Source organism: Kitasatospora sp. NPDC017646 (assembly GCF_044329365.1).
GTDB lineage: Bacteria > Actinomycetota > Actinomycetes > Streptomycetales > Streptomycetaceae > Kitasatospora.
In genome coordinates this window covers 493,354-607,000 of the sequence record NZ_JBIRJC010000001.1, presented here as the reverse complement: position 1 = coordinate 607,000, position 113,647 = coordinate 493,354, and the positions used below count along the sequence as shown (strand labels likewise).

General features: G+C 72.8%; 101 protein-coding genes, 3 pseudogenes and 1 riboswitch (2 of these 105 running past the window's edge). Of the genes and pseudogenes, 49 read left to right on the top strand and 55 right to left on the bottom strand.

All coding sequences use genetic code 11. The annotated features are described in order from the left end of the window. The 4 genes in view from pdhA to ACH4J0_RS02930 are tightly spaced (at most 1 nt apart) and all read left to right on the top strand, a layout consistent with a single transcriptional unit that may run on beyond the window. Positions 1-850 carry the 3' portion of a pyruvate dehydrogenase (acetyl-transferring) E1 component subunit alpha gene (gene pdhA, locus ACH4J0_RS02945; RefSeq protein ID WP_396235913.1) on the top strand. Its footprint begins 86 nt before the window's first position, so the window shows 850 of its 936 coding nt (coding positions 87-936); its start codon lies beyond the left edge, outside the window; its stop codon occupies positions 848-850. Further along, entirely contained in the window at positions 847-1,848 is a 1,002-nt protein-coding gene (locus ACH4J0_RS02940; protein WP_396235912.1) for an alpha-ketoacid dehydrogenase subunit beta, read from the top strand. The genes pdhA and ACH4J0_RS02940 overlap by 4 nt, the downstream gene beginning before the upstream one ends. A 1-nt stretch (position 1,849) precedes the next feature. Further along, the gene (locus tag ACH4J0_RS02935; RefSeq protein WP_396235911.1) at positions 1,850-3,232 is read left to right on the top strand and encodes a dihydrolipoamide acetyltransferase family protein; all 1,383 of its coding nucleotides are present in this window, start codon (positions 1,850-1,852) and stop codon (positions 3,230-3,232) included. Continuing rightward, on the top strand, positions 3,229-3,471 hold the full coding sequence (locus ACH4J0_RS02930; protein ID WP_396235910.1) for an acyl carrier protein: 243 nt from the start codon (positions 3,229-3,231) through the stop codon (positions 3,469-3,471). The genes ACH4J0_RS02935 and ACH4J0_RS02930 overlap by 4 nt, the downstream gene beginning before the upstream one ends. 697 nt (positions 3,472-4,168) lie before the next feature. Here the strand turns inward: ACH4J0_RS02930 and ACH4J0_RS02925 are convergent. From ACH4J0_RS02925 to ACH4J0_RS02850, 16 genes are all read right to left on the bottom strand, one after another. Next, a complete protein-coding gene (locus ACH4J0_RS02925) occupies positions 4,169-5,131 on the bottom strand; it encodes a pyridoxamine 5'-phosphate oxidase family protein (protein WP_396235909.1) in 963 nt (320 codons plus the stop codon). A gap of 105 nt (positions 5,132-5,236) precedes the next feature. Then, complete coding sequence (locus tag ACH4J0_RS02920; protein ID WP_396235939.1) at positions 5,237-5,434, bottom strand: SDR family NAD(P)-dependent oxidoreductase; 198 nt, start codon at positions 5,432-5,434, stop codon at positions 5,237-5,239. A 170-nt stretch (positions 5,435-5,604) separates the two neighbouring features. Beyond that, on the bottom strand, positions 5,605-6,279 hold the full coding sequence (locus ACH4J0_RS02915; RefSeq protein ID WP_396235908.1) for a V-type ATP synthase subunit D: 675 nt from the start codon (positions 6,277-6,279) through the stop codon (positions 5,605-5,607). Next, positions 6,276-7,649 (bottom strand): V-type ATP synthase subunit B, encoded by a 1,374-nt coding sequence (locus ACH4J0_RS02910; protein ID WP_396235907.1) that lies wholly within the window; start codon positions 7,647-7,649, stop codon positions 6,276-6,278. Before ACH4J0_RS02910 ends, ACH4J0_RS02915 begins: the two co-directional genes overlap by 4 nt. Further along, a complete protein-coding gene (locus ACH4J0_RS02905; protein WP_396235906.1) occupies positions 7,646-9,373 on the bottom strand; it encodes a V-type ATP synthase subunit A in 1,728 nt (575 codons plus the stop codon). Before ACH4J0_RS02905 ends, ACH4J0_RS02910 begins: the two co-directional genes overlap by 4 nt. Next, positions 9,361-9,873 carry a hypothetical protein gene (locus ACH4J0_RS02900; protein WP_396235905.1) on the bottom strand — a complete coding sequence of 171 codons (513 nt, stop codon included), beginning with the start codon at positions 9,871-9,873 and terminating at the stop codon, positions 9,361-9,363. Before ACH4J0_RS02900 ends, ACH4J0_RS02905 begins: the two co-directional genes overlap by 13 nt. Next, the gene (locus ACH4J0_RS02895) at positions 9,870-10,082 is read right to left on the bottom strand and encodes a V-type ATP synthase subunit F (RefSeq protein ID WP_396235904.1); all 213 of its coding nucleotides are present in this window, start codon (positions 10,080-10,082) and stop codon (positions 9,870-9,872) included. Before ACH4J0_RS02895 ends, ACH4J0_RS02900 begins: the two co-directional genes overlap by 4 nt. Positions 10,083-10,092: 10 nt before the next feature. Continuing rightward, positions 10,093-10,509, bottom strand: a complete 417-nt coding sequence (locus ACH4J0_RS02890) for an ATP synthase subunit C (RefSeq protein ID WP_396235903.1) — start codon at positions 10,507-10,509, stop codon at positions 10,093-10,095. Beyond that, positions 10,510-11,910, bottom strand: a complete 1,401-nt coding sequence (locus tag ACH4J0_RS02885; protein WP_396235902.1) for a V-type ATPase 116kDa subunit family protein — start codon at positions 11,908-11,910, stop codon at positions 10,510-10,512. It lies immediately after the preceding gene. Next, positions 11,897-12,817 (bottom strand): hypothetical protein, encoded by a 921-nt coding sequence (locus tag ACH4J0_RS02880; protein WP_396235901.1) that lies wholly within the window; start codon positions 12,815-12,817, stop codon positions 11,897-11,899. Before ACH4J0_RS02880 ends, ACH4J0_RS02885 begins: the two co-directional genes overlap by 14 nt. Further along, positions 12,814-13,254 (bottom strand): hypothetical protein, encoded by a 441-nt coding sequence (locus tag ACH4J0_RS02875; protein WP_396235900.1) that lies wholly within the window; start codon positions 13,252-13,254, stop codon positions 12,814-12,816. The genes ACH4J0_RS02880 and ACH4J0_RS02875 overlap by 4 nt, the downstream gene beginning before the upstream one ends. 124 nt (positions 13,255-13,378) lie before the next feature. After that, positions 13,379-14,239 carry a universal stress protein gene (locus tag ACH4J0_RS02870; RefSeq protein ID WP_396235899.1) on the bottom strand — a complete coding sequence of 287 codons (861 nt, stop codon included), beginning with the start codon at positions 14,237-14,239 and terminating at the stop codon, positions 13,379-13,381. Further along, the gene (locus ACH4J0_RS02865) at positions 14,236-15,111 is read right to left on the bottom strand and encodes a zinc permease (protein WP_396235898.1); all 876 of its coding nucleotides are present in this window, start codon (positions 15,109-15,111) and stop codon (positions 14,236-14,238) included. The genes ACH4J0_RS02870 and ACH4J0_RS02865 overlap by 4 nt, the downstream gene beginning before the upstream one ends. A 198-nt stretch (positions 15,112-15,309) precedes the next feature. After that, positions 15,310-15,912, bottom strand: a complete 603-nt coding sequence (locus ACH4J0_RS02860; protein ID WP_396235897.1) for an HAD family hydrolase — start codon at positions 15,910-15,912, stop codon at positions 15,310-15,312. Between the two features lie 29 nt (positions 15,913-15,941). After that, entirely contained in the window at positions 15,942-16,754 is an 813-nt protein-coding gene (locus tag ACH4J0_RS02855) for an MFS transporter (RefSeq protein ID WP_396235896.1), read from the bottom strand. Then, positions 16,739-17,104, bottom strand: coding sequence for a hypothetical protein (locus ACH4J0_RS02850; protein ID WP_396235895.1), 366 nt, complete (start codon positions 17,102-17,104; stop codon positions 16,739-16,741). The genes ACH4J0_RS02855 and ACH4J0_RS02850 overlap by 16 nt, the downstream gene beginning before the upstream one ends. A gap of 979 nt (positions 17,105-18,083) precedes the next feature. Between ACH4J0_RS02850 and ACH4J0_RS02845 the strand changes: the two genes are divergently transcribed. Further along, the gene (locus ACH4J0_RS02845; RefSeq protein WP_396235894.1) at positions 18,084-18,281 is read left to right on the top strand and encodes a hypothetical protein; all 198 of its coding nucleotides are present in this window, start codon (positions 18,084-18,086) and stop codon (positions 18,279-18,281) included. A gap of 240 nt (positions 18,282-18,521) precedes the next feature. Then, positions 18,522-21,677, top strand: coding sequence for a GDSL-type esterase/lipase family protein (locus tag ACH4J0_RS02840; protein WP_396235893.1), 3,156 nt, complete (start codon positions 18,522-18,524; stop codon positions 21,675-21,677). A 274-nt stretch (positions 21,678-21,951) separates the two neighbouring features. Here ACH4J0_RS02840 and ACH4J0_RS02835 read toward each other — a convergent pair whose 3' ends face one another. From ACH4J0_RS02835 to ACH4J0_RS02825, 3 genes are all read right to left on the bottom strand, one after another. After that, positions 21,952-22,608 carry a hypothetical protein gene (locus tag ACH4J0_RS02835; protein ID WP_396235892.1) on the bottom strand — a complete coding sequence of 219 codons (657 nt, stop codon included), beginning with the start codon at positions 22,606-22,608 and terminating at the stop codon, positions 21,952-21,954. Positions 22,609-22,762: 154 nt separating this feature from the next. Continuing rightward, positions 22,763-23,905, bottom strand: coding sequence for a DnaB-like helicase N-terminal domain-containing protein (locus ACH4J0_RS02830; protein WP_396235891.1), 1,143 nt, complete (start codon positions 23,903-23,905; stop codon positions 22,763-22,765). After that, positions 23,905-24,123 (bottom strand): hypothetical protein, encoded by a 219-nt coding sequence (locus ACH4J0_RS02825; protein WP_396235890.1) that lies wholly within the window; start codon positions 24,121-24,123, stop codon positions 23,905-23,907. The genes ACH4J0_RS02830 and ACH4J0_RS02825 overlap by 1 nt, the downstream gene beginning before the upstream one ends. Positions 24,124-24,921: 798 nt before the next feature. Here ACH4J0_RS02825 and ACH4J0_RS02820 point away from each other — a divergent pair. From ACH4J0_RS02820 to ACH4J0_RS02805, 4 genes are all read left to right on the top strand, one after another. Then, positions 24,922-27,012 (top strand): alpha-galactosidase, encoded by a 2,091-nt coding sequence (locus tag ACH4J0_RS02820; RefSeq protein ID WP_396235889.1) that lies wholly within the window; start codon positions 24,922-24,924, stop codon positions 27,010-27,012. A gap of 497 nt (positions 27,013-27,509) precedes the next feature. Then, a complete protein-coding gene (locus tag ACH4J0_RS02815; RefSeq protein ID WP_396235888.1) occupies positions 27,510-27,755 on the top strand; it encodes a hypothetical protein in 246 nt (81 codons plus the stop codon). 433 nt (positions 27,756-28,188) lie between these two features. Next, positions 28,189-29,541 carry an Ig-like domain-containing protein gene (locus ACH4J0_RS02810; RefSeq protein ID WP_396235887.1) on the top strand — a complete coding sequence of 451 codons (1,353 nt, stop codon included), beginning with the start codon at positions 28,189-28,191 and terminating at the stop codon, positions 29,539-29,541. Positions 29,542-29,907: 366 nt separating this feature from the next. Beyond that, positions 29,908-30,171 (top strand): hypothetical protein, encoded by a 264-nt coding sequence (locus ACH4J0_RS02805; protein WP_396235886.1) that lies wholly within the window; start codon positions 29,908-29,910, stop codon positions 30,169-30,171. Here the strand turns inward: ACH4J0_RS02805 and ACH4J0_RS02800 are convergent. Beyond that, positions 30,123-31,478 carry an IS1634 family transposase gene (locus tag ACH4J0_RS02800; RefSeq protein ID WP_396235885.1) on the bottom strand — a complete coding sequence of 452 codons (1,356 nt, stop codon included), beginning with the start codon at positions 31,476-31,478 and terminating at the stop codon, positions 30,123-30,125. The two genes, ACH4J0_RS02805 and ACH4J0_RS02800, sit on opposite strands and share 49 nt — an antisense overlap. Positions 31,479-32,001: 523 nt before the next feature. On the opposite strand from ACH4J0_RS02800, the gene ACH4J0_RS02795 reads away from it, so the two are divergent. Then, positions 32,002-33,597, top strand: a complete 1,596-nt coding sequence (locus ACH4J0_RS02795; protein WP_396235884.1) for a hypothetical protein — start codon at positions 32,002-32,004, stop codon at positions 33,595-33,597. 507 nt (positions 33,598-34,104) lie between these two features. Here the strand turns inward: ACH4J0_RS02795 and ACH4J0_RS02790 are convergent. Continuing rightward, positions 34,105-35,067, bottom strand: a complete 963-nt coding sequence (locus tag ACH4J0_RS02790; RefSeq protein ID WP_396235883.1) for a pirin family protein — start codon at positions 35,065-35,067, stop codon at positions 34,105-34,107. 120 nt (positions 35,068-35,187) lie between these two features. Between ACH4J0_RS02790 and ACH4J0_RS02785 the strand changes: the two genes are divergently transcribed. The 5 genes from ACH4J0_RS02785 (at position 35,188) to ACH4J0_RS02765 (ending at position 38,895) form a co-directional block, all read left to right on the top strand. Next, positions 35,188-35,676: a carboxymuconolactone decarboxylase family protein gene (locus ACH4J0_RS02785; RefSeq protein WP_396235882.1), complete on the top strand. Its 489-nt coding sequence runs from the start codon at positions 35,188-35,190 to the stop codon at positions 35,674-35,676. 181 nt (positions 35,677-35,857) lie between these two features. Next, complete coding sequence (locus tag ACH4J0_RS02780) at positions 35,858-36,262, top strand: hypothetical protein (RefSeq protein WP_396235881.1); 405 nt, start codon at positions 35,858-35,860, stop codon at positions 36,260-36,262. A 67-nt stretch (positions 36,263-36,329) separates the two neighbouring features. Then, on the top strand, positions 36,330-37,082 hold the full coding sequence (locus ACH4J0_RS02775) for a leucine-rich repeat domain-containing protein (protein ID WP_396235880.1): 753 nt from the start codon (positions 36,330-36,332) through the stop codon (positions 37,080-37,082). Positions 37,083-37,323: 241 nt separating this feature from the next. After that, positions 37,324-38,583 carry a threonine--tRNA ligase gene (gene thrS / locus ACH4J0_RS02770; protein WP_396235879.1) on the top strand — a complete coding sequence of 420 codons (1,260 nt, stop codon included), beginning with the start codon at positions 37,324-37,326 and terminating at the stop codon, positions 38,581-38,583. A 129-nt stretch (positions 38,584-38,712) separates the two neighbouring features. Continuing rightward, a complete protein-coding gene (locus ACH4J0_RS02765; RefSeq protein WP_396235878.1) occupies positions 38,713-38,895 on the top strand; it encodes a hypothetical protein in 183 nt (60 codons plus the stop codon). Positions 38,896-38,971: 76 nt separating this feature from the next. On the opposite strand, the gene ACH4J0_RS02760 is transcribed toward ACH4J0_RS02765, so the two are convergent. Beyond that, a complete protein-coding gene (locus ACH4J0_RS02760) occupies positions 38,972-39,382 on the bottom strand; it encodes a VOC family protein (RefSeq protein ID WP_396235877.1) in 411 nt (136 codons plus the stop codon). A 68-nt stretch (positions 39,383-39,450) separates the two neighbouring features. On the opposite strand from ACH4J0_RS02760, the gene ACH4J0_RS02755 reads away from it, so the two are divergent. Further along, entirely contained in the window at positions 39,451-39,927 is a 477-nt protein-coding gene (locus ACH4J0_RS02755) for a MarR family winged helix-turn-helix transcriptional regulator (protein WP_396235876.1), read from the top strand. Between the two features lie 2 nt (positions 39,928-39,929). On the opposite strand, the gene ACH4J0_RS02750 is transcribed toward ACH4J0_RS02755, so the two are convergent. After that, the gene (locus tag ACH4J0_RS02750) at positions 39,930-40,544 is read right to left on the bottom strand and encodes a C40 family peptidase (RefSeq protein WP_396235875.1); all 615 of its coding nucleotides are present in this window, start codon (positions 40,542-40,544) and stop codon (positions 39,930-39,932) included. Positions 40,545-40,777: 233 nt separating this feature from the next. On the opposite strand from ACH4J0_RS02750, the gene ACH4J0_RS02745 reads away from it, so the two are divergent. Next, complete coding sequence (locus ACH4J0_RS02745) at positions 40,778-41,182, top strand: RidA family protein (protein ID WP_396235874.1); 405 nt, start codon at positions 40,778-40,780, stop codon at positions 41,180-41,182. 22 nt (positions 41,183-41,204) lie between these two features. On the opposite strand, the gene ACH4J0_RS02740 is transcribed toward ACH4J0_RS02745, so the two are convergent. Then, entirely contained in the window at positions 41,205-41,489 is a 285-nt protein-coding gene (locus ACH4J0_RS02740; RefSeq protein ID WP_396235873.1) for an SRPBCC domain-containing protein, read from the bottom strand. Positions 41,490-41,522: 33 nt separating this feature from the next. Further along, positions 41,523-41,699, bottom strand: coding sequence for a hypothetical protein (locus tag ACH4J0_RS02735; RefSeq protein WP_396235872.1), 177 nt, complete (start codon positions 41,697-41,699; stop codon positions 41,523-41,525). A 594-nt stretch (positions 41,700-42,293) separates the two neighbouring features. Between ACH4J0_RS02735 and ACH4J0_RS02730 the strand changes: the two genes are divergently transcribed. The 4 genes from ACH4J0_RS02730 to ACH4J0_RS02715 all read left to right on the top strand — a co-directional run bounded on the left by ACH4J0_RS02730 (position 42,294) and on the right by ACH4J0_RS02715 (position 46,758). Next, positions 42,294-43,016 carry a ScbR family autoregulator-binding transcription factor gene (locus tag ACH4J0_RS02730; RefSeq protein ID WP_396235871.1) on the top strand — a complete coding sequence of 241 codons (723 nt, stop codon included), beginning with the start codon at positions 42,294-42,296 and terminating at the stop codon, positions 43,014-43,016. 85 nt (positions 43,017-43,101) lie between these two features. Beyond that, on the top strand, positions 43,102-43,518 hold the full coding sequence (locus tag ACH4J0_RS02725; protein WP_396235870.1) for a BTAD domain-containing putative transcriptional regulator: 417 nt from the start codon (positions 43,102-43,104) through the stop codon (positions 43,516-43,518). Further along, the gene (gene ligA / locus ACH4J0_RS02720) at positions 43,515-45,626 is read left to right on the top strand and encodes an NAD-dependent DNA ligase LigA (protein ID WP_396235869.1); all 2,112 of its coding nucleotides are present in this window, start codon (positions 43,515-43,517) and stop codon (positions 45,624-45,626) included. The genes ACH4J0_RS02725 and ligA overlap by 4 nt, the downstream gene beginning before the upstream one ends. 340 nt (positions 45,627-45,966) lie before the next feature. Further along, complete coding sequence (locus ACH4J0_RS02715) at positions 45,967-46,758, top strand: putative protein N(5)-glutamine methyltransferase (protein ID WP_396235868.1); 792 nt, start codon at positions 45,967-45,969, stop codon at positions 46,756-46,758. A gap of 118 nt (positions 46,759-46,876) precedes the next feature. Here ACH4J0_RS02715 and ACH4J0_RS02710 read toward each other — a convergent pair whose 3' ends face one another. Then, positions 46,877-47,305, bottom strand: a complete 429-nt coding sequence (locus tag ACH4J0_RS02710) for a PPOX class F420-dependent oxidoreductase (RefSeq protein WP_396235867.1) — start codon at positions 47,303-47,305, stop codon at positions 46,877-46,879. 130 nt (positions 47,306-47,435) lie between these two features. After that, on the bottom strand, positions 47,436-48,833 hold the full coding sequence (locus ACH4J0_RS02705; RefSeq protein WP_396235866.1) for a pyridoxal phosphate-dependent decarboxylase family protein: 1,398 nt from the start codon (positions 48,831-48,833) through the stop codon (positions 47,436-47,438). Between the two features lie 315 nt (positions 48,834-49,148). Between ACH4J0_RS02705 and ACH4J0_RS02700 the strand changes: the two genes are divergently transcribed. Together ACH4J0_RS02700 and ACH4J0_RS02695 are read left to right on the top strand one after the other, a co-directional pair. Continuing rightward, complete coding sequence (locus ACH4J0_RS02700; RefSeq protein WP_396235865.1) at positions 49,149-49,403, top strand: hypothetical protein; 255 nt, start codon at positions 49,149-49,151, stop codon at positions 49,401-49,403. Positions 49,404-49,788: 385 nt separating this feature from the next. Next, a complete protein-coding gene (locus ACH4J0_RS02695) occupies positions 49,789-50,607 on the top strand; it encodes a 2OG-Fe dioxygenase family protein (protein WP_396235864.1) in 819 nt (272 codons plus the stop codon). Positions 50,608-50,620: 13 nt separating this feature from the next. Here ACH4J0_RS02695 and ACH4J0_RS02690 read toward each other — a convergent pair whose 3' ends face one another. From ACH4J0_RS02690 to ACH4J0_RS02665, 6 genes are all read right to left on the bottom strand, one after another. Further along, positions 50,621-51,889: an MFS transporter gene (locus ACH4J0_RS02690; RefSeq protein WP_396235863.1), complete on the bottom strand. Its 1,269-nt coding sequence runs from the start codon at positions 51,887-51,889 to the stop codon at positions 50,621-50,623. A 29-nt stretch (positions 51,890-51,918) separates the two neighbouring features. Then, the gene (locus ACH4J0_RS02685; RefSeq protein ID WP_396235862.1) at positions 51,919-52,512 is read right to left on the bottom strand and encodes an ArsR/SmtB family transcription factor; all 594 of its coding nucleotides are present in this window, start codon (positions 52,510-52,512) and stop codon (positions 51,919-51,921) included. A 104-nt stretch (positions 52,513-52,616) separates the two neighbouring features. Continuing rightward, complete coding sequence (locus ACH4J0_RS02680; protein WP_396235861.1) at positions 52,617-53,819, bottom strand: MFS transporter; 1,203 nt, start codon at positions 53,817-53,819, stop codon at positions 52,617-52,619. A gap of 29 nt (positions 53,820-53,848) precedes the next feature. Further along, positions 53,849-56,782 carry a poly(A) polymerase gene (locus tag ACH4J0_RS02675; RefSeq protein WP_396235860.1) on the bottom strand — a complete coding sequence of 978 codons (2,934 nt, stop codon included), beginning with the start codon at positions 56,780-56,782 and terminating at the stop codon, positions 53,849-53,851. Next, positions 56,782-58,554 (bottom strand): RNA ligase family protein, encoded by a 1,773-nt coding sequence (locus ACH4J0_RS02670; protein WP_396235859.1) that lies wholly within the window; start codon positions 58,552-58,554, stop codon positions 56,782-56,784. The genes ACH4J0_RS02675 and ACH4J0_RS02670 overlap by 1 nt, the downstream gene beginning before the upstream one ends. A gap of 87 nt (positions 58,555-58,641) precedes the next feature. Further along, positions 58,642-60,528 carry a M1 family aminopeptidase gene (locus tag ACH4J0_RS02665; RefSeq protein WP_396235858.1) on the bottom strand — a complete coding sequence of 629 codons (1,887 nt, stop codon included), beginning with the start codon at positions 60,526-60,528 and terminating at the stop codon, positions 58,642-58,644. A 284-nt stretch (positions 60,529-60,812) separates the two neighbouring features. Continuing rightward, positions 60,813-60,955: riboswitch (SAM riboswitch) on the top strand. Positions 60,956-61,154: 199 nt separating this feature from the next. Here ACH4J0_RS02665 and ACH4J0_RS02660 point away from each other — a divergent pair. Then, entirely contained in the window at positions 61,155-61,868 is a 714-nt protein-coding gene (locus ACH4J0_RS02660) for an IclR family transcriptional regulator (protein WP_396235857.1), read from the top strand. A 28-nt stretch (positions 61,869-61,896) separates the two neighbouring features. On the opposite strand, the gene ACH4J0_RS02655 is transcribed toward ACH4J0_RS02660, so the two are convergent. Together ACH4J0_RS02655 and ACH4J0_RS02650 are read right to left on the bottom strand one after the other, a co-directional pair. Further along, on the bottom strand, positions 61,897-62,409 hold the full coding sequence (locus ACH4J0_RS02655) for a hypothetical protein (protein ID WP_396235856.1): 513 nt from the start codon (positions 62,407-62,409) through the stop codon (positions 61,897-61,899). Then, on the bottom strand, positions 62,406-62,912 hold the full coding sequence (locus ACH4J0_RS02650) for an RNA polymerase sigma factor (protein WP_396235855.1): 507 nt from the start codon (positions 62,910-62,912) through the stop codon (positions 62,406-62,408). The genes ACH4J0_RS02655 and ACH4J0_RS02650 overlap by 4 nt, the downstream gene beginning before the upstream one ends. 194 nt (positions 62,913-63,106) lie before the next feature. Here ACH4J0_RS02650 and ACH4J0_RS02645 point away from each other — a divergent pair, with 194 nt between their 5' ends. Beyond that, on the top strand, positions 63,107-63,631 hold the full coding sequence (locus ACH4J0_RS02645) for a DUF3995 domain-containing protein (RefSeq protein ID WP_396235854.1): 525 nt from the start codon (positions 63,107-63,109) through the stop codon (positions 63,629-63,631). Positions 63,632-63,721: 90 nt separating this feature from the next. Here the strand turns inward: ACH4J0_RS02645 and ACH4J0_RS02640 are convergent, their stop codons facing one another. From ACH4J0_RS02640 to ACH4J0_RS02630, 3 genes are all read right to left on the bottom strand, one after another. After that, the gene (locus ACH4J0_RS02640; protein WP_396235853.1) at positions 63,722-65,329 is read right to left on the bottom strand and encodes a sialidase family protein; all 1,608 of its coding nucleotides are present in this window, start codon (positions 65,327-65,329) and stop codon (positions 63,722-63,724) included. Between the two features lie 260 nt (positions 65,330-65,589). Then, positions 65,590-66,270, bottom strand: a complete 681-nt coding sequence (locus tag ACH4J0_RS02635) for a hypothetical protein (RefSeq protein WP_396235852.1) — start codon at positions 66,268-66,270, stop codon at positions 65,590-65,592. A gap of 182 nt (positions 66,271-66,452) precedes the next feature. Further along, the gene (locus ACH4J0_RS02630) at positions 66,453-67,367 is read right to left on the bottom strand and encodes a YhjD/YihY/BrkB family envelope integrity protein (RefSeq protein ID WP_396235851.1); all 915 of its coding nucleotides are present in this window, start codon (positions 67,365-67,367) and stop codon (positions 66,453-66,455) included. A gap of 123 nt (positions 67,368-67,490) precedes the next feature. On the opposite strand from ACH4J0_RS02630, the gene ACH4J0_RS02625 reads away from it, so the two are divergent. The 3 genes and pseudogenes from ACH4J0_RS02625 to ACH4J0_RS02615 all read left to right on the top strand — a co-directional run bounded on the left by ACH4J0_RS02625 (position 67,491) and on the right by ACH4J0_RS02615 (position 69,196). Then, positions 67,491-68,486: an ion transporter gene (locus ACH4J0_RS02625; RefSeq protein WP_396235850.1), complete on the top strand. Its 996-nt coding sequence runs from the start codon at positions 67,491-67,493 to the stop codon at positions 68,484-68,486. Between the two features lie 63 nt (positions 68,487-68,549). Continuing rightward, positions 68,550-68,672 (top strand): annotated as a pseudogene (locus ACH4J0_RS02620) (flavodoxin family protein); the annotation flags it as partial. Between the two features lie 101 nt (positions 68,673-68,773). Further along, a complete protein-coding gene (locus ACH4J0_RS02615) occupies positions 68,774-69,196 on the top strand; it encodes an alpha/beta fold hydrolase (RefSeq protein ID WP_396235849.1) in 423 nt (140 codons plus the stop codon). Positions 69,197-69,629: 433 nt separating this feature from the next. Here the strand turns inward: ACH4J0_RS02615 and ACH4J0_RS02610 are convergent, their stop codons facing one another. The 5 genes and pseudogenes from ACH4J0_RS02610 to ACH4J0_RS02590 form a co-directional block, all read right to left on the bottom strand. Further along, entirely contained in the window at positions 69,630-71,135 is a 1,506-nt protein-coding gene (locus ACH4J0_RS02610; RefSeq protein ID WP_396235848.1) for a PP2C family protein-serine/threonine phosphatase, read from the bottom strand. A gap of 249 nt (positions 71,136-71,384) precedes the next feature. Further along, positions 71,385-71,732, bottom strand: a pseudogene (locus ACH4J0_RS02605) (helix-turn-helix transcriptional regulator); the annotation flags it as partial. 10 nt (positions 71,733-71,742) lie between these two features. Continuing rightward, positions 71,743-72,957 carry a saccharopine dehydrogenase family protein gene (locus tag ACH4J0_RS02600; RefSeq protein ID WP_396235847.1) on the bottom strand — a complete coding sequence of 405 codons (1,215 nt, stop codon included), beginning with the start codon at positions 72,955-72,957 and terminating at the stop codon, positions 71,743-71,745. A 269-nt stretch (positions 72,958-73,226) separates the two neighbouring features. After that, positions 73,227-73,508, bottom strand: a complete 282-nt coding sequence (locus ACH4J0_RS02595; protein WP_396235846.1) for a DUF6296 family protein — start codon at positions 73,506-73,508, stop codon at positions 73,227-73,229. Between the two features lie 10 nt (positions 73,509-73,518). Further along, positions 73,519-73,863 (bottom strand): hypothetical protein, encoded by a 345-nt coding sequence (locus ACH4J0_RS02590; protein ID WP_396235845.1) that lies wholly within the window; start codon positions 73,861-73,863, stop codon positions 73,519-73,521. A 270-nt stretch (positions 73,864-74,133) separates the two neighbouring features. Here ACH4J0_RS02590 and ACH4J0_RS02585 point away from each other — a divergent pair, with 270 nt between their 5' ends. Continuing rightward, entirely contained in the window at positions 74,134-75,258 is a 1,125-nt protein-coding gene (locus ACH4J0_RS02585; protein WP_396235844.1) for a Ku protein, read from the top strand. A gap of 142 nt (positions 75,259-75,400) precedes the next feature. Continuing rightward, complete coding sequence (locus tag ACH4J0_RS02580; protein ID WP_396235843.1) at positions 75,401-76,561, top strand: SGNH/GDSL hydrolase family protein; 1,161 nt, start codon at positions 75,401-75,403, stop codon at positions 76,559-76,561. Between the two features lie 63 nt (positions 76,562-76,624). On the opposite strand, the gene ACH4J0_RS02575 is transcribed toward ACH4J0_RS02580, so the two are convergent. Further along, positions 76,625-77,293, bottom strand: a complete 669-nt coding sequence (locus ACH4J0_RS02575) for a Teneurin-2 (protein WP_396235842.1) — start codon at positions 77,291-77,293, stop codon at positions 76,625-76,627. A 137-nt stretch (positions 77,294-77,430) separates the two neighbouring features. Here ACH4J0_RS02575 and ACH4J0_RS02570 point away from each other — a divergent pair, with 137 nt between their 5' ends. Continuing rightward, positions 77,431-78,159 carry a hypothetical protein gene (locus ACH4J0_RS02570; RefSeq protein WP_396235841.1) on the top strand — a complete coding sequence of 243 codons (729 nt, stop codon included), beginning with the start codon at positions 77,431-77,433 and terminating at the stop codon, positions 78,157-78,159. A 137-nt stretch (positions 78,160-78,296) separates the two neighbouring features. Here ACH4J0_RS02570 and ACH4J0_RS02565 read toward each other — a convergent pair whose 3' ends face one another. Next, positions 78,297-79,565: a citrate synthase gene (locus tag ACH4J0_RS02565; protein ID WP_396235840.1), complete on the bottom strand. Its 1,269-nt coding sequence runs from the start codon at positions 79,563-79,565 to the stop codon at positions 78,297-78,299. A gap of 141 nt (positions 79,566-79,706) precedes the next feature. Here ACH4J0_RS02565 and ACH4J0_RS02560 point away from each other — a divergent pair, with 141 nt between their 5' ends. After that, entirely contained in the window at positions 79,707-80,858 is a 1,152-nt protein-coding gene (locus tag ACH4J0_RS02560; protein ID WP_396235839.1) for a citrate synthase/methylcitrate synthase, read from the top strand. Here the strand turns inward: ACH4J0_RS02560 and ACH4J0_RS02555 are convergent. Together ACH4J0_RS02555 and ACH4J0_RS02550 are read right to left on the bottom strand one after the other, a co-directional pair. After that, positions 80,816-81,010, bottom strand: coding sequence for a hypothetical protein (locus tag ACH4J0_RS02555; RefSeq protein WP_396235838.1), 195 nt, complete (start codon positions 81,008-81,010; stop codon positions 80,816-80,818). The two genes, ACH4J0_RS02560 and ACH4J0_RS02555, sit on opposite strands and share 43 nt — an antisense overlap. A 40-nt stretch (positions 81,011-81,050) precedes the next feature. After that, positions 81,051-82,250: an MFS transporter gene (locus tag ACH4J0_RS02550; RefSeq protein ID WP_396235837.1), complete on the bottom strand. Its 1,200-nt coding sequence runs from the start codon at positions 82,248-82,250 to the stop codon at positions 81,051-81,053. 47 nt (positions 82,251-82,297) lie between these two features. On the opposite strand from ACH4J0_RS02550, the gene ACH4J0_RS02545 reads away from it, so the two are divergent. Together ACH4J0_RS02545 and ACH4J0_RS02540 are read left to right on the top strand one after the other, a co-directional pair. Further along, positions 82,298-83,713: a PLP-dependent aminotransferase family protein gene (locus ACH4J0_RS02545; protein WP_396235836.1), complete on the top strand. Its 1,416-nt coding sequence runs from the start codon at positions 82,298-82,300 to the stop codon at positions 83,711-83,713. Positions 83,714-84,185: 472 nt separating this feature from the next. Beyond that, a pseudogene (locus tag ACH4J0_RS02540) lies at positions 84,186-84,410 on the top strand (carbohydrate-binding protein CenC); the annotation flags it as partial. A 111-nt stretch (positions 84,411-84,521) separates the two neighbouring features. Here ACH4J0_RS02540 and ACH4J0_RS02535 read toward each other — a convergent pair. Together ACH4J0_RS02535 and ACH4J0_RS02530 are read right to left on the bottom strand one after the other, a co-directional pair. Beyond that, positions 84,522-86,072: an RICIN domain-containing protein gene (locus ACH4J0_RS02535; RefSeq protein WP_396235835.1), complete on the bottom strand. Its 1,551-nt coding sequence runs from the start codon at positions 86,070-86,072 to the stop codon at positions 84,522-84,524. Between the two features lie 216 nt (positions 86,073-86,288). Next, the gene (locus tag ACH4J0_RS02530; protein WP_396235834.1) at positions 86,289-87,836 is read right to left on the bottom strand and encodes a PucR family transcriptional regulator; all 1,548 of its coding nucleotides are present in this window, start codon (positions 87,834-87,836) and stop codon (positions 86,289-86,291) included. Positions 87,837-87,989: 153 nt separating this feature from the next. On the opposite strand from ACH4J0_RS02530, the gene ACH4J0_RS02525 reads away from it, so the two are divergent. The 8 genes from ACH4J0_RS02525 (at position 87,990) to ACH4J0_RS02490 (ending at position 97,109) form a co-directional block, all read left to right on the top strand. Further along, positions 87,990-89,054 carry an ABC transporter ATP-binding protein gene (locus ACH4J0_RS02525; RefSeq protein WP_396235833.1) on the top strand — a complete coding sequence of 355 codons (1,065 nt, stop codon included), beginning with the start codon at positions 87,990-87,992 and terminating at the stop codon, positions 89,052-89,054. A 35-nt stretch (positions 89,055-89,089) separates the two neighbouring features. Next, the gene (locus ACH4J0_RS02520) at positions 89,090-90,292 is read left to right on the top strand and encodes an ABC transporter substrate-binding protein (RefSeq protein ID WP_396235832.1); all 1,203 of its coding nucleotides are present in this window, start codon (positions 89,090-89,092) and stop codon (positions 90,290-90,292) included. Between the two features lie 105 nt (positions 90,293-90,397). Next, positions 90,398-91,252, top strand: coding sequence for an ABC transporter permease (locus ACH4J0_RS02515; protein ID WP_396235831.1), 855 nt, complete (start codon positions 90,398-90,400; stop codon positions 91,250-91,252). Between the two features lie 10 nt (positions 91,253-91,262). Further along, positions 91,263-92,075 (top strand): ABC transporter permease, encoded by an 813-nt coding sequence (locus ACH4J0_RS02510; RefSeq protein WP_396235830.1) that lies wholly within the window; start codon positions 91,263-91,265, stop codon positions 92,073-92,075. Between the two features lie 469 nt (positions 92,076-92,544). After that, positions 92,545-94,422 (top strand): putative Ig domain-containing protein, encoded by a 1,878-nt coding sequence (locus tag ACH4J0_RS02505; protein WP_396235829.1) that lies wholly within the window; start codon positions 92,545-92,547, stop codon positions 94,420-94,422. A 134-nt stretch (positions 94,423-94,556) separates the two neighbouring features. Beyond that, positions 94,557-95,015, top strand: a complete 459-nt coding sequence (locus ACH4J0_RS02500; protein WP_396235828.1) for a hypothetical protein — start codon at positions 94,557-94,559, stop codon at positions 95,013-95,015. 113 nt (positions 95,016-95,128) lie between these two features. After that, the gene (locus ACH4J0_RS02495; RefSeq protein WP_396235827.1) at positions 95,129-96,262 is read left to right on the top strand and encodes a serine hydrolase domain-containing protein; all 1,134 of its coding nucleotides are present in this window, start codon (positions 95,129-95,131) and stop codon (positions 96,260-96,262) included. A 61-nt stretch (positions 96,263-96,323) separates the two neighbouring features. Next, a complete protein-coding gene (locus tag ACH4J0_RS02490) occupies positions 96,324-97,109 on the top strand; it encodes a MerR family transcriptional regulator (RefSeq protein WP_396235826.1) in 786 nt (261 codons plus the stop codon). 16 nt (positions 97,110-97,125) lie between these two features. Here the strand turns inward: ACH4J0_RS02490 and ACH4J0_RS02485 are convergent, their stop codons facing one another. Both ACH4J0_RS02485 and ACH4J0_RS02480 read right to left on the bottom strand, forming a co-directional pair. Beyond that, positions 97,126-98,760, bottom strand: a complete 1,635-nt coding sequence (locus tag ACH4J0_RS02485; protein WP_396235825.1) for an ABC-F family ATP-binding cassette domain-containing protein — start codon at positions 98,758-98,760, stop codon at positions 97,126-97,128. 298 nt (positions 98,761-99,058) lie between these two features. After that, the gene (locus ACH4J0_RS02480) at positions 99,059-100,147 is read right to left on the bottom strand and encodes an alpha/beta fold hydrolase (protein WP_396235824.1); all 1,089 of its coding nucleotides are present in this window, start codon (positions 100,145-100,147) and stop codon (positions 99,059-99,061) included. 164 nt (positions 100,148-100,311) lie between these two features. On the opposite strand from ACH4J0_RS02480, the gene ACH4J0_RS02475 reads away from it, so the two are divergent. After that, positions 100,312-100,863 carry a CGNR zinc finger domain-containing protein gene (locus ACH4J0_RS02475; protein WP_396235938.1) on the top strand — a complete coding sequence of 184 codons (552 nt, stop codon included), beginning with the start codon at positions 100,312-100,314 and terminating at the stop codon, positions 100,861-100,863. Between the two features lie 105 nt (positions 100,864-100,968). Here the strand turns inward: ACH4J0_RS02475 and ACH4J0_RS02470 are convergent, their stop codons facing one another. Further along, complete coding sequence (locus ACH4J0_RS02470; protein WP_396235823.1) at positions 100,969-101,472, bottom strand: OsmC family protein; 504 nt, start codon at positions 101,470-101,472, stop codon at positions 100,969-100,971. A gap of 32 nt (positions 101,473-101,504) precedes the next feature. Here ACH4J0_RS02470 and ACH4J0_RS02465 point away from each other — a divergent pair, with 32 nt between their 5' ends. From ACH4J0_RS02465 to ACH4J0_RS02450, 4 genes are all read left to right on the top strand, one after another. Next, the gene (locus tag ACH4J0_RS02465) at positions 101,505-102,947 is read left to right on the top strand and encodes an aldehyde dehydrogenase (protein ID WP_396235822.1); all 1,443 of its coding nucleotides are present in this window, start codon (positions 101,505-101,507) and stop codon (positions 102,945-102,947) included. Positions 102,948-103,060: 113 nt separating this feature from the next. Continuing rightward, entirely contained in the window at positions 103,061-104,008 is a 948-nt protein-coding gene (locus ACH4J0_RS02460; protein WP_396235821.1) for an ABC transporter ATP-binding protein, read from the top strand. Then, on the top strand, positions 104,005-105,378 hold the full coding sequence (locus ACH4J0_RS02455; RefSeq protein ID WP_396235820.1) for an ABC transporter permease: 1,374 nt from the start codon (positions 104,005-104,007) through the stop codon (positions 105,376-105,378). The genes ACH4J0_RS02460 and ACH4J0_RS02455 overlap by 4 nt, the downstream gene beginning before the upstream one ends. Before the next feature lie 71 nt (positions 105,379-105,449). Further along, entirely contained in the window at positions 105,450-108,203 is a 2,754-nt protein-coding gene (locus ACH4J0_RS02450) for an alkaline phosphatase family protein (RefSeq protein ID WP_396235819.1), read from the top strand. An 81-nt stretch (positions 108,204-108,284) separates the two neighbouring features. Here ACH4J0_RS02450 and dnaE read toward each other — a convergent pair whose 3' ends face one another. From dnaE to ACH4J0_RS02435, 3 genes are all read right to left on the bottom strand, one after another. Next, positions 108,285-111,851 carry a DNA polymerase III subunit alpha gene (dnaE, locus tag ACH4J0_RS02445; protein WP_396235818.1) on the bottom strand — a complete coding sequence of 1,189 codons (3,567 nt, stop codon included), beginning with the start codon at positions 111,849-111,851 and terminating at the stop codon, positions 108,285-108,287. Positions 111,852-111,988: 137 nt separating this feature from the next. Further along, entirely contained in the window at positions 111,989-112,678 is a 690-nt protein-coding gene (locus ACH4J0_RS02440) for a phosphonatase-like hydrolase (RefSeq protein WP_396235817.1), read from the bottom strand. 4 nt (positions 112,679-112,682) lie between these two features. Then, positions 112,683-113,444 carry a GntR family transcriptional regulator gene (locus ACH4J0_RS02435; protein WP_396235816.1) on the bottom strand — a complete coding sequence of 254 codons (762 nt, stop codon included), beginning with the start codon at positions 113,442-113,444 and terminating at the stop codon, positions 112,683-112,685. A gap of 161 nt (positions 113,445-113,605) precedes the next feature. Here ACH4J0_RS02435 and ACH4J0_RS02430 point away from each other — a divergent pair, with 161 nt between their 5' ends. After that, on the top strand, positions 113,606-113,647 hold the start of the coding sequence (locus tag ACH4J0_RS02430) for a TIGR03364 family FAD-dependent oxidoreductase (RefSeq protein WP_396235815.1). It continues 1,128 nt past the right edge of the window; 42 of the gene's 1,170 nt are visible here — the first part of the coding sequence; the start codon lies at positions 113,606-113,608; the stop codon falls past the right edge of the window.

Here is a 113,647-nt window from a genome sequence, read left to right as displayed (position 1 = left end):
CGAGGAGGCCGTCTCCGCGGGCGTCCTCGGTGCACTCGGACCCGAGGACGCGGTGGTCACCACCTACCGCGAGCACGGCCACGCACTGGCCCGCGGCATCCCCGCCGAGTCGGTGTTCGCCGAGATGCTCGGCCGGGTGACCGGCTGCAGCCGCGGCCGCGGCGGTTCCATGCACCTGTTCGACGCGAGTCGGCGGTTCTACGGCGGCCACGGCATCGTGGCGGGCGGCCTGCCGGTCGCCGCCGGGCTGGCCCTCGCCGACCGGATGCGCGGACAGGAACACGTGACCTGCTGCCTGTTCGGCGACGGCGCACTCGCCGAGGGTGAGTTCCACGAGACCGCCAACCTGGCCGCCCTGTGGGACCTCCCCCTGCTGCTCGCCTGCGAGAACAACCTCTACGCCATGGGCACCGCGCTGAACCGCGAGCACGCCCAGACCGACCTGGCCGCACGCGCGGCCTCGTACGGCCTGGTGGCCTGGGAGGTCGACGGCATGGACGTGCTGGCCGTCGAGCGGGCCGCCGGAAGGGCGGCTCGGGCGATCCGGGACGGTGCCGGACCGGTGTTCCTGGAACTGCGCACCTACCGTTTCCGCGCGCACTCCATGTACGACCCGGACCGCTACCGGGACAAGGCGGAGGTCGAACGCTGGAAGGAGCGTGACCCGATCCAGTCGCTCAGCACACGGATGCGGGCCGAGGACGGCCTGGACGACGAGGCGCTCGCTGCGGTGGAGAAAGAGGTCGGGGAGGAGCTGGACACGGCTCTCGACCACGCGCGCCGGGGCGGGACCGAACCGGTGGAGGACCTGCTGCACTTCGTGTACAGCCCGGCTGAGGGGTCGTCATGACCGGTGGCGGGGCCCCTCAGGCCGAGTCGATGAGCTACCGCGAGGCGATGCGGGAAGCGATGCGGGAGGCGCTCGCAGCAGACGACCGGGTCTTCCTGATGGGCGAGGACGTGGGCCGCTATGGCGGGGCCTTCGGTGTCAGCCTGGGTTTGGTGGAGGAGTTCGGTCCCGAGCGGGTCCGGGACACCCCGCTCTCGGAGTCGGGTTTCGTCGGGGCCGGCATCGGCGCGGCGATCGCCGGGCTGCGTCCGATCGTGGAGATCATGACCGTCAACTTCAGCCTGCTCGCATTGGATCAAATTCTGAACAACGCGGCGACGCTGTTGCACATGTCCGGCGGGCAGGTGGCGGTGCCACTGGTGATCCGGATGACCACCGGCGCCGGCCGCCAACTCGCAGCCCAGCACTCCCACAGCCTCGAAGCCTTCTACGCGCACATCCCCGGCATCCGGGTCCTCGCACCCGCCACCGTCGCGGACGCGCGATGGATGCTCGCCCCGGCCCTGGCCGACCCCGACCCCGTGATCGTCTTCGAGCACGGCTCCCTCTACAACGGCACCGACACCACCGCAGACGACCCCGGACCGGTCGACCTCGACAGCGCCGCGGTACGGCGGCCTGGCGCCGACGTCAGCGTCGTGACCTACGGCGGCTCGCTGGGCAAGGCCCTGGCCGCCGCCGACCAGCTCACGGCCCAGAACCAGGTGGACGCAGAGGTGGTGGACCTGCGCACCCTGCGCCCACTCGATGATGCCACCGTCATCGGCTCGGTGCGTCGCACCCACCGCGCGGTGATCGTCGACGAGGGCTGGCGGACCGGCGGCCTGTCCGCCGAGGTCGCGGCACGCATCACCGAGCAGGCGTTCTACGACCTGGACGCGCCGGTGGAGCGGGTGTGCGGCGCCGAGGTGCCGGTGCCGTATGCCGCGCAGCTGGAGCAGGCAGCGCTGCCCCAGGTTCCCGACATCGTGGCGGCAGCGCTTCGGGTGGTGGGCTGAGATGGCCGAGTTCACGATGCCCGCACTCGGCGCCGACATGACGGAGGGCACCCTTCTCGAATGGCTCGTCCACCCCGGTGACCAGGTGCACAAGGGGGACATCGTCGCGGTCGTCGACACCGCCAAGGCCGCGATCGAGGTGGAGTGCTTCGAGAGCGGCGTCGTGGAGCGCCTGCTGGTCGAGCCGGCCGAGACCGTGCCGGTCGGGACGCCGCTGGCCGTGATCAACCCGGTGAGCACTGGCACGCAGCTGTCGGCCCCGGCGGCGCCCGCCGAGCCGACAGCCGCGCGCGCGCCCGCACCGACTCCGCTGGTTCGGCGCCTCGCAGAGGAGCGAGGGGTCGACCTGAGTACCGTGCACGGAACGGGGCCCGGCGGCCGGATCACCCGCGCCGATGTGACGGCCGCCCCGCCGCCCGAGGTCGCGGCTGCGTCGCCGCAGAGCCGGGCGGCGACCGCGCCCCCGGTCGCTGCCGCGCCCGTAGTGCCCCCGCCGGCGAGGACGACAAGCCGGGTCCGGGCGACGCCGATGGCACGGCGCCTGGCCGCCGAGGGCGGGGTCGATCTCGCGGGCGTTCTGGGCACCGGGGCGGACGGTGCGATCCGGGTCGCCGACGTCCGGGCCATGCTGACCGGCTCTGAGATCTCTCCCGCTGCTCAGACCGCTCCCACCGTCGAAGTGTCGCCCACCCCCGGCCGGCACGCTGAGACTGCCGGCCGTTCCGAGGCGATGCGCCGTGCCATCGGCGACCTGATGGCACGCTCCAAGCGCGAGATCCCGCACTACTATCTCTCCACCACCATCGATCTCGGCCCCGCGCTCGTCTGGCTGCGCGAGCAGAACCGCGGGCTCCCGGTCTCCGAGCGCCTGGTACCCGCGGCCATGCTGCTCAAGGCCGCAGCGCGGGCTGCCCGGGAGGTTCCCCAGCTCAACGGCTTCTTCACCGACGGTCGGTTCGTCCCGGCGCCCGAGGTTCACCTCGGGGTCGCGGTCTCACTGCGCGGCGGCGGCCTGGTGGCTCCGGCCATCCACCGCGCCGCCGACCTGCCGCTGGCGGAACTCATGGCCCGGCTCCGGGACCTGGTGGCACGTGCCCGGGCCGGCCGGCTGCGCGGCTCCGAGACCACCGACCCCACCATCACCGTGACCAGCCTCGGCGACCAGGGCGTGGAAGCGGTCTTCGGTGTCATCTACCCGCCGCAGGTCGCCCTCGTTGGCCTGGGCAAGGTGGTCGACCGTCCGTGCGCCGTCGACGGCCTGCTCGGAGTGCGTCCCGTGGTGACGGCGACGTTGTCCGCCGACCACCGGGCCAGCGACGGCGCCACCGGCGCCCGCTACCTGGCAGCCCTCGAACGGCTACTGCGCACACCGGAGGAACTGTGAACCGCGACCAGGCCCTGCTCCTCGTCCAGGAGGCGCTCACCGAGATCGTCCCGGACGCGGACTTCACCACGATCGGACCCGACACCGCCTTCCGGGAAGCCCTCGAACTCGACTCGCTGGACTTCCTGAACCTGGTCGAACGACTGACCGAGCGCGCCGACTGCCGGATCGACGAGGACGACTACCTCCGCCTGACCACCCTGAACAGCGCCGCTGCCTTCCTCGCTGAGCGGACCTGACGTACCCGTGCGGACGCGGAGAGTGGGGGAGTTCCGACTGCGATAGCTTCCGGGCGGCCCGGTCGTCCGCCGGACTTCGGTCATCAGCGCCTCTCCGGGCGGAGACGGCAAGGGCGCCGAGGTCCCCGCTGTCGAGGCGTAGTGCGCAGCCCTCGTGCAGTCCGAGTTCGCGCAGCACGCAGGCGGCGGCCGCGACGTCGGCGACGAGATGGGCCCGCCCAACGAGCACCCCTCCGAGCCCGACAGCCGGTCGGGGTGAGCACCAGCCGGTCGGCCGACCGGGCCACGGCGTCGGTAGCCGTGTCACTGGCGGCTACGCGCCGGAGGCGCTAACGCTCGAAGTGCGAGCGGACACCGGACCGCACTCGGACGGGTCGCCCTCGGATCGGCGCTCGCCCTCGCCGTCCACGGCTTCCTCCTCCGGCCTCACCTGCTGACCTGTGGAGCGACGCGCGACGAGGCCGAGCGCGCGTACCCCGGGGACGAGCCGGTCCCGGACGCGGGCAGCACGTCGACGATGGCCACAACCCTTCCCGCGCCACCGGCGGAGGTGTGGCCGTGGCTGGCGCAGATGGGCTACGACCGCGCGGGCTGGTACAGCTGGAACCGGCTGGACGACGGGCCGAATCGGGCGTGACGGCCACCGGGGCCCGGCCGCGCAGGTGACGGATGGGGGGCACCATGTCGTCGGACGGCGTCACCGCGTCGGGTCGTCGGCGGTACGGATCACGCGGCCGCTGAGTTCGGTCGGCTTGATCCGGACCCACAGGTCCCGCTCACCGCCCGCCCACGGCGACGGCTTGGCCTGTTGTTTCAGGTGTGCCAGCGCCGGCCGGTCGTCGATCCGGTGGGCGTCACCGGTGGCCAGCACGCTCCAGCCGGTGCGCAGCACCTCGTCGATCCGGTCGACCTCGAAGGCGACGCGCTGGCCGACGGTGGCGGCGAGCGGGCCGTCGGCAGCCGTGCGGAAGATCAGTGTCCCGTCCAGCACCCAGTAGTTGACCGGGAGGACGATGGGACCCGTTGCGGTGCCCAGGGCCACCCGGCCGACTCCGTCGGTGGACAGTCGCTCCCAGCACTCGGAACGTGCCAGCTCTTCCAGCACCGGGTGCGCGGCGGCGCTCGTGCGGCCGGGCGGCAGGTCGAGTCCGCCGCCCAGCAACTGCGTGACCGACGTGTCCAGCACGGCGGCCAGCCTGGCCAGTGCTCCCCTCTCGACAGCGGTGGGCGAGGCTTCCAGGTACTCCAGGTACCTCACCGCCATGCCTGCCCGGACTGCGGTCTGTTCCCGGCTGAGTCCCAGCTGCTCACGACGCAGCGCGACTCGCCTGCCGAGGTCACCGGGGTTGCTCGGCATGGCCTGTTCCGGACCGCCGGTGGGTTCCTCGGGCCTGGCCGGCTCGCTCCGCTCCGTCTTCGAGGAGGTGTGCGGTCGGACGGACGGCCGGGGCGCCTGCCTGCTCGGGGCTTGCCGGGTGAAGTGGTGCAGGCGACTATCCGGACCGGGGAAGAACAGGGTGGAGTGCCCGGTGTCCGACCACAGGACTTCCCAGGGCGGTTCGCCGTCCGGCCGGTGCAGCGCGGTCACCTTTCCGTCGCGCCGCGGTACGCCGGGGCGCGTGCCTTCCACGATGACGCGGTCTCCGATGGCGGCTCTCATTGCGGTCTCCCAGGCGGATCTTCGGGTTGGAGCGCGGTGTCGGTCGTGGAGCGGACCACGCCGACCTCTACTCGGCGCTGAGTTAGGTCTCGGGGTCAGCGAGGATCATGCTGCCGGTCGTCGCGCCACCGTCGACGACGAACTCGTGACGTCCAAGGTGTGGAACGTCGTGGGCGGTCCGAGTTCGGCCGCGAGCGACTCACCTTCCTCGCGCAGGACGTCCGCGGTGGTCACTGCCGCGCCCTCTGCTGCGAACCGGCGGGCGCGCGCCGCGCCGGTCCCGCGCGCGCCGCCCGTGACGATCGCGGCCTGCCGTCCAAGCGACCCATGACGGCCTCCTGTTCTCCGATGGCGCTACCACTTCCAGCCTGGGCAGCGGTGACACCAGCCGCACTTCGGACGGCCCGGTCTGCTCGCCGCCGGGCAGAGCGCGACTCGCCTCCCCGCGCCTCCCGGAGGCGCGGCGAGGCGAGTCATCGCGCCGTGTCGGCTCTGCCCGCGGAGCCCGCTCCCGGTGTCGGCGAGCGGCCGGGCGCGCCGGCCGCCCAGCGGCGGCGGACCGCGTCCTCGTGCTCGGCCTGCTCGAGCCCCTGGTCCAGGTGCGCCAGCGCCTCGGCGAGGCGCGGGATCCAGTGCCTGCGCAGGGCGCGGACCCGCCGCCCGGTACGGTCGATCTCGGCCTGGACCAGGCCGGCCGCGGTGCGTGCTGCCGCGTACCCGGCAGCCGTCCGCACCACGGTGCGGTAGGCGGTCTCCGCGTGGGCGAGGGCCGTGTTGGCGGGCGGGGGCTCGGTGGTCGCGCGTGCGGCGTCGGTGCAGACGGCCCTGGACGGGTGGCGAACGCCCATCGACACCGTCCACTCGACGACGACGTCGGCCCGGTCCGCGCCGACCGCCGCCAGCGCCCGATCGCCGCTCAGCAGCAGCCCGCGCAGCAGCCACGTCTCGGCCTCCTGCACCGCCGTGTGCCAGGCCCGCCGGGCGGCCTCCTCCTCGGCCGCCAGCCGTCGGTGGCGCTCGCGCAGGACGGCGAGCTTGCGGTCCAGCAGCTCGGCCCCGCGCAGTGCGACCTCGAGCCGGTGCCGCAGGCGCAGCCGGCCGGCCCGCCCCGATTCGGGGTGCGGTCCTCCGGGGCGTGGTGGGGTCATGCGACACCGTGCCGGTCGAGCAGTTCGGACGGGATCATGGCGAGCTGGCCGCGGGGCAGGGTGCGCAGTACCTCCCAGGCAAGCGCCAGGGAGGCGTCCAGCGGCCGGTTCTCGTCGGGGCGCTGGGCCAGGAAGCCGAGCTGGAAGGCCTCGTCGAGTTCCAGGTACCGCAGGTCGGTGGGGCTGAGGGCGGGGCGGCCGATGAGGTCGGCGAGCTCCCGGACCTGCCGGGCCCGGGCGAGCGCGGCGAGCAGCTGGGCGGCGACGTCGAGATGGTCCTCCCGGGTGCGCCCGGGGCCGGCACCCTTGCGCATCAGGCGGGAGAGCGAGGAGAGCGCGTTCACCGGCGGGTACACGCCGCGGGCGTGGGCCTCGCGGGTGAGGACGATCTGCCCCTCGGTGATGTAACCGGTGAGGTCGGGGACCGGGTGGGTGATGTCGCCGGCGGGCATGGTGAGGACCGGCAGGACGGTGACCGAGCCGGAGCGGTCGCGGATGCGGCCGCAGCGTTCGTACAGCGATGCGAGGTCGCTGTAGAGGTAGCCGGGATAGGCCCGCCGGGCGGGGATCTCGCCCCGTGCGGCGGAGACCTCGCGCAGCGCCTCGGCGTAGGCGGTCATGTCGGTCATCACCACGAGGACGTGCCGCCCGCCGTCGAAGGCCAGGTGCTCGGCGACGGTGAGCGCCAGACGCGGGGTGAGCAGCCGTTCGATCACCGGGTCGTCGGCGGTGTTGAGCAGCAGCACCAGCTCGCCGGCGGCCGAGCGCTCGGCGAGGGCGCCGCGGACGAAGGACGCGTCGGCGTGTGTGAGGCCCATGCCGGCGAAGACGACGCTGAACTCCTCGCCGCCGGCCGTGGACTGCGCGGCGATCTGTACGGCGAGTTCGAGGTGCGGCAGGCCCGCCGCCGAGAAGATGGGCAGCTTCTGCCCCCGTACGAGCGTGGTGAGGACGTCGATGGCACCCACCCCGGTGAGGACGGGCTCGGAGGGGGGCACGCGCCGGACCGGGTTGATCGGGGTACCGCCGACCTCGGCCTCGGCAGCCCCGAACACCGGCGGTCCGCCGTCGATCGGCTCACCTCGCCCGTTGCAGACCCGGCCCAGCCAGCCCGGCCCGACCGGAATGCGCAGCGGGCTGCCCGCGAAGGCGACCCGCACCGCCGTCGGGTCGATGCCCGCGGTGCCCTCCAGCACCTGGAGCACGGCGAGGTCGCGGTCGACCTCCAGGACGAGGCCGTGCCGCCGCTCGCCCGAGCCGAGGGTTATCCGGACGAACTCGTCCCAGCCGACCCCGGTGACCCCGCCCACCACCGCGAGCGGACCGCGCAGTTCGCGGACGTCGGTGTACTCGACCTCGCTCCATCTCACGGCCGTCCCCCTGGTGCCAGCGCCTGCAGGACGGCGTCCCGCCGGGCGGCCACTCCCGCGGCGCTTCGGGGCCCGGTCTCCTCGCGGGCGCGCAGCAGCGGCGTGAAGTCGACGACCTCGACCGCGTCCGCCGGGGTGCCGGATTCCACCAGCTCCCGGCACCGGGCGGCGACCGCGAGAACGGCCTCCACCAGCGCGGCGGTCTTCTCCGGCGCGCAGTATGCGTCCCGCGCGGACAGCGCGCTCTGCTGGAGCAGCCCTTCCCGGACCAGCCGGCCGGCCAGCACGCTGATCCGCTCCTGGTCCGGCAACGCGGTGAGGCCGACCAGCTCGACGAGGTCGGCCAGTCGGTCCGCCTCGGTGAGCAGGGCGGCGACCTGCTCGCGGTGCCGTGCCCAGCTCGGGTCGCCGGAGCGCGCCCGGGCGGTGGAGAGGGCTGCGGCGTCGCGGGAGAAGGAGCCGGCCCAGGAGATCGCCGGATAGTGGCGGGCGTAGGCCAGCTCCCGGTCGAGCGTCCAAAGGCAGCGCACGAAGCGTTCGGTGTGTGCGGTGACCGGTTCGGCGAGGTCCCCGCCCGGCGGTGAGACGGCGCCCAGCACGGTCACCGTGCCCGGGGCACCCGAAAGGGTACGAACGGCTCCGGCCCGCTCGTAGAAGGCCGCCAGCTCCGAGGCGAGGCGGGCCGGGTAGCCCTCCTCGGCGGGGAGTTCGCCCATCCGGGAGGCGAACTCGCGCAGCGCCTCGGCCCAGCGCGAGGTGGAGTCGGCGATCACCACCACGTCGAGTCCCATGTCGCGGAAGAATTCGGCCACCGTCACGCCAGTGTGGACGCTCGCCTCGCGGGCCATCATCGGCATGTTGGAGGTGTTGGCGACCACGACCGTCCGGTCGGCGAGGCGTCCTCCGGTCCTGGGGTCGTCCAGCTCGGCCAGTTCGGCGATCACGTCGGCCATCTCGTTGCCGCGCTCTCCGCAGCCGACGTAGACGATGACATCGGCGTGGCACCACTTGGCGATCTGCTGGAGCAGGACGGTCTTGCCGGTGCCGAAGCCGCCCGGGACGGCGACCGTGCTGCCCAGGGCCACCGGGAACAGCAGGTCGATCACCCGCTGGCCGGTGTGCAGGGGCTCGACGGCGTCGATCCGCGCGCGCACCCGGCGAGGGGTGCGGACGGGCCACTCGGCAGCCATCCGGACCTCGGTGCCGCCGACCACCGCGAGCACCGCGTCGGCCGGGTAGCGGCCCTCGGGGGCGATCCGCTCCACCGGCCCCGAACAACCGGGCGGCGCCAGAACGCGGAAGGGCACCGCCTGGGTGGTGACCGTCCCGAGCACGCCGCCCTCATCCGTCCGCGCGCCTGGTTCGACGGACGGGACGAAGCGCCAGGTGCGGCCGTCCGCGCGGCTGCCACCGCCGGGGACGAGCCGGTCCCCGGCACCGGCAAGCGGGCGGAGCAGGCCGTCGAAGACACCGCCGAGCAGCCACGGCCCCAGCGCCGCGCGCAGCGGCCCGCCCCGAGGACGGGCCGGATGCCCCGGTGCCAGACCGCCGGTGTACTCGTACGCCTGCACGGTCGCCACCCCACCGCCGATCGCCACCACCTCCCCGGGCAGTTCGGCGTCACCGAGCAGCACCACGTCGTGCATGGCGATGTCACCGGAGCACGCCAGCTCCACCAGCGGACCGGCGACCCGCAGGATCCGGTACGGGGTCACGGCTCCCACAGGGCCTCCGCGTCCGAGCCGATCCGCTCCAGCGCCCGGTCGGTCACGGCGGGCAGGCCGAGATCGACCACCTGCCCCGGGGCCGTCGCCAGGACGCCGCCGTCCGGGTGCCCGACGACCCGGGCATCCGGGCCGAGCAGGGATCGTGCCCGTGCTGCCAGCCGCTCGCCGTACGCCGGGTCCGCCTGGCACAGCTCGCGCAGACGCGCGGTGATGCGCCGGCGAAGCTCCGCATAGGCCGCGCCCCGGGCGGCCAGCTCGGCGTTCCGGGCAGCGCTGCGGGCGCGGGTGAGTTCCTGCCGCGCCGCTGCCCGTCCGTCGGCCGCCCCGTCCTGTCGGGCACGGCCGAGGATCGCTTCGGCCTCGGTCCTGGCGGCCGCGAGTGTCCGGTCGGCGTCCCGGCGCGCCTCGGAGAGGATCACGTCCGCGTCCGCCCGGGCGGTTCGCAGGAGCTCCGCCCGCACCGGGCGCAGTGCGTCGCTCGGCGGTTCGGCGTTCACGGGGGCATCACGACGGTCAGCGGCCGGGCCCCCTCCGCGAGTTCGCGGTTGACCGCCCGCGCCGCGTCCGGTGTGAGGATGACCAGCTCTGCGCCCTCGGGCAGCTCGGCCCAGGCCCGCCGCACCTCCTCGGGCCGCTCGGCGACCAGTACCACCACCCCGGCCAGTGCCAGCCCGGCCACCCGGGTCCGCTCGCCGATGGCAGCCACCGCGCCCACGTCAGGCCTTCCCGATCAGCAGGATCGCCACCACCAGGCCGTACACGGCGATGCCCTCGGCGAGGCCGACGATGACCATAGCCCGTCCGAAGAGCTCCGGGCGCTCGCTCAGCGCGGCGATCGCGGCGGCTCCGGTGTAGGCGACGGCCAGCGACGCCCCGATCGACGCGCCCGCCACCGCGATCGCGGCGCCGATCAGCGCGGCCGACCCGGACCCCGAACTCGCGGCGGCTGCCGGCGCGTCCGCCCGGGCGGTGCTGGTGAGCGCGGTCACCAGCAGGGCGAGCGCGCCGCCGATCAGCAGCACATTGACCCCGAGCAGCCAGCGCACGGCCGCACGGCCGCGCCGACGGGTCAGCAGATGGACGGCGCCGAACGCCGCGGCCAGGACCGGGAGCGCGATCAGCCAGGTGACCACTCAGCTCACCTCCGTACGTCGGACGGGCAGCCGCCAGGGCCGGAACGGCCGGCCCAGGCCCTCGAACACACGCGAGAACAGCTCGTAGAACTCAAGCCGCAGGGCCTGAACCCCGGCCACCAGCCCTTCCAGTGCGAAGGCCAGGGCGTTGCCAGCGACGAACACCAGCACCGCCCCGATCAGCGCCCACGGACCCCGCCCGGCCAGAGCGGCCGTGCCGTGCCACACCACCTGCCCGAGGGCCGCGTGGGTGAGGCCGAATGCGGCGAGCCGCGCGAAGGACACGGTGTTGGCGAGGATTCGCACCAGCACGTCGAAGAGCTGTACCCCGGTCTGCGCCGCGCCGCCCAGCCCACCGCCGGTCGCGGCGGACAGGCCCGTACCGGCCAGCGCCAGCCCGGTGACCGCCAGCGCCGCCCCGGTGACCGCAGCCACCGGTACGTGCAGGTACGCTCCGCCGCCGACCAGGCCCAGGCCGAGGAAGACCGCGAAACCGGCCACCCCGGAGGTCGCGTACAGCGCCCTTGCCGGGCCTCCCTCGCGCCACCTGTTCACCACCCCGGCCGCGTACGCCAGCCCCAGCAGCAGCCCGCCGAGGGAGACGGCTGCCAGCAGCAGCCGCCCGGGCTCGTCCAGCGGATCCAGCCAAAGCACCGGAAGCAGCCCGGTCGGACCGAAGAACTCCCCGTACGCCGCACCCGCCAGCGTGGCGGCCAGCCCGGCGCCGGCCACGAACGGCCACAGCCGGCGGAGCCGCGCGAGCCGCCGGGGGACGCGACCGCGCCACAGCAGCAGCGCGGCCAGCACGAGCAGCAGCCCGTGTCCGGCATCGCCGAACATCAGGCCGAACATCACCACGTAGGCGATCCCGGCCGGCCAGGACGGGTCGAGGTCCGCGTACGGCACCGTGCCGTACGTCGCCACCAGCGGGACGAACGCCCGGTGCACCCGTCCGGCGTCGCGCAGCTGCGTGGGTGGGTCGACCCCGCGAGGCGGGCGCAACGGCAGCACCGCGCCCCCGACCGGGCCCAGCCGCTCGGCCAGGCGCGGCACCTCCGCGGCGGGGCACCAGCCCGCAAGGGCGGACACCTCGCCCTGCCGGACCGCGCTCGCCAGTCGCTCCTCCAGCTCCGCCTCGCCCGCCAGGAGATCACTCCGGTGCTGCCGCTCCAGCGCGTCGAGATCGGGCGGCGCGCCGGACAGGGCGGCGGAGCCGTCCGGCGCGGAGGCGAGCCGCCTCAGCCGTCGGCCCGCCGGTCCAGGCGGCACCTCCTCCACCCGGTCGACCTCCACACAGCCCGCCTCCGCGAGCAGCAGCAGTGTTTCGCGCAGTGCCCCGGTGGGCGCCACGACCGCCACTCGCCGCATCCGGACCGGTGACACCGCCTCAGCCCAGCGCATCGAACGCCTCCGCAGGCCCGCCGCGTTCGGCCAGCACCAGCGCGGCCCGCACCCGCCACACGTCCGCGGACAGCACCGCCACGGCCCCCACCACCGGCGCGAGGCCGAAGTGGGTGCCGCGCAGCAACGCCGCGCCGTCCCGGTCGAGCACCGTCCACCAGCGGGCTTCCGCCCGCCACAGGTCCGCCGCGTCCTCGACTCCGTCCACCACCCAGCGGGCGTCCGGCACCAGGCGACGGCGGAACTCCTCGAACGAGGCAGCCCCGACGGCCCGCGGCCCCAGGAGCGGGGCGGCGCGCCGGGCAGCCGCGGCTGGCAGCGGACGCCCGGTGACGTACCGGTCGCGGGCCGCCAGCAGTGCGGCCCGGCCCGCCGCCCACCGCCGTGCGGGCGGCACCGCCTCGGCGGTCCGGGCGGCGGCCGCGACCCGTAGCGCGGTGGCCACGGACGCCGGGTCCTCGCCACCCGGGTCCAGCCAGGCCGAGGCGGCCAGGGCGGCCCGCAGCTCGGCGGGGCTCCCGGCCTGCGCCAGGCGGCGCCAAGCGGTCGCCAGCGCCCCGAGTCGGTACGGCGGAGGAGGCTCGACTCCGGTGAAGGAGCGCAGCCGGCCCTCGATATTGGCGATCTCGAACCCGCCCGCCAGCACCCGGAGCGCGTTCGCACCGGCGCGCGGCAGCCAGCCGGCCAGTACCCGGAGGTGCCACAGCAGTGTCTCGGAGACCGCTCGCTGCGCCTGGGCAAGGTCGGCGTCCGGGAGAAGGTCCCTACGGTAGGGCGTCGCCGCCAGTTGCCTCAGGGCATCACCGAGCGTGGGGGCGGATGCGAGTTCCCGCGCCCCTTGGAGGCCCAGACAGCGGGAGAGCAGCGCCCGCGCCCGGGTCGCCCCGCCGACCCACCCGGCGCTCACCGGGACCTCCCAGGCTTCTCAGCCTGGGGCAGCGCCTGTGCTGCCGCCCGGTCGACCAGTGCGGGCATCCGTTCCGTAATCCGGCGGCGGACGTCCGTCACCGCCCGATCGGCCGCCGCAAGCAGCCTGCCCGCCTCGGCCTCAGCCGGACGACGCACCGCGGAAGCGGCCTCCGCCCGGACCTGCGGCGCCTGGTCGCGGGCCTCCGCGACGATCTCCTCGGCCCGCTGCGCGGCCATCCGCCGCATGTTCTCGGCCTCTTGTGCGGCTGCGGCACGGATCGCTGCGGCCTCCTCCTGGGCCTGCGTCAGTTCGGCCAGGGACGGCCCCAGTTCGGCGGCCAGCTCCGCCGCGCGGTCCGCAGGGACGCCGGTCGCACTCGCACCCGGCGCTCCGGTCGGGCGGAATCTTGCCAGGAAGTCCCAGAACGTCACCACGCGAGCCCTCCTGCGGGTCGGCCCCCACTCCAGTCTCCACGCGGAGCGGCGGCTGTCATCCGGGACGTACCTTGACGGTGACCTGCCGGGGCAGGACGTCTCCCGGACCGGCCGGCAGCGTGGCTCACTCGGGTGCGGGTGCGGGTACGGTGACGACCGGGCAGTGGGCGCGGTGCAGCAGGCCGTGGGGGACGGAGCCGAGCCGCATTCCGGTGAACCCGCCTCGGCCGCGCCGTCCGACGACGACGGCCAGCGCGTTCTCGGAGGCCTTGGCCAGCTCCTCGACGGGATGTCCGCGTACCACCTGGCGGGTGACGGTGACGCTGGGGTGGTTCGCTGTCTGCTCGGCTACCGCCTCGGATAGCAGGCGGCGGCATTTCTGGAGCGCGTTGACTTCGTCGGTGGACTCCAGGAGCGACGGCTGCCATACCCACAGCGCCCGCAGGTGCGTGTCACGCGCTGCGGCGGTCTCGAAGGCGTGCTCGACGGCGGCGTGGGAGGCCGGGCTGCCGTCGACTCCGACGACGAGGTGCGGCGGCTGCTCGGTGCTGTTTCCGGGTTCCAGTACCACGACCACCGGGCAGGCGGCCTGGGCGCTGACCGGTACGGCCACCGAGTTCGCGCTGAGGAGCTCTTCCAGGCGGCTGAGCCGCCGCGAGCCGAGGACGACCAGGCACGCGTTGTGCGATTCGCGGTACAGCGCCTGGGCGGGCGCGCCCTCCTCCAGGACGGTGGCGATGTGGAGGCCGGGATGCCGACCGGAGACGGAGGCGGCGGCCTCGTCGAGGAGCCGCTGCCCGGCCTTCCGCTGTTTGGAGCCGTCGGTTCCGCGCGGCCCGTGGTGGCCCGGCGGCACCGCGTGGACCAGCCGCAGGGGTGCTTCACGGCGATCGGCTTCGTCGGCGGCCCAGTCCAGGGCCGGCCGCACGCTGTCCCGCACGTCCACACCGACGACGACGGGACGGGACTCTCCAGGGCCGATCATCGCTCCTCCAACCGGAGTCGTACCTTGCCCCCATGGGCACCGTACGGGCACCGGTACCGCCACCGGCAGGGCCGAGTGGCCCCGACCGCGGAGGGCCGGGCGCACCTGGTCGGCCCGCCGTAGACCGCGCCCAGGCGGATGATTCGCGACGCGGCCTGGCTGCGGCCGGGCCTCACACTCCGGCGTCGGTGACGACGGCGTCGGCGGCGAAGCCCAGCAGCAGGCCCAACAGTGCCCACGAAGGTGGGGCCGCCGCCGATGAGGCCGAGCAGCGCGAGGCTGCCCCAGGAGGGTCGCTCGCCTGCTGCGGCCAGCGGGGCGACGATGCCGAAGCCCTCGGTGGCATTGTGCAGGCCGAAACCGGTGATCAACAGGATGGCGAGCGAGAGTTCGTCCTTCGCAGCGGAGTTGCCGATGGCCGGGCCTTCCGCGAGGTTGTGCAGGCCGATGCCGATGGCGATCATCAGGGCGAGGCCGGCGGCCCTGGAGCGGGCCCGGGGAGCCAGTTGTTCGGTCACGGCCGAAGCGCCAGGCCCCTGCGACAACGAGACCCGCGATGCCTGACGGCGGGCGATCCATCGGTCGTAGTAGACCAGGCCCATCAGGCCGACGGCCAGGCCCGAAGTGAGCACCAGGCCGCCGGTGGCGGCGCCGGCCCAGTGGTGGTCGCTGAGTGCGGCGTCGGTCGGTTCCCAGGCGGCCGTCAGGATGTCCCCGAGCAGGAAGAGCAGGAAGAGCAGGATGCCGATGGCGACCGCGTTCAGCGCGGTCCTCAGCCGCGCAGCGGGGCTCTGCAGGCGTCCGATCGGAAGGCCGAGGAAGATGGCGAGGCCGGCGATGGCGCCGAGCAGGGCGATCTGCGGACCGGACATGGTGGGCTCCGAGAAGCGCGAGAGTCAGGGCAGGCTGGATTAAAGGTAAGCCTTACCTAAGAAGTCTGGCTCCGTCTCATCCCGGTCGCAATCCCGGTCCGGGCATGTCGTTCACGGTGTTGCCCGTCGATGGTGTCGGCCGCTGATCGCCGGTCTCTGGCGGCTCCTTGGATAGCGTGGGCAGGGTCAGCCTCGCTGCTAGACGCAGGCGGCGTGAGCACGCCGGGCGGCAGCGAGGCGCAGGCCGAGGACGACGGCGTCGGTGAGAGTGTCGCCGACCAGCAGCACTCGGTGCGCCTGGTCGGCGAGGCCGAGCGCTTCGAGGTGGGTGGCCAGCGGGGCGGCCTTGGTGCCGCCGGAGGGCCCGGTGCGGCCCTCGACCCGGTCGAAGAAGTGCCCGATGCCGGCCTGTTCGACCTCCCGAACGAGGGTCTTGTGCGGGCACAGGGAGAGCAGTGACTGGGTGTGCCCGGCCTCGCGCAGTGCGGTCATCAGCTCGATGGCGCCCTCGCGTACGCGCACCGGCTGGGCGCGCAGGTGGGCGAGGAAGGCGTTGTCGCTGGAGATCCACTCCTGCTCGGTGATCGTCCGTCCGAGCAGGCGGGCGTAGAAGTTGGGGATCGGCGCGGTGTGCTTGGTCCGGTAGGTCTCGTGGTCGACCGTTTCGCCGCCGAGGGCGGGCAGGGTGGCGTTCAGGGCGGAGACGTGGTCGTCGAGGTCGTCCTTGACCGTTCCGTTCCAGTCCCAGACAACGTGCATGCGGGTGGCGGGAGTTGCGGCGGTGAAGAGGGTGGTGTTCATGGCGGTGTCCTTCGGGATGAGCGTGGTGGTCAGGCGGAGAGGCGGTCGTTGAAGCGGTGCAGCAGCCACAGGGCGAGGGAGGCCAGGGCGGTGCCGGCGGCCTGGCCGACGCCTATGCAGGCGATGAGCCAGGCGAACGTCTCCGTGCTCTCGCCTGCGGGGGCGAGGCGGTCGACGGTGAGGAAGGCGGCGGTCAGCAGCGGCGCGAGGAAGGTGCCGGGCAGGACGGCGCCGAGGACGGCGATGGCGCGCGCGGGGTCGGGCAGCAGGGGCAGCCATCCGGTCGCGAAGCCGATGGACGCGGCGACCAGGTGCTTGGCGGGGGCGTCGGGCCAGGCGTGGCGGCCGTAGGCGAGGCCGGCGAGCATGCTGCCGATGGACAGCGCGGCCGGTATCACTCCGGCCAGCCAACCGGCGTGGTGGCGCTCGGCCGTGCTGATCGCCAGGACGTTGACGGCGCCGAGCGCGACGCCGGTGCCGATCAGCGCGGTGAACAGCACCCGTAGGCCCGGCACCCGCAGCGGCCCCGTCCAGCGCACTGCTTCGGTGAACTCGGCCGGCGTCCAGGCGCGGGAGGGGCTGGCGGTGACGACAAGGCCGGTGCCGAGCAGGCCGAGCGCCGCGGTCGCCACCAGGGCGGTGGTCGCCCCGGCGCCGGCGGCGAAGCCGGAGGCCAGCAGGGGACCGGCGACGAACACCAGGCCCTGGGTGCTGCTGTCCAAGGAGAGCGCGGTGCGCTGATGTTCGGGATCGGGCAGAAGGTGCGGCCACAGCGCCCGGAGCCCGGCCTCGAGCGGCGGCGTTGCCAGCCCCGCGACCAGGACGGTCAGCGCGGCGAGCACTGGGTGGCGGGCCGGGCCGGTGCACGGCAGCAGCAGGAACGCCGTGCCCGGCTGGCCGCGATCGTGGCGGGGACGAGGACCTGGGTTTGGCCGTGGCGGTCGATCAGGCGCCCGAGCAGCGGCTGTCCCAGGGCCGAGGCGAGGCCGTAGAGGGCGCCGAGCAGTCCGGCCAGGGCGAGCGGGCCGTGTTCGGCGCGCACCAGCAGCAGGATCACGATCGGCGCCATGCCGGTGGGCAGGCGGCCGATCATGGTGCCGCCCAGCAGACGGGCGACGTGCGGCGAGCCCAGGACAGCGCGGTAGCCGCTGCCCTGGGCTGGGCCGGTGGCGGTGGTGGTGGTGGTGCTCAAGGAGGATGTCCTTCGGTTCTACGGTCGGCGGCGCGCGGGCGTGCCGGGCCGGGGCATGCGCAGGCATGACAGCCCCCTCGGGTGGTGCGGCTGCGGAGAGAAGAGTCCGCGGATTCCGGGATTTGGTACGGCCGGGAAAAAGAGGTAGAAGCCCCCTTACCCGGCATGGCGGCGCGGGCAGCGCGAGAACGGTGGCGCCAGCAACTCCAACGCGCGGGCGGCCTGCTGGGGCAAAACACCGTCGCTGAGAGCAGTGAGCTGGGCCGGGCCGCCGACGCGCATCCGCGTCACCTGTGGCGCACCGTCTTGTCCCCGACGGATGTCGCATGCCGCTTGCCGCCCGCACCACCGAGCTCCCCAGCCCGATCCTTGCCGACCTGACCGGCATGCATCGCCACACCGCGATCCGTTGGGTCGCCTACGCTGACTGGGCCGAGTATCTCGCCGCTCGCGCCGACGATGAGGCCCAGAAGCGGAGGGACGGGACAAGTGACGACGCCAGGACCTGGAGTGGTAGTGCAGCCGGGGCCGATCCGTTCAGAAGCCTGCAAGCCGCAGATCCGACCGCTCTCGCCCCAAGGAAGCCACTCCATGACTCCGCCACCACGGTAACCAAGCTGGGCCGATCTGAACGTCGCCCGAGCCCCGAGACCCACCATGATGAAGGTAGCCGGCATAGGGTGCCTCTCCGTCTTCGGTGGCCTCACCGCCCTTACGATCCTCCGCTACATCGTTGGCCCGCCGCCAAAGGACAAGGCCGAATCGGCTGCGCAAGCCTTCTTCACCCTCGAGCCGGAGGCCACACAGCTTGCGCGGGAGTTCTCAGCGGTAGGCGCTGACGGCGGCCAGGTACAGGCCGCCCACGGCTCCCGCAGTGCCCCCGCCGATCCGGAGAGCCGCACCGGGGCGGGCCCCCTCACGCCACGCGACGAACGCGGCCGCGCACCCGAGGTGGAGCGAGACGGATAGGGCTCCGGGGGTGGCGGCGATGGTGTCGTGGCTGGAGGAACTCGAGCGGCGAGAGGCTGCTGCGCGGGAGAAGGTCGATGAACTGCGGGCTCGGATCAAAGAGTTGACCGGACACCGGGCCGAACAGGAGTCGGTGCTGTCCCAGCTGGAGATCACCCGGGAGACGATGACGGAGATCTTGTCGCCATCAGCGCATGAGGTGACCTGATTGGTGGTCACGCTGGGAGCCTTGCGCTGCCGGACACAGGTCGAAGCGGACGCGGGACTGTGCGCCGCGGGATGCCGTATGCCGCTCGATCGTGCAGATCACATAGATGTAGAGTCCATTAACCTTACTGTGGTGAACGTATTAAGGGAACACCTCACCGGTGCACTGGCCCGGCTGCGTCTGGTGACCAGAGCCAGGGCGGCACTGGTAACGCTGTCGATTCTGGGTACGGCACTCGTCGTGGCACCAGGAGCTTCCCCCGCCGCCGCGGCGCCGTTACGGCAGACGTCAATCATCACCAACAACATCCAGGGCGAGGACGACGCGACGGCCAGCAAGTGGTCCTCGCAGGTCCAGGGCTACGCCAGGTCCGCCGAGATCGTCCTGATCCAGGAAGCCGGGCCCCAGGGCCCGAGCCACGCCACCCAACAGCCGGACGTCACCACCGCGGACGGTGACACCGTCCGGCACTCGACCTGGCAACCGTTCAGCAGCCGGCTGCAGCCCAGCCCGTACCACGTCTTCTTCCTCCAGACCGACGACTACGGCGGCCGGGGCCAAGGCGGCCGGGTGAACCTGGCGACCATCACCCATGACCAGCCCGACGAGGTACGCGTCGTCACCAACCCGAACCAGCGGGGCCGGGCCGCGCTGGGCGTCCGGTTCGGAGACGACTGGTACTTCAACGTGCACGGCCTGTCGGGCGGCGGCGGTGACTCCAACACCCTGCTGACGGCGATCCGCGACTCCGTCCGCTCCTGGGGCGCGCAGTACCGCTGGACGGCCGGCGGCGATTTCAACATCGACCCGCGGACGCTGCAACGCCGCGGCACCTTCCCGATCGGCGCCCGCGTCTACAACTCCGGACTTCCCACCCACCAGAGCGGCAACGAACTGGACTACTTCGTCAGTTCCGACGGGAACGCCGGCGACGCCACCGCGAGCCGTATGAACGGAGGCAGCAGCGACCACTACCCCGTGTGGTGGAACGGCATGCGCGCGGCGGCGGAACCGCCGGAGCTGAAGGTGATGCCGCTGGGCGACTCGACCATCGGCACCGCCGAGAAGATCGGCTACGGCGCCACCCTGGCCGGCTCGCTCTATGCCCTGATCTCGCTTGTCTCCAAAAAGCGGGACGTACCGGTGGACTTCGTCGGCTCCGGCTCTACGGGGCAGAAGGGGGACCCCGCCTACGAGGGCGCTCCCGGCGAGCAGATCAGCGCCATCGCCGAGCGGTCCACGACCGCCCTGCCGAAGTACCGGCCCAACATCGTGACACTGCAGGCCGGCACGTACGACATGCGGGACGGCAAGCAGGACGGCGCCGCGCAGCGGCTGAAGGACCTGGTCGACCAGATCGAGAAGGACAACCCGGGCACGGTCGTGGCACTCGCCACCCTGGGTCCCGCGACCGACCCCGCCGTCCAGGCCCGGATCACCGCCTACAACGCCGAGATCCGTACGATGGTCGGCGCCTGGCAGAGCGCGGGACGGCACGTCGTCCTGGCCGACACCGGCGCCATGACCACCGAGGACCTGTCCGGTGACGGACTGACGCCGAACGACTCCGGCGACAAGAAGATCGCCGAGGCGTTCGAGGACGCCATCCGCTGGGCCCTCGTCATGGACTGGGTCGCGGAACCACGAGCCGGCGACGGGAAGGTGCCACTGAAGGTGATGGTGGTGGGCGATTCGATGAGCCAGGGCTACGAAGGTGACTGGACCTGGCGTTACCGCCTGTGGGAATGGTTCAAGAAGGAGCACATCGACGTCGATTTCGTCGGTCCGTACCAGGGAACCCGTCCTCAGGAATCCCCCAAGCCCCCGCCCGTGCCGCCGTTGCAGGGGGAAGCCCCGCCACCGGCTCAGAGCGCTCCCGTCACCTCGGGCGCGTATGCCCCCGGGGTCGCGAAGGACTTCGACTCCCACCACTTCTCGGTCTGGGGCCGGCAGGCGGCGCAGGACAAAACGCTGATCGCCGAGCAGGTGGCGAAGTACCAGCCCGACCTGCTCCTGGTCGGGCTCGGCTTCAACGACATGGGCTGGTTCGTCAGCGGCCCGGAAGGCACGCTGGACAGTATGCGGACGCTGGTCGACCAGGCCCGCGCCGCCAAACCGGACCTCAACTTCGCCCTGGCCAACGTTCCCCAGCGGACGTCCATCGGCGGCCGGGACGACCTGCCCGTCAACACCACCAAGTACAACAGCATGCTCGCGGCCGCGATCCCGTCGTGGAACAACGACAAGTCCCGCGTTGCCCTGGTCGACTGGGCCGGCAACTACAGCTGCGACACGCATGACTGCCCTGCCGGCTACGACGGGCTGCACCCCAACGCCCTGGGCGAGTACCAGATCGCCCAGGCATTCGTGCGCACCTTGCACAACAGCTACGGTCTCGGCAGCCAGCTGATCGACATCCCCACCCACGTCCCGAACCGGCCGACGCTCGCGCCGGACACGATGGAGATCGACTCCGGCCCGAGCGGCATCACCCTGAACTGGGAGCCGGTCTTCGGCGCCCACGGATACACCGTCCGGCACCGGATCAAGGGCTCCGGCACCTGGAACGAGACACCGGTCAAAGCGGCCCGCTTCGACACCACCTGGACCCTCGACGGCTGGGAGTGGGAATACCAGGTCCGTACCGACAACGGTGAGGACGGGAAGTCCGAGTGGTCCCACACGGTCGGTGGTGTCGCGCACCCGAAAACCGCCGCGGCCCCCAAGGGAATCGTGACCCGGGCCACCGCCACCGGCGTTGACGTGTCCTGGGACGCGGCGACCGGCCCGTACACCGACACGATCGACCGGTACGAGATCATCACCTGGGACAGGGACACCCCCGGCGCGTTCCTCAACAGCACTGCGGTCAGGGGAAATTCGGCGCGCATCGACGGGCTGCGGGAGGGCCACCATTACCTCGTCGCGGTCGCCACCTGGAACGCCGCCGGTGGCGGCATGCCGGGCGTCGCACGATCCGTCACCGTCGGGGCCGGCACACCTCCGGCACCCACCGGTCTGAAGGTCACCTCCACCGACGCCACTACCGTCCAGCTGTCATGGAACGGGTCCGTGTGGGCCGCCGGTTACCGCGTCTGGATCCGTAACGTCAACGACGACAGCGGGTCCAAGCACGACGGCAGCGGGTTCAAGGCCGACGAGTACGTCACCAACGAGACCAGCCGGGGCATCGCCTACCTCGTCCCCGGCGTCTGGAACTACGAATTCTGCGTCACCGCCATCAACGGCGAAGCGGAATCCGGCAAGTCCAACTGCGTGATCGCACCAAAGCCGTCGGCCACAGCCCAGACGCCGGCCCCGACGGACCCGAAGAAGGGCGCACCGCCCCCCGCCCTGATCCAGGCCCCGCGCGCGCTGGTCGGGGCGGCCGGGTAACAGGGGCCGCGCTCCAGTGAGGAGGCGGTGGGTGAACGCCTCACCGCCTCCTCACTCGGGGTGGCACACGTCCGAGACACCCTGGGACTTCGCGTCCCGGCAGCTCGAATCGCCGTGAGATGGAGCTCAGGTCTTGTCGAACCATGGCCGGGGTTCGGCATTGGTGACGACGTTGCGATGGGCATCGAGATCGATCTGGGCAAGACGTGCGTAGTGCTCAACTATGCAGCGGCCAAAGGATTTGGGGGTGGCTCTTTTGGAGTGAGCTCGTCGGTCAGGCCAGGAGTTCGTAGTTGTGCTGGTCGGGCCGGGGGTAGAGGCGTTCGCGTTCTCTGTGGGTGTGGAAGGTCCAGTCCTGCGGGAAGTCGCCGTTGCTGATGACGGCGCGGAGGGTGAGGACGGCTTCCGCGCCGGGGACGCTCCACCGGCTGCCGGTGATGTCGAGCCGGTCGGCCACCAGATGACGTGCTGCTCCCTCGACGATGCCGCTGGCGATCGGCCAGCCGGCATCGAGGGCCTTGTCGTAGTGGACGAAGGCGGCGTTGTTCTCTAGGTAGCGGCAGGCCCTGTCCGCCGCGGCCCGTTGATCTGCGGACAGGCCCAGCCCGTTGGCCTCCGCGCGGATGTCGGCGACGGCGTTAAGGGCGTCGCCGGCCACGATCCGGGCGGCCTTGGCCCCCACCCAGGTCTCGGCGGCGGGATCGGTGGCGGTGTGGAAACACCGCGAGGCTGCCCATAACTTCTCGATCACGCGGACGATGTCGAGGACGACATGGATGGTGACGTTGCGGCGGGCGGCCTCTGCATGGATCAACTCGAGCTGGTGGGCGGCGCCGTCGACCAGGACCACCCAGCACCGGCGGTGCTGCGGGTCACGGGCTTCTGCCTCGTCGAACGCGGCGGGGATGACCTGGTCCGCGTCGTGTTCCACCGAGGCGGTCAGCCACTTCGCACGGGCTGTGGGTCCCTTGCGCGGGGTGCGGCGGTAGCCAAGTCCCCTTGTTGGCGCTACTTCCCCCAGCCAAATTCCGCCGTGTCTGGTCCCCGAAGCCCTTCCTTACGTGCCTGAAAGTCAGAGGCCCGACTCACCTGCGGCTCTTCTTGACAGATGCAGATGAGCCGCGGGACGGGTCCGGTGTCGGGGTGTTGAGGGCAGGCGCCGGCCTGGGGCTGCGGGCGAGCGCCGCCTGGACGCGGGCCGTTTCGCCGATGTCGGGCCGGCGCTGCGGATCGGACGGGGACGTCGCCGTGAGCCAGCGGGCCCGCACCTCGTCGAGCGGGCCGAGGGCGTGTAGCGCATGGCTGATCAACTGACCAGGTGTGAGGCGTCGGTTGTCGGCGTGGGCGGCGATCTGCAGCGCGGCGCCGGCAGCGGTTCGGGTGACGGAGAAGCGCAGGAGCTGCTCGCCGAGCCACTCGGCCGAACCCGCCGCCCCGTCGCGCAGCACGGGTCCGAGCCGCTCCTCGGTGAGCGTGCCGTCCGCCAGCAGGCCGCGCCGTTGCACCTCCCACAGGGCGGTGACCGGGTCGATCGGCTCACCCCGGTGGTGGAGTGCGCCCAGGCAGCGGTAGAGCTGGCCGTGGCCGGGATCGGCGAAGTCCTGGGGACGCAGCCAGTCGAAGACCTCCTCGATCGCTCCGTCCTGGTTCACGAGCAGGGCCAGCAGGAACTGCTCGTCTTTCAGCTGGGCCGCCGCCGGTTCGGCACTGGCAGTGGTGATCGGCAGTGCCCCGGTAGCGACGGCACGGGGCTGGGTCCCCCACCCTGTGGCGAGTTCCTCGAGCACGCCCGCGAGGACGTCGGCTTGGGCGGCGGTGCCCTGGACCTCGGCTTGGCCTGCGTCTTCCTGGGCGACGGCGAGCAGGCGGGCGGCGTGCTCGGCGACGGTGCGGTGGATCGAGCCCTCCAGCACCATGCGCCCGTAGACCGGGGCATGGGCCGGACGGGGACAGGCGGCGATCAAGGTGTGCGAGTACGAGGCGGTGAGCCCGCGCACGTGCTGGCCGGCCTGGGCGAGCGTGTCGGTCAGCCACGCCAGCGGCACCGCGCCCTGGGCGGTGAGCGCCGGGTGGCCGTCGGAGCGGAGCCGGCGCAGTGCCGTGAACAGCGCCTGGTGGGCGGGCCGGTAGAAGTCGCGGGCCTCCAGCCAGTCGAGGTTGCCGAGCTGGCCGGGGTCGAGCAGGACCGCGCCGAGTACAGCCTGCTTTCCCCGAAGCAGCGGATCCATCACCGCTCCCGCTGCTGGGCGCGGAGCTGTTCGACAGCGCGGTCGGCGGCGGCTTTGGCGGAGGCGAAGCGGTCCAGTTCACCGGTGAACGTGGGGTCGGTGGCCAGGATCGAGCCGTCGCCGGTGATCAGCCACCACTGACTGCCCCGGCGGACGACCGGTGCACCGGTGAGCGGCCTCGGACGGCCGCGTCGGGTGGGCGAGTTGTTGTCGGACATGGAGAACTCTTCGGGGAGTTGGGCGGATTCAGCGGCGACGGCGGGCTGGTGTCGCGGTAGCTGGTGCGGGGGCAGGCGCCTCGCTCGAAGGGCACGGCTCTCGCCTGCTCTTCTCCATGGTTGGCCGCGACAGTGGCACGCCCGGCTGGAAGACCCCGTGCTCGGCGCCATCGAATGGCTCGAGGCGACCTGGAGCCCCATCATGAGGCGCGAGCGGGGATGGGCCGGGTGCGGCAACTGCTACGCGCCGGTGTCCGCCAAGCGTGTCAAGGCGGCGACTGCTGCGAAGCGCCCGGCGGTGCGGTGGGACGGCGACCCGCGGGCCTCCGGGCGGGGGTTGCTCTGGCGCCTGCACGCGACGCGCCGGAAGCGCCGAGGTGCCGGGAAGGCCCCGGACTCCTTCATGGTCGCTCGCCGGTGACACACAATCAGCCAACAACGAACATAATCGCACGCACCCCCTGTCGGTGGGTGCCATGTGCCATTACAGTTTCGCCGGCGGCGACAACACCCCTGTTCGGCGCACCATCTCGCCGCGCGTTCGACCCATGCCTGGTGTCACCGACCGTTCGCGCGGGCGAGTTCGCGTGAGACCTCAGGGGCACCCGCACGGGCCTTCGGCGCACCGGAGCCGATGTCCACGCGTGCCTCTTGTTGGATTTTGTTGCAGTCGAGTCGGTGCGGCGTCACCGGCTCAGCGAACGGCGGCATCCCCTCAGAGCCTCCAAATAGCCGCGCACGCAGTGCACCTGCTTCTTCCCCCACTCAACCCTTATGCGCCCCCACGGAGTTGTTTCCATGCGCGTATCACGAAGAGCCGCTGGCCTGCCGAGTGTCCTGCTGACGCTGGCTCTGGCCGCCCCCGGGCTCGTCACCGTCATCGGCGCGACCGTCCTGGCGACGGCAGCCCCGGCCGCCGCCCTGGACAACGGGACCGCCCTCACCCCGCCGATGGGCTGGAACTCCTGGAACTCGCTGGGTACCGGTGTCACCGAGAGCCAGGTCAAGCAGACCATCGACTTCATGGCGGCCAACGGCCTGGTCGCGGCCGGCTACAACACCGTCACCATCGACGACGGCTGGTCCCTCTCGCACCGCAGCGACCAGAGCACCGACCTGGTCAAGAACTCCTACGGCGCGATGCAGCTGTACGACGACAACAACAACCCGGTCTGGGGCACCGACGGCACGGGCAACGACCCCACGTCGGGCCACCTGGTGCCGAACGCCGACTACCCGTCCCAGAGCGTCAACGGCCAGACGGTGAACGGCATCCAGTACCTGACCTGGTACGCGCACAGCAAGGGCATGAAGTTCGGCATCTACAGCACGGACACGTACACCACCTGCCAGGGTCACCCCGGCAGCCTGGGGCACGAGACCACCGACGCGGGCGACTTCGTCGCCTGGGGCGTCGACTACGTCAAGTACGACGACTGCCCCTACGGCCCACAGATCACCGGCCCAGACGGACACAACTACTACACCCAGGGCGAGGGCAAGGAACTCACCCAGTCCATGTACGCCCGGGTGCAGACCTTCCAGAAGGCCCTCGACGCCGCCTCCGCCGCCCAGGGCCGCCCGAAGGTCACCCTCAGCGTCTCCGCGCAGCCCGTGCACAGCGGCGTCCCCTACCTGCTGAACGCCAACGACCCGGCCCGCACCGACCCGGTCATCCTCGCCGCCGGCACCCCGCAGTACAGCGCGCCGGGCTACGCGCCCACCGGTGTGTGGTGCGGGCAGGTCGCCAACCTGTGCCGGATCGGCGGCGACCGCGACAGCGAGATCAGCGGCGTGCTCTACAACGGGCAGCTGCAGACCGCGCTGCAGTACCAGGGCAACGTCCGCCCCGGCAGCTGGAACGACATGGACATGATGTTCACCGGCTGGAACGACCCCTACGGCGTGTACGGCACCACCGACAACAACATCAGCTCCAAGTCGTTCACCGACGACGAGTCCCGCACCGAGATGTCGATCCTCTCGATGATGGCCGCCCCGCTGATCTCCGGCGCCGACCTGCGCAACGTCGCCGACACCCAACACAGCTGGAACGGCGTCAACTGGACCACCGGCATCAACAGCAACAGCCTGGCGATCTACAAGAACGCCGACGTCATCAAGATCGACCAGGACACGCTGGCCAAGCCCGCCACCCTGGTCGGCAGCGCCCCCAACTCACAGACCGCACCCGTGGTCCTCAAGCGCCAACTCGCCGGCGGCGACACCGCCGTCCTGCTCGTCAACCAGGACCCGAACAGCTACCAGAACGTCTTCACCAGCCTCAGCGCCCTCGGCCTGAGCGGCCCCGGCTACTCCTCCAAGGAACTGTGGACCGGCTCCACCGGCAACATCACCGGCAACCTCGGCTCCTGGCTGGCCCCACATGCCGTCGCGATGTACCGGCTCACCCCGCTGCCTGCCACCATCCCGGCCACGATCGTCGGCGACGGCCGCTACCACAGCCTCACCGCAGCCGGCACCAGCGGCCGGGCCCTGGAGGTCTCCGGCACCTGCAGCTCCCAGCTCGGTTCCTCGGCCGACATCAACACCTGGTGGACCGACCACACCTCCGAGCAGTGGACCTTCACCACCAACCCCGACGGCACGGTGCGCATCAGCGACAACTGCTACACCCCCACCCATCAGCACACCGTGCTCGCCGCCGGCACCCAGCCCGGCAACAGCGCCTACCTGCTCAACTACTCGCCCGGCAACCCCTGGCAGGAATGGCGGGTCATGCAGAACACCGCCACCGGCGCACTGACCATCACCAACGTCGCCACCGGTCTCGTCCTGGACACCTCCGGCACCACCGCCGGCTCCACCGTGGTCACCAACACCGCCAACGGCGCCGCCCCCGGCCAGTCCTGGACCCTGCTCTCCTGACCCGAAATCAGCAATACGGCGGTCGCCGGCTCCCGGCACGCCGAGCCTTGGCCGCGCCTTCGCAACGGGCCGCGGCCAAGGCTGCTTCCGACGAGACGCGAACTCGCCCGGCCTAATGCCCCTGTCGAGTCCTGCCACCCGCCCGCGGTGGAAGGAGAGCCAAGAGGCGTTCCCCGGGCTCGGCGGGCTAAGGACTACCCCGGCGCCACCAGAAACTACTGTGAGTCGGCGGACTGTCGTGCGGAGCCGCTCCTCCACCCCGGTGTGATCGTGAGGAACGATGCGCGCCTCCAACGGCCGCCGCTTGCCCGCGCGCCGCCCTGAGAACGTGGGCTGCTGTTCGCCGACCAGCTCCACCGGCGAGGGCCCACAACGTGATCCGTGACGCGTCCGGGGCGCGGCCAAGGGGCCTCACCGCCGTATCGACGTCCACCCCCGCACCGCTCACGGCCAACGACTCCCGCTGCGGCAGCAGAGCCGCTTGAGCATTCAAGGCAGTGCAGCGCGACCGCGTCGAAGCCGGAGAGCATATCGCCGTGGCCAGCGAGTCCAGCCCGGAAGCACCGTCCTGGTTCACGGGGACCCGTCGGGCGGGCTCACCTCCCACCGCCGAGGAGGTGCCGGCGCTGACGGACTTACCGGTCAACACCTTCCTCGCCGGCGACTTCGACGAGGACTGGCGCCCGACCTCGATGGGCGATGCGACCGACACGGTCAGCCTCTGTCGTAATGACAGTCGCTGACGAAGCGTCCGCCCCGGCACGAAGGTCCCCGTTTCCTGATCGGCCTCCCCTGTGGGGGTGGGGCGCCGGTGCTGACACCTGATGTGGATGCCGCCAGGGCACTTCGGACGCGACGACGCTGTCCGCCGTGACCGAGCGTGAAGCGGGCCCCGCACGTCTCCCCGCACCATGTCAGCAGGCGTGCACTGGTGATCAGCCGTTACCCGGGAAGGCTCGTTCGACGGCGTACTTCCACGGCCATTCGACGTACCCGGGCAGCGCGACGCCGGAGGGCGACGAAGTTCTGTGGCGACGATGAGTGACAGTCGGGCGCGTCCGTGCCTTGCGTTCCCATCCGCGGAATCACATCGTCGAGCCACGGCTCGCTGCCGTCCGGCCTGCTTCTCGCAGAGGGCCGGGACGAGGGATCCGGCGGCACAAGGAGGAACCGCACGTGATCGTTCCACGCAGCCCTGGCCGCACGCGCGAGGCGCAGGGCGAGCCGATGGCCCTTCCCCGGCCCAGGGGTGCCCGTCGGCGACAGCGGCTGCTGGCCACCGCCTGCACCCTGTCCCTGGGGATGTCGTTCGCGCTCGTCCCGGCCCTCGCGACGCCGGCCGCCGCGGCCGGTTCCTGCGTGCAGACCGGCAACCTGGTCACCTGCACGTTCGGCTACACGGGGGCGGCGGATTCGTTCACGGTGGCGGCCGGGGTGACCCAGGTGGGCTTCGACGTCAAGGCGGCTTTCGGCGGGGCGGGCGCGGCCGGGGCCGAGGTGACGGGCACGCTGGCCGTCACCCCCGGGCAGGTACTGCAGGTCGATGTCGGCGGGGTGGGCGGCGACGCGACCCTGAGAGGCCCCGGCGGCGATACACCGGGAACCGGCGGATTCAACGGCGGCGGCAACGGCGGACCGGCTACCGACACGGGCGGCCACGCCGGTGGCGGTGGCGGTGGGGCCTCGGACATCCGCTCGGGCGCGTTCGACCTGGCCTCGCGGCTGGTGACGGCCGGCGGCGGAGCCGGGGGAGGCGGCGGAGGCGGGGACAGCGCGGGCGGCGCGGGCGGCCAGTCGGGCGTCGACGGAACCAGCGTCACCGACGGCGGTGGCGGGGGCGGCGGGGCGACTCCCACCACACCCGGCGCCGGCGGCGCCGCCAGCGGCGGCGAGGGCCCTGGGACCGCGGGCGCGCTCGGCACCGGCGGCACCGGCGGCACCGGCGGCAGAGGGTACCCCGGCGCAGGTGGTGGTGGCGGCGTGTACGGCGGCGGTGGTGGCGGCGGATCGTTCGGCACCGGTGCCGGTGCCGGTGCCGGTGCCGGTGGCGGTGGCGGCGGGTCGAGTGCCGCACCGGCCGGCAGCACCTTCACCACCGGCGCGAACACCGGCAACGGCGTCGTCATCCTCACCTACACCCTGCCCAAGGCCAACGTCGCCACCACACTGACCTCCAAGTCGAACCCTTCCAAGGAGGGCAAGCCGGTCACCCTGAAGGACACCGTCTGCCCGTCCCCCAACGGCACCGGCGCACCGACCCCCACCGGTACCGTCACCTTCGCCTCCGACGGCACCCTCCTGGGCACCGCGACGCTGACCCCCGGCGCCAACCAGTGCGCCGTCGCCATGCTCACGCTCAACACCCTGGCCGCCGGCACCCACGTCATCACCGCCACCTACTCGGGTGACGACAACTACCAGTCCAACTGCGGAACCCCCGAGACGCTCATCCAGACCGTCAAGAAGAAGTGCCACGAATGGGACTCGGCCCTGCCCGCCGGCAAGGGCGACGACTGTTGGAAAGACTGAACAACAGCTGAACCGACGCCAGGTCGGTGCCTCGCTGGAACCGGCGCCGACGTATCCCGCGCCCCCGTTCCGGGCGCGGGATGCAGTCCCTGGCGCCACGTGACGGCAATTCCCCTGGCTGGCCATCGGGTCGCCCGCTCAGCAGTACCTTTCGGAGAGCGGGTCCCCCAAGCGGCCGGTGCCCCTTGGTCGCGGGGCGGCCACTACGGAGTGGATCAGCGCCTGCTCGCCCGCGCGGACCCCAGGCCAGCCGGGCCCCCTGCGTGACACCCGGCAGTAGCACCCGGCCCCGCCGAAGCAAGGTCACCGCCCGGTCGCACAGCGCCCGGACCCTCGTCGGAGACCAACACCCGACCGGCCCAGCGTTTGGAGAAGTTCCTGGAGGACTCCGGGATCAAGTTGTCGGTGGTCGTCTCCGACGTGCTGGGCAAGTCGGCGCGGGCCATGCTGGAGGCCCTGGAGGCCGGCGAACGCGACCCGCAGGTGCTGTCCGCGCTCGCGCTGGGCAGCATGCGCGGCAAGATCCCTGTGCTGTCCGAGGCACTGACCGCTCGAACCGGCGGACCGCCCCAGAAGAGGGGTCATGCCTTGAACAGGTCCGTGAGGAAGGTCAAGATCTTCGAACCGTAGACGGCCGCGTACCGGAGGAACGTCCCCGCGCTGCCGGTGTTCTCCACGGTGAAGGAACTCTCGCCGCTCGCGGTGCAGGACTGCGCGTCCTCAAGCTGGTTGTCGAACTGCACCGTGTTGGAGTTGTCCGTCTGCGTGGGGACCGCATAGGCGTCACATACCCCTCCCTTCACCTTGGCAGCACGTGCTCGGGCTCGGGCCGCGTCCTGCTCGCGGGCGGTCTTGATCCGTGCCAACTCGTTTTCGATCGCGGCGAGTTGCTCGGTGCGGCGGGTGGCGTCGCGTTCGGCTTCTGCCGGGTTATGGCAGATGATCCACCGACGGGTGGGGTCGGAGGCCAGGCGGACTTCCTTGACTCGCAGGTTGTCGCGCACGTGCTGGTAGCGGCCCTGGCGGGCGAGGGCTTCGGCGGCCTTGGCGGAGCCGTCGCGCATCTTGATGCCGGCGATGTAGTGGCCGCCGGCGCGGGTCAGGCAGGCCAGGTTCGCCTCGGAGCTGAAGCCGGAGTCGACGACGGTGACCACCCGGCCCAGGCGCCAGGCGTGCATGTCGGCGCGGACCTGCTCGATCACGGTCTGGTCGTTCGTGGAGCCGGGCCAGGCCCAGCAGCGGACCGGGATGCCCTCGCGGGTGACCGCGAGCCCGATGACGATCTGCGGCAGGTCGGGGCGGTGGTCCTTGGAGTGCCCGAACCGGCGAAGCGAGCCGTCCGGGTCGGGGGTGTCGCGTTCGAAGTAGGTGCTGGTGGTATCGAAGAAGACGACGTCGACCTCCAGGTCGAGCAGGTTCGCGGCGGCGAAGAACACCGCTTCCTGCACCGCGGCCTGCGTGTTGTCGTCCACGAGCAGGTCCATCGCCCGGTAGGCGTGCTGCTCGGCGACCTCGCCCGCTGCGGGGATCACCACGTCCGAGGTCGCCCAGTCGACGGCGGCCCGCTTGGAGTCGGGGGCGATGGCGCGGTTGGCGACCAGGGCGAACAGCGCGCGTTCCACGTCGGTGCGGAAGTGACGTGCGTCCAGCACCTTGCCCAGGGCGGTGTCGATGCCCAACAGCTTCCACAAGCCGTCCAGCAGCCAGGTCGCGCCGATCGCCCGGGACGCGGCCACCCCGAGCGGGCCGTCCTCGCTCACGGCGAGCGGCGCGGCGGCGTCCTCGCCACCGTCGCCGAGGTAGCGGTTGAGGGAGGCGACCAGTCGGCGAAGGGAGTCCAGGTCGAGCCGGTCCTCCCGGCCCACGTTCAGCAGTACCTCGGCCTTCGTGGTGCCGTCAGCGCGGCAGTTGGTGGCCAGCTGCACATAGCGAACCACGCTGCCGTCCTTGTTCCGGCGCTAAATCTTCCGCACGTACATGCCCGCAGAATGCCGCATCCACCCAGGTCGCAGCAGTCGAAGACCGGGATTGCACATATCCGCCCACCAACGCGCTCTAGACCACTCGCAGCCCGCTCACCAGCGATGACACCCGATCAGACCCGGACGTGTGCCCGCCAACTGTCGAAGCCGGGGGTCACTATCCGTCCTTGTCGGCAGCTCGGCAGCACTGCCCGCCGGCCTCAGTGCAGCGCGTCGCGACGCGGTGGGTCGACGCCGGGTGGAAGCCTGCCCTTTCCGCGGGCTTCGCCTCCTGGCCCGGAAGCCTGCCCCCGCCGATCCGGCGGAGCCCTCGACCGAGGTGGCGGCTGTCACCTCGGAGGAGGCCTCGCTCCTCATTCGGGGATTTTTGACCATCGCTTGAATGTCTGTTAGCAATTACTGACTTCTTGTCAGTAGCATGTCACAGGGTCAGCCCTGTTCTGCCTTCCCGACCATCACGCCGAAAGTGGCCATCAGCTTGTCCATACGCACCCTCGCGCTGCCCGCGCTCGCCGCATCCGCCCTGCTCACGCTCTACGCTTGCGACCCGACGACGCCGGCAGCCCCTCCAGTCGATCCCACAGCCGCTGCCGCTCAGGCCGCACCCGCCCCGACCGTCGTGAGCCTGCCAGACATCACGCCGGCTCCCACGGGTACCCCGAAGGTGACACCGGCCGCCCCGGCCGCCCCGGCCACCGCAGGCCTGCCAGGCACCACGCCGGCCTCCACGCAGACCCCGAAGGTGACCCTGGTCGCCCCGGCCACCCCGGCCACCCCGGCCACCCCGGCCACCCCGGCCACCCCGGCCACCTCGGCCACCTCGGCCACCTCGGCCACCTCGGTCGCCGCGGGCCCGAAGGCCGACCCGTCCCCGTCGGGGCAGCCCGCTGCGGCCGACACCCCGGACCTCAAGCTGGCCTCCTACAACCAGCAGACCGGCAAAGCCGTCCTCGCCGCCGCCGACACCGCCGCCGGCACCCCCAGTCCGGCAGCCACGGCCGCGGCCACCGCCGCCGTCCGCACCGGTCAGCTGATCGACAGCCCGCCGTCCGCCGCCGCGCCGCGCGGCGCGCTGCTGGCGATCACCGACGTCCAGCCGACCGCAGATGGGAAGGTGGCGGTCAGCACTCGCCCGGCCACCATCTCCGAACTGCTCGGCCAGACCCGGGCCAAGATCCGCACTGCGCTCGACCCGCACAACATCAAGGTCACGCCACAGCTCAAGGACTTCAAGGCCTCCTACGTCCCGAACCCTCACGGCGGCGACGGCGCCGCCTCGGCCGCGCTCAAACTGGACGTGAATGACAGCGTCCCCCTGCCGGGCGGAGCCAAGGCCACCCTCGCCGGCTCGCTCGAACTCGACCCGAGCGTCGACTTCACCTACCAAGGCGGCATTCTCAGCCCCCAACAGGCCAAGGTCGGCTTCGACCTCGGCGCGCACGCCAACTGGCACGTCACCGCCGGCATCAGCGGCTCCACCGGTCCGGTGAAGATCCCGATCGCCAAGCTCACCGCCACCCCCGTGGCCATGGTCGGTCAGGTGCCCGTCGTGATCGTCCTTGACCTCAGCGTCTACGCCGAGGTCTCCGCCGACGGCACCGTCACCGTCGACACCACGCAGTCCTTCGACGGCCAATGGGGCATCCACGCCAACTACACCAAGGCGGGCGGCTGGACCTCCGCCACCGACCCCGGCACCACCACCATCTCCCCGGTCAAGGCCACGTTCTCCGGCCGTGCCAACGTCCGCACCGGCCTGGTCGCCGACGGCTCGGTCGCCCTCTACGACACCCTGGGCGTGAAGGCCACCGTCGAGCCGTACCTGCGGGCCGCGGTGGAGGGCACGGTCAACGTCGACAGCAGCGGCGCCAAGCCGACCGTCGACGGCAAGGCCGGCCTCTACGGCGGTCTGGACGTGAACGGAGCCGTGATGGCCCGCATCGCCATCCTCGGCACCCCGCTCCTGGAGAAGGACCTGCCGTTCCCCATCTACAACCACGAGTGGCCGATCGTGACCCGAGAGGTCGGGAACGCGTCCGAGAGCAACAACCCCACTGCTTCATCAAAGAACTGACGTTGGATCATAACTACAACTCCCCGGGCCGCGCGATTCCGGGCAAACATGTTCAACCGCCTCCACGCCACCATCCAGGAACCCGCCGGAATGAGGTTCCCCCAAGGCCGGGTAGTTAAGGATTTCGGCCGGGGCGCAAGGCAAGGGTCGAGGTACGCCGCAGTGCGCGGAACGCAAGCAACGCGGCCCCGTTGGAGCAGGTGCCGACCAAGACGCCCTGCCCGTGGAGCCGCGTTGTCTGTCCATTCTGCCTCGCTGCCTGGTCCGCCGCGATCGCGGCGGACCCTCGATATCTGACGGCCAATCAGGAAAGTCAGCAAAAAGTCAGCATCAGTACGAGTAGACCCTGCTGTACGCGCGTAAACCTGAGAACGGTTGAACTCTCACGATGTCCGCTCGCTGGTGCGGCACGGGGCTGTGCTCGCTACCTCTTCTGGCTCTGGGCGGTAGCCGCCCTGCTGGCCACGCGCGGCGTCATCGCGCCCGCCGCGCGCACGTTTCCCCGGGTCAGCGCGCATTCCCTCGAGGCTTCAACGGCGTCGACGGCAGCGCCGGAGCAGGCAGGCGCTCCCCGTCGTACCCCTGCACCTCGCCGAAGCGGACCCCCTTCTCCCAGTCTTCTCGTGCTTGTACGATCTCGCTGCTGTCTCGGGCGATGAAGTTCCACCACATGATGATCTGCTCCTCGAAGGGCGTGCCGCCGAGGAGGACGAGGCGGGCGGGGGCGTCGGTGGTGTTGGTGACGGTCAAGGCGGTGGCGCCGGGGGCGAGGTAGCCGAGGTCGCCGCGGTGGAGGGTGGTGTCGGCGAGGCGGACCTCGCCGCGGTCGACCAGGACGCCGTGTTCGAAGGCGGGGTCGACGGCCAGGGTGACGGTGGCGCGCGGGTGGAGGGTGAGTTCGGCGCCGAGGAGCGGCGTGAAGGTCGGCACGGGGGAGGTGCGGCCGGCCAGGGTGCCGAGGAAGACGCGGGCCTCGCCGCCGTCCAGGGCGACGGGCTCGGGGGCGTGGTGGTGGAAGTCGCGTGCGGTGTGGCGGTGTTCGTCGGGCAGGACGACCCAGAGCTGGACGCCGTGCAGCACGGTGGTCGCGGGGGTGGAGACCTCGGAGTGGCAGATGCCGTGGCCGGAGGTCATCAGGTTGAGCTCGCCCGGGCGGACGAAGGCGTGGACGCCGAGGCTGTCCCGGTGCTCGATCTCGCCGGTGAAGAGCCAGCTGACGGTCTGCAGGCCGGTGTGGGGGTGCGGGGCGACGTCCATGCCGCCGGTCAGGGCGACGTCGTCGGGGCCGTAGTGGTCGACGAAGCACCAGGCGCCGATGAGCCGCCGGGAGCCGTGTGGGAGGGTGCGGCGTACGGTCATCGCGCGCGGGCCGCCGAGCGGGACGTCCCGGGCGGACAGGACCTCGACGTACGGCTCCTGCGGCTCCTGCGGTCGGGTGGCGGGGTGCGGCTCGGTCTCGGCGGTGCTCACGGCTGTGGTCCCTCCCATGGTGGATCCCGGTTCATAATAGTTCCAGATTCAACTATTATGGCACGACAGAGTGACGAACGGCAGCGAGCCGATGGTGTCCGTGGGAGTCGAGGAGTTCAGGTGAGTGACGTGACGGTGGTTCCGGCGGAGCGGCGGGTGTTCATCGACAAGCAGAGCCCCAAGGCCTACAAGGCGCTGCTGGCGGCCGCCGAGGCGGCGCGGGCGGTCGCGGCGGAGGCCGGGCTGGACCGGCGGCTGGTGGAGCTGGTCAACCTGCGGGTCTCGCAGATCAACGGCTGCGCCTACTGCCTGAACGTGCACACCCGGGCCGCGCTGCGCGAGGGCGAGTCCACCCAGCGCCTGGGCGTGCTCCCGGCCTGGCGGGACACCGAGCTGTTCACCGCTCGGGAGCGGGCGGCGCTGGCGCTGGCGGAGGCGACCACCGACCCGGCGGACGCGGCCGGGCAGCGGGCCGCCTACGCGCTCGCGCGTGAGGCGCTGACCGAGGAGGAGATCTCGGCGGCGATCTGGGTGGCGATCGCCATCAACTCCTTCAACCGGGTGTCCATCATGAGCAAGCATCCGGTCCGCCCGATTCCGGGGGTGTAGGGCGGGTGGGGCGGCCGTTCGGATCCACCGTTCGGCGTAGTGCCTACGTTGGTGGGAGTGCGATCGGTTCCTTCCGCTGGAAGATGACGGACCGCCGGAAGATGACGGAGTGTCAGGCGTGCGACCAGGCTTTGGTCCGGAGGCGGGCGCGGGCCCGCCGTGGACGAGGGGGTCGCATGGTGTGTCGTACGGTTTCCGCGGTGGCGGCGGCAGTGGTCTGTCTGGCGTCGGCCGCGTCGGCCGCCTCGGCGAGCGCCGTCGAGCAAGGCGGGCGAACGCCGGTCACCACTGTCGCGGACCAGGGCAGGGGCGCTGCCCGGGTGGCGGCCCTGAAGGCGGCGGGGCCGGGGCGGGCGCGGCGATCGCCGAGGTCAGGGACCAGGACGGGGTCTGGCGCGCGGGGACGGGCGTCGCCGACCAGGCCCCGGAGATCCGTCCGTGCGACCTTGCCCGGCTGCTGGTCATCCTCCACGAGGGCGCCACCGCCATGCGCCTCACCGAGGAGGCCCGCGGCGAACTCGCCGAGTTCCCGGAGGACCTGCTCCACCGCGTGGTGGACGGGCTGTTCCACCCGGCCGCCCGGTAGCCCCGTCCGCCGGCGGGGAGCGCCGCGGCGGCGGTGCGCGCCGACCACGGGGCGGCGGAGGCGGAGAATGGCGGGCGTGACAGACATGACGCTCAACCTCTGGCACCAGCCGCTCGGTCCGGGGGCCGCCGAGGTGCTCACCACGGTGTGGGACCGCAACGAGTTGACCGTGCTCATCCTCGCCGAAGGTGCGCTCTCGGAACTACCACCAGGAATCAGCAGGTTGTCGAGGCTGCGCACTCTGGACCTCGGCCACAACCTGTTCACCGAGGTGCCCGCCGAACTCACCGGGCTCACCTGGCTCCGGGACTTCCTCTACCTGCACGACAACCAGCTGACCAGCCTGCCCGAATCGCTCGGGCGGCTCACCCAGCTGCGCTACCTCAACGTCGGCGAGAACCGGCTCACCGAACTCCCGTCCTCCCTCGGGAAGATGGCCCAGCTGGTCGAACTGCGCGCCCAGCACAACCGGCTCACCGCGTTGCCGGAGTCGATCGGCGCGCTCGGGGAGCTGCGTGAACTCTGGTTGCGCGGCAACCGGTTGACCAGTCTGCCGGCCTCCTTCGGGCTGCTGTCCGAACTGCGCGAGCTGGAGCTGCGGGAGAACGCCCTCGCGGAGCTCCCCGTCGTCCTTGCCCGGCTGCCGCGGTTGCGCCGCATCGACCTGCGCAGCAACGAGATCGCCGAGCTGCCCGACTGGCTGGCCGACCCGGCCGCGCTGCCCGCACTGGAGAAGCTCGACCTGCGCTGGAACGACGTACAGGTGTCGGACCGGGTGCGGGAGGCGCTCGCCGAGCGCGGCTGCGTCGTTCTGCGGTAGGACGTTCTGTGGTGAGCCTGGCCGCTGTGAGGCTGCCCGCTGTGGCTGCTCATGAAGATCAACGCGGGCTGCGAAGACCTGATACCGTGGAACGCATGAAGCGCGCTGCACTCGTCACCACGACGCCGGAACAAGTCCCGGCGCGCTGACTGCTGACCAAGTCCGAAGCCCCGGGGCGAGTGCCCCGGGGCTTCGTCGTTCCCGGCTCCACTCGCCCGCGCATCCCGAGTGGAGACCACCCATGAACAAGCAGCTCAAGAACGGCCAGTCCCCGCACGACCACCGCAAGCTCGGCCGCGAGCTGGACCTGTTCGACACCGACCCGCTGATGGGCTCCGGTCTGCCGTACTGGCTGCCCGACGGCGCGGCGATCCGGCACACCCTGGAGGAGTTCATCCGCGGTCGCGAGCGCCGGGCAGGTTACCGCCACGTCTACTCGCCGGTGCTCGGCAAGCGCGAGCTGTACGAGATCTCCGGCCACTGGGACCACTACCGCGACGACATGTTCCCACCCATGGAGCTCGGCTCGGAGGAGATGGTGCTCCGCCCGAGCCTGTGTCCGCACCACGCGCTGATCTTCCGCTCGCGTCCGCACAGCTACCGGGAACTACCGCTGCGGATGGCCGAGTTGGGCGGCATGTACCGCTCCGAGCTGTCCGGTGTGCTCGGCGGGCTGACCAGGGTCCGGGCGATCCAGCTGAACGACGCGCACGTCTTCTGCACCCCCGAGCAGGCCGCCGACGAGGCCGTCGCCGCCCTGGAGCTGATCCGCGAGGCCCACCGCGCGCTCGGCGTCGTGCCGGTCCGTTACCGGCTCTCGCTGCCCGGCGAGGGCGGCAAGTACGTGGCCGATCCGGGACTCTGGCAGCGTGCCACCGCGCTGCTGACCGACGTGCTGGAGCGCTCCGGGGTGCCGTTCGAGGCGGCGGAGGGCGAGGCCGCGTTCTACGGTCCCAAGATCGACGTGCAGATCGCCGACGGCGCCGGGCGCGAGTTCACCCTCTCCACCGTGCAGATCGACTTCCACCAGCCGGAGCGCTTCAACCTGCACTACATCGGCCCGGACGGCGCCAAGCACCGCCCGGTGATGGTGCACCGCAGCGTGATCGGCAGCGTCGAGCGGGTGGTCGCCCACCTGATCGAGCTGTACGGCGGGGCGTTCCCGGCCTGGCTCGCCCCCGCCCAGGTCGTGCTGCTGCCCATCTCCGACGCCGAGCTGCCGCAGGCCGAGCGGCTGCGGCAGCGCTGCCTGGACCTCGGGCTGCGCGCCGAGGTCGCCGGCCCCGAGCACGGCAGCCTCGGCGCCCGGATCCGGGAGGCGCGGCTGGTGCCCTACCAGGCGGTGATCGGCGCCAAGGAGGCCGTGGACGACCGGGTCGCGCTGCGGCTGCGGGACGGCCGCCGGCTGGAACCGGTGCCCGCCGAGGAGGCCTGGTCGCGGATCGGCGCGCTGGTCGCGGACTGCAGCGCCGAGCTGTGGCGGGAGGCCTCCGCCCGGTGAATCGGGAGCATACGTACGACTACTGCGGTGCGCGGTGTGTCGGTGGGGCCGGGGGCGACGGCGGCCCGTCGAGTGGGCGCGGCGGCCGAGTCCGAGGCCGCCGCTGTCCCCAAGGTTCCGGGGGTACCCGTGCGCAGACCGCGCAGGTTCGTCGCTCCCGTCCTCACCGACTGCTCGCCGGGCGCCGACGCGCTCGCCCGCGCCGACCGTCGCGCCCGCGCGGCGCAGCAGCCGGCCGACCGGACACTGCTGCTGGAGGAGCACCAGGACTTCGACGACGCCATGCGCGAGCTGCGGGTCTTCCGCAGCTGAGCGCCCCGGACGCCGCCGGCCGCCGGGGGGGTGGGCCCCCGGCGGCCGGCCTGACCTTCGGGAGCACCTCCGGCGGTCAGTAGGACTGCAGCTCGATCAAGTGGCCCTCGGGATCGCGCAGATGGGCACTGCGCAGGGTGGGGCCCCACTCCGGGCGGTCGGTGGCCGGGGCGACGAGGACGCCGCCGTGTTCGAGGCAGAGGGCGAGCGCCTTGTCCACGTCGCCGACCCGGAGGACCAGCATCGCGGCGTCCTGGGCGGAGGCGGCGGGGCGGCTGGGCAGGCCGTCGGTGCCCAGGGCGGCGGCCATCGCGGCGCGGTCGTAGAGCACCAGGACGGCCTGCTCCTCGACGTCCCAGTTGGCGTACGGGCCCTCGGGCGCGCCCTTGACCAGGTTGGCGCCGGTGAGCGGGGGCAGGACCGCGCGGTAGAAGTCGAAGCACTCGGCGAAGCGGGTGACGAGCAGGCGCGGGTACAGGGCGTCCACGGTCGAACTCCTGGGATCGAAAACAGTGGGTCGAAACCCACTATAGGGAAGGACCCTAGAATGACACCATGGCCTCCGAGACCCCCGCCCCGTCCGACGGACTGCCGCCGACCCTGATGGACCTCAGCACCTTCCTGCTCGCCCGGATCGGGCGGACCGCGCGCGGCCGGCTCGGCGAGCAGCTGGCCGAACGCGGCCTGCGGCTCTGGGACATGGCGGTGCTCGCGGCGCTCGCCGACTTCGGGCCGCAGGCGCAGCGGGACCTGGTGCGGCGGCTGGGCATCGACCCGAGCGACCTCGCGAAGGTCGCCGACCAGCTGGGCGCGGCGGGGTACGTCGAACGCAGTCGGGACCAGGCGGACCGGCGGCGGGTCTCGGTCTCCGTCACCGCGGCCGGGCGGGCGCTGCTGGCCGAACTGGAGGCGCAGGCCCGGGTGGTGCAGGACGAGGTGCTGGCGCCGCTGGACGAGGGGGAGCGGCGGGTGCTGCAAGGGCTGCTGCGGCGGGTGAACGAGGGGATGGCGGAGCGGCGCGGGGCGGTCTGAAGTCAGGCGGCCGGCGGTGCCGGGCGGCGGCCACCCGCGAACTCGCCCGCCCAGCGCGGGAGGTCGAGCACCTTCTCCACCCGGGCGACCAGCGTGCCGGTGCGCTCGGCGTGGATCATCGCGCCGTCGCCCGCGTAGATGCCGACGTGGTGCAGCGGGGCGTCGGGCCGGGAGAAGAACAGCAGGTCGCCGGGGGCGAGGGCGTCGCGTTCGACCGGCGCACTGCGGTTGAACTGGGCGACGGTGTAGTGCCCGAGCTCGACGGTGCCGTGGCTGGCGCGGTACCAGCAGTAGAGGGACAGGCCGCTGCAGTCGAAGCCGACCGTGCTCTCGCCCAGGCAGACACCGTTGAGGTAGCCGTTGTCCGCGTCGCAGAAGCCGAGGCCCGGCCCCAGCCGGTCGCCGCCGCCCCAGGCGTACGGGACGCCGATCTGCGCGGCGGCCACGGCGGCGACCCGCAGACCCAGGGCGGCGGCGGGCTCGGACGGGGGTGCGGCGTGGGCGGGTTGGACCGCGGGGGCGAGCGCCGGGACGAGGCCCGCGCCGAGGGCGAGGCCGAGCACGCGGCGGCGTCGGACTCCAGAGGCCTGGGTGCGGCCGGGCGGTTGGGGCTCCATGGGTGGACTCCCGGGGCTGGTGGCGGCGTTGACCGCGGTGGTGGTCGCCCTGTTGGCGTGGGCGGCCACCAGGATCGCGGTCCGGCGGCTCCGACCGCCATCACCCGCACAGGTGAATCGCGGTCACACGCGCCTTGGCCGGGCCGGGAGTTCCCCGGAAAACGGTTTGACGCTCGTTCGCGAGGGGCCAACGATGGGCGCGAACGTTCGGTCACCATCCATCGGAGGCCCTGATGAGCAATGCCGTCAAGCTGGTCCGCAGCACCCGTCTGACCCCGGCCGTCGACTACGCCTACGCGGCGGTCGCCGACGCCCCGGCCCGCTCGCTCTGGCTCGCCGGCGCCTGCCCGCTGGACGCGGAGGGGCATACGGTCGCCGTCGGTGACTACGAGGGTCAGGCGCACCAGGTCATGCGTAACCTGATAACCGTGCTGGAGGACACGGGCGCGGGGCTCACGGACATCGTCCGGACCACCGTCTACGTGGCCTCGAGCGATCGGGCGGACCTGGTGAAGGTCTGGAACGTGTACCGGGACCACATGGGGGAGCACGACGCCCCCAGCACGCTGCTCGGCGTCACGGTGCTCGGCTACCCGGACCAGCTGGTGGAGGTGGAGGCCGTGGCCGTGCTGCCCTGACGGCGCCGGTGGGTCCCGGCGTTCAGGAGTTCGCGTCGGCGAGCAGGGCGTCCAGCTTCCGGTAGCCATGGACCACGCCGTGCTCCATGCCGCTGGCCAGGATCGCGTCCTGGGCCGCCAGGCTGTCGACCACCGGCAGCACGGTGACGCGGGTGCGGCCCTCGCCGGCGGGTTCGAAGACGGCGGTGTCCAGCGAGACTCCGTCCGGCACGCCCTCGAAGGTGAAGGTCTGGACGAGCCGGGTGGCCGGCCGGACTTCGTGGAAGGAGCCGTAGAAGGCGGCGATCTCCTGGCCCTCGCGGCGCATGGAGTAGCGGTAGTGGCCGCCGGTGCGGCCGTCTCAGTCGTCGATCTTCATGTCGAGGTCGTCGGGGCCGAGCCACAGGGCGACCAGCTGCGGCTCGATCCAGGCCCGGAACACCTGCTCCTGCGGGGCGTCGAACTCGCGGACGATCCGGATGGTGGGCAGCCCCGGGTCCGCTTCGATCCGGGTCTCGTGGCCGGGGGCGGAGGTCATGACGGGGCTCCTTCGGTGTGCTGGGGTCGGTTGGGGTGGGGCTGGATGCCGGCACTCGCAGGATCGGTCGAGCACGGACACGGACACGGGGACGGGGACGGGGACGGGGCTGGGACCGGGTGTACGTCGGTGTCCGGGGCGGTGTCGCTCTCGCCCATTGCCGCGAGCACGGCGTCCAGGTGGCTGAAGCGTGCCTCGGCCTGGCGGCGGTAGCGTTCGATCCAGCTCGTCATCACGTCGAACACCTGCGGCTCCAGGTGGCAGGGCCGCCGTTGGGCGTCCCGGCTGCGGCTGACCCGCCCGGCCGCCGCAGTCGGTTTTTCGAGGCCACGGTGGCCAATAAGAAACCGATCGTTCGGTTTCTTTTAGATGGCGTTCGAGGAAGGAGGTATTCGTCGGCGGATCGCCCAGGAGGTGCGGCTTCCGGCAGCCGGTCGGGAACCTGACAGGCCGTTGGTGGCGCGGAAGGCGCAGGTGGAGGGAGGGATCGATCGGGCTGATGACCCGACATCGTCGTGTTGCCCGTGGGCAGCCCGCAGCTAGGGTACGGGGGGTTTGGTTTTGTTTTCCGGGGCTCAGGGCGGGGTGGTTGCGGTGGTACGGCAGGAACGGGCGCTCCGGACGCGTCGGCTGATCCTGGAGGCCGCGGCGTCGGTCTTCGACGAGTTCGGATACGAGGGCGCCACCATCGGGGAGGTGGTCTCCCGGGCCGGGGTGACGCGCGGTGCGGTGTACTTCCACTTCGCCTCGAAGCGGGATCTCGCGCGAGGTGTCGTCGAGGAGCAGTTCGTCCAGGACGGAGTGCCGGAACGGAACTGCAAACTCCAGGAGTTCGTGGACACCGGGATGGTGGTCGCGCACCTGATGCCGCGTGACCCCCTGCTCAGTGCGGGCGCCCGGCTCTCGCTCGGCCAGGGCGTTTTCGAGGAGTTCGGCGGTGGGGCGATCCCCGGTTGGATCAGCCGGATGGAAGCGCTGCTGACCACCGCCGGCGAGCGCGGCGAACTGCTGCCGCACGTCGTCCCGGCCGACACGGCCTGGCTGATCACCGCCGCCTGGACGGGTGTTCAGATCCAGTCCCAGAAGCTCTGCGGCCGGGCCGACCTGGAACTGCGGGTGTCCGGCCTGTTCCAGCACCTGATGCCGAGCGTCGCGGTGCCCGGCGTGCTCGGTTCGCTGCGGATGGGACCGGACCGCGGCGCCCGGGTGGTCGCCGAGGTCGCGGCGGCCCGGGTGGCGGAGGAGGGCGGCGAAGCGGCGTCGGCGGGGGCGCGGCCGCGGGTCGAGGCGGTCGCGGGCGGGGTCGGCGTGGGCTGACCGCTTCGGCCCGGCCGGCGAGGTTCCGGCCGTAAGAGCCCCTGACCGTTGGTGGGTCGAGCGGGGCGAGGCCTGCTGCGGCGGAATGGCGGACTGGCGGACTGGCGGACGTGCGCGACTTCGGGCACTGGCCGGTATGGGCCACCGGGCGACGGACGGCGGCGAGCACCCGCTCGCCGCCCGCGCGTTCGGCGAGGCACTGGCCCTCCGGCGCGGCGACGGCCTTCGCGGAGGTCCCGATCAGAGGTCAACTCGCCGTCACGGCAGAGGTGTTGGTGAATGTCCCCGGTTCTGCGCGCCGGACCAGCGGATCGAGGCCGACCTGCGGCTCGGCCACCACCGGGTCCTGCCGGCCGAACAGAGCGTCCTGGTCGACCGGCACCGCACCCACGAGAGCCTGCACGGCCAGGACGTGAGCACTCGCGAGTCTGACCGGACCCACCCGGGCTGCCCGCGGCGGACAGGTCGAATGTCAGTGCGGCTCGCCATGATGGCGGTATGAAGGACGCAGCCACCACGGTCATCCCCGCCGCCCTGGCCTCCCCCGAGGCCTACGCCGACGCCGTCGCCACCGCCGTACGGGCCGCCGCGGCGTACTACGCCGACGGCTCCACCCCGCTCGGCGACGACGAGTACGACGCCCTGCTCCGGGCGGTCGAGGCCTACGAGCGCGAGCACCCCGACCAGGTGCTGCCCGAGTCGCCCATCGGCAAGGTGGCCGGCGGCGCGGTCGTCGGCGACGTCCCGCACAGCACGCCGATGCTCTCGCTCGACAACGTCTTCTCCGCCGAGGAGCTGGAGTCCTGGGCCGCCGGGCTGGAGCGCAGGCTCGGCCGGCCGGTCGCCGCCTGGTGCGTCGAACCCAAGCTGGACGGCCTCGCCGTCGCCGCCCGCTACCGGGAGGGCCGCCTGCACCAGGTGCTCACCCGGGGCGACGGCCTGGCCGGGGAGGACATCACCCACGCGGCCGAGGCCGTGCTCGGCCTGCCCGCCAGGCTCGCGGAGGCGCTCGACGTCGAACTGCGCGGCGAGGTGCTGCTCACCCACGAGCAGTTCGAACGGGCCAACGCCGTGCGCACCGCCCACGGCGCCACCCCCTTCGCCCATCCGCGCAGCGGCGCCGCAGGCGCCCTGCGCGCCAAGGACCGCGCCTACCGGGTCGAGCTGACCTTCTTCGGTTACGACGCCCACGGCCTGCCCGGCCTCGGCCACGCCGAACTGCTCACCCGCCTCGCCGAACTCGGCGCCAACACCGCCGCCAGCACCCAGGCCGCGCCCCTTCGCTGCGCCACCCTCGCCGAGGCCGAGCATCGGATCGAGGAGATCGCCGCCCTGCGCGCCGCGCTGCCGTTCGGGATCGACGGCGTCGTGGTCAAGGCGGACGCGGTCGCCGACCAGGAGGCGGCCGGTTCCGGCTCCCGGGCGCCGCGCTGGGCGGTGGCCCGCAAGCTCCAGGCCCAGCACAAGGTCACCCGGCTGCTCGGCGTGGAGTGGAACGTCGGCCGCACCGGCATCATCGCGCCTCGCGCGGTGCTCGGCCCGGTGGTGATCGACGGCGTCACCGTCACCTACGCGACCCTGCACAACCCCGCCGACATCGAGCGCCGCGGGCTGATGATCGGCGACCAGGTCTTCGTCTACCGCGCCGGGGACGTCATCCCGCGGGTGGAGGCGCCGCTGGTCGACGAGCGCACCGGTGCCGAGCAACCGATCGTCTTTCCCGAGGCCTGCCCGCGCTGCGGCGACGCCATCGACCGCGCGGAGCAGCGCTGGCGCTGCGTGCGCGGCCGGGGCTGCCAGGCCGTCGCCTCGGTGATCTACGCGGCCGGGCGCGACCAGCTCGACATCGAGGGCCTCGGCGGCACTCGGGCCGTCCAGCTGGTCGAGTCCGGACTGGTCGCCGACCTCGCCGACTTGTTCACCCTGACCAAGGAGCAGCTGCTCACTCTGGAGCGGATGGGCGACACCAGCGCCGACAACCTGCTCGCCGCCATCGAAGCCGCCCGCAGCCGCCCGCTGAACCGGGTGTTCTGCGCCCTCGGCATCCGGGGCACCGGGCGGACGATGTCGCGCCGGATCGCCGCCCACTTCGGCAGCATGGCCGCGATCCGGGCCGCCGATGCCGTGGCGCTGGCGGGCGTGGACGGCATCGGGGCGGAGAAGGCGGCCGTGATCGTCGCCGAACTGGCTGATGTGGCGGGGCTGTTGGACCGGATGGCGGTGCAGGGGCTGGGGACGCAGGTGTCCGAGCCGGTCGTCGTGGCGGCCGCGGCGGTCCGAGCCGCTGCGACCGCCACGGGCGAGGGCGCTGCGGGCGAGAACGCCGCGGCCGGCGGCGCGGCGGCTGGACCGCCGGCCGGACCGCTGGCCGGACAGAGCGTCGTGGTGACCGGCAGCATGACCGGAGCCCTGGCCGACCTCTCCCGCAACGAGATGAACGAGCTGATCGAGCGCGCGGGCGGAAAGGCCTCCTCCTCGGTGTCCAAGCGCACCAGCCTGCTGGTCGCGGGAGAGAAGGCGGGCTCCAAGCGCGTCAAGGCGGAGGAACTCGGCGTGCCGATCAGCGCCCCCGAGGAGTTCGCCGTCCTGGTGGCCGACTTCCTGGGCTGAGCCACCCGCCGAGCCCGTGGCCGGGACGCACGGCGCGGGTGCCACGGAGGGGTGCCACGGCGGGGGTTCCGCCCGGGGCGTGTGGGGTGGGGCGTGCGCGGGTTAGATCGTGGGTGGCATGGGTGAGGTAGGAGCCGGTGCGGTAAGGTGACCGACGCTGAACACGACCGCGAGCCAGGGAGGTGAGACCCATTACCGGTATGTCCGAGCGGGTGCTCCCGGAGCGCGGCCGTGCGGGCGCACCGCGCGCGTAGCGCGGGCGCACCGACGCGGCGTCGGCCCTGGCGGGAGCCCTGACGGAGTCCTCCGTTCTCCTCCCGTCCTCCCCAAGGGGTCCCCTTTGCCCGTCTTCGCCTCCATCCCTCTCCGTTCCTCGGTCGTCTCCCAACTGCGCTCCGCCGGTTGCGTGTTCGCCGAGGACGAGGCGCGCATCCTGCTCACCGCCGCTGCCACCACCGCCGAACTCGCCGCCATGGTCCGCGCCCGCGCCCAGGGCCGACCGCTCGAACACGTCGTCGGCTGGGCCGAGTTCGCCGGCCTGCGGATCTCCGTCGACCCCGGCGTGTTCGTCCCGCGCCGGCGCAGCGAGTTCCTGGCCGCCGAGGCCGCCCGGCTCGCCGGCCCCGGCGCGGTGGTGGTCGACCTGTGCTGCGGCAGCGGCGCTCTCGGCGCCGCCGTCGCGGCCACGGCCGGGCACCCCGTCGAGCTGTACGCGGCTGACGTGGACCCGAGTGCCGTCCGATGCGCCCGCCGCAACCTGGCCGGGACGGGCGCCCAGGTCTTCGAGGGCGACCTCTTCGCCGCCCTGCCCGACGGGCTGCGCGGCCGGATGGAGGTGCTGATCGCCAACGTCCCGTACGTACCGACGGGCGACATCGAGTTGCTGCCGCCCGAGGCGCGGCTGCACGAGGCCCGGCCCGCGCTGGACGGCGGAGCGGACGGGCTGGACGTGCTGCGCCGGGTGGCCGCGGCGGCGCCGCAGTGGCTGGTGCCCGGTGGGGCGCTGCTGTTCGAGACCAGTGAGCGGCAGGCGGCCGGCGCCCTGGCGGTGGCGCGGGCGGCGGGCCTGACGGCGGCGGTGAGCCGCGAGGAGGAGCTGGACGCCACGGTGGTCACGGCGACCCTGGGCTGACCTGCGGCGGATCCCGCAGGGCTGCCGGTCCGCCGCTGCGGAGGCGGCACCCCGCCGGGCCACCGGCGCCCCGCCCGGCCACCGGACCCCCGTACCGGTGGCCGGACGGCCGTACGGCTCAGAGCTTGGCGCCGTACACGTGGTCGACCGGGACGGTGAGCAGCACCCGGCGGTCGGCGACCATCGCCGCGCGGTACTCCGCCCAGTCGGGGTGCTCCCCGGCGGCCCGGCGGTAGTAGTCCACCAGCGCCTCGACCTCGGGCCCGTTGGGGTCGGTGCCCGGACCGGTGAGGGTGGCGACGCCCTCGGCGGTGGCCCAGGACCGTCCGTCCGGCCCGGTCACCTCCAGGCTGACCCGCGGGTCGCGGCGCAGGTTCGCGGTCTTCGCCAGCCCCTCCCGGGTGGAGATCAGGATGACGTTCGCCTCGCGGTCGTAGAAGGGCAGGACCGGGGAGAGCTGGGGCCGGCCGTCCGCCTTGATGGTGGCGAGGATGCCGAGGCGGCTCTGCGCGAGCAGGGCGTACGGGTCATGAGCAGTGGCGGTCATGCGAGCAATCATCGAGCCTCACACCGGTGTGAAGGTCAAGGCCCGGCAGGCGTGTTGCCACCCGTTGACACCGAAAGGCGGGGATCCGGGGAATCGCCGGTGGCGGGGCAGGGGCGGGTCAGACGGCGGGTCAGGCGGATCCGAGCTTGCGGACGGCCCCGGCGAGCGCCTCGGCCGTCCGCCGCACATCCGCCTCGGTGGTGCGCCAGTTGCTGAACGCGGCGCGCAGGGCGGGCCGGCCGGCGTAGCGGGTGGGAGTGAGGAAGGCCTCGTCGGCGAGCTCGGCGGCGAGGGCGGCGATGCGCTCGGCGGTCCGGTCCTCGGAGAGGGTGAAGCAGACGACGTTGAGGCGGACCGGGGCGAGCAGGTGCAGGCCGTCGATCGCGCCGATCGCCTCGCCGAGCGCGCGGGCGCCGGTGACGCACCGTTCCACGATCTCGCGGTGGCCGGTCCGGCCGTAGGCACGCAGGGTGAACCAGGCGGCCAGGGCGCGCAGCCGGTGGGAGTTCTCCGGCGTGAGGTGCACGAGGTCGGGGTGCTCGCCGATCGGGCCGAGGTAGGCGGCGGCGTTCTGGAAGACCCGGGCCTGGAGGTCGCGGCGGCGGGTGAACTGCACGGCGCTGTCGTAGGGCACGTTGAGCCACTTGTGCAGGTCCACGCAGACCGAGTCGGCGAGGTCCAGTCCTGCCACCAGCTCCGCGTGCTCCGGCGAGAGGGCGGCGAAGGCGCCGAAGGCGGCGTCGACGTGCAGCCAGAATCCGTACCGGTCGCGGAGCGCGGCGATCGCTCGCAGGTCGTCGAAGTCGACGGTGTTGACGGTGCCGGCGTTGGCGACCACGATGCACGGGCCGTCCGCCCGGGCGAGCGCAAGTTCCAGCGCGGCGACGTCCACGGCCTCCCGGCCGGGGAGGGCGGGGACGGTGGTCAACGCGGTGCGGCCGAGGCCCAGCACGGACAGCGCCTTGGAGATGCTCGAGTGCGCACTGCCCGACAGCACCCGGACCCGCCCGAGAGCGGCCACTCCGTCCTCGGCCACGTCCACCCCGAGCCGCTCGCCCAGCCACTCGCGGGCGATCGCCAGGCCCACGGTGTTGGACATGGTGGCGCCGCTGACGAAGGTGCCGCTGTGCGCGGGGGAGAGTCCGAAGAGTTCGCGCAGCCAGCCGACCGTCTCCCGCTCCAGGTGCTGGCCGGCAGGGTCCAGCGAGGAGTTGGAGTTCTGGTCCGCGGTGGCGGTCAGCCAGTCGCCCACCAGCGCGGCCGGGGTCGCCCCGCCCGTCACGAACCCGAAGTAGCGTGGCCCGGCACTGGCCGACAGCCGAGGCTCCCAGCGCTCGCCGAACTCCGCCAGGGCCGCCCGCAGGCCCCCGCCGTCCTCGGTCAGCGGCCCCGACGGCGTCGGCCGGTCGGCCTGCGGCGGGATCACCGGGCGGTCGTCGAGTCGGGTGAGGAAACCGACCGCCCGCTGCCGGGCCTCCTCCAGGAGGGCGGGCAACTGGTCGAGGTCGGCGGCGAGGTCGGGGTGCATGGGTTCTCCGTTGATCGGTTGTCAGGCCGAGGGTAGAGGGGCGCGGCGACCCTGTCGCGGGCCAATCCGCAGCCGGTGGCCTGAGCGGACGGGGGCGTGGGCGTGGCGGGTCCGGGTCGCCGGTTCGTCGGGTCGCCGGTTCCTCGGTCCCTGGCTTCGGGGGTTCGTGGCTTCGTGGCTTCGTCGGGGGAGGCGGCGCGGGGCCGGGGCAGGGCCCCCTCACTGGTGGTCGGAGAGCCGGGGGAGGATTCCTCCGCCGCGGTTCGGGGCACGCGCGATGCGACCGAGGAACCGGCACGAGGAGAGGAGGCAACGGTGAACGACATCGCGCAGGGAGGTGCCGGAGGTGTGCCGCTGCACCACGGCTCCGATGAGGACGGCCGCGACGATCCCCGGGCCCCGGGGACGAACGGCCGGGACGGTGACGGACCGGGCGGCTCCGGTGCGTCGGGGACGTCCGGGCAGGCCCCCGAGGATCCGGTCGAGGACCAGGGGGACGCGACCACCGCGCAACCCGGTCGGGCGCGCCGGCTCGGACCCGACGAGTCGGAGGAGTCGGAGGAGGCGTGATCCGGTCGTCGGACGCGTCCGCCGACGCCTGACGGCGGAAGCCAGGCTCCCGGGGCCGGAGCGCCCCGGGGGCCCGGGCCGCGCTCGCCCCCCGGGGCCGGTCGGTGTACCGGCTGGGTCACATCCGCTGCCGGGGCCTGCGCACCCACCCTCTGACCTGGGGATCTCCGGCCGCGCTGGTGTTCCTCACAGTGCCGGCGGCGCACGGTCCTCCGATCGGTGCGGCAGGGTTTGGCCAGAGCGCACGGCGGTAGACGCGTGCCCGGGGCGGGTGGAGGGAGGACGGCTCCGCCTTCCCGGGGCGGCTTCGAACACCGGGCGGTGTCGGCCGCTCCGTTCCGAGAACCGAGAACCGTCCGGTCGACTTCGGGAGGACCCTGTGATCGTGCCCAGCGTCACGACCCGGCCGTCCGCCGCCCCGGCGGCGCAGCGAGACGGGAGGGTGCGCCGCGACGGCTACGCCCGGCTGAGCGCCGCCGATCTCGGCATCGACACCGAGGTGCTGGCGGCGGGCTTCGCGGGCCTCGCGGACGCCTACCGGGATCTGCCCCCGGATCCGTACGCACGGGGAACCAACCGGTTCCGCCGCTACTCCCACGCCGTCCACCTGCCGTGGACCGGGGAGCTGTCGTACATCCCCGGGGCTCCCGACGACGAGTTCGGCACCGCCACCGAGTACTGGCAGGACGAGCACAACCCCGAGTACCCGCGCATGCGCCGAAGGCTGCCCGACATCCCGACCGCCCTGCACGGCAACCGGCTGCTCGACGCCCTGATCCGCGCCGACCTCGACCGCGCCCTGTGGCTGGAGGACCTGCACCGCGTCCCCGTCTACGTGGGCGTCCACCTGATCGCGCTCGCTGTCCGGGACCGCGAGCAGGTTGCGGTTTCCTCACCGAACTGCCTGCACCAGGACGGCGGTTCACCGACGACGTTCACCTTCGCCCATCTCGTCGGGCGGTACAACGTCGAGGGCGGCGAGAACGTCATCGCCACCCCGGAGAGCGCCGGTCGGCAGCCCGACGACCTGCCCCCCGGGGCCGTCCACGCCCGGTTCGTCCTGACCGAGCCCCTGGACGGGTACGGCGTGCACGACCGGCGGGTCAGCCACTACGTCGGCCCGGTCCGTCTCGGTGACGAGGAGGCCGAGGGGCGGCGCGAGATCCTCATCGTCGGCATCGCGCCGTACGAACTGGGGCTGTAGCCGGCGGCGCCGGTCACGGTTCACGCCGGGGCAGTCGGGCCTGCCGGACCGGCCGGGAGGCCAGGGCGTACACCGCGCCGAGGCAGGAGAGGCCGCCGCAGGCGAGGAAGACCGGGGTGGCGCCCCAGGCGCCGATGGCGGCGCCGACCAGGGGGTAGCTGAGCGGCGCGAAACCGACCATGGTGAGCATCACGACGGAGGTGACCCGGCCGAGGTAGGCGGGATCGGCGGTGGTCTGCACGAGGGCGCCGTCCAGGCTGCCGAAGACGCCCGCGCACAGGCCGGTGAACGCGGCGAGCACGGCGGCCGACCACAGGGCGGGGACCACGCCCATGACGGCCGCCCCGGCACTACCGAGCAGCAGGGTGGTGGCCATGGTGAGGCCGGCCCGGGGCAGCCAGCCGGCGACGGCGAGCAGCGCGGCGCTGGCGGCGGCGCCCGCGCCGAAGCAGGAGACGATCAGGCCGAGGCCGGACGCGCCCCAACCGCGTTCGGCGTTGAGGAGCACCATGCCGACGTTGAGGGTGCCGGTGAGGCCGAGTTCGCAGACGGCGCCGACCAGGACCAGCGGTCCGAGCAGGCGGTGGCGGCGGATGTAGCGCAGACCGTCGAGCAGATCGGCGCGGGCGGTGCGCGATCCGCTGGGCGTGGCCGCCTCGTCGTTGCGCGGATCCGGCGGCCGGATCCGGACCGACAGCAGCAGGGGCAGCGACAGGGCGAACAGCGCGCCCGCGATGGCGAAGGCGACGGCCGGACCGCCGAGGCCCATGGCCAGCCCGCCGATCGGCGGGCCGGCGATCTGGCCCAGGCGCATCGCGAGGGAGCGCAGGCCGGTGACGCGGGCCAGCTGGTCGGCGCTGGTGATCCGGGGCGGAAGGGCGCCGACGGCGGGGACGAACAGCGCGTCGACGGCGCCGAAGACCAGGGCGACCGCGACCAGCAGCCAGAGGGCGGGCGTGGTGAGGGCGATGGCGGCGGCGACGGAGAGGATGAGCAGGCAGCGCAGGGCGTCGCTGCCGAGGATCACCCGGCGCGGGTCGAGGCGGTCCGCGACCACTCCTCCGCCGAGCATCAGCACCGCCCGGGGCAGCGCGCCCGCCGCCATCACCAGCCCGACCTCGGTGGGGCCGGCGGCCCGCTGGGCGGACCAGCCGAGGGCGAGGAAGTAGACGGCGTCGCCGACCAGGGAGGCGGTGTAGGCGGCGAGCCAGCGCAGGACGTTGGCGTCGCGGTGCGCGGGGGAGGCGGGGCGTAGGGAGGGGGTCGTCTCCAATGTGGCCATGAGCGGGCTCCTGGGGATCGGCGGACGCGTCAGGGGCGGAACGGGAAGCCGTACAGGTGGACGGACACGTGCTCGCGGTTCTCGCTGTCGCCGGCCGCCCTGGCCGCCTTGCCGCGCTTTCGCCAGCGGCGGCCCAGGGCCTGCAACTCGTCGTTCAGTTCAGCGAGTTCGGCGGCGGTGAGGTCGAGCAGCCACTCGGAGGTGAAAGCCGCGTCGGTCCACTCCTTGCCCCAGGCGGCGCCCTGGTCCAGGTAGGTGCGGACCTGGGCGGCGCGGCTGTCGACCAGGCCGCGGGTGACCGCGCCGACCGCGGCCGCGCCCTCGGGCGTTCCGGTGAGGTCCGACTCGCGGAAGCCCCAGCCCTCCTCGGAGGCGACCTGCCACCACCGCTCCCGCCCGTCGGCGCTCTGGCTGGTCGCCTCGACGACGAAGCCGAGCTCGGCGAGTTTGCGCAGGTGGTAGCTGACCAGGGACGGCGCCTGGTCGACCTGTTCGGCGAGCTGCGAGGCGGTGGCGGTGCCGGCCGCGTAGAGCAGGCGGTATAGCTGCATCCGCAGGGGGTTGGTGAACGCCTTGAGGCGGGAGAGATCGGTGATCAGGTCCGGCCGGGGGGTTTCGGGCATGCTTCCACGATAGGTGTGAAGGAAAAATTGCGCAATGGAAACTGCGCAATAGAAATTTCGGATCTCGGGGGCCGTCCTGCGACGGCGGAGCCCGACTCGAAGGCTCAGAAGGCCTGTTCGGCAGGTGAGGCGGGCGCACCGGGCGACTCCCGCACGGTGGGTAGCAGGAGGACGGCGAGATTCGCCGTGCTCACCAGGGCGGCGCCCAGCAGCAGCGGAGCCGTGGTCCCGACGGCCGCCGAGACCGGGGCGGCGACGGCGAGACCGAGTGGTCGGGCGGCGAAGGAGATCAGCGTGTCGAACGATCCCACCCGGCCGAGGGCTTCCGGCGGTATGCGGCGCTGCATGGTGGTTTCCCACAGCGGATTGAGAACGCCGACTCCGAACATCCCCGCGAAGTAGGCGGTCGTGACGATCGGGATCGGCAGCAGCAGGGCGAACGCCGTCAGCGGGAGCGCGAAGACCGCGGCGCCCACGGCGACACCGACCAGGGGTTGACGTATCGGCAGCCGGGGGGCGGCGTAGACACCGGCGACCATCCCCACCGTGCCGACCTCCGCGATGACGACCCAGGCGGTGTCTCCGCCCAGGTGACGGACGGTGATCATCGGGGCCAGGGTGAGGAGGAGCCCCGCAGTCAGGTGCCACACGCCGTGTCCGAGGACGTTGGCCAGGAACCAGGGATGGCGGCGGGTCTCGGCCCACCCCTCGCGCAGTTCGCCCAGGAAGGCGCTCCGCTCGGCGCGCTGGAGGCGGTCCGGCCGCAGGCCGCCCAGAGTGGTCGCGGACGCGATGAACAGCGTGCCGGTGAGCAGCGAGGACCACCCGGCCCCCACCAGCAGCATCAGACCGCCGGCGGCTGCGGGAGCCGCGATCTGAGCGAGCCCTTGTGCGGCCCCGAGCCGTGCGTTGGTCCGGAGACGCTCGGGCCCGGCCACCACAGCGGCGACCAGCGTGCGGACCGCTGGTGTCCCGAAAGCCACGGCCGCGCCCGTGAACGCCGACAGAACGGCCAGATCGGGGATCCGCACCCGGCCGCCGAGCAGTTCCGTGCCGATCGCGAGTTGCGCGGCGGCGCGTACCAGGTCCGCCGTGAGCACGACCCGTTGCGGTGGGAAGCGGTCGGCGACCACTCCTGCGACGGGGAGCAGGACGAGCATGGGGACCAGCTCGCAGGACAGTACGAGGCCGAGGTCCACGGCCGAGCCGGTGCGGACGACCGCCAGGGTGAGCGTGGTCGGGATGAGCGCGGTCGCCAGAGCGGCGACGGTGCGCCCAGCCAGTAACCGGCGAATCGGAAAGATCATGCGGCGCACGGTACTTCGTCGGCCTCGGCTCAAGCGTCGGGCGGTGGCGCTTGCAACCCGTCACAACTGCCGAGACCGCTGTTTCCTGGCCGACGGGCGCGTCCGGCCACGACCGTGGCGGTCCGGGCCCGCCCGAGGGTCGGGACGGCGCCGCACTCGGCGTAGTCGACGCGGACGCCGGGCAGGCCTCGGGACCAGGCGGTGGCGATGGGGGTGAGCTGGGCGCGGGGCAGTGGGGTGGGGCCGAGGCCGATCGGGAAGTGCGTGCGGCCGTCGCCCGTGCGGTAGGGCTGGGGCCAGGCGTGGAGGTGGGTGGCGCCGGCGTCCTCCAAGGCGGTGAGCAGGGTGCGGAGCCGGCCGCGGACGGGGCCGGCGGCCTCCTGGTCGGCGCTGATCACGGCCCAGGCGGCGTGCCGGCGGTGCAGTGCGGGCGGGGCGAGCAGGGCGGGCCAGGGGTCGGGGCTCGTGGTGGTGAGTTCCCAGGCGCGGTAGAGCTCTTCGGTGAGCAGGTCGCGGGTGTCCGGTCCGACCTGGGCGGTGCAGCTGCGGACGGGGGCGGAGGGGGTGAGGACGGTCAGCGGGGCGGCGCTCCGGTCGGTGGACTCGTCCGTCGACTCGTCAGTGAGTTCGTGGGCGAGGGAGACCGGCTGACGCCAGTCCCAGGAGGCCCAGGTTTCGGTGAAGCGCTGGAACAGGTCGCCGCCGGTTTCACCGGATGCCGAGAGGACGGTACGGGCGGCGAGCACCGACCAGGCGAGTGAGGGCAGTTGGCCGAACGGCGCACCGTCCAGGCCGCGTGCCCGCGCCCAGGCCTTGACCTGCCGGGCCAGCCGGACGAAGCGGGCGTGTCGCTCCCCGAGCGCCGAGAGGATCGCCTCGGCGTCCGTCACGGCGCTCAGCGCGACGGCAGCCGCCTCGCCCAACTCGGCGCGCCGGGACACCGCTTGGGCCGGGTCGAGCGATCCGGTGAACACCACGGCAAGATCGACGGTCAGTCCGTCCGCCTCCAGCCTCAGCCCCGGCACCCGGGCGCCGCGCACCTCCCGGACCTGCCGGGCCCGAGGCACGGCGGCAGTCACCCGGGCCAGCACCCCGCGAAGATCGGCCGAGCCGGGGAGCGCGGCCACCAGGTCCAGGTCGCCGCCGTCCAACTGGCATCCCAGATGCCGTGAGCCGACGGTGTGGACCACGCCCTCGGGCAGCACCGAGGCGATCCGCCGGGCCAACTCGGCGGCGACGGCGGTGCGTTCGGGCGATTCGGTGTCCGGCGACACCACCGGTTCCTCCGGCAGCACCCGCACCTCGCCCGTCCCGAGCGCGACCACCGCGCGCGGGCGCATCGGCTCGTCGCCCCGGCGGGAGAGCACCACCAGCTCGCCCACCCGGGCGTCCATGGCGTTCAGCCGTGCCGTGCAGTCCGCGGCCACCCGCTGCGGGTCGGCGCTGCGCCCGAGGCTCAGGTGCGGGGTGAAGCCCCCGGCGTGGTCCCGGCAGCGGGGGAAGCGGCGTGCGAGGGCGTGCCGCAGCGCGGCCCAGGGTCCGGGCGTGGCGGCGGCCGGGTCCAGCCAGACGGTGGCGTCCTCGCGGTGGCCGAAGGTGTGCACGCCGTCCAGCCGGGCGGTGAACGGGGCGACCTCGGCGGCGGCAGCGCCGAGCAGCGGCAGGGCACGGTCGAACGCGGACTCCGGGACGAAGCCGAACAGCAGGTTGACGTGCGGGGGCCAGCGCCGCAGCTGGGGGTCGTGGGCCGCGCGCAACTGCTGGATCGGCGGCCACAGTTCCTCGGGCGGCAGCCAGGCGACGGCGGTGCGGGCGGTGGGCGCGGCGTCCAGCGTCCCCGGGGCGGAGGCGCTGCCGGGGGTGAGGTCGACGGCCACGCCGTAGTGGTCGGAGGGGTGGAGCCCGTCGGGACCCGGCCGGTCGCCGAGGAGGGCGGCCGCGGTGGCGCGGGCCCGGTCGGAGCGGTGCAACACGCGGTCGATCCGGCCGGGCCGGCCGGTGAGCGAGGAGACGGCGGCGAGCGGGTTGACGGTCGGGTCGAAGGTGGGGGTGTCGTCGGCCGGGCCGTGCACCTCGGTCCAGGCGTCCCGCAGGCCGAGGGCGGCGGCGGGGCCTGCCGGGCCGGAGCGGGCGTCGTTGAAGTCCCCGAGCAGCAGCAGATCGCCCTCGACGGCGGCCAGTGCCTCGGCCAGCCGGGTGAGTTCGGCCTGACGGCGGGCGGGGCCGTCCGTCGAGTGGTCGCTGCTCAGGTGGACGGCGGCGACGGTCAGCGGCCCGTCCGCGGCCCGGACGGTGACGGCGGTGACGGCCTTGTGCGGGCCGAGCACGTGCCGTCCGGCCTCCAGTACCGGGAGCCGGCTGAGCAGCAGGAGCCCGTACTCGGCCACGTCGCCGCCGGACGGGTCGCCGCCGAGGACGTAGCCGTCGCGGACCCACGGGGTCTCCAGCAACTGGGCGGCCAGGGCCGGTTCGACCTCCTGGAGGGCGATGACGTCGGCGTCGGCGGCCTCCAGTTCGGCGAGCAGCAGCGGCCGGCGGCGGGCGGTGGCGATCCGGTCGGCGTCGTAGCGGTCCCACAGGGTGTTCCAGGTGACCACGCGCAGTGTGTCGTCCGGGCCGGGCACGTCGGTGCGGGCCTCGTGGGGCTGCCAGCCGCCGTCCGGCCGCCAGGCGTACGGGGTGGTGGCGGTGAAGAAGGGTGAGGGCAGGTGGCGCGGTTCGGTGCGGCGCCCGGCTTCGGTGGTGTCCAGGACGTCCACGCCGGTGGTGCGGTCCCACACCACGACGCCGTCGGCCTCGACCCAGCGGACCCGGTGCCAGGGGACCTCGCCGGAGGCGGCGAAGGCCTCCAGCGGGACGCGCTTGGTGCGGTCGTCGCGCTGGCGCACGCCCAGGGTGAACCGGGCCGGGTCGAAACGGGCGTCCCAACGGATGCGCTGGCAGACCTGTTCGATGGGGCGCATCAGTCCTCCTCGGAGTCGAGCGTGCCCGCCGTGTCCTCCACCGTGCCACCCGGCCCGACGTACCAGGTGCGGTGCGCCTGGCCGGGGTGGGGCGGGCTGAAGCGGTGCAGTTGGGCGGTGAGCACCTCGGACGGCACCGGGTGCGGGCGGACGGCGTTGCGGCGAAGCAGCTCCTGCTCGCCGACCAGCAGCACCACCTGGGTGACCAGGGCGTCGCGGCGCCGGGCGACGGCCTGGACGTGGGAGCGCTGCTCGCGGTTGAGCGAGGTGGCGTCCCAGACGGCGGTGGCGGCCGGGTCGGCGAGGGCCGCGTCCAGTCGTGCCAGGCCGGTGCGCAGCACCTCGGGGTTGTTGCGCTGCTCGGCGCGCGAGCCGAGGGCGGCGCGGAGGTCGTCCAGACTGACCCGGGCGGAGACGCCGGGCAGTGCGGCGGCGAAGGTGCTCTTGCCGCTGCCGGACGGGCCGCTCAGGTGGACCAGGCGGGGGAAGCGGCCGTCCCGCCAGCGCCAGGTGGCGGCGACCGCCTCCTCGACGGTGGTGATCCGGCCGAGCGCGTAGGCCTCGCGTGCCTGGGCCCAGCAGCGGTCGGCGGCATCGGGGTCGAGGCCGGCCAGCTCCTCGCGCAGGCCGCTGCGCAGCCAGGCCAGCGGGTCGGCGTCGAGCAGCCCGGCGTCCTCGGCGTACAGGGCGGACCAGGCGACCTGCTCGCGCTCGGCGGGACCGGGGGCGGTGGCCGCGGCCACCGCGTGCAGCACGCCGAGGTCGGCGGCGGCGGCGAGCCGGACCAGGCCGGCGCGACGCTCCTCGTCCGGGTACGGCTGCTGGAGGCCGGTGTGGAGGCCGACCAGGTCGGCGACCCGGCGGGCCAGCGGCAGGCCGAGACGGTCGGCCAGCCTGGGGGCGAGCTGGGGGGAGCACCGGGGTTCGGGCCGGGGTGCGAGCGGGGAGGCGGCCGACGGCCCGCGGGTGATGCGCAGCGCGGTGGCGAGCACGCCGGCCAGCCGGGCGTCGCCGGTGCGGCCGAGCTCGTCCAGCCGGGCGGACACGTCCGCCAACTCCTCAGGTGGGCAGTCGAGTTCGGGCAGTCCCAAGGCCTCGGCCAGCAACGGGAGTTCCGGCAGCGCGCCGGAACGGACGTCCCAGAGGGCGGCGTTCGGGCCACGGCCGTTCTCGACCACGGCGGCGTGCATCCAGTGGGTGTCGGTGCGCACGTGCTGCGGACGGACCCACTTGGCGACCCGGTCGCCGAACTCGGCCCGGGGAAAGCCCCGGACCGTCCGGACGACGTAGCCCTCCTGCCGGTCCAGGTCCAACCGCAGGGCGCGCAGCGCCCGTTCGTCGTACCGGCCGCGCCAGAGCACCCGGGGCGTCGGGATGCCGAGGCGGCGCAGGAAGCGGACGGTGTCGTCCCAGTCCAGGCAGCGGTCCCGGTCGGTCCAGACCGAGAAGCCGTGGAACCAGCTGTCCAGGTCGGCGTACGGGATGGAGTGCCGGGCGAACAGGTTCTCGCCGCAGACCCGCCAGCCGGCCGGGATCCGGGGGCCGACCCGGCTCTGCAGGCCCTTCACCCACGCCCGGGAGGGGTGGTGGGCGGAGTCCAGCGAGCGGGCGTGCAGGCCGTCGGCGTAGAGCGTGGTGTTCTCACCGTCCAGCTTCTCCGTGACGACGACCTCCGCCCCGGCCAGGCCGGAGAGGTCCCCGGTCCGTACGTCGTCCGCCGCAGCCCCTGGTGACCAGGGGAGATGCGGCGTCCGGGGGTAGTGCACACGCATGTCCGGCTCCCTGACGTCCTTGATCCGGCGGACACTGTAGGAGCGGACGGAAGGGACGGGCCACCGAATATCGGACCGCTGCGCGGCTCAGTCGATGCGGTGCTCCCGCCAGAAGGGCGTCAGGTCGACCGAGGTCGCGGCCTGGGCGGCGGCCTTGAAGTCGGCGGTGGTGGAGACTCCGTACCAGTGCGCGCGGGCGTAGTCGTGCAGCAGGGTGGTCATCGTGTCCGGGCCGATCAGTCGGCGCAGTTCGTGCAGGGCGCAGGAGCCGCGGTCGTAGATGACCGGCACGTAGCGGTCCGGGTGGGTGTCCCAGTAGCTCATCGGGCCGGTGAGGCGTTCGTCCGCGGACTGCCAGGGTGTCCTGGCGGTGCAGCCCTCGCCGGTGTCGCCCATGGCGACGGCCATGGAGTACTCGGCGAAGGACTCGTCCAGCCAGGGCGCGCGGTACTGGTCGTCGCCGACGATGCCGTACCACCACTGGTGCGCCAGCTCGTGGATCACGGCGGAGGGCCGGACCCGGTCCAGGACGAAGGCGGGGTACTCCATGCCGGCGAAGTCGAAGCGGTTGTCGAGCACCGTGGCGAGGTCCCCGTACGGGTAGGGGCCGTAGTGGGCGGCGTGGTCGTCGATGGTCCGCAGGGACAGGTCCAGCATCGCCTGGGCGTCCTTCGGGGTGATGTCGGTGACCGAGTAGACGGAGATCCGTACGCCGCCCGCGGAGCGGCCCGCGATGCGGCTGAACGGCCCGGCGGCCCAGGCGAATTCACGGACGTTGCGGGCGCCGATCCGGGTGACCGTACGGCCCGGCTCGCCGGGAGTGTCGACGGCGGTGCCGGTGGCGGGGACCAGCAGGTCGGTGGGGTGGTCCAGGGTGACGGCGAAGTCGGAGCTGAGGCCGAAGAAGGACTCGCCGAGCTCGGAGTACGGGTCCAGGTGCCAGCCCGTCCCGTCGCGGACGGCGAGGACGGGCAGGGCGTTGCCGACGAAGCTGAAGGCGCCGTCGCGGCCGAAGCGGTCGATGCCGTCCGGGACGTCGACGGTGAGGTCGAACTCGACGGTGCCGGAGGCGGCCTGGGGTAGCGGGCGGGGGAGCGGGACGCGCAGGGCGGTGCAGGCGACCTCGTAGCGGTCCGGGGTGGCGCCCGGGGTGCCCTGGGCGCCCCTGTCCTGGACGCCTCCGTCCTGGAGGCCCCTGTCCTGGGCGCCCTGGCCGACGTGCAGGTCGGTCACCCGGACGGACGGGGTCGCGCAGCCGCCGCGGAAGTTGTCCCAGAGCCGCAGGTACACCTCGTTGAGGGGCTCGGGAGAGGCGTTGCTGAAGGCGATCCGCTCGTGGCCGCGCCAGTGCGCACCGGTGGCGTCGCTGCGCAGGTCGACGCTGTACGAGGGGGTGCCGGGGGTGCGCGTCGGGTCGGCGGCAGCGGCGCGATCGGGCGGGGCGGCGCGGTCGGGCGGGGCGGCGGCCACCGTCAGCAGCACGGCGAGGACGGCGAACAGGGGGTGGAGGCGTCGCACGCCGTGGACTCCTGTCGTTGGAAGGGGTAAGCGGGGGTGGTGCCGGGCGGAGAACCGGTCGGTTGCCCGGCGGTCGGCGCGCCGAGCTCGACGGTGAACGCGTTGAGCTTCGCGCATCCGCCGTTCCACCTCCTCGATCGAGGCGCCCACCACCCGGACGTACCCCGAGGTGTGGTCCGAGGCCGGCCGGGCGGCGACCGAGTCGCCGACACCGATCTTGAGAACGGCCTCGACCACCCAGGGGACACGCACCGGCTCCTCCGTCGGAGTGATCCGCCGGACCGTTCCCGCTCCCGGCAGCGGCAGGCTCCCCGCGCACCGGCGTACGGAGCAGTGCAGATCGGGCCGGATGCCCCGGTAGACGTCCAGCGTGGCGCCCAGGACACCGAAGCCGTACGCGCCCGTGGTGGCCGGGATCTCACAGCCGACCGGTTGCGGCGCCGTCTGACGGGTCATCAGCGCCCGTTCGGGCGGCTTCGTCGAACGCCTCAGCGGCGAAGGCCGCCAGGCCCCGCGCACCGTGTTCTCCGTCCTGCGGTGGCACCCACCCTCCGCGGGCACCCGCACCGACCGGCCCCTACACGCTGGGCATCCCCGGACCGGTGGAGGAACTCCTCGAAGCGCAAGTCCTCGACCCGGCAACCGACATCCGGTCCGCAGCTCCGCCCGGTGGGGTTCCGGGGGTGCGGGTGAGGGAAAAGTTTGGCGGGACGCCCGGGAAGTCTTGTATGGTTCGTCGCGAATCATCCAGAGGGGTGGAGGGACCGGCCCTACGAAGCCCCGGCAACTCCCCGTTCGACCCGGCGTCCGAAGTACGCGCCGTGCCGTCCGGGATCAGTGCCAACTCCGGCCTGTCGCCAACGTGGCGCGGGGAAGATGAGGAGACACGGTGCTCTCTGTGCTGTCCTTCGCCCGGGCGCTTCCCGCCCCGGCCCTTTCGCGTACCCGTCTCGTGCCCGGCGCAGGCAATCGGCTGCATTCGCAGGCCTGTCCTCGCTGACCACCCCGCTCCCAACCCACCGGAGCGTCCGTGAGCCCAACCCACCCGGCGCTCACGGGATTCGAGACTGGAGTACCCGTCCATGGAGAACACGAGCGGCGTCGGCGTGCTCGACAAGATCACCTCGATCCTCGGCACCCTGGAGGCCGGTCCGGCCACTCTTGCCGGACTCGTCGACGCCACCGGCCTGGCCCGGCCGACCGCCCACCGGATCGCCGTCGCCCTGGAACACCACCGCCTGCTCGGCAGGGACCTGCAGGGCCGGTTCGTCCTCGGCCCGCGACTCAGCGAGCTCTCCGCCGCCGCCGGTGAGGACCACCTGCTGGCAGCTGCGGGCCCGGTCCTCACCCAGCTGCGCGACCTCACCGGCGAGACCGCCCAGCTCTACCGTCGGCAGGGCGAGGTGCGGATCTGCGTGGCGGCGGCCGAGCGCCTCTTCGGCCTGCGCGACACCGTCCCGGTGGGACTCGCCCTGCCGATGAAGGTCGGGTCCGCGGCGCAGGTGCTACTGGCTTGGGAGGAGCCCGAGCGCCTCCACCGCGGCCTCCAGGGCGCCCGGTTCACCGCCACCGCCCTCAGCGGCGTACGGCGCCGCGGCTGGGCCCAGTCCATCGGCGAACGCGAGCCCGGGGTGGCCTCCGTCTCCGCACCCGTCCGCGGCCCGTCCAACCGGGTCGTGGCGGCCGTGTCCGTCTCGGGCCCGATCGAACGGCTCACCCGCCACCCTGGCGCCCAGCTCTCCCATGCCGTCGTCGAGGCGGCGGCCCGGCTCACCGAAGCACTGCACCGGCCCTGACCGGCCCGTCGCCTCCCGTCAGGTGCCGCTACCCCTCGTCGTCGAGCAGGGCGACGAACCGCGCCAGCGGGTCCCCGGTGAACGGGCGCAGTGCGGGGGCGAGGAGGCGTGCTCCGGGGAACCGAAGGCCGCCGAGGAAGGCGAAGCGGGTGGTGCGGTCGGTCTCCGGGCGGGCCGCCATCCCGCCGAGTACGAGGCGGCTCTGCATCAGGCACCAGCCGGGTGCGAGGTCGATCCCGAACGTGGCCCGGAGCCGGGTGCGGCCGTGGATCCGGGCCTGGAGCGAAGCCGTCCGGAGCGAAGCCGTCCGGAGCGAACCGGAAGGTGCGGAGTGGACGAGCTGCACCCTGCGGACGTCGGGGATCCAGAGCGGCATCGTGCGCCCCAGGTCCTGGGCGAGCGCCCAGACCCGTTCGAACGGCGCGTCGAGGACGGCCTCGCCGATCCGGGCTGCCCCGGGCGCGGTGGCGGCGATCACGTGCAACCGCCGGACCGGGTCGAAGTCGGCGACGGGCCACTGCGGCATCGGGGTGTCGGTCACTGCTGCCACGCCTTTCGGAAGCTGAGTCGGGCCCGGGAGAGCCGGGACTTGACCGTCCCGGGCGCGACCGCGAGCAGCGCCGCGGTCTGTCGCTCGTCCAGCCCTTCCAGGTCGCGCAGCAGCAGCACGGCGCGGTGCTCGGGGGAGAGCCGGGAGAGCACGTCGCGGATGTCCGCGGCGAGTTGGGGGTCACCGGGCGCGGGGACCTCGCCGAGTTCGGCCGGTCGCGAGCGCGCCGCCCGGGTGGCGCACCGCACGGCCTCCCGCACCGCGATCGCACGGACCCAGCCGTACAGAGCTGCGGGGTCCTGGAGTTGGCGCAGTTTGCGGAAGACCACGATGAGCGCCTCCTGGGTCGCGTCGGCGCCGTCGTCCAGCGCGATCGGGCCGCAGAGCCGACGGACGTACGGGGTGATCAGGTCCAGCAGCCGGCCGACCGCGAGTTGGTCGCCGCCCTGGGCGGCCCTCACCAGCTGGGTGAGGTCGGGCGGTGGCTCCTGCATGGTGCTCTCTCCGCTCTTTCTGCTGCTGTCGGTCGTCCCGCCGGCGACCAGGGTCCTCAGGCGGAGGCGCCGAAGCGGCGAAACGTTCCCTGTGGATTTCGCCCCGGTGCAGTGTTCCTCGTCACAGGAACGGATCGGTCGGCGGGGCGCTCCTTCGGGTGTCCGAGCGTCCTGAGACCCCGTGAGGTGACGGCATGAAGTCGACGAAGATCAGCAGCAGGGCCACCGCGGTCGGTGCGGTGCTGGCGGTGGACGGTCTGCTCCACCTCTACTGGGCCACCGGGCGGACCTGGCCGGTGGGCGGCACCGCCCGGCTCTCGCAGCTGGTGCTCAACACGCAGGTGCCGTTCACCCCACAGGGATTGGTGCCGCTCGCGGGGGCGCTCTTCTCGGGCGCGGCGCTGGTGCTGGTCCGGGGCGGGCGGCTGCCGGCCCTGGGCCGCCGACTGTCCGCGCTGCTGCCGCGCTGGGGGAGCCGGGCGGTGGCCTGCGGACTGCTCATCCGCGGCGCGGCCGGACTGGTCTGGGTGACCGGCGTCGGAGCGGACCCGGGCGACACCTTCTACTGGCTCAACCTGCTGCTGTACACGCCGCTGTGCCTGGTGCTCGGGCGGGCGGCCTGGCAGGTGGCGGCTTCGAGTACGGCGCCTGTGGGCACTGCGGCTACGGGCACGGCGTGTGTCGGCACTGCGGCTTCGGACACGGTGATGCGGGCCTGAGCGGCCGGAACCCGGACGGCGCCCCGCTGCTCCGCCTTCAGGAGGCAGGAGCCGCAGGACGCCGTCCGCCCGTCGTCCGGACCGACCGGGTCAGCGCCGCAGGTGCTGGACGGCGCGCGGCGCGGCGACGGGCGCTGCCGCGTGCGCCGCCTGTGCGCTCGGCGCGCCGGTGGCCGGGCTGCGCAGGGTGCCCGGCTGGAAGCGGCCGCTGTACACGTCGGTGGAGTTCAGCGGGTCGGCGCCGCTGGCGGTGACCAGGACCGGGCGGATCTGGTGGCCGTCGTTGATCAGCGACTGGTAGTCGCCGAGGAAGTGCCCTCCGGCGAATGGTGCCCGGAGCCAGTCGAAGACCGGCGAGATCTGCCGCTCGATCGGGCTGCCCTCGCCGCCGCGCGGGAAGCTGAGGAGCCAGGCGGCCGTGGGCAGGGTGGTGGTGTCGGCCGCCGTGAGGTAGCGCAGGTCGTAGTAGCTGACGGCGACGGTGCCGTCGGCGGTCACGGTGATGGACGGGGTGAACGCCGGGGCGCCCGGAGCCTGGTTGATCCGGGTCGGGCCGCTCCACGTCCGGCCGCCGTCGGTGGAGTGCACCAGCTGGATCGCGTCGTACTGGCCGCCGGTGAACTCCGAGCCCTCGTAGGCGAGGTAGAGCTCGCCGGTCTGCGGGTCGATGGCCACGCTCGGCAGTCCGGCGCCGGCCCGGAGGGACTTGCCGGCGTCGGCGGGCGCGTTCGGGTCGACCTCGGGGACGGAGGTGTCGGCGGCGACCCTGACCGGTTGGCTCCAGGTCCGGCCCTGGTCGGTGGAGGTGGCCATGCCGAAGTGCACATCGCTGACGGCGGTGGCGGTCCCGTCGGTGAAGGTGATCCAGTCGAAGAAGTCGTACAGCGTGTCGGTCCGCGGGTCGACCACGATCTGGTTGCCGATGGTCTGGCTGTTCGGCGTCGTGCTGGTGATGACGAAGGGCTTCGCCGGGGACCAGGTGCGGCCGTGGTCACGGGTGACGGAGATGTAGCCCGGTCCGTCGAAGGATGGTGTCGGACCGGTGGTCTGGTCGATCCGGTCCCAGACCTGGTAGGCGACGCCCGGGTGCACCGGGTCGGCGGTGACGGCGTTCTTGTCGTCGGTGATCGCCGGGTCGTTGTCGCCGATCAGCTCGGTGACGTGCTGCCAGCTGCGGCCGCCGTCGGTCGAGGTGGCGGCGGCGACCGCGCTGCGCGGCGTGGTGGCGTCGAAGACCAGGGCGCTGGCGTAGGCGGTGCCGTCCGGCCCGAAGCTGACCCAGCCGTCGGAGGCCCGCTGGTAGGCGAGCCCGCCCGGCGCGCAGTGGGTGAACGGCAGGGCGGTCTGGGTGAAGTGCACGCCGTCCGTGGTGTAGCTCGAACTCAGGCCCCGGGCGCCGCCGTTGGACCAGCGGTCCTGCTGGTAGACGGTGATCGTGTCGGCCGGGTCGAGCGGGTTGGCGGCGGCGTACGGTTCGTCCTCCGCGGACGGGTAGTTGGTGCCGGGACCGTCCGCGGAGAGGTCGCACGTGGCGTACGGGTCGCCGGGCGAGATCACGGCGAGCGGCGGACGAGCCGCATTCGTGCGGTCCGTGCTCCAGTCGGCCGTACTCGCACCGGCCGGTGTGCCGCCCGCGACGGCGGCGAGAACGAGCGCTGCGGTCGTGGTGGCGAGCGACGCTCTGGTGCGGAACTGCATGGAGACCCCCACGGTCGTCGGCGGCAAACTGCCTGGTGTCCTGGGTGGTGCTGCGCTGTTCCGGTACCGAACTTGAGTTGATGTTCGGTCGGCCGCGCGAGTCTATCCAGGCACGGGTGCCGCGCCAACGACCGGGACACGCTTCTTACCGTCTCGACACCACCCGCCTGGCCGACCGGTCGGCGGTACGACAGGCCCACCGGTCTTCGGTACGACCGGCCTTCGGTGCGACCGGCCCACCGGCCTTCGGTGCGGGAGGTCTACCGCGGGCCCTCCCGCAGGGCTGTGGTCGACTGCTCCCAGCCGTGCCACCAGAACAGCCCGCCGTCCCGGCTCGCCTCGGCGGCCAGCGCCGTCAGGTTCGCCCACGGGCCGTCCGGGATGCCGAACTGCGGCATTCCGGCGAGTACTTGGGCCGTCTCGGCGTCGACCGGGACCATGCAGACCAGAGGGAACGGTTCGCCGTCCGCCGTCCGTCCGGTGCCGTGGAGCATCGGATGCAGGGTGATCGGGTCGAGAAGCAGGGCGAGGTCGGCGGCCGGTACTTGCTCCGGTCCGTCCTGCCAGGCGAGGCGTCGGCCGCTCAACTCGGCCTTGGAGACGGCCAGTCCGTCGAGCCTGATGCCCTCCTCCGCGACCCGGAGTTCCACACCGCCCGGCCGGGACGGCAGCCGCAGCCGGTAGTCCCCGTACAGGCACGGGGGAACCTCGGGCACCGCCCGGACGAACGGAACGGTGACGCCGTCCACCTCGAATCCCGTCGGTCCGGCGAGCACCGTCGCGGTGGCGGGCTCGCCGTCGACGGTGACGCTGACCCGCAGGCGCGGGGCCGGGCCCCCGGTGCGCGGAGACACGTCGACGCGCACCCCCTCGCAGCTGTACCCGCCGACCAGGTCGGCGAGTGGCGGGAGCTCCGGCAGCGGGTACTCGGTCAGGCACACGGAGCGGCCTCCGACGGTGCCGACCAGTCGGCGGCGCCCGTCGCGGCCGGACTCCGTCGTCCTCCACTGCTACGACGAGGCGCGGGCGGCGTCACCCCTGTCCTCGGTGGCCTGAACACGGACCCCTCCCGTCGTTCCCGCCCCGGGCCCGCGCGGCCACGCGGATGCTGACCGGCTGCGGGTCACGCCTTCCGTTTGCGCGGCCTTCGTCGTCGCCGACGGTGCGGCCGGTGTTGCGCTGTGCTCCTCCAGCGGGAGCGCACCTCCTGGACGAGCGCCTCCCACTGCTGGAGGACTTCGTCGTCGGGAGGGCGGTCGCCGCGACGGACGCGGCAGAGTTCGTCGTGTACCTCTCGTCCCAGTGTCGCGGATCCGACGATGGCGGTCATCGCACCGAACAGGGTCGTCAGCGTCGCGAAGACCGCGCCCGTCGAGCCGTAGCGGCTGGCGTAGGAGTCGAACACGTAGGGCAAGTAGAAGGTCGTGCCCACCGAGTACACCGCGGTGAGTGCGGCAGCGACGGTACCGAACGGCACCAGGGTCGCGGGGCCGATACGTCTGGCGGACAGGATCCACCCGCTCCAGACCAGGAACGCCCCGGTCAGTGGCGCCACCAGCAGCGCAGCCCACAGACCGTGGCGCCCGCGGTCGAGAGCGAGGTGCAGCGAGACGTTGGCCGCCAGGTAAGCCAGCAGGCCGAGGATCCAGCGCAGGCCGTTCGGGGTGTTGCGCATGCTGAGCGGTCTGAGTTCCCAGGTCTGTTCGAACATCCGCTGCACCGCCCGGCTGAAGCTCAACAGCGAGACCACCAGGAAGACGGCGCTCAGGAGGTCCACGCCGGTGTCCGCGCCGGTGGACGGTGCCAGGACGTCCTGGACGGCCTGGGCCCCGTCACCGGTGAGTCCGTAGCGTTTGACGATGTGGTCGGCCACATCGTCGAGTCCGAGGAGGCCGAGGATCGCGCCGTAGAGGATCGCCAGCGGGACCATGGCCGCCAGCGCGGCGGACGCCAGGGCCATGGCCCGGTCGAAACCGGCCACCTGCTGGAACCGTCTGACAACGCGCAGCACGAAAGCCGGACGCAGCCAGAACGTCATCGCCGCGAGGATGATCTCGCGCTTGTCCCGTGCCGTTCCGACCTCCCACGCTCGCGACGACGATCATGCGAGCCTAGCCGGGCTGGTCCGGGTGAGCCCGGTTCCGACACCACCCTGGAGCACGTGCCGACCGGCTGGACGCACGCGCCGATCGTGCGGGTCCGGTCCGGTTGCGCGGCAGGGACGGGGTGTCAGCCGGGCGGCGTAGGCGAGGCGCCACGACGTCCGCGATCGCGGGCAGTCGGTGACGCGTCTGGCATGCTCGCGTGCGTGGACGGCGACCCCGCGGCGGAGCGTCGGCCGGGTGAACCCCGGTCGGCGCGCGATGCGGCGTTCCTGACGCGCTTCGACGCCGCGATGCAGCTTCCGATCCTGGTCTCGGCCGTTCTGCCGTTCGTGATCGTCCCGCAGTCGAGCGGGGTGGTCGGCGTCGTCGTCGGCATCGCCACCTGGCTGGTGTTCCTGGTCGACTACGTCGTGCACGTCCGTCACGTTCACCGCTTCGGACGCACCAGGCCGGGCTGCCTCGACCTGTTCGTGTTGGTGGCCACCGCACCCTGGTTCCTGCTTCCCGGCGCCTCCACGGGCCGTTTCGCGGTCGTCCTCCGCCTGGCTCGCCTGGCCCGTTTGGTGATGGCCAGCAGAGGAGCCCGGCACCTGTTCGAGCAGCTGGGGCGGGTAGCGGTGGTGGCGATCGGAATCGTGCTGGTGGGTTCGCTGACCACCTACCGCGCCGAGCACGCGGTCAACCCCGAGTTCGCGACGGTGGGCGATGCCCTGTGGTGGGGCATCGTGACCCTCACCACGGTCGGTTACGGCGACATCGTCCCCGAGACGTTGACAGGGCGCTGGGTGGCGGCGGCCATCATGGTCACCGGCATCGCCGTGCTGGGCGTGCTGGCGGGAGCCTTGGCGAGCTTCTTCCGGCTCGACCCGGGTGGGACGGCGTCCGAGGCGACCGGCGGGTCGCCATCGCCCACCGCCACGCCCGACAGTGCCGCCCTGGAGGCGCTGACCGAAGAGGTGGCGGCGTTGCGTCGCCAGGTCGTCGACTTGGCCGAGCGGCTCGCCGTGACTCGCTCGGAACAGCCCCCGGACGGGTTCGGAGACGGCCACTGAGTCATGCCCGCGTGGAGGCCCAGCGGGCCTCTGCCCGGTGAGTCCGAGGACGCGGACCATGCCGTGGGCGGCGCCCTCCCGCCTCAGGCCGACGCCGGCTGGGTCGGCGCGGCCGGGCCCGGTCCGTCCTACCTGCACCCCGGCTCGGGCGGCCCGGAGAACGACTTCACCAACCGCCGCGCCACTTCCGTCTCGGCACCGCGCGGGAGCCTGTCGATCTCGTGCGGCGGCCCCATGTGATCCAGATGACTTATGTCATGACACATGTGTTGTGCAATGTGTCCGATATGAACACTTCGGCGAAGAATTCGACCCTCGTCTTCATCCCCTGCTTCTCCGGCGCTCCGTGGAGCGCCGAGCAGCTCGCCCTCTACGGCGACGCCCCGAAGCGCACGCTGCGCCTGCCCGAAGGCGTCAACGACATCGAGCGCTACGCCGACCACGTCGAGAGCGCGGTCGCGGACCTGGACGACTTCGTGCTGGTCGGCGACTCGTGCGGCGCGAACATCGCGTTGGCGCTCGCCACCCGCCACCCGCCGCCCGCGGGGCCTGTGCGCCCTGGCCCTGTCCGGCGGATTCGCGGCCAACCCGGTCGACTCCAAGCCGTGGAAGGCCCTGATGCGGGCGATCGGCAAGGCCCGCGGCCCGTTCTACCGGCAGCTGACGCTGCGCGCCCACGCCCACCGCCTCGCCTCCCCGCTCGACGGTGAGGGCCAGGTGCCCTGGAGCGAGGCGCGCAGCCGTGAACTGTTCCTCGCCAACACTCCGGCCGGTTCCTTCGGCGCCCGGGTGCAAGCCAGTCTCGACCGCACCGGACGCCGACCACGGCCGCGCCCCGGCCTGGCTCTACGACGCCCGCGGCCCCACCGCCGACACCCCGCTCACGCTCGCCGAAGGCGTCGACCGCCTCGCCCGAGCCGGCCTCACCCACGAGCCCGGCCGGGAGCACCAGGTCGTCCTGATGAACGGACCCCGCCGTCGCCGGCACCTGGTCCTACCTCATCGCCGCCCCCGACCCCCGTGACCTCCACCACACGGAACAGCAGGTCCACCGGACCCTCGCCCTGGCGGGACCGACCTGACCCGCCGCACCCTTTCGGTCGGCCGGCGGCACGCTGCGGTCAGCGGCGCGGCGCGGTCTGGTCAGCGGCTGACGTGCAGGGCGCAGATGTCGTCGCGTCGGGCATCCGGGGTGACGAGCGCCTCGACGAGCCCGTCGAGGAAGGCCGCCGAGTCGAGGTGGGCCGGGGCGGTGCGGGCCAGGCGGGCCAAACCGTCGTCGATGGGCTCGCCCGGGTTCTCGACCAGGCCGTCCGTGTAGAGGAGCAGGTGGTCGCCGGGCAGCAGGTCGAGGGTGGCCGGCTCGTAGCGGGGCGTGTCGGTCGCGCCCAGCAGGATCCCTTCGGGGGCCGGCAGGTAGCGGGCCCGGCCCTGGCGAAGGAGGAGGGGCGGTGGGTGGCCGGCCCGCACCCAGGTCAGTCGGGAGGTGGCGGGCTGGTACACGGCCATGATCATGCTCGCCGTGTTGAAGTTCCGGTCGGGGGTGTGCAGCAGCAGGGTGTTCAAGCTGGCGAGGATCGTCGGCAGGGGCGTGCCCGTGATGGCCATGCCCTTGGCGGTGAAGCGCAGCAGGGCCATGGTCGCCACGGCGTCGAGTCCGTGGCCGGCGACGTCGCCGACGACGAGCAGCGCGTTGCCGTCGGGCAGTTCGATGGCGCTGTACCAGTCTCCGCCCAGGTTGAGCCCTTCCTGGAGGGGCCGGTAGGCGACGTCGACGGTGAGGCCGCTCAGGCGCAGCACCTGCTGGGGCACGGGGAGGAGGGTGTCCTGGAGGCGGGCGGCGAGGTCGCGTTCGGCGGCCAGCAGGCTCTGCTGGGCGAGCGCGTTCTGCTGGTGCTCCAACAGCTGCTGTTCGGCGTGTCTGGCGGCGGTGAGGTCCTGGAACAGGCCGTGGACCTGGACGGGATGGCCGTGGGCGTCCATTTCGGCCTCGGCGACTATCCGCACGTCCCGCACTGCGCCGTGGGGCAGGCTGAGGCGGAAGGTGTTGTCGATCGCTTCGCCGACCTTCAGCAGGCGCCGGACCGCGTCTTCCAGGGCCAGACGGTCCTCGTCGGCGTAGGCGGACAGGTCCTCCAGCGTCATCGGGCCCAGCGACCGGTCCCGCCCGAAGATCGAGTACACCTCGTCGGACCAGGTGATCCCGCCGTGGACCAGGTCCCGGTCCACCCAGCCCATCCGTCCCAGTCGCTGCATGAGCGCCAGCCGTTGCTGTTCGCGTTCGCCGCTGTCCAGGCGCTCCCAGGAGGCGACCAGTCCGCCCTGGCAGGACACGGCGCGCACGCTGTACCGGGACGTGCGCGGGACACCGGCGGCGGTCTCCTCGTAGACCAGCTCGCCTTGATAACCGGTCCTGGTCTCCAGCGCCCGAAGGTAGCCCTGCCACAGGTCGGTGCCGTCCACTCCCGGATACGTCTCCAGGATGCTCAGCCCGACCAGGTCCGGTCCTCGGCGCCCGCCGATGTCGACCGCCTCGGGTGAGGCGGCCACGAATCGAAGATCCTTGACCTCACCGGCGGGCCCGAACTCCGGCTGGAGGAAGACCGCCGAACCGGGAAGGACGGCCAGGACCTCCCGGACCACAGGCACGGCGCCGTCACTGCCTGCCGTAGGGCCACCGCCCGGCCCCGGCGCTGCCGGCTCCTCGTAGTCCACCATGCAACGAGCATGTCACGTCGCCGGTCCACCCAACCACCACGGCGCTGCCCCTGCTGAGAGCGACGGCGGAGGCGCCCCTGAGACGAGGGCGACGGTACCGGTGGGACGAGGCCCGCGGGGCTGCCGGCACTCCTCGCAGAAGCCGCCCGTGCCGCGGCGGGTCCGGATCGGGGCTGGGTGTCAGCGTTGGGCACGGCGGAAGGCGCCCGGGGTCCGGCCGGTCTCGCGGGTGAAGAACTTGCCGACGTTGGTGGGTTCGGTGAAGCCGAGGGCGCGGCCGATCGCGGCGACGGGCAGGTCGGTGTGGGCGAGGAGGCGTTGGGCCTGGAGGGCGACGCGGGCGTCGGCGAGCTGCTTGGCGGTGCGGCCGGTCGCGGCCAGGCAGGCACGGGTGAGGGTGCGGGGGGAGTAGCCGAGGCGGGCGGCGTAGTCCTCGACGGAGCGGGTGGTGGCGAAGGAGCGCTCCAGTTCGCGGCGGAAGGCGAGGTGGAGTCCGCCGCCGGCGCTGGGGCCTCCGGCGGGGTCGGGGAGGCGGGCGCTACCGGCCCGGGGCGGTCATCGGCGGGGTGTCCACCACCCGGAAGGAGATGCCCGCCGCGATCAGCCGGTCGATCAGCGGCCGCCCCATCGCCACCGCCGTGGTCAGCTGCCCGGCCCGGGGCGGCAGGTCGTCGTACGCCAGACAGAGCGCCGACTCCGCCAGCATCTTGGCGGTCTCCTGGTAGCCGGGGTCACCCCCGGACACCTCGGTGAGGACCGTCCGGCCGTCCCGCGCCCGCGCCACGAAGCGGACGGCGAACCAGGACCGCGCCCGCTGCTCCGCACCCGGCCCGTCGCCGGGCTTGCGCAGCCGCCCCACGGCCCGGCGCAGCAGCGGCAGTTGGGCGGCGAGGGCGACCGCCGCCACCGCGGCGACGCCGCCGAGGGCGACCGGCAGCCGTCGCACCGCCGCGTAGTGCGCGTAGCCGAAGTCCGGGCCGTACCCGTCCAGTGCGGCGGCCGAGCGGGACACCACCTGCGGGTCGATCGTGGGCAACGGCAGCGCCCACGCCCGGGCCGCCCGCGAGCGGTGCGGCCGTCCGGCGGGAGTGCGGACCAGCCGTCCCTCCGGCCGGGGCTCCGCCGCGCGGCGAGCCCGGGCGGCCCGGGCCATCGCCCGCGGTCGGGATAGGGCCGTCATCGCCGAGGCGAAGGTGCCGCCGGAGACGGTGCCGCCGGCGCGGACGAAGCCCTCGACCGAGACCCGGGGCGCCGGGCCACCGCGGCGCAGCAACTCCTCGACGGTGAACAGCACTCCGAGGTCGTGCGGCACGGAGTCGAAGCCGCAGGCGTGCACCAGCCGCGCGCCGGTGGCCACCGCCCGCTCGTGGTGCCGGAGGTACATCCGGTCGACGAACTCCGGCTCGCCGGTGAGGTCCACGTAGTCGGTGCCGGTGTCCGCGCAGGCCGCCACCAGCGGCTCGCCGTGCCGCAGGTACGGGCCGACCGTGGAGATCACCACCCGGGCTCCGGCGGCGACGGCACGCAGCGCCTCGCGGTCCGCGGCGTCCGCGACCAGCAGGGGGAGGCCGGCGCAGCGCGGGTCGACCTGCGCGAGCTTCGTCCGGACGGCGGCCAGCCTGCGCCCGTCCCGTCCCGCGAGTGCCCAGCGGCACCCTTCGGGCACGGTCCGGGCCAGGTACTCGGCGGTGAGTCCGCCGGTGAACCCGGTGGCACCGAACAGGACGAGGTCGTACGGGCGAGGCTCGGCCATCCACAGTCCCTACTCGCGGGTCATCGACTGCGCCACGCTAGGAGCCCGGCGTGGCACTGTCAACGCGGCGGAAGGGCCCCGGCCTGCGGGCGCGCCGGGGCCGGGCGCGGGTCAGTGCGCGAGGAAGGACCAGAACACGCCCACCTCGCCGTCGGTCACCGCGATCAGCCCCGGGTCCTCGGACAGGTCGAGGCCGTTGAGGCGGGAGGCGGCCCCGGAAGCCCGCCGCCCCGGGGAGTCGGGCGGCAGGGTTCTTCCGGGCGCCGGCGTCAGATCAAGGGCGTGGCGGCGATGATCGGGGCGCAGCCTCCGGTGAGGGCGCGGTGGCGGCCGTCGTCGGTGATCTCGACCTGCACCGTGCCGTCCTGGTCGGCGTAGACCGGGTGGCCGGCGGGGCCCAGGCGCCCGGTGACGGTCACCGGGATCGTACGGTCGCGTCCCGCGTCGTCGCGCAGGCAGAGCAGGTACCCGCAGCGGGCGTTCGCCGTGGCAGCGAGGTCCGCGGACCGGCCGTGGACGTCGAGCGGGGCGTGGTGGAGGGTCGGAGGCATGGGACCGGGCCTAGGGGTGTTCGTCGTGGTGGCCGCAGAGCCAGGCCATGGCTTCGTAGGCGCCGAGTGCGTAGTCGGGATCGGTCTGTGCCGGTGCTCCGTAGCGGATCTCGACGGCGGCGGCCTGGCACTCGGCCAGGAGTTGGGTCCGGCAGGGGATGGTGTTCCCGACGGCGGCGGCGCGGGTGATGGGCCCGGCTACCTGGGTGCCGAGCGCCCAGCGGTAGGCGTTCATCACGCCGAGCCGGTAGCCGCCGGGGGAGGCAGGGAGGCCGTCGGTCTGCGCCAGCGCGTCGAAGACCTCCTGGAGGGACCGGACCCCCACGGTCCGGACAGCAGTGTGGTCGCCATTCATGTCACGGACGCTACGTCGTTCCGGGCCTTCGTGCAGTCGGGGGATGCCATCCCGACGAATGCCGGACGGTGACCGGGACCCGACGGCCGGTCCTACGGGGAGTTCCGCCCGGCCTCGGACGGCCCACCCCCGGATGTGGGAACGTCGGCGGTGCCCGAGCCTCGACGCATGGGGGCGGCCGTGTGCCGCCCTTCGGGCCGGAGCCCGAGGGCTCGAGGGGGAGACCCGGTCGTACCGGGCGACCGCCCTGGCCGGGTGAGGAGGTGGGCCGTGGACGGCTTGGACGAGGTGGCGGCGGCGCTGTACGCCGTCCCGCCCTCCGAGTTCACCGCCGCCCGGGACCGGGCCGTCGCCGAGGCGAGGAACGCGGGCGACCGGCAGCTCGCGGCCCGGATCAAGGCCCTGCGGCGACCGACGGCGTCGGCGTTCGCGGTCAACCGGCTCGTCCGGGTCCATCCGGAGCAGGTCAGCGCCCTGCTGGAACTCGGAGTGGCGTTGCGGCGGGCCCAGGGCGAGCTGGCCGGGGCCGCGCTGCGTGACCTCTCCGCGCGGCGCCACCATCTCGTGGCCGCCCTCACCGGGCAGGCCCGCGATGCTGCCGCCGACGCGGGGGTGGCGGTCGGCGAGGCGCAGCTGCGGGAGGTGGAGCGGACCCTGCGGGCCGCGCTGGCCGACGCGGACGCGGCGGCCGAGTTCGCCGCCGGGAGCTTGTCCACCGCCCTGGAGGAACCGAGCATCCTGCCCGCCGCGTTCCCGACCGCCCACGAGGCCGCCGATGAGGCCGCCGACGGGGCGGCGGAAGCGGAGGAGCCGGTGAAACCCCGGTCGTCCGCGCGGACGGGCAGACCGGTGCAGGATCGTCAAGGGGTACGAACTGTCGGAGGGCCAGTACGTGGTGGTCGAGCCCAAGGAACTGAGGAGCTCTCACCGGGGAGGGGCCGCACGATCGAGATCAGCGGCTTCGTCGACCTGGCCGACGTGGAGCCGATCTACTTCGACCGGACCTACTACGTCGCGCCCTCGGCACCCGAGCACACGAAGGTCTACCAGCTGCTGACCCGGGCACTCACCCGGTCCAACCGGGCCGGGTTGGCCCTGTTCAGCATGCGGGGCAAGGAGTACCGGTCCGCGAGCTGGTCGAGGCCAAGGCCGAGGGACGGGAGATCGCCGTCTCCAAGGGCGCACCGCCGGAGACCACCGACGTCGTCGACCTCATGGAGGTGCTCCGGCAGAGCCTGGAAACCGCCCGCGGCGGCGAGCGGCCACGCCCACGGGCGTCCCGTCAGGGCGGCCCGGTGCCGAAGCCCGCCGGCGGTGAGGACCCGAAGGAGCTCACCAAGGCTCAACTCTACGAGAGAGCAGCGTAGTTGGACATCCCGCACCGTTCGACCATGAACCGTGAGGAACTCCGGAAGGCCGTCGAGAAGGCCTCCGGCGGACGCACGCCGCCGCATGACCGGAGCCGTTTCCGGGCCGGCAGGTCGGGGAAGGCGCCTGCGCGTCGAGGTCACGGTCACCCGTTGGGAAAGCTGCGGTCATGCAGGATCGAGCACTGGTCACCACACCCGTCGAGCCGCTGCTGCGCGGAGCGCTGGACGTGGAGCACACCGAGCACGGGGTGCTGCCCCAGCGACTGCCCCGCTGGGTGCGTCGGGAGTTCCCGGACGAGTTCCTGACCGCGATGGCGGCGCAGCCCTCCGGGGTGCGGTTGGCCTTCCGCACCCGGGCCCGGACCGTCGAGCTGGAAGTGCGGTGCACCAGGACGAGCTACGTGGGCTTCCCTCCGCGCCCGGCGGCCCACTTCGAGCTGGTCGTCGACGGCCGACTCGCCGGGAGGGCCGCGGCGAGCGGCGGCCACCTGCGGGTGGTCGACCTGACGACCGGGACCGCCGAGCTGCGGCCCGGACCGCCCGGCACCGTCCGGTTCGCCGACCTGCCCGCCGGCGACAAGGACGTCGAACTCTGGCTGCCGTACCAGGAGGTCGCCGAGCTGATCGCGCTGCGCACCGACGCCCCGGTCGAGGCGGCGCCGCAGCGGGGCCGTCGGGTCTGGGTGCACCACGGCAGCTCGATCAGCCACGGCTCCGACGCCGCCGGCCCGACGGGAACCTGGCCGGTGCTGGCCGCGACCGCGGGCGGGGTGGACCTGGTCAACCTCGGCTTCGGCGGCAACGCGCTGCTCGATCCCTTCGTGGCGCGGGTGATCCGGGACACCCCGGCGGACCTGATCAGCGTCAAGCTCGGCATCAACCTGGTCAACACCGACCTGATGCGGCTGCGCGCCTTCACCGCGGCGGTGCACGGCTTCCTCGACACCATCCGGGACGGGCACCCCGAGGTGCCGCTGCTGGTGGTCTCCTCGGTGTTCTGCCCGCTCCACGAGGACACACCGGGCCCGTTGGTCACGGACGTCGCCGACGGACGGCCCCGGTTCCGGGCCGGCGGCGATCCGGCCGAGGTCGCCCTCGGCCGACTGACCCTGGGCGTCATCCGTACGGAGCTGGCCCGGATCACCGGTCGGCGCTCCGCCTGGGACCCGAACCTGCACTACCTGGACGGCCGTGAACTGTACGGCCCGGCCGACCACGACGAGCTACCGCTGCCCGACGGGGTGCATCCGGACCAGCCCGGTCACCGGCGGATCGCCGAACGCTTCGCCGCCCTGGCCTTCGGCCGCGGTGGGCCGTTCGCGCCGTAGGGCGCACGCCGGGGGTGGGTCAGGTGCGGTGCTGGAAGCGGGTCCGCACGGTGCTCACGGCGTTCAGCCGTCCGTCTCCGGTCCGAGGACGGTGGCGTGGAGGACGACCGGCGCCGCGGCGCCGATCCGGGCCGCGCCGTCGGTGTGGCGGCCGGGCCGGGCGTCGGGCTCGCCGTCGACGCCGTCCACGCGCCGCACCCGGCGGTTGTCGGTGTCCGCGATGTACAGCACCCCCGCGGCGTCCACGGCCACCGAACACGGGGACGAGAGCTGCGCGGCCGTGGCCGCACCGCCGTCACCCGCCCCGCCCCTGCTGCCGTCGCCGGCCACCGTGTCGATCAGCACCTCCGGGTCCACCCGTCGGACCCGGTGGTTCACCTCGTCGGCGATGAACAGGTTTCCGTGGGCGTCCACCGCCACCGCGGCCGGGAACCCCAGCCGGGCCGCACCCGCCGCACCGCCGTCCCCTCCGTCGCCGCGCACGCCGTCCCCGGCCACGGTGACCACCACGCCGTCGCCGTCCAGCCGGCGCACCCGGTGGTTGGCGTGATCGGCGATGTACACGTTCCCCGCCGCGTCGACCGCCAGCCCGGAGGGGAAGCCCAGCTGGACCGCCGGCCCACCGTCACCGGCGCTGCCGCCGACACCGCGACCGGCGACCGTCACGATGGCACGGCCCGCCGGAGGCTCCGACGGCGAGGTGGTCGGCCCGGCGCTACGAGCGCTCTTCATGGCGGTCACCAATACCGTCGGATCGGTGCCGGCCGCCGGCAGCCACCCAACGTGGGCGTGCCGTGGAGCCGGGGGAATTCCGGGTGCCGAGTGGCACGTGCCGAGTGGCATGATGGCCGTGATCACTGGGGGGTGTCATGGCGGCGCTGTTCTCACCGCAGTGCCCGGTCGGGCCGCAGGAACGGGCGTGGATAGGCGAGTCGATGGCCTGGCTGACGGCCGAGTTCGGCCGTGGCGTGCTGGACCGGGCGCCCGTCCTGCCGACCGCCGAGTACTTCCCTGGGCCGTATGAGGGCTCCGAGGAGGACATCCGTAGCGTCATCGCCCAGCTCTGCGGATACCTGGACGTGGCGCCCGACCGCTTGACGATCGAGATCGAGCCGGACGACGGCGAGGCCGCCATGGTCGCCGACCTCAGGCTCGCCCAGAAGTCCCGCTACGCCGCAGGGCACTACCGGCGCGAGAACGGGCGACCGGTGATCGCCGTCGACCAGCGCCAGGCCGCCCGTCCGGTCGCCCTGGTCGCCACCATCGCCCACGAGCTGGGGCACGTCCGCCTCCTCGACGAGCAGCGCATCGCCGCCGACCGGCGCGACCACGAGCCGCTCACCGACCTGCTGACGGTCCACTTCGGGCTCGGCATCTTCACCGCCAACTCCGCCTTCGACTTCAGGCAGGACAACCGGGGGTGGTCGTACACGCGGCTCGGGTACCTGAGCGAGCAGATGCTCGGCTACGCACTGGCCTGCTACGCCCACCGGCGCGGCGAGACCAAGCCCGCCTGGGCCCGCCACCTGACCACCAACCCGCGGGCGTACCTCCGGCAGAGCCTCCGCTACCTGGACCGGAACCCGCCGGGCGAGTGACGGCGCGGGAGGGTGCTGTGGGTCCCGCCGCGCTCGTGCGCGGCCTCGGCGGCAGCCTCCGGCCCGGCCCTCACCGGGACGGCCACCGCCTGGCCGCCGTGATTCCGCCGCCGTGAACGCGCGGCCTTGAACGCGGGTCAGGTGGTTCCCGGGCCGGATCGCGGATCCGTCGGCCGTGGGCCGGTGTAGCTGCCGCGGGCCCGCATCCGTAGCGGCTCCTCGCGGTACTCCTCCACCGCGTGGGCCAGCCAGCCCGGGGTGCGGGCCACCGCGAAGACCACCTCCCCGGCCTCGGCCGGCAGGCCGGCGGCGAGGGCCAGGGCGGCCAGGGCCAGGTCGATGTTGGCCCGCAGGGCCGGGCGCCCGGCCGGGCCGGCCGCCGCCTCGACCTCAGCGACCGCCCTCACCACGGCCGCGCCGCCGTCGAGCCGGCCGACGGCGGCGAGCAGGGCGACCGCCCGGGGGTCGCCCTCCGGGTAGAGCCGGTGGCCGAGGCCGGGGATCGCCCGGCCGGTGCGCAGGTAGTCGGAGACCACCGGTACGGCGCCGTCGGTCAGCACCTCGGCGAGCATCCGGTGCGCCAGCGGGCTGGCCGCGCCGTGCAGCGGACCGTCGGTGGCGCCGAGGCCGGCCGAGACCACCGCGTACGGGTGGGCCCGCGCCGAGGCCGCGACCCGGGCGGCCACCGTGGACACGGCCAGCTCGTGGTCGAGGAGCAGGACCAGGGCGCGGTCCAGGCAGGCCAGTGCCCCGGGTGCGGGCGCGGCGGTGGCGAGTCGGCTCCACAGCCGCGCCGCGAGCGTGGCGCCGGGGCCGGGGTCGGGCGCGGTGCGGGGCAGGGCCTCGACCATTCCGGCGATCAGTGCCGCCCCGGCCGCCAGTACGGTCTGTTCGCGCAGGTCGAAGCGGAGCGGGTCGAGCGCGGCGGCCACGGTGGCGGAGATCCGCAGCCGGTCGGGCAGCCGGATCCCGTCGGGCAGTGCGGCGGCGGCCCGGGTGAGGGCCTCGGCGGTGGCGGGCGGCACCCGCAGTTCCACGGGGGCGTCGGTGCCGAGCCCCCAGAGCCAGGCGACCGCGGCCTCGAAGCCGTGCTCGGCGGCGAGTCGGACGGCGTCCCGGCCGCGGTAGTAGAGCCGGCCGTTCTCGATCAGGGTCAGCTCGGTCCGCACCGTGACCGGTCCACCGGGCCACGGTTCGGCGCCCGACGGTTCGCCGGCCGGCGGGCGCAGCGGGGCGCGGCGGCCGCGGGCGGCCAGTTCGGCCACCTCGCGGGCGTCGAAGGTGCTGCCCTTGCCGCCCGGGGCCCGCTCGCTGCTGAGCTGGCCGCGGCTGGCGTAGGCGTACACCGTCTCCACCTTGACCCCGAGCTGCTCGGCGACCTGCTGGGTGGTCAGGCGTTCGGCCATGGTCTGCCCTCGTCCTCGTGCCGTGTCTTGATGGTGATCCACAGTATTCCACATTGATTTGAATCAACGTTGACAACATGGATCAATGATCGGAGAGTACAGAACGCCAACGGGAACGAACCCCTCAGGAGGACTGCCGCCATGCCGAACACCACCGAGACCGAGGTCCCGCGCGGCCTCAAGGGCGTCGTGGTCACCGAGACCCGACTCAGCGACGTCCGCGGGCTGGAGGGCTTCTACCACTACCGGCAGTACTCGGCGATCGACCTCGCCGAACAGCGCACCCTGGAGGACGTCTGGCACCTGATGCTGCTCGGCGAACTCCCCGCCCCCGCCCGCCGCGCCGCCTTCCTGGCCCGCACGGCGCCACTGCGCCGACTGCCCGACGCGCTGCGCCCACTGCTGCCCGCCCTCGCGGCGAGCACCGCGCACGGCGGCCCGCTCACCGCCCTGGGCGCCGCGCTCTCGATCGCCGCTGCCGACCGCGGCATCCGGCCGCTCTACGACACCGCGCCCGAACAGCGGGTCGAGGACGCCCTGTTCGCCACCGCGCTGGTGCCCACCATCCTCACCGCGCTGCACCGGCTGCAGAACGGCGAGCAGCCGGTGGAGCCGCGCGAGGACCTCGGCCACGCCGCCAACTACCTCTACATGCTGACCGGTGAGGAGCCCGAGCCGGCCAAGGCCCGGGCGATCGAGCAGTACCTGATCTCCACCGTCGACCACGGCTTCAACGCCTCCACCTTCACCGCGCGGGTGATCGCCTCCACCGGCGCCGACCTGGTGGCCTGCCTGGTCGGCGGGCTCGGGGCGCTCTCCGGACCGCTGCACGGCGGCGCGCCCAGCCGGGCGCTGGACACGCTGGACGCGATCGGCACTCCGGAGCGGATCGACGGCTGGATCCGCGAACACGTCCTGGCCGGCGACCGGATCATGGGCTTCGGCCACGCCGTCTACCGCACCGAGGATCCGCGCTCCCGGATGCTGCGCGGGGTCGCGCAGTCCTTCGGCGGCGAGTTGGTCGACCTCGCCGTCCGGGTCGAGGCCAAGGTCGAGGCGATCCTGGCGGAGCTGAAGCCGGGGCGCGAACTCCACACCAACGTGGAGTTCTACGCCGGCGTGGTGATGCACCTGTGCGGCCTGCCCCGGGAGATGTTCACCCCCACCTTCGCCGCGGGCCGGGCGATCGGCTGGAGTGCCAACATCCTGGAGCAGGCCGCCGACTCCAAGATCATCCGTCCGTCGGCCCGCTACACCGGCCCGGCAGCCCCGGCGCCGCTGCCGACGGCCTGAGCGGTCTGCCTGCCCAGGACGCACGGCGGCCACTGGGCGGGTGCCACGGGAGTGACGGCGGGCTGGGCATCGGTGTCGTCGCGCGGACCCGTGGGGTGCGCGGTCTCGACGGGCGGGTCCAGCAGGAGCGGGATCGCGTGGTGCGGGTTCATGTGGTGGTCTCCTCGGAGGGTTCTTGCGAGGTGCGGACGGTCAACGCCCGGGTCCGTTCACGGCGCGGCGGTCGGTCAGGGCGGGGACGAGGGCGCCGAGCATGGCGACACCGGTCAGCGCGAAGGCCCACGGGTAGCCGGTGCCCGCCGCGACCCAGCCGTAGCCGACGGCGCCGACGCCCATGCCCACGTCGTAGGCGACGTTCCACAACGCGCTGACGGTGCCGTACCCGGCGGTCGGCACCCGGGCGTACAGCAGGTTGCTCGTGGCGTTCTGGGCGATGCCGAAGCCGAAGCCGAACACCCCGACGGCGAGGACCACGGCCACCGGGCTGCCGGTCAGCGCCATCAGCACGGTGCCGCCGGCCGACAGCAGCAGGCCGGGCAGCACCAGACCGGCGGGGCCGTGCCGGTCCCCGTGGCGGCCGGCCAGCCAGCGGGCCAGCGTGGACGCGGCGGGCTGGACGAACAGCGCCACGGCGACCAGCTCCGTAGCCGAGGACGGGACGGCGAGCGGCAGGAAGGTGACGACGATCCCGGCCGCGACCGCCGTGACCGCGAACACCACCGTGGGACGGCGCAGTTCGGCCGAACGCAGCCCGGCGACGATGCCGATCGGCTGCCCCGAGGCGCGCAGCCGGTCGGGCAGGGCGGCCACCGAGGGGATCGCGGCCAGCGCCACCACGGTCCCGGCGACGAAGACCACGCCGTAGCCGACGTGCGCGGCGAGCCACACCCCCAGCGGCATCGCCAGGATCGCCGGCGCGCCGCTGACGATGCCGACCACCGCCAGCCCCTCGCCGCGCCGCTCGGCCGGGATGAGCGAGGCGGTCAGCGCGCCGCCCGCCACCACGGTGAAGGCGAAGCCGGCCCCGCGCAGCAGGCAGACCGCGATGATGCACCACAGGCTCCGGGAGAGCAGCAGGGCCAGCGTCGGAGCACCCAGCAGGCCCAGGCCGACCGCCAGGACGGCGCGGTAGCCGTAACGGTTGACCAGGGCGGGCGTGGCCAGCTCGCCCAGCACCGTGGCCAGCATCAGCGCCCCGGTGGCCAGCCCGGCGCTCCCGCCGCCGCCACCGCCCCCGTCGTCGGCCGCGGCGTACGCGGGCACGACGGACAGCAGCAGGCGGAAACCGGTGGAGGCGCCCAGGATCGAGACGAAGCGCAGCATCAACGGCCGCGTCACCAGGGGCGGGCGCGGTACGAGCGCCGGGGGAGTGGAGTCGAGCGTTTCGGTCACGGCAGGACGCTAAGGTCCCAACCGGATCACCGGTAAGATCCGCTTCCATGTCTCCGGAGTGGTCCAGTTCCCCGCCCGAACTACTGCTGGCCGTCGACCGGACCAGCGGCCGGCCGCTGCGCACCCAGCTGGAGCACGGGGTGCGCGAAGCGATCCGCACCGGTCGGCTGCGCGTCGGTGAACGGCTGCCGTCCTCCCGCGAACTCGCCCGTACGCTCGGCCTCTCCCGCGGACTGGTGCAGGAGTGCTACGCACAACTCCAGGCGGAGGGTTACCTGGTGACCCGACCCGGCTCCGCGACCCGGGTCGCGGCCGGCGCCGCGGCACCCGCCGCGCCCGCCCGGCCGGGCGGTGCGAGCTCCCGGCTGCTGGCCGACTTCCGTTGGGGCGTGCCGGACTTGGGATCGTTCCCGGTCCAGGACTGGCTTTGGGCCGTGCGCGAGGCGGCCCGCACCATGCCGGTGGCCGCGTTCGACTACGGCGAGGCGCGCGGCAACGCCGCACTGCGCGAGGTCCTGGCGGGTTACCTCCGCCGGGTCCGCGCCGCGGCGGCCGACCCGGAACACATCGTCGTCTGCAACGGCTACGCCCAGGGCCTCGGTCTCGCCCTGCGCGTGCTCGCCGACGCCGGAGTACGGACCGTGGCCTTCGAGGACCCCGGCTCGTCCGCCACCATCGGTGGGGCGGCGAGCGCGGCCGGCCTGCGGGCGGTCCCGGTGCCCGTCGACGAACACGGCATCGACGTCCGCGCACTGGCCGCCACCGACGCCCGGGCCGTCGTGGTCACCCCGGCCCACCAGTGGCCCACCGGCGTCGCCCTCGCCCCCGAGCGCCGGCTGGCCCTGGTGGAGTGGGCCCGGCAGCGCGACGCGATCCTCATCGAGGACGACTACGACGCCGAGTTCCGCTACGACCGCGAACCCGTCGGCGCACTCCAGGGGCTGGCGCCCGACCGGGTCATCGCGATGGGAACCGTCAGCAAGTCCCTCGCTCCCGCCCTGCGCATCGGCTGGATGCTCTGCCCGCCGGAGCTGGCCGGACCGCTCGCCAGGCAGAAGCACCGCAGCGACCGCGGCACCGCCACCCTCGACCAGCTCGCCCTGGCCCGGTTGATCGAGTCCGGACGCTTCGACCGTCATCTGCGCCGGATGCGCGCCACTTACGCGGCCCGCCGCACCGCCCTGCTCACCGCACTCGCCGAACACGCCCCCGCGATGCCGGTCACCGGCCTGGCCGCGGGCTTCCACGCCGTCGCCCACCTGCCCCGGGGCGCCGACGAACACCACATCGTCACCGCCGCCCGGGAACTCTCCGTCGGGCTCTACGGCATGAGCACCCTGCGCGCCGCTCGCACCGCCGCCACGCCCCCGCAACTCGTCCTCGGTTTCGGCAACGTCGGCGAACGCGCCATCGGCGAGGGCATCGCCGTCGTCGCCGGCCTGCTCGGCGGCCGCGCGGGTTGAAGCCCCTCCGGGTGGCGCGGTGCGGCTGGGCGTGCCTGAGGTGGGTGCCGCCGGGCAGGTCGGCCACGGCTCGTCCGCGGGCCAGGCGTAGGACCTTCCAACGGGGAGCTGTCACGCGGGCCCGGCTCCGCCGGTACGGGGTACGGGCGGACCGTCGTCCGGGCGTGGGCGGCGGGTCGGGGAAAGGCCGAGGTGACGTGCAGCGGACGCGGCGGAGCGACGGCGGCGTCAGCGGAGCGGCGGAGGTCGTAGCCGGGGCGCCAGCTGCGAAATTGCGCGATAGGTCCAGACCTAAATGGTCCAGACCTATTGACCGGCCCCGCCCCGCCTCCTACGATCCGGTCCGGCACAGCCCCACATGTCCCCACCTCACCCACAGCCGGGCGGCACGCCCCCACGCGCCGGTCATCGCCATGGCGCCCGGCGGGAAGGGAGCTCAGCATGTTCCGTCGGAGGCCGCTCACCCCGCGCGCCGATCATCAAGAAGTACGTCGACAACGGGCAGCTGTGGTGGCTGAACATGCAGTACTACAACGGCAGCATGTACGGCTGCTCCGGCGACTCCTACCAGGCCGGCACCGTGCAGGGCTTCACCGCGCAGACCAGCTGCCTGAACAAGGGCCTGACCATCCAGGGCACGACCATCACCGTGCCGTACGACAAGCAGGTGCCCGGCCTGCCGGCCGGAGCTTCGGCGACAACGTCAAGTCGCTGCAGGGGCGTTGACGTTCCGCCGAACCAACGCGGAAGCTCCGTGCGGGACCGCCTCGCGGCCCCGCACGGAGCTCTGTCCAGGACGGTCCGGCCGTCAGCTCAGGGTGGCCCAGTCCTGGGTGTTGGCGTTGCCGGCCGGGTTGACGACCACGGAGGCGCCGGTGCTGACGGCGCTGCTGTCGAGCACGTAGCCGGTCGCCGGGTTGGTGATCGTCAGGGTGCCGCTGCCGTTCTGGGTGACCTGCCACTTCTGGTACGCGTTAACGGAGTTGAAGGCCTGGAGGGTGGCCTGGGCGCCGGCGGTGGCGGGGGCGGTCAGGGTGAGGGGGGTCGGGCAGCTGTCGTAGATCCGGGCCGTGCCGTCCGCGTTCGGGTCCAGCTTCCACTTCTCCGAGGCGCGGGTGGGGTCGTAGGTGTTGAGGTCGGCGACGACGTTGGTGGCGTTGGCGCACTGCCCGGCGTGCTCCAGGGCCAGGCCGCCGCCGTTGGTGAGGCTGTGGTACTGGTTGTCGCCCACGATGCTGGGGCCGTAGTCGATGGTGTGGGCGGCCAGGTAGTTGAGAGCGCTCCCGGTGGTGGAGAGGTTGCCGGCCGGGCGGTCGTTCTTGAAGTAGTCGGCGAAGGTCGACGGGGCGTGCGAGGTCAGCAGGGCGATGGTGCCGTTCCAGCCGCCGTCGACGTTGTTCCACAGGTCGAGCAGCGAGCCGTTCACGTGGCCCTGGACCTGGTCCCCGGTGTTCCAGCCGGAGGTGTAGGTGAACGGGTAGCTGCTGCCGTCGGACCACACGTAGCGGTAGTCGCCGAGCAGGTAGGCGGCCGTCGAGTCGGCGAAGCCCTCGGTCCAGGCGCAACTGCCGGAGCTGACCAGGTTGACGTAGTGCGGGCTGCAGTTGGTGACGGCCGGGAACACGCCGTTGTACAGCCGGTGCATGAAGAAGTGGCCGGACTCGTGGAGCACGGTGTGCTCGGAGTCGGGGTCGGCGGCGGAGAGGTGGACGGTGTTGGAGAGGTCGTAGTACGGGCCGTCGGCCGAGTTGGCGGTCCACCGGACGGTGAGTTCCGTGCAGGCGTTGTTCGCCTCGTGGGAGGACCAGCAGGCCGTGGTGGTGTTGTTGCGGCGCTGGTACAGGAGGTTGACGGTGTCGAAGGCGTGCCAGGCCCGGGCGGTGGCGGCGGGGGGCTTGATCGTTCCCAGGGAGGTGCTGCCGGCGATGTTGCTCTGGGTGGCCGAGTCCAGCGTGTACGGCGTGCTGGTGGTGTCGGCGACCTTCCAGTACTGGCCGCTCTCGGTGCGGAACCGCACCCACATGCTGCTCATCGACGTGGTGGTGGTGGGGGTGTAGCAGAGGTTGAAGGTGCCGTCGGTGGCGTTGGTGAGCTGGTAGTCGGCGGTCAGCTGGCGGGCGGTGTCGGTGACCTTCTCGGCCCCCCACAGCTGGGCGTTCGCGTTGCGGGCCGGCTTGGTCTGGGTGGGCTTCGTCGGGCCGGCTTCGGCCGACTGGTAGTCGTACTGCAGGGTGCCGCTCAGGCAGATGGGGCTGGTCGCCCGGGCGGGCGTCGCCGCCAGCGGAACGGCGGCCGTGGCGGCGAGGAGAGCGGCGACCAGGGCGGCGGAGGTGTGCGGCAGTCGGATCCCGAAGGGCATGGGGGTTTCCTCTCGTGGGAACACGCCTGGGGTGACGGCACGGTTCGGTGACGACCGAGTCCGCAGCCATGATCGAGGCCGGACACCCCCGGGGGTAAGAGCGCGCGGTGGCGTGACGACGAGCCGGTAGTCCGACGGAATCACTTTGGTTGCGAACCCAACGCCGCACGCCCCGAGCGCCGTTGACGCGCCGGTGCACTCCCCGCCGAGGGGCCGTCAGGGGTGCTGCGGGACAGCCGCTTCCCGGTCCGGAAAGGCGGCGAGCAGGGCGAGCCAGAGCTGGAAGCGGTCCTGCATGGACTGCAGCGATCGGCCGGTGAGGCGTTCGATCCGGTCCAGCCGGTAGCGGACGGTGTTGCGGTGGACGTACAGCCGGTCGGCGACCGCCTGCACCGAGCAGTCCGCGGCCAGGTAGGCGTGCAGGGTCGCGACGAGGTCGGCGCGGTTGGCCTCGTCGAACCGGGTGAGCGGGCGCAGCACCTCCGCGGCGAGCTGCTTCAGCGGCAGGTCGGGGCTGGACAGCAGCAGGCGCGGCAGGTTGAGCGGGTCGCCGCCGTGCACCCCGGGGCCCTTGGTCAGGGCCGCCCGGGCCTCGAACCAGCTCCAGCGCAGGCCGTCGACGCCCCGGTGGCAGCCGCCGATCCCGACCGAGGCACGGGTGTCCAGGCTGGACAGGGCGGTGCCGAGCGACCGGGCCAGGTCGTCCACGGGCGCGGACACCGGCAGCACCGCCACCAGGCACCGGTTGACGACGGCGGTGAGCACAGGCTCGGGGGAGCCGGGGCGGCCCGCGGCCGGCCAGGGCAGGCGCGCCAGCCGCCGGTCCGCCTCCCCGCCGCCGTCCTCCGTCCGCTCCCGCTCCGGGACCAGGCTGTCCAGGACGACCCGGTGGGCGGCCCGCGGGTCCAGCCCGAACGCGGCGAGCCTGCGCGCGGCGCCCGCCGGATCGAGCACGTCGCGCACGATGTCCTCCAGGACCTGGCCGACCAGCTCCCGCCGCCCCGCCAGGTGGGCCTGACGGCGTGCCAGTTCCAGGCCGACCAGCCGGACCGCGTACGGCAGCACGTCCGCCGCCGGGCCGACCGAGCGCAGGCAGAGGAACGCCGCGAGCGTCCCGTCGAGCTGCACCGGCAGCCGGAGCGGGCCGTGGCTCACGTCGGGGTCGTCCACGGCCCGGGCCCGGGCCGTCCGCAGCTCCTCGACCAGCGTGCCGGACCGCCCCGGGACCGCGGCGAGGACCACACCGTGGCGGTCGACCACGGCGACCTCCGAGCCGCAGGCCCGCCGCAGCACCCGCAGCAGGGCGGTCAGCCCCTCGCCGCTCAGCAGGGCCTGGACCAACAGGTCGTGCTGGTCGACCAGCCGGCGCTGCGCGCTGTGGTCCTCGGCCGTGACCCGTTCGGCGACCAGCCGGTTCACCGCGATGAACGGCGTCTCGTACGGGACCTCCAGCACCGCCAGGCCCAGCCGCTCGGCCTCGGTCACCGTCGCCCGGGGGACGGTGGTGTGGCTCAGCCCGGTGCCGAAGCCGATCCCCGAGACGCCGGCGGCCGCCACCCGTTGGACGAAGGCGCTCTGGGCGGCGGCGGTGCGCTGCCGCAGGCCGGTGGTGAGGAGCAGCTCGCCGCCCGTCAACCACTCGGTCGGGTCGGCGAGTTCGGTCACCGCGACCCAGCGCACCACGCGTTCGACCCCAGCCGCGCCGGTGCACAGCCGCAGGCGGAGGGCCTCTTCCCGAAGGAGATCGCTCAGTGTCACCGGCATGCGCCGGACTGTAGCGCCGCACAACTCGGCGGCGGAAGACCGTGCAGGCGTCCATAGCCGGATAGGGGCATTTCTCCCTAAGGTTCCGAGAATCCGACCGGAACCGGCCAGCTGTACCTCCCGGCCCGACACCGAGCAGAAAGGCCACCGGAGTTGACGAGCGACGAGCGCCCGCCCCGACCGGACCCGGCCGCCGGCGCCGTCCGGCTCGAAGGGCTGGCGAAGACCTTCGACGGTCATGTCCGCGCGGTCGACGGCGTGGACCTGGAGATCGGCGAGGGCGAGTTCTTCGCGATGCTCGGGCCGTCCGGCTCCGGGAAGACCACCGTGCTGCGCATGATCGCGGGCTTCGAGCGGCCGACCGCCGGCCGGATCCTGCTGGGCGGAGCCGACGTCACCGGGCTCCCGCCGTTCGACCGGGACGTCAACACGGTGTTCCAGGACTACGCGCTGTTCCCGCACATGACGGTCGAACGGAACGTCGGCTACGGCCTGATGGTCCGCCGGGTACCGAAGGCCGAACGGGCGCAGCGGGTGCGCGCGGCGCTCGCCATGGTCCGCCTGGACGGCTTCGAGCGGCGCCGGCCGGCGCAGCTCTCCGGCGGCCAGCGCCAGCGGGTGGCGCTGGCCCGGGCGCTGGTGAACCGGCCGAAGGTGCTGCTGCTGGACGAGCCGCTCGGCGCGCTCGACCTGAAGCTGCGGCACGAGATGCAGGCGGAGCTCAAGCGGATCCAGCGCGAGGTCGGGATCACCTTCGTATTCGTCACCCACGACCAGGACGAGGCCCTGACGATGAGCGACCGGGTGGCGGTGTTCAACGCGGGCCGGATCGAGCAGGTCGGCTCGCCCGCCGAGGTGTACGAGCACCCGGCCACCGCCTTCGTCGCCGGGTTCGTCGGCACCTCCAACCTGCTGGACGGCGAAGTGGCCGAGCAGGTCGTGGGCGAGGCCGGGCTGTTCAGCGTCCGGCCGGAGAGGATCCGGATAGCGCACCCGGACGATCCCGCCGGGCCGGACGAGCTGTCGGTCACCGGGCGGGTCGCCGAGGTGGTCTACGCGGGCGGCCACACCCGCTTCCTGGTGGACCTGGAGGCCGGCGGGCGGCTGACCGCCGTCCGGCACAACCTCGACGAGGGCTCGGCGGACGTCCTGCGCCATCGCGGAACCGACGTCGTCCTGGCCTGGCAGCGCAAGCACACCGTCCGCGTCGGCTCGTAGCCCCGAAGAACCCCCACGAGATCGGAACACCTCGCATGCGCGTCTCCCGGATCGCCCGCACCGCGGCCGCCGCCACCGCCGCCGCCCTGCTCGCCGCAGGGTGCGGCAGCGGTGGCACGGCCGGAACGACCGGCGGCCACGGCGGCCTCAACCCGCCGAAACCGCCGATGCTCCAGTCCCTGGGCCCGGGCGAGGGCCAGGTGAACCTGGTCGCCTGGGCCGGCTACGCCGAGGACGGCTCGGACGACAAGACCGTCGACTGGGTCCATCCCTTCGAGCAGCAGACCGGCTGCAAGGTCAACACGAAGATCGCCGGCACCTCGGACGAGATGGTCTCGCTGATGAAGACCGGACAGTACGACGCCGTCTCGGCCTCCGGCGACGCGACCCTTCGGCTGATCGCGGCAGGAGACGTCGCCCCCGTCAACACCGCCCTGGTCCAGAACTACGCGGACGTCTTCGACGGACTGAAGAACCAGCCGTGGAACTCGGTCAACGGCCAGATGTACGGAATCCCGCACGGCCGCGGCGCCAACCTGCTGATGTACCGCACCGACAAGGTCACCCCGGCCCCGGACTCCTGGAGCGTGGTCTTCGACGGCGCCTCGCCCTACAGCGGCCACGTCACCGCGTACGACTCCCCGATCTACATCGCCGACGCCGCGCTGTACCTGATGAAGACCAGGCCGGAGCTGGGCATCAAGAACCCCTATGCCCTGGACCAGTCCCAACTCAATTCCGCCGTCGACCTGTTGAAGACGCAGCACAAGGCGATCGGCGAGTACTGGAGCGACTTCCAGAAGTCGGAGAACTCCTTCAAGACCGGTGACACCGTGGTCGGCACCACCTGGCAGGTGATCGCCAACATGGCGCAGACCGATCACGCGCCGGTCAAGGCCGTGCTGCCGAAGGAGGGCGCCACCGGCTGGTCGGACACCTGGATGGTGTCGGCGAAGGCCGCGCACCCCGACTGCGCCTACCAGTGGATGAACTGGATCGTCTCACCGACCGCCAACGCCCAGGTCGCCCAGTGGTTCGGCGAGGCCCCGGCCAACGTCAAGGCCTGCGACCGGACCTCGGACAAGAGCTTCTGCGACACCTTCCACGCCGCCGACGAGGCCTACTGGAAGGACGTCCATTACTGGACCACCCCGGTCAAGAGCTGCCTGGACGGCCGGACGGTGGCCTGCACCGACTACGCCGCCTGGACGGCGGCCTGGACCGGGATCAAGGGCTGAGCGGTGACCGTCCCGCCCCGAGTCGAAGGGTGCGCCGGCGCGAGCAGCGCCGGCGCCGGACCAGGAGCGCCGGGAGGCGAGCGGGCGGGTCAGGCCGCCCGGCCCGTGCGGCGGGCGGCCTCCGTCCTGCACCGGCACGCCCGACTACGGCTGGCGCTGCTGCTGTCGGCGCCGATGGCCTGGCTGGTACTCGCCTACCTGGGCTCGCTCGCCGTCCTGCTGCTGTCCGCCTTCTGGGCCGTCGACGACTTCACGTACGACGTCCGACACGTCTGGAACACCGCCAACCTCACCACCGCCCTCACCGAGCCGGTCTACCGGGCGATCGCCCTGCGCACGCTGGGCATCGCCGTCGCGGTCACGGTGATCGACGCCGTGGTGGCCTTCCCGATGGCCTTCTACATGGCCCGGGTCGCCCGGCCGCGCACCCGCGGACTGCTGGTGGTCGCGGTGCTGACCCCGCTCTGGGCCAGCTACCTGGTGAAGGCCTACGCCTGGCGGGTCATCTTCAGCCAGGGCGGCGTACTCGACCGGATGGGCGGCCCGGTGGGGCTCTCCAGCCCCGGGTACGGGACGACGGCGGTGATCGTGGTGCTCGCCTACCTGTGGCTGCCGTACATGATCCTGCCGGTCCACACGGGGCTGGAGAACCTGCCGGCCAATCTGCTCGACGCCTCGGCCGACCTGGGCGCCTCCGCCTGGAGGACCTTCCGCTCGGTGGTCCTCCCGCAGGTGCTGCCCTCGGTGTTCGCCGGATCGGTGTTCACCTTCTCGCTCAGCCTGGGCGACTACATCACCGTGCGGATCGTCGGCGGGAAGACCCAGGTTCTGGGCACCGCGATCGCCGACAACGTGACCCTCGACCTGCCGCTGGCCGCCGCGCTGTCCTGCGTGCCGGTGGCGATGATCGTCGGCTACCTGCTCGCCGTGCGCCGCACCGGCGCCCTGGATTCCCTGTAGGGGGCGCACCGTGATCCTCTCCCGCCGTGCCCGCATCGCGCTGCGCGCGGCGACGGTCGCGGGCCTCGCCGTGGTCTACCTGCCGCTGCTGCTGGTCCTGCTCAACTCGCTGAACCCGGACCGCTCCTTCGCCTGGCCGCCGACCGGGCTCACCACCGAGTGGTGGGTGCGGGCCTGGCAGTCCGACGGTGCCCGCGGCGCCGTGGTCACCTCGCTGAAGGCCGGGGCGGGGGCCACCCTGGTGGCCCTGGTGCTGGGCACCATGACCGCCTTCGCCGTCCAGCGCCACCGGTTCTTCGGCCGGCAGGCGGTGTCGTTCCTGGTGATCCTGCCGATCGCGCTGCCCGGCATCGTCACCGGCATCGCGCTGAACGCCGCGTTCCGGACGGTGCTCGGCCCGGCGGGCATCGGGTTCGGCCTGCTCACCGTGGTCATCGGGCACGCCACCTTCTGCATCGTGGTGGTCTTCAACAACGTCGTCGCCAGGCTGCGCCGGATGTCGCCCTCGGCCGAGGAGGCCTCGGCCGACCTCGGCGCCCACACCTTCCAGACCTTCCGGTACGTCACCTTCCCGGCCGTCCGGTCGGCGCTGCTGGCGGGCGGGCTGCTGGCCTTCGCGCTGTCCTTCGACGAGATCGTGGTGACCACCTTCACGGCCGGGCCGGGCGTCCAGACCCTGCCGGTCTGGATCTACGCGAACCTGGCGCGGCCCAACCAGGCCCCGGTGGTCAACGTGGTGGCCGCGGTGCTGGTGCTGCTCTCGGTGGTCCCGGTGTACCTGGCCCAGCGGCTCTCCGCGGACAGCCCCGGCGGACGGCTGTAGCGGGCGGCCGTGGCGGCGGGCCCGCGGTACGGGACCCGGCACAGCCCGCGCCAACGGCCCTCCGGTGCAGGGGTCGTGGTCGAACCGACCGGTTCCGCCCATGATGAAATGTTGAAACTGCGACGTTTCACTGAATGCGAAAACAGTATTCTGACCGCCATTCAGTGAATGTCGGAGGTCGCCTACCGGACGTTCGATCAGGTGCCCCACCTGCCCGAATCTCGTTCTTAATATTTCCTTACCCCTGGCCGTTGACCTGCGTTCATCAACTCTGCTTTCCTTCATGCCCAGCAGGCAGCCCCCACCGAAAGACAGTCAATTCCGGTTGCCCGGAAGAAACGACCGGATTCGGCTCCCGGTGGAATCCGCCGTCTGCTCCCTTCCCCACAAAGGGATCGTTCGCGGCTCCCCGCCGTACGGGCGATCGGTACGAGAGAGGCACCCCCACCTCATGGGTCACTCCCGCAGAATGCGGCGCGCGAAGTACGCAGCGCTCACCGGCATGGCGTCACTCGCCCTCGCCGCCGCCGGCCTGGCCGGCGCGGCCGGCCCGGCCGCCGCGCAGGACGTCTCCAGCTCCTCCAGCAGCACCGGCAACGAGTTCAACCCCTGGAGCCCGCAGAACGGCCACCCGTACCGCCACGGCGCGGTCCCCGGCAAGCAGCAGCAGGAGCAGTACAAGAAGTGGCTCGCCGCCAAGAACCAGGCGGCGGCCACCGGCCAGGAGACGCTGTCCTACGGCGGCGGTGTCGACGGCATCGGCGTGCAGAGCGGCCACTCCAAGGTCTACCTGGTCTTCTACGGCACCCAGTGGGGCACCCAGACCACCGACGCCAACGGGAACGCCAAGTTCTCCGGCGACTCGGCCGGGGCCGCCGGTGCCACCCAGCAGATGTTCAAGGGCATCGGCACCAACGGCGAGACCTGGTCGGCCGACCTGACCCAGTGGTGCGACGGCCCCAACGTCGCCACCGGCGCGGTCAGCTGCCCGTCCAACGCCAACTTCATCCCGTACCAGAGCGGCGGCGTCCTGTCCGGCGTCTGGTACGACAACGCGGCCGCCTCGCCCTCCCAGGCCACCGGCAACCAGCTGGCCCAGGAGGCCGTCAAGGCCGCCGGCCACTTCGGCAACACCACGGCCGCCGCCAACCGCGACGCGTACTACGTGATCCTGTCGCCGCACGGCACCAACCCGGACGACTACCAGAACCCGACCACCGGGTACTGCGCCTGGCACGACTGGAACGGTGACACCACCCTCAACGGTGGCGCGGCCAGCTCGCCCTACGGCGACATCGCCTTCTCCAACCAGCCGTACAACATCGACCAGGGCTCCACCTGCGGCGTCGGCTTCGTCAACTCGCCCGGCACGCTGGACGGCTACACGATGACCCTCGGCCACGAGTGGCACGAGATGATGTCCGACCAGAACCCGGCCGGCGGCTGGACCAACCACGTGTCCGGCAGCTCGTACAACGGCCAGGAGAACTCGGACGAGTGCGCCTGGATCCAGCCGGGCTCGGCCGGCGGCGCCGCGAACGTCTCCTTCGGCTCCTACGGCACCTTCGCCGAGCAGGCCAGCTGGTCGAACGACACCAACTCCTGCGCGATCTCGCACGCCATCCTGACCCACGGCAACACGGTCACCGTCACCAACCCGGGCAACCAGTCCGGCACCGTCGGCACCGCGGCCAGCCTGCAGATCCACGCCAGTGACTCGGCCTCCGGCCAGACCCTGAGCTACTCGGCCACCGGCCTGCCCACCGGCCTGTCGATCAACTCCTCGACCGGTCTGATCTCCGGCACGCCGACCGCCGCCGGCACCTCCAGCGTGACGGTCACCGCGACCGACACCACCGGCGCCGCGGGCAACACCACCTTCACCTGGACCGAGTCCTCCACCTCGGGCGGCAGCGCCGTCACCAACGGCGGCTTCGAGAACGGCAACGCGACCGGCTGGAGCACCACCGGCAGCGCCTCCGTCCTCGGCGCGGCCGCCCACAGCGGCAGCTACGGCCTGCAGCTCGGCTCCAGCAGCCCGAGCACCGACTCCACCGCGGCCCAGACCTTCACCGCACCGGCCGGCTCCAGCACGCTGTCCTTCTGGTACAGCAACACCTGCCCGGACACCGTGACCTACGACTGGGCCACCGCGACCCTGAAGGACAACACCACCGGCACGACCAAGACGGTCCTGGCCAAGACCTGCTCCTCCTCGGCGAGCTGGACCAACCAGAGCGCGACCGTCACCCCCGGTCACTCGTACACGCTCACCCTGAGCAACCACGACGACGACTACGCGGGTGACCCGACCTACACCTACTACGACGACGTGACCGTCTCCTGACGATCGCCTCGGCTTGACGCACCGGGGTGGGCCTCGCGCCCGCCCCGGTGTGTTTCTTCGGTTCCGGGGGGATCCGATCCGGCCTCCGGTGCGTCGAACCGGTACCGCTTCCACCTCTGCACCAAGGAACCACCATGAACCCGAGAAGACCTGCCGCCCTCGCCCTGACCTGCGCCGCCGTCCTGCTGGCCCTGACTGGCTGCGGCTCGAAGGGCGCCTCGACGGCCGCGTCCGCCCCGGCGCCCACCGGCACGGCCGTGACCACCCCGGCCGCCGTGACCGCCGACGAACACGCCAACCACACCACCCTGAAGGTCGCCGTCGGCGCGACCGTCTCGGTCCAACTGCACGGCACCTACTGGTCGGCCGCCACCAGCTCCGCCACCGACGTCCTCGCCCCGGCGGGCTCCCCGACCACCGCGCCGTCCCCCTCCTGCCGCCCGGGCGGCGGCTGCGGCACCACCACCACCTCCTTCGCCGCCCGGACGGCGGGCACGGCGCACCTCACCGCCTCCCGCACCGCCTGCGGGGAGGCCCTCAACTGCTCGCCGGACCAGCGCGGTTACGACGTCACGATCGAGGTCACCGGCTGACAGCAGGCCCCGCCTGTGGCCTGGAACACGCTTGAGCCCGCCCCAGGGGAAGGGTGGAGATTCGTCGCACCAGCCGGACACCGATCCGGACCCGACGGACTCCGAGGAACACCATGTCCACCACCCTTTCCACCTCCTCCTTCTCCTCCTCCTCCGACCAGGACCGCCCGGAACTGCGGCAGGCGATCGAGGAGATCGTCGGGTCCGGCGTCCTCGGCGTGCAGCTGCGGGTGACCGACGCACGGGGGGAGTGGGTCGGCAGCGCCGGGGCCCGGGAGCTGGGCGGCGGCGCCGAGCCGCTGACCGACGGTCACTTCCGCATCGGCAGCAGCACCAAGAGCTTCATCGCCAGCTCGGTGCTGCTGCTGGTGGCGGAGGGCAGGATCGCGCTGGACGCCCCCGCCGCCCACTACCTGCCCGGGTTCGGACTGGACCGGGGGATCACCGTGCGGATGCTGCTGCAGCACACCAGCGGGATCTTCAGCCACACCGGTGAGCTCCTGGAGGACGGGACGGTCGTGCCCGGCATCGCCTGGCAGGGCAAGGCCTGGGTGGACGACCGCTTCCGCACCTACCGGCCCGAGGAGCTGGTCCGGTTGTCGCTGTCCAAGGCGCCGCGGTTCGCGCCGGGGGAGGGCTGGAGCTACTCCAACACCAACTACGTGCTGGCCCGGCTGGTGATCGAGGAGGTCACCGGCCGGTCCTTCGCCGAGGAGCTGCAGCGGCTGATCGTGAGGCCGCTGGGGCTGACCGGCACCGTGGCGCCGGGCGCCTCCCCGGAACTCCCCGAGCCCCACCACCACAGTTACTACCGCTACCAGGACGGCGGGCAGGAGCGGACGCTCGACGTCACCCGGCACAACCCCTCCTGGGTGGCGGCCGGCGGCGACATGATCTCTACCACCCGGGACCTGCACACCTACTTCTCCGCGCTGATGGGCGGCAGGCTCCTGCCCGCCGAGCTGCTGGGCGAGATGCGCACGCCGGAGGCGACCGTCGGCTACGGCCTCGGGGTGTTCGCCCAGGAAGCGGAGGGCGGTACCGTCTACCACCACAACGGCGCCACCATCGGCTCGGCCGCGCTGATGTACGGTTCGGCCGACGGCAGCAGGATCCTGACCGCGGGCCTGAACTACGTGGACGACGCGGAGCTGTCCCTCGCCGCGGCTTTCCAGAAGGCGCAGCAACTGCTCGTCGCCGAGGTGTTCTGCGGCGGGCAGGCCGGTCCGGCGCCGTCGACGGACTGAACGGCGGGCTTCAGGACGGGGTGCGTAGCCGCCGGTCCCGAGCGCACGAGAAGCTGAGCAGATGATGAGCGGAGTCACGATCGGACAGGCGGCGGCATTCCTCGGCGTCTCGGTGAAGACGGTGCGGCACTACCACGAGCACGGGCTGGTCGCCGAGCCGCGGCGCGACGGCTCCGGCTACCGGCGCTACGGCTCGGACGAGCTGCTGCGGCTGGTGCAGGTCCGGACCCTGGCCACCGCCGGGGTGCCGCTGGCCGAGATCGGGCCCCTGCTCGACGCCGACGCCGAGCAGTTCGCCGCCGCCCTCGCCGACGTCGAGCGGAGGCTCGCCGAACGGATCGCCGAACTGGCCGCGCGCCGGGAGAAGCTGCACCGGCTCGCCGAGGGCGACCGGGCGCTGCTGCCCGACCGCGCCTGCGCGATCCTCGACCGGATGCCCGCCCTCGGCTTCGACCCGGACTACGTGGCCGCGCAGCGCGAGGCGCTGGTACTGGCCCGGGTGCTCGTGCCGGACGGCTTCGACGGCTTCCTGACGCAGCTCGAACACCAGCTGGACGACCCCGAGTTCACCGAGCTGGCCAAGCGTGGCTGGGAGGCCGAGAACTGGGAACCGGACGACCCGAGGGTCGAGGAGCTCGCCACCGCCATGGCCGACCGCTACCTCGCCAACCCCGGGCTGCTGGGCGATCCCAGCAGCCTGGAGGCCTGGAGCAGGGCCTCCACCCAGTACCGGCTGATCGACCGGCACCGTGCGGAGCGGGCGCCGGTCTCGGCCCGGCTGACCGCGCTGACCGAGGCCAGGCTCCGGTCCGCCGGTGTGCCGGGCCCGCGCCTGCCACGCCGATGAACCGGAGCCCCCGGGCTCAGGCGCTCGGGGCCCCGCCCTCCACCAACGCGCCGTCCGCCAGCCGCAGCCAGCGGTCGACGCCGATCCCGGCCAGGAACCGTTCGTCGTGGCTGACCACCAGGAAGGCCCCCTGGTAGGAGTTGAGGGCGCCTTCGAGCTGCCCGACGCTGACGAGGTCAAGGTTGTTCGTCGGCTCGTCCAGCAGCAGCAGCTGGGGGGCGGGCTCGGCGCACAGCACGCAGGCCAGGGTGGCGCGCAGCCGCTCGCCGCCGGAGAGGGCCCGGACGGGGAGGTGGGCCCGGGCGCCGCGGAACAGGAAACGGGCGAGCAGGTTCATCCGCTCGGCCTCCGGCCGCTCCGGCGCCGCCGCGGCGAAGTTCTCCGCCACCGTGAGGTCCGGGTCCAGCAGGTCCAGGCGCTGGGAGAGGTAGGCGACCCGGCCGTCGGCGCGCCTGACCTGACCGCCGTCCGGCGCGACGTCCCCGACGAGCAGTCGCAGCAGGGTGGTCTTGCCGGCGCCGTTGGTGCCGAACAGGGCGATCCGTTCCGGACCGCGGACGGTCAGGTCGATGCCGTCCCCGGCGAACAGCGGGGTGCCGTCGCGCAGCACCTGGAGGTGTTCACCGATGAAGAGGTCGCGTCCGGTCGGCACCTTGGTGCCAGACAGGTCCAGGGTGAGGCGCTGTTCGTCGCGCACGGCGCGCCCCGCCTCGTCGAGCCGGGCCTTGGCCTCGTCGACCCGGGCGGCGTGCATCTGGCCGGCCCGCCCGGCGGACTCCTGGGCGCCGCGCTTCATGTTCCCCGCGAAGATGCGGGGCAGCCCGGCGCTCTTGAGGTTGCGGGCGGCGTTGCCGGCCCGGCGTTCGGCGCGTTCGCGGGCCTGCTGCATCTCCCGCTTCTCCCGCCTGAGCTCCTGCTCGGCGTTGCGGACGTTCTTCTCGGCGACCTCCCGCTCGGCCTGCACGGCCTGCTCGTAGGCGGTGAAGTCGCCGCCGTAGACCCGGAGTTCGTGCGGGGCAAGCTCGGCGATCCGGTCCATCCGGTCGAGCAGGGCGCGGTCGTGGCTGACCAGCAGCAGGCAGCCGCCGAAGTCCTCCAGCGCCTCGTACAGCCGGTGGCGGGCGCCGAGGTCGAGGTTGTTGGTGGGTTCGTCGAGCAGCAGGACGTCCGGCCGCTTGAGCAGTTGCGCGGCGAGGCCCAGTTGCACGATCTGGCCGCCGCTGAGGGCCGCCAGCCCGCGGTCGAGGCGCAGGGCGCCGAGGCCGAGGCGTTCGAGCTGGGCGAGGCAGCGCTCCTCGATGTCCCAGTCGTCGCCGATGGTGGTGAAGTGCTCCTCGGCGACGTCGCCGGCCTCCACGGCGTCGATCGCCCGGATCACCTGGGCGACGCCGAGCACCTCGGCGACCGTGAGGTCCGCCGTCAGCGGGAGGTCCTGCGGGAGGTAGGCGGCCGTGCCGGCGACCGTCACCGAGCCCGCGCCCGGGCGCAGTTCACCGGCGATGAGCTTGAGCAGCGTGCTCTTGCCGGAACCGTTGGGCGCGACCAGGCCGGTGCGGCCGGAGCCCACGGTGAAGGAGAGGTCCTGGAAGACAGGAGTGTCGTCGGGCCAGGAGAAGGACAGCTGGGAGGCGACGATGGAGGCGAAGGACATGGGAGCAACCCGGAAGGTGAGCGGGCGGAGACGAGTCCGGCCCGGAGAAGACAGGGGGACTGGGTACGACGAATCCGACCGCTGCACCGGATGCCCCGCACCCGCAACGGCCGTCAAGTCCGGGCTCACCCGGAGATGTCGTCGTCACCCGCCATGTCTGCTGCACTCCTCGGAAGGGGGTTGGTCGTTCGCCAGCGTAGCAGTGCACTTCGCCGGGCGCCGCCCGTTTTTCCGCGCGGGCCGCGAGGTCGAGACCTGCCCGGCGAACGGAACGGCCCCGGCCCGGTGCGGTCCCGCCTCAGAGGCGGTCGGCGTCGACGACGGCCTGGGCGAAGGCCGTCGGCGCCTCCTGGGGGAGGTCGTGGCCGACGCCGGGCAGGGTCCGGTGCTCGTACCGGCCGGTGAACATGGCGCGGTAGCCGGAGCCGTCGCCGGGCGCAGGGGTGAACGGGTCCAGCGCGGCGTCGAGGGTGATGGTCGGCACGCCGATGGTCGGCCTGCGGGCGAGCAGGTGCTCGTCGTGGTCGTAGCGGCGCTCGCCGTCGGCGATGCCGAGCCGCCAGCGGTAGTTGTGGAGGACGACCGCGGCGTAGTCGGGGTTGTCGAAGGCCGCCTCGGTGCGCGCGAAGGTGGCGTCGTCGAAGCTCCAGCCGGGGGAGACCGACTGCCGGACGAAGCGGGTGAGGTCCCGCCGCAGGCCCTTGTCCCGCAGGGCCGTCGCGCCGCGCTCGGTGGCGAAGTAGTACTGGTACCACCAGGTGTGCTCACCGGCCGGTGCGATCGGCTTCAGCTGGGCGGCGCGATCGGTGATGAGGTAGCCGCTGACCGACACCAGGGCCTTGACGCGCTCCGGCCACAGGGCGGCCAGGATGTCGCCGGTGCGCGAGCCCCAGTCGAAGCCGGCCACGACCGCGCGGTCGATCCGCAGCGCGTCCAGCAGGGCGACGGCGTCCCGGGCGACGGCCGCCTGCTGGCCGTTGCGGAAGGTCCGTGGCGAGAGGAAGCGGGTGCTGCCGTGGCCGCGCAGGTAGGGGACGATCACCCGGTAGCCGAGGTCGGCGAGCAGCGGGGCCACGTCCACGAAGCTGTGGATGTCGTACGGCCAGCCGTGCAGGCACAGCACCACCGGGCCGTCGGCCGGGCCGAGTTCGGCGTAGCCGACGTCGAGCAGACCGGCCGTGACCTGTTTCAGCACCGGGAAGGAGGTGTGGGTGCCGGGGGCGATGACGGGCACCACCGGGACCGGGCCGGTGCCGCCCGCGCCCGAGGCGCCCGACGCGGCCGGGACGGGCGCTGCGCCGGCGACACCTCGCAGGCCGGTCAGCGAGAGGGCGGTCGCCCCGGCACCGAACCCCAGGGTCTTGTGGAAGCTACGCCTGTCGATCATGAGATGCCTTCCGGAGGGTCGGGAGCCCGGCCCGGGAACCGGACCGGGCGAAACGTTACTGGTCTGGGCAGTGATGGACGCCGCAACACGGCGGGTCTGCGGCGGAGCCTTCATCGGCGGTGCCGGCCATTGCGCTTCAGGCAGTGACTGGTCAGTATGGTGACGTGATGCACGCCTTTCCCTGCGGGACCCTGCCCCTCGACTTCGTCGGCACGCTGCGCGCACGACGCAACGCCGCGCCGCTGGAGAAGCTGGCCTCGCCCGAGCAACTGGACGCCTGGTTCCTGGAGTCCGGGATGCTCGACAGCGGGCCCGGCGCCGACGAGACCGACCTCGACATCGCCGTGGACCTGCGCGAGGCGATCTACTCCCTGGTCGCCGCCCGGCTCGACGGGCAGCCGATGCCCGCCCGGGCGATCGCCGAGCTGAACCGGCACGCGGCGGGGCTGCCCGTGACGCTGCGGCTGCACCCGGACGGTGCGACCCGGACCGGATCCGTCTCCCAGGGCCTCTCGGCGCTCGCCCGGGAGGCCGTCGAGATCCTCGGCGGCGACGACGCCGCCCTGCTCCGCGAGTGTGCCCGGCCGGAGTGCACCCAGGTCTACCTCGACCGCTCCCGCGGCCACCGGCGCGAGTGGTGCGCCATGCGGACCTGCGGCAACCGGGTCAAGGCCGCCACCTACCGGGCCCGTCAGCACGGCGGTGCCGACGACTGACGCACTCACCGGGCCGACTGACGCTCCTGCCCCCGCCCCGGTCGCTGCCGCGCCCGTCGGGCGGGGGTTCCGTGTCCGTGCGGCCCCGAGGGGCGCGCGGTGGCGTCAGCCGGTCACCGCGGTGGCGTGGATCGTGACCGGGATGTTGCCGCGGGTCGCCTTGGAGTAGGGGCAGATCCGGTGCGCCGCGGCGCCCAGCTCGACGGCCGTCTCCTGGTCCACGCCGCCGAGTTCGAGGTTGAGGACGGCGCTCAGGCCGAACTCCCCGTCGTCGCCGTGGGTCAGGGTCGCCTCGACCGCGATGGAGGTGCTGGTCAGCCGGACCTTACGCTCGGCGGCGGCGCGACGTACGGCGCCCAGGAAGCACGCGCCCCAGGACCGTTCCGGTGTAGCTGACTGCCATGGCTGTCTCTCCTCCTGAGCGCCCGTCCGATGAACTGCCGTTGCAGTCACCGGTCTAACAGGTGACGAGTATGGGCGGACGTTTTTGACGGCGTCAAGCCAGCCGTCCTCGATCGCGCCGAGAAATACCAGTTTTGTCGAGGAATCCACCATCATGGGCTCGGAAAAATCGTAACCATCTTGACGGGTTATCTGATCGAGTCTCACACTCACTCCGGAGAACGCCAGAAGGAGGAGAAGTGATCACCTACGACCAGCTCTTCGTCGCGGGCACCTGGACCGCGCCGAGCGGGACCGAACTGCTGGACATCCGCTCCCCGCACGACGGGACGCTGCTCGGCCGGGCCGCCCAGGCCCGTCCGGCGGACGTGGACCGCGCGGTGGCCTCCGCCCGCGCCTCGTTCGACGGGGGCACCTGGCGCGGGACCCCGCCGCTGGAGCGGGTCGCGGTGCTGCGGCGCTTCGACGCGCTGCGGGAGCAGAACGCGGAGCGGATCGCCGAGCTGATCGCCACCGAGAACGGCTCGGCCGTGTGGTTCACCCGGGCCGGCCAGCCCGGTCTGACCCGTCAGGCCAACGCCTACCTCAAGGCCGCGGAGGAGTTCGACTGGGAGCGGACCCTGGTCCCCTCCGATCCGGCGTCGCCGGTGCGCAGCGTGGTGCGCCGTGAGGCGATCGGTGTCGTGGCGGCCGTGATCCCGTGGAACTCGCCCTTCTCCTCGGCGACTTCGAAGATCCTGCCGGCCCTGCTGGCGGGCAACTCGGTGGTGCTGAAGGTCTCCCCGGAGAACTCGCTCAGCATGGGCTTCCTCGCCGAACTGCTGGAGAAGACCGGGCTGCCCGAGGGGGTGGTGAGCGTCCTGCCCGCCGACCGGGAGACCAGCGAGTACCTGGTCTCCCACCCCGAGGTGGACAAGATCGCCTTCACCGGCTCCACCCGGGCCGGCCGGCGCATCGCCGCGATCGCGGGGGAGCAGCTCAAGCGCGTCAGTCTCGAACTGGGCGGCAAGTCGGCGGCCGTCATCCTGCCCGACGCCGACATCGCCCGGGCGGTACGGGGGTTGAAGTTCTCCTCGCTGCTGAACAACGGCGAGTCCTGCATCGCCCAGACCCGGATCCTGGCGCCCCGCAGCCGCTACGAGGAGGTGCTGGCCGGGCTCAAGGAGCTCGTCGAAGCGCTGAAGGTCGGCGACCCCGCCGACCCGGAGACCTTCATCGGGCCGATGATCCGCCGCGACCAGCAGGAGCAGGTCCGCCGTTACATCGCCCTCGGCATCGAGGAGGGCGCCCGGCTGGTCACCGGCGGCCCGCAGGTCCCGGCCGGCCTCGAACGCGGCAACTACGTCACCCCGACCGTGTTCGCCGACGTCGACAACTCGATGCGGATCGCCCAGGAGGAGATCTTCGGCCCGGTCCTCGTCGTCATCCCCTACGAGGACGAGGACGACGCCGTACGGATCGCCAACGACTCCGAGTACGGCCTGTCCGGCGGCGTCTGGTCCACCAGCGAGGAGCACGCGATGGCGGTCGCCCGCCGCATCCGCACCGGCACGGTCACCGTCAACGGCGCCCCGGTCGGCTTCGACGGCCCCTTCGGCGGCTTCAAGGCCAGCGGCCTCGGCCGCGAGTTCGGCGCGGTCGGCCTCGGTACCTACACCGAGTACAAGACCATCACCGTCTGAGCCCTCGGCAGCCTCCGGCGCGACCGTCAGCTGTTCCGCCGGTGTTCAACCACGCGGTCTCGACTCCGCCCCGTCAACCCCCTACCTTCCCTGGGGGACTGCGAGAAGGAGCCATGGAAGACACGCAACCTGCCGTACGGGCACGTGGATTGACGAAGTGCTTCGGTGACGTCGTGGCGCTCGACCAGGTCGGGCTGGAGCTGGGGCCGGGGCGGATCCACGGGCTGGCCGGGCCGAACGGCGCCGGGAAGACCACGCTGCTGGGGCTGCTGCTCGGGCTGGCCGTCGCCGACGGCGGCGAGCTGGAGGTGCTGGGCAGACCTGTCGGACGGGCGCTCGCGGCGCCGGACGGTGTGGCCGGGTTCGTCGACGGCCCCGGTCCGTACCCGTCGCTGACCGCGCGCCGGAACCTGTCCGCGCTGGCGGCCCTGCGCGGACAGGACACCGGGGCCCGGCGGATCGACGAGGTGCTGGCCGAGGTCGGGCTCACCGACGTCGCCGACGACCGGGTGCGGGGCTTCTCGCTGGGCATGCGCCAGCGGCTCGGACTGGCCGCCGCGCTGCTCACCGAACCGCGCCTGCTGGTGCTCGACGAGCCCTCCAACGGCCTTGACCCGGCGGGCAAGCAGCACGTGCACGGGGTGCTGCGCCGACTCGCGGAGGACGGCGTGACGGTCGTGCTGTCCAGCCACCGGATGGACGACCTGGAGTCGCTCTGCTCCGAGGTGACGATCCTCGCGACCGGGCGGGTGCGCTTCTCCGGTCCGCTGGGCAAGCTGGCCGCCGAGACCCGCGCGCTCGACCACCGGCTGCTCACCTCCGACCTGCGCACCGCGCGGCGGGTCGCCGCCGGAGCGGCCGGGGTGACGGTCGTGGACGGGGACGGCACGTGGCGCGGCACGGAGGCCCTGGTGGTGCGCGCCACCGGTCCGGCCGTCGAGCAGTTGGTGGCTGGACTGGTGCGGGAGGGCGTACGGGTGCGCGAGGTGGCGCCCGTGGTGTCGCCGCTGGAGGCCGCGTACCTCGCCCTCACCGAGGAGCAGCAGGAGGGCGGGCGATGAGCACGGTCACGGCCGGGAAGGCGGCGGCCGGTGCGGCCGCCGGGTCCGCGACGCGCCGGGTGCCGGTGGGCCGGGTGTACCGCTTCGAGCTGGTCAAGCTCGTCTCGCAGTGGCGGGTCCGGCTGCTGGTGCTGGCCTGTTGGGCGCTGCCCGGGCTGTTCACGGCGGCCGTGGCCCAGCAGGGGACGCTGCCCTCCGACACCCTGTTCGGCCGCTGGATGCACGCCACCGGCTGGGCTGGCCCGCTGGTGGTGCTGGGCTTCGCCGGCTCGTGGGCGCTGCCGCTGCTGACCTCGGTGGTCGCGGGCGACGTGTTCGCCGCCGAGGACCGGCTCGGCACGTGGCGGCACCTGCTGGTGGCGGTCCGCTCGCCGCGGCGGATCTTCCTGGCGAAGACCCTGGCGAGCGCGACCGTGCTCGCCCTGCTGGTGGCCGGGCTGGTGGCCTCCGCCACGGTGGGCGGGCTGGCGGCGGTCGGCAACCAGCCGCTGGTCGGCGTCGACGGGCACCAGCTGGCGCCGTCCGACGCGGCCGGGAGCGTCCTGCTGGCGTGGGCCTGCGCGCTGGCGCCCACCCTGGCGCTGGCGGCGCTCGGCCTGCTCGGCTCCGTCATCCTGGGCCGCTCCCCGATGGGGCTGCTTGTCCCCGCGCTGTCCGCGGTCGCGATGCAGCTGCTCCAGATGCTGCCGTTGCCGGTGGCACTGCGCCTCGCGCTGCCCGGCTACGCCTTCGTCTCCTGGGACGGGCTGTTCGCCGACCCGGCGCGACTGGAGGAGCTGCTGATCGCCGTCGCGGTGAGCCTGGTGTGGGCCGTGGTGGCGACCGCCGCGGCCTACCTGCTGTTCCTGCGGCGGGACTTCACCAACGGCAGCGAGGACGGCGGAGGTCGCCGGGCGCTCGTCCTCGGGGTGGCCCCCTTGGCGGGGCTGCTGGCGCTGACCTTCGGGGCGGTCGCGGTGGCCACGCCCTCGACCGGGTCGGGCATCACCCAGGCGAAGGTGCAGCGCACGGTCGCCACCGTGTTCGCGCACCTGTACCGGCTGCAGACCGAGGAGCTCCACCGTCCCGCCGTCACCGAGGCCGACCTGCGGGTCACGGCGGACTGCGGCCGGGGAGACGGCCAGGTCGACCCGGAGGGCCCGGGCAACGACTGGCGCTGCACGGTCACCTGGCACCTGCCCGGAACGGCCGCTCCGGGGACGGCGATCTACCAGCTGGACGTCGCCCCGGACGGGCGGGTGATGGCGGACGGTGACGGTCCGAAGGAAGTGAACGGCTACTTCCTGGTGCACACCGCGACCGGCGACGCGCCCAACCCGCTGTGGCAGTTCGACGGCCGGATCGACCTGCTCGCCTCCGCGACGGGCTGACCGGGCCCGGCACACCGAAGCTCCCCGCGCACCCACGCACCTCCACGCACCCACAACGAAGGGCTGACGCCATGCAGGTAACGCGTCGTCGACGTGTCCAGAAGGAGCGCCCCGTGCTCCCCGGCCGGCGTGCGAGCCGCCGGGCCACCCTGGCCACGGCGTGCATCACGGCGGTGGCCGTGGCCACGGGCACGGCTTTCGCGGCCACCCACCAGTTCGGCACCGACCAGGTCGGCCAGGTCACCGCCGACGGTCAGGTGATCTCCAGCGACCAGTACGTCGCCCCGTTCGGCGACCGGCTGGTCATCAACAACGGCAAGATCATGGGCTCCCGGGTCAGCCCGGACGGCGCCCACCTGGCCGCCTCGCTCGCCGACGGCGACGCCTCGCTGGTCGTGGTGGACCTGAAGACCGGCCAGGTGCAGCAGCGCGCCGGCAAGGCCAAGACAGCCGACCTGAAACTGACCGACGGCTCGGTCGGCCAGGAGGCCCCGGTCTACTCGCCGGACGGCAGGCAGCTGTGGCTGGGCCAGCTCGACGGCTACACCCGGTTCACGGTGAAGGCCGACGGCTCCCTGGCCGACCCGGTGAAGGTGGCGATCCCGGCCAACGGCGACAAGCACGCGCTGGCCTCCGGCGCGGTGTTCTCCGCCGACGGCTCGACGCTGTACGCGGCGGTCAACGGCCAGAACCGGGTGGTCGCGATCAACACGGCCACCGGCGCGCTCGGGCAGAGCTGGACGGTGGGCAACGCGCCGCGCGGCATCGTGCAGGTCGGGAAGAAGCTGTACGTCAGCAACGAGGGCGGGCGCCCCGCCACCCCCGACGACGACACGCTCAACTCCTACGGCACCCAGGTGCCGGCCGACCCGGACACCGGCGCCGCGACCTCGGGCACCGTCAGCGTGATCGACCTCTCCGCCCCGTCCGCCGCCGTGGGCTCGATCGACGTCGGGCTGCACCCGACCGCGGTGTACGCCAAGAACGGGGCGGTCTTCGTCGCCGACACCTCCTCCGACCAGGTGTCGGTCATCGACACCAGGCACGACAAGGTCGTGCAGCGGATCTCCACCAAGCCGTGGCCGGAGGCCTCGGTGGGCTACGAGCCGACGGCGGTGGCGCTCACCGACGACGGCCGGCTGCTGGTCACGCTCGGCCGCGCCAACGCGGTGGCCGTCTACCGCTTCACCAGCGCCCAGGAACCGGTGAGTTACGTCGGCCTGCTGCCCACCGACTACTTCCCGGCCGAGGTCACCACCGTCGGCTCGAAGGTGGTCGTCTCCAACACCCGCGGCATCGACGCCCGGCGCCCCAACTCCACCGGCGCCCACAACACCCACGACACCACCTCCAGTCTGACCCGGTTCACCCTGCCGGGCGACAAGGAGATCCGCTCCCAGACGGACAAGGTCTTCAAGCAGAACGGCTGGACCGAGAACGCGGTCTGGACGGCCGACCGGCACAAGGCGAAGCCCGTACCGGTGCCGGCCCGGATCGGTGACCCGTCACCGATCAAGCACGTCTTCATGATCGTCAAGGAGAACCGGACCTACGACCAGGTCTTCGGCGACATCGGCAAGGGCAACGGAGACCCGAAGCTCGCCCAGTTCGGCGCCAACGTGACGCCCAACCAGCAGGCGCTGGCCAAGCAGTTCGGGCTCTACGACAACACCTACGACATCGGCACCAACTCCGCCGAGGGCCACAACTGGCTGATGCAGGCGGACAACCCGGAGTACACCGAGTCCTCGGCGGGGGAGTACGAGCGCAGCTACGACACCGAGGACGACGCCCTGGGCCACCAGCGCTCGGGCTTCCTGTGGACCGGCGCGCAGGCGGCCGGCCAGGACGTGCGTGACTTCGGCGAGTTCCACCAGTTCCTGACCAAGCCCGACGGCGCGAACTGGCAGAACCTGTACTGCGACGCGAAGAACATGGAGACGACCGGCGACGACACCGCCTACCCGCTCGCCTCCTCCTCGCCGATCCCGTCGCTCAACGACGTGTCGGTGCCCGGCTTCCCCAAGTTCGACCTCGACGTACCCGACCAGTACCGCTACCAGATCTGGAAGCAGGACTTCGAGCAGAACGGCCCGGCGGCGCTCAACATGCTGTGGCTGTCCAGCGACCACACCGGAGGCCCGGCCAGTCCGGCCGCGCAGGTCGCCGACAACGACCTGGCGGTCGGCAGGATCGTCCAGGAGATCTCGCACAGCGAGTACTGGAAGGACTCCGCGATCTTCGTGGTCGAGGACGACTCCCAGGCCGGCCTGGACCACGTGGACGGCCACCGCGCCCCGATCCAGATCATCAGCCCCTGGGCCCAGCACGGCGCCGTGGACAGCCGCTACTACTCGCAGATCACCATGATCCGCACCATCGAGCAGATCCTCGGGATCCACCCGATGAACCAGAAGGACAGCGCGGCCATCCCGATGGCCACGGCCTTCACCGACAAGCCGGACTACACCCCGTTCACCGCGGTGCCCAACCGGACCTCGCTGACCGACGGCCTGAAGACCGCGCCCTCCTGCGGCATCGACGTGCCGGGTGGCGCCCAGGACCGCACCGCGGCGGCGGCGCCGGTGACCGCCGCCCCGCCGGCGGCCGAGCAGGGCGTCGCGGCCCAGTGGGACACCTGGAAGTCCGAGCAGCACCTGACCGGCCCCAACGCCGCCCCGGACCGTGCGAACCCGGCCCAGCTGAACCACCTGACCTGGTACCAGACCCACAACTGGACCACCCCCTACCCGGGCGAGGACAAGATCCACACCCCGGACGAGGTCCCCGGGGCCTCCATCCCCTCCGCCGAGAACGACGGCTGATCCCCGAGGGCCCACGGACGGGCCCCGGTCCGGCTCCGGCCGGCCGGGGCCCGTTCCCTCGCGGGCAGGCGAGGTCCGCGCCTACCCGCGGACCGCCGCGCCCGCCCAGGAGCGGTTGCCGAGCAGGGTCTTGACGTCCGAGGCGAGCCCGTTGTCGGGGTTCACCAGGAAGCCCAGCTCGTAGAGGGTGTTCTTGTCCCAGTTGGTGGTGAGCAGCCGGACCGGGACGTCGCCGGGGTGGTTCTGGAGGGCGAGCTTGAGCTCGGCGACCACCTCGGGGGTGATCCGGGAGGCCGGCACGGTGATCTGGACCGGCGGCTTGGTGCCGAGTTCGGCGGAGGAGACGTCGAGGGTGGTGATCTCCTGGCCGAAGACGCTCAGCGAGCCGTCGCGCTCGTTGAGCCGGCCGCGGACCGAGATCACGTTGTCCTCGATCATCTGGTCGGCCATCAGGTTGTAGGTCGCGGGGAAGAACAGCACCTCCACCGAGCCGTCGCGGTCGGCGAGGGTGATGATCGCCCAGGCGTTGCCGGCCTTGTTGATCCGCCGGTCGACGGCGGTGATCAGGCCGGACAGCCGGACCTCGCCCTCGGAGCGGCCGGAGCCGAGGAGTTCGGCGATCGAGGTGTCGCGGTTCTGGGAGAGGATGTGCTCGGCTCCGTCGAGCGGGTGGCTGGAGACGTACAGCCCGAGCATCTCGCGCTCCAGGGCGAGGAGTTGGCGCCTGGGCCACTCGTTGTCGGTGAGCTGGAAGTCCAGTCCGATGCCGGGCCCGCCGCCGTCGCCGAGGTCGAGGGCGCCGAACAGGTCGTCCTGGCCGATGGCCTGCTGCTTCTTGAGCCCGGTGACGGCGTCGATCGCGCTCTCGTGAACGCTGCTGAGCGAGAGCCGGGTGTGGCCGAGCGAGTCGAAGGCGCCCGCCTTGATCAGGGAGTCGACGGTGCGCTTGTTGCAGACCACCAGCTCGACCTTGTCCAGGAAGTCGGCGAAGGAGGTGTACTTGCCCTTCTCCTCGCGGGTGGCGACCAGCGACTCGATCACCGGCACGCCGACGTTGCGTACCGCCTTGAGGCCGAAGCGGACGTCGCTGCCGACGGCGGTGAAGTCGACCACCGACTCGTTGACGTCGGGGGAGAGGATCTTGATGCCCATCTGCCGGCACTCGGCCAGGTAGACGGCCATCTTGTCCTTGTCGTCGGCGACGGAGGTGAGCAGCGCGGCCATGTACTCGGCCGGGTAGTTGGCCTTGAGGTAGGCGGTCTGGTACGAGACCAGGCCGTACGCGGCGGAGTGCGACTTGTTGAAGGCGTAGCCGGCGAACGGGACCAGGACGTCCCACACCGCCTGGATGGCCTCGTCGGAGTAGCCGCGCTCCTTGCAGCCCGCGTGGAAGGGCACGAACTCCTTCTCCAGCACCTCCTTCTTCTTCTTGCCCATCGCTCGGCGCAGCAGGTCTGCCTGGCCGAGCGAGTAGCCGGCCAGCACCTGGGCGGCGCGCTGGACCTGCTCCTGGTAGACGATCAGGCCGTAGGTGGGGCCGAGGACGTCCTTGAGCGGTTCCTCCAGCTCGGGGTGGATCGGGATGATCTCCTGCTGGGCGTTCTTGCGCAGCGCGTAGTTGGTGTGCGAGTTCATGCCCATCGGGCCGGGCCGGTACAGCGCGGAGACGGCGGAGATGTCGGCGAACTCGGTGGGCTTCATCAGCTTGAGCAGGGCGCGCATGGGGCCGCCGTCGAGCTGGAACACGCCCAGGGTGTCGCCACGGGCCAGCAGTTGGTAGGTGGTGGGGTCGTCGATCGGGATCTTCTCGATGTCGACGTCGACGCCCCGGTTGGCCTTCACGATCTTGATGCAGTGATCGATGATGCCCAGGTTCCGCAGACCCAGGAAGTCCATCTTGATCAGGCCCATGGCTTCGCAGGACGGGTAGTCGAAGCCGGTGATGATGACGCCGTCCTTGTCCCGCATGTGCAGCGGGATCAGGTCGAGCAGCGGCGTGGAGGAGAGGATGACGGCGGCCGCGTGCACACCGGTGCCGCGGATCAGGCCCTCGATGCCCCGCCCGGTGTCGATGATCTTCTTGACGTCCGGTTCGTTCTGGTACAGCGCCCGGATCTCGGTGCCCTCGTTGTACCGGGCGTGCTTCTCGTCGAACAGGTCGGCCAGAGGCACGCCCTTGCCCATGACGTCCGGCGGCATCGCCTTGGTGATCCGGTCGCCCATCGAGAACGGGTAGCCGAGGATGCGGTTGGCGTCCTTGACGGCGGCCTTGGCCTTGATGGTGCCGAAGGTGTTCACCTGGGCCGTGTAGGCGGCGCCGTACTTCTCGGTGACGTAGCGGACCATCTGGTCGCGCTGGCGGTCGTCGAAGTCGATGTCGACGTCTGGCGGGTTGATGCGCTCGGGGTTGAGGAAGCGCTCGAACAGCAGATCGTGCTCCAGCGGGTCCAGCTGGGTGATCCCGGTCAGGTAGGCGACCATCGAGCCCGCCGCCGAGCCGCGGCCCGGGCCGACCGGGATGCCGTTGTCCCGGCCGTACTGGCAGATGTCGGCGACCACGAGGAAGTAGGCGTCGAACCCCATCGGGGTGATCACGCCCATCTCCAGCTCGATCCGGTCCAGCACCTCCTGGCTCGGGTCGTCCCCGTAGCGGTGCTTCAGCCCGACCTCGATCTTCTTGCGCAGGTACGAGGCCTGGGTCTCGCCCTCGGGCACGTCGAACTGGGGCATCCGGTCGACGTAGGTGAAGACCTCCTCGTACGACTCGACCCGCTCGGCGATCGCCAGGGTGTTGTCGCAGGCCTCCGGCAGCTCGCGGAAGAGCTCGCGCATCTCCTCGGCGGTCTTCACGTAGTAGCCGGTGCCCTGGAACTTGAAGCGGTTCGGGTCGTCCTTGTTCTTGCCCACGCCGACGCAGAGCAGGCTGTCGTGGGCGTCGGCCTGGTCGGCGGTGACGTAGTGGGAGTCGTTGGTGGCCAGCAGCGGGATGTTCAGCTGCTTTGCCAGCCGAAGGAGGTCCTCGCGGACGTCGCGCTCGATGTCCAGGCCGTGGTCCATCAGCTCCAGGAAGTAGTTCTCCCTGCCGAAGATGTCCTGGTACGCGCCGGCGGCCTTGACCGCCTCCTCGTACTGGCCCAGCCGCAGCCGGGTCTGCACCTCGCCGGAGGGGCAGCCGGTGGTCGCGATGATGCCGCCGGCGTTCGCGGCGATCAGCTCGCGGTCCATCCGGGGCTTCATGTAGTAGCCCTCCATCGACGCGAGCGAGGAGAGCTTGAAGAGGTTGCGCAGGCCGGTCGCGTTCTGCGCCCACATCGTCATGTGGGTGTAGCGGCCGCCGCCGGAGACGTCCTTGCCGCCCTCGCCGTCGGCGCCGGTCGGGCGCTGGCCGCCGGGCGACCAGAACACCTGCTTCTTCAGGAAGCGCGAGGCCGGGGCGACGTACGCCTCGATGCCGATGATCGGCTTCACACCGGTCTTCGCGGCCGCGTGGAAGAACTCGTACGCGCCGAACATGTTGCCGTGGTCGCTCATCGCGATGGCGGGCATGCCCTGTCTCTCCGCCTCGGCGAACAGCTTGCCGTTCTTCGCCGCCCCGTCCAGCATCGAGTACTCGGTGTGGACGTGCAGGTGCGCGAAGCTGTCGGACACGGCGCTGCTCTCCTCGGTGGGCCCCGGTAGCGGAAGCGGTCCACGCTAGCGGGTCGGCGCGGGCGACGCGCCGGGCGGGGGTGTCCGAACGGGCTGCCGGACCGTCTTGCGGCGGCCCGGCAGCCCAGGGGGAGCCCTCAGGCGCTCGGCCGGGTCTCGGCGAGGCCGGGGATCTCGGCGGCGCTGGCCAGCACGTGGGTCTGCGGGTGCCCGTCGAAGTCGGCGCGGGTGAGCTCCCCGGTCAGCACCCCGACGACCACCCCGGCCCCGGCGTTGCGGCCCGCCTCGACGTCGACCACGGTGTCGCCCGCGGTCAGCACCCGGCGGGTGTCGATGACCCCGGTCTTCTGCATCGCGCGGTGGATCATGTACGGGGCCGGGCGGCCGCGCGGGACCTCGTCCGAGGTGACCACCGCGTCCAGGTTGCCGCCCTCGCCGGTGGACCAGCCGAGCGACTCCAGCAGTGGGTGGGCGACGTCGTCGCTGAAGCCGGTGGTGAGCGCGACCTTGATCCCGCGCCGGCGCAGCTCCGCCAGCGCCTCCTCGACGCCCGGGACGGCCTGCGGGGGAGTGGTCCGGTAGGCCTCGCGCAGGTACTCCGCGAAGGCCGCGTAGCCCTCCTCGACCAGCTCCGGGGTCGGGGTGCCGCCGCCGAGGCGGACCAGCGCGGCGATGGCCTCGCGCTTGTCGGTGCCCATCCAGGTCTGGAGGTCGGCCTCGGCGACGGCCACCCCGTTCCGTTCGACGGCGTTGCGCAGCGCACGGTAGACGGCGCCGGACTCGTTGATGGTGGTCCCGGCCATGTCCAGGGCGGCGAGCTCGATCACTTTGTCAGTCCTCTTCGGTGCGGTAGCGGCCGATGACGGTTCGGCCTTCGACGGTGTTCTCGACGGTGAAGGTGGCCATGGCGGGCAGGTAGCGGTCGTCGGCGTCCTCCAGCGGCACGCCCCGGCCGGAGGTGGTGAGCCGGCGCACCCGCAGCAGAGGTGCCCCCGCGTCGACCCGCAGCAGTTCGGCGTCGCGCGGTTCGGCGGCGACGGCGTCGATGGTGTGCCGGGCGTGGTGCAGGTCGACCTCGCGGCGCAGCAGCTCCTGGTAGACGGAGCCGGTGTCCGGGTCGAAGTCGAACAGAACGCGGCCGACCTCGTGGACGAAGGTGGAGCGCTCCAGCATGGCCGGGACGCCGTCCAGCAGCCGCAGCCGGACGAGTTCGACGACCGGCTCGCCCTCCACCAGGCCCAGCCTGGCCGCCGCCTCCGGGGACGCCCGCCGGCGGGCCACCTCGACGGTGCTCTGCCCGGGCTCGCGGCCGATGCTGCGCGCCCACTGGGTGAAGGACAGGAAGGTGTCGAAGGGCTGGGAGGGCGCGGTGCGACGGGCCACGGGCGGTTTCCCGCGCCCGCCGACCAGGCTGCCCGAGCTGCGCAGCATGGCCAGGGCCTGGCGGACCGGGCCGCGGGAGGTACCGAACTCGGCGCAGAGCTGCGACTCGCTGGGCACCGGCTTGCCCTCGGGCCACTCGCCGGACTCGATGCGGCGCTGGAACTCGGTGCCGAGCCGTTGGTGGAGAGGGAGGTCCGCACTTGTCTTCACAAGTTGACTATGACAGCTCGGAGTGGAACTTCTCAACCCTGTTCCATCTGCGGATTCCTTCGTTCGACCAGTGGATCGTCATGATCGTCCGACGGATGAACAGCCGGTGACTTGTACATACAGGTCTTGACGTCGAGTCCGGGAGCCCGGAAGCTGGGCCCATGAGCAGCAGCACCCCACCCGTGACCTCCCCCACCGCCCCC

What these genes read in the sequence shown, in the direction of transcription:
- ACH4J0_RS02615 (WP_396235849.1), top strand. Translation starts at nt 68,774, where the DNA reads ATGAACACTTCGGCGAAGAATTCGACCCTCGTCTTCATCCCCTGCTTC.
- ACH4J0_RS02820 (WP_396235889.1), top strand. Translation starts at nt 24,922, where the DNA reads ATGCGCGTATCACGAAGAGCCGCTGGCCTGCCGAGTGTCCTGCTGACG.
- ACH4J0_RS02935 (WP_396235911.1), top strand. Translation starts at nt 1,850, where the DNA reads ATGGCCGAGTTCACGATGCCCGCACTCGGCGCCGACATGACGGAGGGC.
- ACH4J0_RS02870 (WP_396235899.1), bottom strand. Translation starts at nt 14,239, where the DNA reads ATGATCGGCCCTGGAGAGTCCCGTCCCGTCGTCGTCGGTGTGGACGTG.
- ACH4J0_RS02885 (WP_396235902.1), bottom strand. Translation starts at nt 11,910, where the DNA reads ATGCGCTGGGCTGAGGCGGTGTCACCGGTCCGGATGCGGCGAGTGGCG.
- ACH4J0_RS02915 (WP_396235908.1), bottom strand. Translation starts at nt 6,279, where the DNA reads ATGACCCCACCACGCCCCGGAGGACCGCACCCCGAATCGGGGCGGGCC.
- ACH4J0_RS02495 (WP_396235827.1), top strand. Translation starts at nt 95,129, where the DNA reads ATGTCCACCACCCTTTCCACCTCCTCCTTCTCCTCCTCCTCCGACCAG.
- ACH4J0_RS02830 (WP_396235891.1), bottom strand. Translation starts at nt 23,905, where the DNA reads ATGGATCCGCTGCTTCGGGGAAAGCAGGCTGTACTCGGCGCGGTCCTG.
- ACH4J0_RS02630 (WP_396235851.1), bottom strand. Translation starts at nt 67,367, where the DNA reads ATGACGTTCTGGCTGCGTCCGGCTTTCGTGCTGCGCGTTGTCAGACGG.
- ACH4J0_RS02650 (WP_396235855.1), bottom strand. Translation starts at nt 62,912, where the DNA reads ATGCAGGAGCCACCGCCCGACCTCACCCAGCTGGTGAGGGCCGCCCAG.
- ACH4J0_RS02545 (WP_396235836.1), top strand. Translation starts at nt 82,298, where the DNA reads ATGTCTCCGGAGTGGTCCAGTTCCCCGCCCGAACTACTGCTGGCCGTC.
- ACH4J0_RS02710 (WP_396235867.1), bottom strand. Translation starts at nt 47,305, where the DNA reads ATGACCGCCACTGCTCATGACCCGTACGCCCTGCTCGCGCAGAGCCGC.
- ACH4J0_RS02645 (WP_396235854.1), top strand. Translation starts at nt 63,107, where the DNA reads ATGAAGTCGACGAAGATCAGCAGCAGGGCCACCGCGGTCGGTGCGGTG.
- ACH4J0_RS02590 (WP_396235845.1), bottom strand. Translation starts at nt 73,863, where the DNA reads ATGAATGGCGACCACACTGCTGTCCGGACCGTGGGGGTCCGGTCCCTC.
- ACH4J0_RS02485 (WP_396235825.1), bottom strand. Translation starts at nt 98,760, where the DNA reads ATGTCCTTCGCCTCCATCGTCGCCTCCCAGCTGTCCTTCTCCTGGCCC.
- thrS (WP_396235879.1), top strand. Translation starts at nt 37,324, where the DNA reads ATGAACAAGCAGCTCAAGAACGGCCAGTCCCCGCACGACCACCGCAAG.
- ACH4J0_RS02660 (WP_396235857.1), top strand. Translation starts at nt 61,155, where the DNA reads ATGGAGAACACGAGCGGCGTCGGCGTGCTCGACAAGATCACCTCGATC.
- ACH4J0_RS02750 (WP_396235875.1), bottom strand. Translation starts at nt 40,544, where the DNA reads ATGGAGCCCCAACCGCCCGGCCGCACCCAGGCCTCTGGAGTCCGACGC.
- ACH4J0_RS02680 (WP_396235861.1), bottom strand. Translation starts at nt 53,819, where the DNA reads ATGATCTTTCCGATTCGCCGGTTACTGGCTGGGCGCACCGTCGCCGCT.
- ACH4J0_RS02685 (WP_396235862.1), bottom strand. Translation starts at nt 52,512, where the DNA reads ATGCCCGAAACCCCCCGGCCGGACCTGATCACCGATCTCTCCCGCCTC.
- ACH4J0_RS02460 (WP_396235821.1), top strand. Translation starts at nt 103,061, where the DNA reads ATGGAAGACACGCAACCTGCCGTACGGGCACGTGGATTGACGAAGTGC.
- ACH4J0_RS02575 (WP_396235842.1), bottom strand. Translation starts at nt 77,293, where the DNA reads ATGAAGAGCGCTCGTAGCGCCGGGCCGACCACCTCGCCGTCGGAGCCT.
- ACH4J0_RS02670 (WP_396235859.1), bottom strand. Translation starts at nt 58,554, where the DNA reads ATGCGTGTGCACTACCCCCGGACGCCGCATCTCCCCTGGTCACCAGGG.
- ACH4J0_RS02500 (WP_396235828.1), top strand. Translation starts at nt 94,557, where the DNA reads ATGAACCCGAGAAGACCTGCCGCCCTCGCCCTGACCTGCGCCGCCGTC.
- ACH4J0_RS02775 (WP_396235880.1), top strand. Translation starts at nt 36,330, where the DNA reads ATGGCGGGCGTGACAGACATGACGCTCAACCTCTGGCACCAGCCGCTC.
- ACH4J0_RS02735 (WP_396235872.1), bottom strand. Translation starts at nt 41,699, where the DNA reads ATGACCTCCGCCCCCGGCCACGAGACCCGGATCGAAGCGGACCCGGGG.
- ACH4J0_RS02705 (WP_396235866.1), bottom strand. Translation starts at nt 48,833, where the DNA reads ATGCACCCCGACCTCGCCGCCGACCTCGACCAGTTGCCCGCCCTCCTG.
- ACH4J0_RS02860 (WP_396235897.1), bottom strand. Translation starts at nt 15,912, where the DNA reads ATGAACACCACCCTCTTCACCGCCGCAACTCCCGCCACCCGCATGCAC.
- ACH4J0_RS02940 (WP_396235912.1), top strand. Translation starts at nt 847, where the DNA reads ATGACCGGTGGCGGGGCCCCTCAGGCCGAGTCGATGAGCTACCGCGAG.
- ACH4J0_RS02490 (WP_396235826.1), top strand. Translation starts at nt 96,324, where the DNA reads ATGATGAGCGGAGTCACGATCGGACAGGCGGCGGCATTCCTCGGCGTC.
- ACH4J0_RS02565 (WP_396235840.1), bottom strand. Translation starts at nt 79,565, where the DNA reads ATGGCCGAACGCCTGACCACCCAGCAGGTCGCCGAGCAGCTCGGGGTC.
- ACH4J0_RS02570 (WP_396235841.1), top strand. Translation starts at nt 77,431, where the DNA reads ATGGCGGCGCTGTTCTCACCGCAGTGCCCGGTCGGGCCGCAGGAACGG.
- ACH4J0_RS02530 (WP_396235834.1), bottom strand. Translation starts at nt 87,836, where the DNA reads ATGCCGGTGACACTGAGCGATCTCCTTCGGGAAGAGGCCCTCCGCCTG.
- ACH4J0_RS02480 (WP_396235824.1), bottom strand. Translation starts at nt 100,147, where the DNA reads ATGATCGACAGGCGTAGCTTCCACAAGACCCTGGGGTTCGGTGCCGGG.
- ACH4J0_RS02825 (WP_396235890.1), bottom strand. Translation starts at nt 24,123, where the DNA reads ATGTCCGACAACAACTCGCCCACCCGACGCGGCCGTCCGAGGCCGCTC.
- ACH4J0_RS02745 (WP_396235874.1), top strand. Translation starts at nt 40,778, where the DNA reads ATGAGCAATGCCGTCAAGCTGGTCCGCAGCACCCGTCTGACCCCGGCC.
- ACH4J0_RS02600 (WP_396235847.1), bottom strand. Translation starts at nt 72,957, where the DNA reads ATGGCCGAGCCTCGCCCGTACGACCTCGTCCTGTTCGGTGCCACCGGG.
- ACH4J0_RS02740 (WP_396235873.1), bottom strand. Translation starts at nt 41,489, where the DNA reads ATGCGCCGCGAGGGCCAGGAGATCGCCGCCTTCTACGGCTCCTTCCAC.
- ACH4J0_RS02665 (WP_396235858.1), bottom strand. Translation starts at nt 60,528, where the DNA reads ATGACCCGTCAGACGGCGCCGCAACCGGTCGGCTGTGAGATCCCGGCC.
- ACH4J0_RS02450 (WP_396235819.1), top strand. Translation starts at nt 105,450, where the DNA reads ATGCAGGTAACGCGTCGTCGACGTGTCCAGAAGGAGCGCCCCGTGCTC.
- ACH4J0_RS02675 (WP_396235860.1), bottom strand. Translation starts at nt 56,782, where the DNA reads ATGCGCCCCATCGAACAGGTCTGCCAGCGCATCCGTTGGGACGCCCGT.
- ACH4J0_RS02690 (WP_396235863.1), bottom strand. Translation starts at nt 51,889, where the DNA reads ATGGCCACATTGGAGACGACCCCCTCCCTACGCCCCGCCTCCCCCGCG.
- ACH4J0_RS02925 (WP_396235909.1), bottom strand. Translation starts at nt 5,131, where the DNA reads ATGAGAGCCGCCATCGGAGACCGCGTCATCGTGGAAGGCACGCGCCCC.
- ACH4J0_RS02520 (WP_396235832.1), top strand. Translation starts at nt 89,090, where the DNA reads ATGCGCGTCTCCCGGATCGCCCGCACCGCGGCCGCCGCCACCGCCGCC.
- ACH4J0_RS02725 (WP_396235870.1), top strand. Translation starts at nt 43,102, where the DNA reads ATGGCGGACTGGCGGACTGGCGGACGTGCGCGACTTCGGGCACTGGCC.
- ACH4J0_RS02535 (WP_396235835.1), bottom strand. Translation starts at nt 86,072, where the DNA reads ATGCCCTTCGGGATCCGACTGCCGCACACCTCCGCCGCCCTGGTCGCC.
- ACH4J0_RS02580 (WP_396235843.1), top strand. Translation starts at nt 75,401, where the DNA reads ATGCAGGATCGAGCACTGGTCACCACACCCGTCGAGCCGCTGCTGCGC.
- ACH4J0_RS02455 (WP_396235820.1), top strand. Translation starts at nt 104,005, where the DNA reads ATGAGCACGGTCACGGCCGGGAAGGCGGCGGCCGGTGCGGCCGCCGGG.
- ACH4J0_RS02755 (WP_396235876.1), top strand. Translation starts at nt 39,451, where the DNA reads ATGGCCTCCGAGACCCCCGCCCCGTCCGACGGACTGCCGCCGACCCTG.
- ACH4J0_RS02595 (WP_396235846.1), bottom strand. Translation starts at nt 73,508, where the DNA reads ATGCCTCCGACCCTCCACCACGCCCCGCTCGACGTCCACGGCCGGTCC.
- ACH4J0_RS02865 (WP_396235898.1), bottom strand. Translation starts at nt 15,111, where the DNA reads ATGTCCGGTCCGCAGATCGCCCTGCTCGGCGCCATCGCCGGCCTCGCC.
- ACH4J0_RS02560 (WP_396235839.1), top strand. Translation starts at nt 79,707, where the DNA reads ATGCCGAACACCACCGAGACCGAGGTCCCGCGCGGCCTCAAGGGCGTC.
- ligA (WP_396235869.1), top strand. Translation starts at nt 43,515, where the DNA reads ATGAAGGACGCAGCCACCACGGTCATCCCCGCCGCCCTGGCCTCCCCC.
- ACH4J0_RS02505 (WP_396235829.1), top strand. Translation starts at nt 92,545, where the DNA reads ATGCGGCGCGCGAAGTACGCAGCGCTCACCGGCATGGCGTCACTCGCC.
- ACH4J0_RS02555 (WP_396235838.1), bottom strand. Translation starts at nt 81,010, where the DNA reads ATGAACCCGCACCACGCGATCCCGCTCCTGCTGGACCCGCCCGTCGAG.
- ACH4J0_RS02640 (WP_396235853.1), bottom strand. Translation starts at nt 65,329, where the DNA reads ATGCAGTTCCGCACCAGAGCGTCGCTCGCCACCACGACCGCAGCGCTC.